The organism is Larsenimonas suaedae (assembly GCF_023712105.1).
GTDB lineage: Bacteria > Pseudomonadota > Gammaproteobacteria > Pseudomonadales > Halomonadaceae > Larsenimonas > Larsenimonas suaedae.
Genome location: NZ_JAMLJI010000002.1, coordinates 515589 through 630931, shown reverse-complemented (window position 1 = coordinate 630931; position 115343 = coordinate 515589). Strand labels below are relative to the sequence as shown.

Genomic DNA, 115343 nt, shown 5'->3' with positions numbered 1-115343 from the left:
TAATTGAAGAACGGGTCGCCGTAGTTGAAGCCGCCGGGCGAGGCGAAGCGCATGTCGTTGGTGTCGAGCGTATAGGGCACGATCAGGTGGTCACGGGTTTCGCCGTCGGCGTTGTCGACCTGCGTCCAGAACGGCAGGTCGTCACCGTAGTAGTCGGAGTCGTAGAGGAAGTGCTCGTGCTCACCCACCAGCGCCCGGGTATTGGGGCTGTCGCGGCCGGTGTACCAGCCCAGCGGCAGCTCGCCGGTGAGTTCCCGGTGCAGATCGAGCGCCTGCGCCATCATGGTGCGCTCGCGCTCGACGCTCATGTCCTGATAGTGAATCCAGCGCAGGGCATGGCAGGCGATCTCGTGGCCGGCGTCCTGAAACGCGCTGACGACTTCGGGGTAGCGCGCCATCGCCATGCCCACGCCGAACACCGTCAGCGGCAGGTTGCGGCGCTCGAACTCACGAAGAATGCGCCAGACGCCGGCTCGCGAGCCATATTCGTAGAGCGATTCCAGGCTCATGTGGCGGTCGGGGTAGGGCGCCGCGCCGATGATGTCGGAGAGAAACGTCTCGCTGTGGGCATCGCCGTGCAGCACGTTGTTCTCGCCGCCTTCCTCGTAGTTGAGTACGAACTGCACCGCGACCCGGGCGCCGCCCGGCCATTTCGGGTCCGGCGGGGTGGCGCCGTAGCCGCGCAGGTCACGGGGGTAATTCTCGAGGTGAAGATCGTGGCTCATGAGTGGCTCCAGCTCAGGTGTTCGAAGGCGCCGCGAATGGGCTTGGCGATGGGCGTGGCGCGGTCGTTGTGCTTGGACACCGGGTAGCCGGTGGCGCTGACGGCTTCCAGCAGGGCAACCCCTGCGGTCACGCCATCGATGACCGGTACGCCGAGCGCCTCACCCAGCCGTTCGGCCAGCTCGCTCATGCCGGCGCAGCCGAGCAGGATGGCGTCGCTGTCATCGGCTTGAAGCGCGTCGCGGCAGGCGGCCAGAAGCGTTTCATAAACGCTGTCGTCGTCGGACTCGAACGCCGCCACCGGCAGCTCGCAGGCGTGCAGGCCAGCGCACTGCTCGCGCTTGCCGTACTCGTGCAAGAGCCGCTCGGCGATCGGCAGGGTGCGGGCAAGCGTGGTCACGATCGAGAAGCGCCGCGCGACCATGGTCGCCATCTGCATGCCGGCCTCGGCAACGCCCATCACGGGCACGGAGGCCACCTCACGGGCCGCCGCCAGGCCCGGGTCGCCGAAGCAGGCAATCAGATAGCCGTCGACGCGGGTGTCGCCTTTCTCGGTTTCGATCATGTGCTCCAAAAGCCCCGGCACGGCGATGGCCTCATCAAAGTGGCCTTCAAGCCCGGCCGGGCCGTGACGCGAGGTCAGCATAAGAATCTCACCGCGGGCGACGCGCTGGGCGCTAACGGCGATGCCCTCGCTCATGGCGGTGCTGGTGTTGGGGTTGATGACGCAGATGGTCGGAGTGGTCGAGGTCATGAGGCGCTTTGCTCTCTGTGGTGGCCAAAAAGGTGTTCGAAATCGGGTAGGGCATCGCCGCTGGCGGTGAAATCGAGGCTTGCCTCGATCCGGGTCAGGTGCGCGCTCATCCAGCGCTGTACCGGGGCAAGCGCGCCGGCGCGAAGCAGTTCGATCAGCTCGATGTGCTCGCAGGGGCAGCCGGCCCGGGCGCGGCCGTAGACCGCGATAATCAGGGACGTTCTGGAAATCAGCTGTGACAGCGCCTCTGACAGTGACGGGCTGTCGGCGATCGCGACCAGCCGGCTGTGAAACTCGGCAGACAGTCGAATGGCGTGCTCGCGCTCGGCGCGGGTCTCGCGCTCGTGGATCGCCTCGAGCGCCTTGAGATCCGCCGGGGTAATCCGAGGAAGCACCTCGGCCAGCAGCGCGCCCTCCATGAGCCGGCGCGCCCGGAACACGTCACGCGCCTCACTGGGCGTGGGGCTTGTAATCTGGGCACCCCGGTTCTGGCGCAGCGTCACCAGCTGCTCGAGCGCCAGCCGCTGCAGTACGCGGCGCACCGTGGTGCGGCTCACGCCGAAGGCATGTGACAGGGCATCTTCCGGCAGGCGGGCGCCGGGTGAGAGCCGATGCTCGACAATGGCCTCCCACAATGCCTGATAGATCGCCTCATCACTGCGAGCGCCTCGGTCACTGACCTGGCCGGCGAGCAAATGAAACTGACGGGTATCGTTCATGGAAATCCTGAGGTCGCGGTCTCGATGATTGTATACAAGCATTTTCCATGCCAGCGCGCCAACACCCCTTGGTGCAAGGCGACCATCGGCCAATAGCGCCGTGGGCAGTGGCTGATTAATGCTGTCGCTGTATACGAAATAGCGCTTTTATGGTGCACAACGTCCGGCTCGAGCACGGTTATGGTGCATGCCGCATACCCGGTGGGGCCATGGCCTTTCTCCATGCCCGGCGCCTGGCCGAAGTGATGCATCATCATGGCACCCCCTGCCATGCGGGGTTTAGCGCCCGGGAGGCTCTTTTTTTACGCCAGTGCGCCAAATTGGCACGAAGATTGTATACGAACTAGGACAGAGACCAATGGCCATCCGGCCAACGCAGGGCTGCCGGTGGCAGCGTAACGAGCCTTCATGGAGCCGCGCATGAACACGAACAAGACTGAAGGGCAAATGCCTGCCGCGCCTGACCCGCATCTTCACAACGAGGATCTGGCGCCCGCCAAGCAGGATTGGAACGCCTATAACATTTTTGCCTTCTGGATGGCCGACATTCACAGCGTCGGCGGCTATGTGCTGGCGGCGAGCCTGTTCGGCCTCGGTCTGATGGGTTGGCAGGTATTGATTTCACTGTTGGTCGGCATTCTGGTCGTGCAGGTCTTTGCCAATGCCGTGGCCCGGCCCAGCCAGCGCACCGGCGTGCCGTTTCCGGTCATCTGCCGAATGGCCTTCGGGACGAAAGGCGCCAACGTGCCGGCGGTCATTCGCGGCTTGATCGCGGTGGTGTGGTACGGCATTCAGACCTGGCTTGCCTCCAACGCGCTTTTGCTGGTGCTGCTGCGCTGGTTTCCGGGGCTTGAATCCTGGGCGGGCACGAGCTTTCTGGGGCTGTCGGCGCTGGGCTGGTTCTGCTTCGCGCTGATGTGGGTGCTGCAGGCGCTGGTGTTCTGGCGTGGCATGGACACCATCCGCCGCTTCAACGACTGGGCAGGCCCCCTGGTGTACGCGGTCATGTTCGCGCTTGCCGGCTGGATCGTCTGGCGCGCCGGGCCTGAAAACATCAGCCTGTCGCTCTCCAATGAGACCCTTAGCGGTGGCGAGGCGCTGTGGCAGATGGTGGTGGCCGCGGTTCTGGTCGCGGGCTATTTTGCAGGCCCGACGCTCAACTTCGGTGACTTCTCGCGCTACTGCGCCACTGAAAAGTCTGTTCGTCGCGGCAACTTCTGGGGCCTTCCGGTCAACTTCCTGATGTTTTCGATCATCACGGTGGTCGTGGTCTCCGGTACGCCGCAGGTGTTCGGTGAAATGCTGACCGACCCGATTGAAACCGTGGCCCGCATCGACAGCGCCACCGCCGCCGTACTGGGTGTGTTCGCCTTTGTCGCCGCCACCATCGGCATCAATATCGTGGCCAACTTCGTCGCGCCGGCGTTCGATTTCTCCCACGTCGCGCCCGAGAAGATCAGCTGGCGCATGGGCGGCATGATCGCCGCAGTTGGCTCGATCTTTCTGACGCCCTGGAACCTGTTCAACAACCCAGAGCTGATCCACTACACCGTGGGTGTGCTGGCGGCGCTGATCGGCCCGCTCTACGGCATCATCCTGGTCGATTTCTATAAGGTGCGCCGTCAGAAGATCGACCTCAACGCACTGTTTTCTTCCGAAGCCGGCAGCGCCTACCACTATCAGGGTGGGGTCAACCCGGTCGCGCTGCGCTCGCTTTTGATGGGTGGGCTGGTGAGCATTCCGGTCAGCCTGGCCCCGCTTGGCGACATCAGTAGCTTCGCGGTGTTCCTTGGCGGAGGCATCGCTGCACTGGCCCATGGCTGGCAGTCCGGGCTCTGGCGCCGGGGCACCGCCCGCAAGCCGGTCACGTCGCGCCCCTGAGACCGCGTGTTCTGATAAAAAAGCCCCGGAGGATGTATCCTCCGGGGCTTTTTGCGCTTTGGGGTCATTTTGCGTCGGGCGCTATCGACAAGGGCTCAGTCGTTGTCTCTGCGCTGGTTCGCATCAGGGCGAAGCCCCTTGTTCGTGTCATGGTCAGCCCGCTCACGCTGGGCCTGATTCTGCTCGTTTTCGTCGGTTTCGTTGTCGTGTTTATCGTCGGACTTGGGCTCGTGTTTGGACGTGTCTTCACGCTCCTTGTCCTCCCGGTCCGCCTGATCACGTTCCGCCTGGCCGTCGTCGTCCTCGGGGTCGTCCGGGTCTTCGTAATTATCGTTGTCGCTTTGATTATCGTCGTTGTTGTTCTCGCGCTGCTCTTGAAGGCGCTTCTGACGCAGCTGCTGGCGATAGCCGTAGGTTGCACTTCGAACCGTTTCATCGCTTTCAAGGCCGGAACCCAGTGCGCCACCGACGGTTGCAAGCGACGTGGCCAGCCAGCCGAGCGCACCGAATTCAAGCGTGCCGATGGCGTGACCGAGTGTCTGGCCCATGACCGCCGACGGCACGAACAGGTACGCCGTGATGCAAAACAGCAGCATCAAGAACAGGTAATAGAACAGCACCCCGACCCCCAGCGTACTGAAGGTCGCGATGTTGTAGAGCTTGGCGTTGGAAAACGCATCGCGGTGACGCACCGGCTCCCACAGGCCGTGATCGACGACGATCCAGACCACCATCGCAATCATCGACAGCAGCATCAGCGTTAGAAAGCGCCAGGGTTCGTAGCTGTCGGCCAGACGCCACATCGAGGGAAAGATCATTCCGTAGGCGCCGGTTGCGAACGCGGCCGCGCCCACGCGACGAAAGGCCGGGAAAATCGACCAGGGGCGGTTGGCCCGCACCATCCCACCGATCAGCTTGAAGTAGCCCGTGAACCGAAACCGGGCCACGAAACGCACATCGAGGTCGGTGTCGTCTTCAGAGAGGTCGCGCCGGGCAAAGGGCGCGATCCACTCAGACAGCCGTCGCCTTACCAGCTGCTGCGCGGCGCTACGCTGCCAGCGCCGTGTCTTGCCGTGGTAATCGCAAAAGGCATTCCGGCCTTCTTTCGTGCTTCCGAAATGAAGCTCGCTCACCAGCTGGGTGATCGCCTCTTCCACCCGTTTTTCCATCGGCGAGGCCCCAAGCGCCGGCTGGGACAGAATCCCGATGCCGCGTGAGTGGCTGGCGCTGGCGGCCAGTGGTTTGCCGTCATGGAAAAGCGGCAGGTCGGTGATGCACACCACGTAGGTCCAGCCGTGTTCCTGCTTGAAGCGCTCGGCCTCGTCCATGATGTCATTGGCGTCTTCGTCGGTGCCGACCATCGGGTCGGTGAGGGTCTCGATGTGCCAGCCCTTGTCGCTTGCGACCTGGTTCGAAAGCCGCTCGGCCAGTCGATCTCGAATCTTTTCGACGATGCGGGCCGGAAGCTCCGGAGCGGGCAGGAGCCCAAGGGTCCAACCGCTGGCTTGTTTCTGGCTGGATGTGTTGTCGGGTGTCATATGGTGTTCGGTCTTCCCTGATACAGCGCGGAGTATCATGATGCGCTTTGTGATTAAGCGTAGCCTGCCCTGCGCCTTGAAAACGCGTATCGATAAAAACGCCGCGCGGTGGCGCGGCGTTGCGGGGTGAGTATAAGAAGGCGTCGGGCGGGGTGCCTTGAGTGGGGTCATTGTAGGCAGGCACCGGAACACGCGATATAACGTGAGTGAATGCTTTATTTTCGATCAGCGTTTTTTATCGTCATGGCGCAATGGCGGCGTCATCGAGCGAACGTCAGTGATAGAACCACACTATGCCGCCGTTTCCCTGACCTCACTGGCCCGCAGCGCTATACTCAGGCCCGACGTTTTTTCATGACCCGCAACGCTTTTCATGACCCGCAAGGAGGTCTCATGCCGGCCCAGTTTCCGCAGGCCCGTCTTCGTCGTTTGCGCTCGAGCGACGCCCTTCGCAACATCGTTCGCGAAACATCCCTCAGTGCGGAGCATCTGGTGTATCCGATCTTCGTCGAGGAGGAGACCGATGAGTACACCCCCATCGAAGGCATGCCGGGCCAGTACCGCGTGCCCGAAAGCAAGCTCGGTGAGGAAGCCCGCCGCCTGAGCGCGCTGGGGCTCAAGAGCATCATGCCGTTCGGGATTTCCCACAACAAGGATGAGACCGGCAGCGACGCGCTCAGGGAAGACGGCATGGTGGCGCGCATGGTGCGCACCATCAAGGAAGCCGCGCCGGAGCTGGTGGTGATTCCGGACATCTGCTTCTGCGAATACACCTGCCACGGTCACTGCGGCATCCTGAAGGGCAACACCGTCGACAACGACCGCACCATCAAGAACCTTGGCATCCAGGCGGTGCAGGCGGCGAAAGCCGGCGCCGACATTATCGCGCCGTCGTCTGCGCAGGATGGCCAGGTCGCGGCGATTCGCGCTGCACTCGATGAAGCGGGCTTTACCGACATCCCCATCATGGCCTACTCGACCAAGCTCGCCTCGGCGCTTTACGGCCCGTTCCGTGAAGCCGCCGGCACCGAGCTGAAAGGCGATCGCAAGACCTACCAGATGGACCCGATGAACCGCCGCGAAGCGCTCAGAGAGTCGCTGGCCGATGAGGCCGAAGGCGCGGATTTCCTGATGGTGAAGCCGGCGCTGGCTTACTTGGACATCATGGCCGACATTCGCCGCAACAGCCTGCTGCCGCTGGTGGCCTATCAGGTCAGCGGGGAATACGCGATGATCAAGTTCGCCGCGGCGCAGGGCGTGATCGATGAATCCGCCGTGATACGCGAAACGCTTGGCTCCATGCGCCGCGCTGGCGCCGATCTGATCATGACCTACTTCGCCCCGCAGCTTCTGGAAGAAGGGCTGTAAGCACGTAGAGGCGTTCGCCACTCATGAAAACGCCGCGCATTTGCGCGGCGTTTTTGTGTCTGGCTGTGGTGGCGTAACTGCTTTGGCCCCTAAGTGGCGGACTTGGAGCGAAGGTGGGAAAGCGCCGGCAGGCGAAAGAGTATGAGCAGCGCGAAAGCGCTTGCCAGCGGAAAGCTCGCCAGCACCCACCAGGGCAGCCCGGCCTCGGGCGCAGGTGAAAGCGCGCCATCGAGCAGATCCCCCGCGAGCGCGTTACCAAGCAGCACCGCAATGCCGCCGGCCGAGGCCAGCGCCCCGTAATACACCCCAAGCGGTTTATCGCCGGCAAAGCCCGGAATCAGATCCATTGCCACCGGCCGCACGATCATCTGGGCAATGGCGATGGCGCTGACCATCGCCGCCGCCGGCCACAGCTTGAGCCAGCCCTCGGCCGGCGCGTGCGGCGCCGCCCACGCCACTGCGGAAAAGCCGACGACGTACACCAGGAACCCCAGCGGCAGGCTGATGGCCGGGCCGACGTGGCGCGCCAGCCGGTTGATCGGCAGTTGAAGGGTAATGACCAGGGCGGAGACCAGCATGAACATCATCGCAAGCGCGCCTTCATCGGCGCCGACCCGCTCGAGTTCCACCGGCATCGCCAGATAAAGCTGGTTGTAGCTCAAAAGCGCGGTGCTGTAGATCACGATGAACGCCAGAAACTGCGGGTTGTGGAACACGTGCCACCACGAGGCCTGCGCCTCCCCGGTCTGGGTGGTGGTAGCGCCTGCCGGCAGCGCCCGGCCAAGCACAAAGAACATGACCACGAACACCAGCGCACCTGCCAGCGACACCAGCTGGAAGCTTATATCCAGCAAAAGCGCCCCGAGCACCGGCCCCATCACCGCACCGCATTCCCCCCAGATCGCGAGCCTGGCAAACAAGGTCGAGCGAGACTGGCCGCCTCTGGCCTCGCTTTCGCTGCCGGCCAGCGCCAAAAGCGCCGAGACCGCCGGTGAAAACAGCGCGCTTCCGGCCCCGGTCAGGCACGCGCCGATCACGATCATGGAAAGTGATTCGGAAAAGCCCAGCATCAAAAAGCCGGCGGTTCGAATCAGACAGCCCAGCAGGATGATGCGCCGCGGCCCGAGCGCGTCCGAGAGCGCCCCGCCGAACACGAAAAGCCCCTGCTGGGAAAAGGTACGAATGCCCAGCACCATGCCGACCAGCGCGCCCGCCATCGCGAGGTTATCGCGCAGGTGAATCGCCAGAAACGGCAACACCATGTAGAACCCGGCGTTGAAGATCAGCTGGCTTGCGAGCAAAAGCCGCGGGTTGACCGTCGGCGCGGACGAGGGCGGGCCGGAGGCGGCCGAGGAAGACGTCACATCACGCTCCAGAGCAGAAAAATGGATCAAGGCATTGGCCGCAGAGACAGGCCGCGGCGGACTATAGCAAAAAAGCGCCCCAGCATGACGAGGCAGGCTTGTGTTCGCTCGTCTCGTAGTCGAAGCTTGTGCCACCGTTCGTCGCTCGCGACGCTACTTGCTTGGAGGGCTTTCATGAAAACGCCACCACTGACTGCCGTTCGGGCGTTCGAGACGGTTGCGCGCCACCTGAGTTTCACTCAGGCCGCACAGGAGCTTTCGGTCACTGTAACCGCCGTGAGCCAGCAGGTACGTCAGCTTGAAGAGGTGCTTGGCCACCAATTGTTCACGCGCCGGGGCAACCGCATCGAGCTGACAACCATTGGTGCTTCGATCTATCCCGACGTTCATGCAGGCCTAGACATGATCGCTCGGCCCTTTGCCGCGCTCATGGCTGTGCCCGGTGGTGGCAGTGTCAGGCTCACCGCCACCCGTGCTTTCGCCGAGCGCTGGCTGATGCCTCGTCTCGAGCGATTTAGTCACATTTACCCGGAAATCGTCGTACATATCGAAGCCCTTGAAGATGGCATCGATTTGTCCTCGTCCGACGTCGATCTGGCGATCCGTTACGGGCCCGCGCCAGCCCGGGGGGAGGAGATCCATCTGGCGTGCGATCGCTACATCGCCGTCACTCGGCCGAGCACCGAGGAAGGTCTGGTCTCGAAAGCGCTTGGCCGCCGATCGCTACTGGCATTCAAGTGGAAAAACACCGACCTCGACGCGCCCAGTTGGTCTCAGTGGTTCAAGGCCGCCGGCATGCCAGCCGCCGCCGAAGCTCGGGTGGCCTGGTACAGCGAGGAGACTCTGGCCTTCCACGCTGCCGAGCGTGGTTTGGGGGTGCTTTTGTGCAGTGATCTGCTTGCCGGGGGCGCCCTTGAGGCACGCCGTCTACAGCGCCTCGTGGGCCCGGCGCTGCCCGGCTTTAACTTTCGGCTGGTGCCGCCACCGGTCGCTAAGCGCACCCGGGCCACAGCGTGTTTCACTCGCTGGCTGCGTGACGAATTTGCCCGACCCGCGCAAACGCTGTGACCCGACGCGGTCATGTCGATGCATGGGCGGGCCGGGGTGATGTAGCAAGCAGCAGGGTATCGGCCAGAGCGGGAATGGCGTTAAAGGCCGCCTCGACCGAGGCCGCATGGCGGTCGTCTCGGAACTCCTGATAGTCGATGCCGAGCTGGAGCATCCGTTCGACCCCCAGATAGTGCGCGCAGGTTCGAATGTGGGGCGCCAGATGATTCTTGTGGGCGTTGATGCCGCCTGGCTCAAAGCCGAATTCGCCGTTAGAGGTTAAAAGCACTAGCGTCTTGTTCGTGAGCACGGGTGCCAGCGGTGCATCGCCTCGCGCCAGATCGAACGTGAATGTTTTGTCGAGCCGGATCACGGCATCGAACCAGGCCTTCAGCGGACCCGGCATGCCGTAGTTGTACATGGGTGCGCCCAGCACGATCACATCGGCGGCCTTTAGCTCCTCGATCAGTACCTCGGAGTGCGCAAGCACGGCCTGCTGCGTCGTCGTTCGCTCGGCCTCAGCGGTGAATGCTGCCGTAACCCACTCGCTGGAGATCAGCGGCGGCGGGTTGGCACCGATGTCTCGCGATATGATAAGGCTTTCAGGGGCGCGTGCCAGCACTGCATCTATTACGGCGCGGGACAGGCGTTTGGTCAGTGAACGGCTGGAATCGGGCTGTACGCTGGAATCGATATGCAAAAATGTTGGCATGGTAAGGCTTCCCTTGGAATGTGCTGGATTGGTACGAGTGCAATTAAGCCGCGGGAGCGGTAAGGCGTCGATCCAGTAAATCTTCAAAAGAATCAAGCCAGGCTTCATCGCCGGTAACCTCCAATAAGGGCTTTCTTCCTCGGAACGCTTTCGCCTTCCTTAAAACCAAACCGTCAGCATGCGCAAACTCGACCTTCAACTTAAGTCTTGCCAGTTATGGCCGTATTTAGAAATAGCGATAAGTAAACTTGGTATAAAGTTTTGTTTTATTAGGACTTTATAAAAAGGCTTGCTTATGTGTTTGGCAACATAACACCGACAGGCGAGGGCGCATCCGCCCACGTACAACGCCTGCACTTTGATCGTCGTTTCCTCTTGAAACGCCGAAGGCCACCCCAGCGCGGCACTATCTGCCCCTGCCCTGTACGTACGTATTACCGCTCATCTACCCCTGAGTCGGCGCATCTACGCGAACCGAGTCGCTTTGGAGGCACCATGAAGCTTAAGAATCTATCCATCAGCAAACAGATCGGGCTGGGTTTTCTGGTCGCGGTTCTGTTTTTAGGGCTCAGTGGCCTCGTAAGCTCAATGAGCCTGCGCGCGGCCAACGACAACATGGAGTCGATGTACCGTGACCGCATCGTGCCCCTCAAGGAACTCAAGATCATCGCGGATGCTTACGCCGTCGATGTGATCGATGCGGTCAACAAGGCCAACGCCGGGATCATGAGCGCCGAAGACGCACTGGGCGCCGTGAAAAATGCCCGAGGCGTGATCGCAAGCCACTGGGGCACCTACATGCAGACAACGCTCACGGCGCAGGAAGCGGCCAAGGCAAGTGAGGCCGAAGCGCGGTTCGTGGAGGCCAACCGGGCGCTGGACGCCCTGGAAACCACCCTCGGCAGCCTTTCAGGGCAGGTGGCGGGCCAGCTCGACGCGCAGGATGGGGCGCTGTACGCCTCGATCGACCCGATCAGCAACGTCATCGGTGAGCTGATCGATATTCAGCTCGTCGCGGCGCAGGCCGTGATGGCGCGCAGCACCGCCCAGTTCGAGCACGCCATGCTCATCACGCTGGTGCTCGGTATTCTCGCCATCGTGATTTCGATTGTGGTGGGTGTTGTGGTTACCCGCGGCATTACCCGGCCGCTCGGCCAGGCCGTCGAGCAGGCAAAAGCGGTGGCGAGTGGTGATCTCACCACCACCGTCGAGCCGCGCTCCACCAACGAGCTCGGCCAGCTTCTGCGCGCCCAGCAGGAGATGGTGGAAGGCCTTGCCGGTGTGGTCACCAACGTGCGCCGCAACGCCGAAAGCGTCGCCGCTGCCAGCGCCCAGATCGCGCAGGGCAATGATGACTTGAGCCAGCGCACCATGATGCAGTCCTCCGCGCTCGAGGAGAGCTCGGCCTCGATGGAAGAAATGGGCTCGAGTGCCACCCAGAACGCCGACAACACCGAGACCGCAAGCCAGCTCACCGTCAATGCCAGCGCAACTGCGCGTCAGGGCGGCGATGTGGTGAGCGAGGTCGTCGTGACCATGCAGGAGATCAACGAAAGCAGCACCCAGATCAGCGACATCGTCGCCGTGATCGAAGGCATCGCCTTCCAGACCAACATTCTGGCGCTGAACGCCTCGGTGGAAGCCGCCCGCGCCGGGGAACAGGGCCGTGGCTTCGCGGTGGTGGCAAGCGAAGTACGTGAGCTCGCCCAGCGAAGCTCAAACGCCGCCAAGGAGATCAAGGCCCTGATCGAGGTGAGCGTCGAGCGGGTCGGCAAGGGCACAAACCTTGTGGACGACGCCGGCCGCACCATGGGTGAAATCGTCACCTCCATTCAGCGCGTGAGCGATATTGTTGGCGAAATCAGCGGCGCCAGCCGCGAGCAGAGTTCGGCGATCGGGCAGGTCAGCCAGGCCATCACCCAGCTTGACCACACCACCCAGCAAAACGCCGCTCTGGTCGAGGAATCCGCCGCCGCTGCCGCAAGCCTTCGAAGCCAGGCCGACGAGCTCGTCGCTGCGGTTGCGCAGTTCAGGCTCAGCGCGCACGACTACACCGGCGGCGGCACCGCACCTTCAAGCCCTAGCAGAAGTAATGCGGTAAGGCCGTCTACATCGCGCGCCAGCGCCCGGCCGGCCCCGGCCCATGCCTAAGGGCTTTGGTTAGACGTTCAGCAAAGGGAGCGATCACTGATCGCTCCCTTTTTTTATGGGCGCTCAAACGGGCTACTCACATGTGGCCTTCATCCATGGTCGAATGGCCGATAAATGCACTCGCTCTAAAGTAGACCCCGCCCGTGCCGATAGAGCCCGGATCATTACGTTACCAGGCGCCGCCATGCCCCACGTCGATATTTCCCTCTCGCTCACGCTCGATCAGTGCCGCCGCTACTACGCCGGCCACGCCGACTGGATCGACGCCCGCAGCCTTGACGGCCGCCGCGTGCGCTTTCCCGCGAGGGCGCTGCATCGAATCGTCGGGCCGAATGGCGTGCGTGGGGTGTATCGGTTAGTGTTTGATGAAAGTGGTGTCTATATAAGTATCAATAGGAATTAAGCCCCTATGTATAACCTGATTATAAAGTATAATCATGAAATAAAATGTGGTTTTATCGATATAGATAAGAGTCGTTTTTTAGAGTATACAGAGGAAAAGTTAGTTGAGAAATATAAGAATCTTAACGAAAGTGATATCCTGAGTTTAAGAGATTATCCGTGTTTGATCGCTTCTGAAGGCGCTGGTTCAAAATTTTATGTGGTAAAAATAGAAAGCATAGAAAGAAACTATAGTTTTTTTAGAGTTTCATATGAGGTTTTGAGTGGTTTAAATTACGATTTGGTTGAGTCGATTTCAGATGTATTAGATATTAAGTTTAGAGGGGGTGAGGTTTATAGAACACATTGGGCCTTAAAGAGTGTTGATCTCAAAAAGGTTCAAGCGGTACAAGATGCTATTTCTGATTTTTCAGATGATCTGATTGATAATGAGTTCGGAGAAGATTTAGAGGTTTATCTAGATAAGATAGAATCTTTGAGTGACTTCATAGAGTTTTTGTCGAAGCTAGAAAGTAGTAAAGATTATGAGTGGTATTTTAGAGGGCAAGCATCTTCAGGCTATCAGCTAACTCCCTCTCTATTTAGAGTTAACGAGGAATCTATTCTTAATAAAGAAAAAGAGTATGAGCTATGTAATGAAATTTTGATAGCTAACCACAAGGATTTCGAAAAAGATGGTTGTGCCTTCGATAAGTTAGTAAGAATGCAGCATTACTCATTGCCTACTAGACTTTTAGATATTACATCAAACCCATTGGTTGCTTTGTATTTTGCTTGCTCTGAAGTTGAAGATAGTGCTGGAGAAGTTTTCGTTTTTAAAGTTCTTAATAATGAGGTTAAATATCCCGAGTCGGATTCGGTAAGTTGTATTTCTAATTTGTATAACTTGAGGTTTTTAGAAAAAGAAAAAATAGTTGCCTCTATTGATGATAGTGAATCATCCTCAGGCGTTGATGTGGCAAATATTTTGGACAGGTTAGCGGGCTTTGTTAAGCATGAGAAACCTTTCTTTGAAAATAGAATTAAATCGGATAACCTAAATAAGATATTTTTTGTAAAGCCTAGGATGTCTGATTCTCGTATAATTGCCCAGTCGGGCGCATTTTTTATTTTTGGTGAGAATGCGTTTTTAGAGGGAACAGAAAATTTTTCAATCAGGAAAATATGTATAAAGGGTAAGGATAAAAATAAAATAATAAAGCAATTAGACAAAGTTGGCATTAATGAAAAATTTCTCTTCCCATATATAGAAAGAACTTCAAAATATTTAAAAGAAAAGCACACCGGACCCGTCAGAAGAGAGTAAACACTCCCCCAAGACATCCCCCCCTCAAATCCGGATAATGGCGGGCAATTCGCCCCGAGCGACACCCGTCACCAACCCGGTTCTACCTCATGGAAATCAAGGTCAACTACCTCGACAACCTCCGACAGGAGGCGAAGTTCGATGACTTCACCGTCATCACCGACCAGCCGATCCGCTACAAGGGCGATGGCTCCGCGCCCGGCCCGTTCGATTACTTTCTGGCGTCCTCTGCCTTGTGCGCGGCGTACTTCGTGCGCGTGTACTGCAACGCCCGCGAGATTCCGACCGAGAACATCAGGCTCTCCCAGAACAACATCGTTGACCCGGAAAACCGCTACAACCAGATCTTCCGCATTCAGGTCGAGCTGCCGGACGACATCTCCGAAAAAGACCGCACCGGCATTCTGCGCTCCATCGAGCGCTGCTCGGTCAAGCGAGTAATCCAGAATAACCCCGAGTTCCAGATCGAAGTGGTCGAGAACATCGACGAGGATGCTCAGGCGTTGCTGATGGGCGGTTCTGTCGATAACGAAGGGGAGCGCGCCAGCACCTGGATCGAAGGCAAGGATCTGCCGCTGGAGCAGACCATCGCCAACATGACCGGCATCCTCGAGCGCCTCGGCATGAAGATCGAGATCGCATCCTGGCGCAACATCGTGCCGAACGTGTGGTCGCTGCACATCCGCGATGCGGCGTCCCCCATGTGCTTCACCAACGGCAAGGGCTCGACCAAGGAAGCCGCGCTGTGCTCGGCGCTGGGCGAGTTCATCGAGCGGCTCTCCTGCAACTTCTTCTATAACGACCAGTTCTTCGGCCCCGAGATCGCCGGCAGCGATTTCGTTCATTACCCCAGCGAGCGCTGGTTCCAGCCGGGGCCGGATGACGCCCTGCCGGAAGGGCTTCTGGACGATCACTGCCTCGAGCTTTTCAACCCGGAGGGCGAGCTCAAGGCCTCGCACCTGATCGATACCAATTCCGGGCGGGCGGATCGTGGCATCGTCGCGCTGCCGTTCACCCGCCACTCCGATGGCGAGACGGTCTGGTTCCCCTCGAACCTGATCGAGAACCTGTATCTGAGTAACGGCATGAGCGCGGGCAACACGCGTGCGGAAGCGCAGGTGCAGTGCCTCTCCGAAATCTTCGAGCGGGCGGTGAAGCGCCAGATCATCGAGCAGGAAATCGCGCTGCCGGACGTACCGGAAGAAGTAATTGCGCGTTACCCCGGCATCAAGGCCGGCATCGATGCGCTGGAAGCCCAGGGCTTTCCGGTGCTGGTGAAGGATGCATCATTAGGCGGGCGTTATCCGGTCGCGTGCGTGACGCTGATGAACCCGCGCACCGGCGGCGTGTTCGCCTCTTTCGGCGCCCACCCGAGCCTTCAGGTCGCGATCGAGCGCAGCCTGACCGAGCTTCTACAGGGCCGCAGCTTCGAGGGCATGGACGACCTGCCCCAGCCGACCTTCAACTCCCAGGCGGTGGCGGAGCCGAACAACTTCGTCGAGCACTTCATTGATTCCTCCGGCGTGGTCTCCTGGCGTTTCTTCAGCGCCCGCGCGGATGTCGAATTCTGCGACTGGGATTTCTCCGGTGAGACCCGTGACGAGGCCGAGCGGCTGTTCGGTATTCTCGCGGAAGACGGCCATGAAGCGTACGTCACTCACCACGACGACCTCGGCGCACCGGTGTGCCGCATTCTGGTGCCGGGCTATTCCGAGGTGTACCCGGTGGACGATCTGGTGTGGGACAACACCAACATGGCGCTCACCTACCGCGAAGACATCCTGAACCTGCACGCGCTGGAGGAAGATCAGCTCGCGGACCTGCTTCAGCGGCTGGAGGAAAGCGAACTCGACGAGCAGATGAAGATCGTCACGCTGATCGGCATCGAGTTCGACGACAACACCGTTTGGTCCGAGCTGACCATTGCCGAGCTGAAGCTCCTCATCAGCCTCGACCTCGGCCAGTACGAGGATGCGCTCGACCGCACGCAGATGTTCCTGCAGTTCAACGACAACACCCGCGACCGCGGCCTCTTTTATCAGGCCCTCACCGCCGTGCTCGAGATATTGCTGGATGACGAACTGGAGTTCGAGGACTACCACCGAAACCTTGTGCGCATGTTCGGTGAGGAAAAGATCAACGCCGCCGTCGGCTCCATCAACGGCGACGTGCGGTTTTACGGGCTCACCGAGACCAATATGAACCTCGACGGCATTGATCGGCATCAGCGGCTGATCACGAGTTACCAGAAGCTGCATGCGTGGCGGGCGGCAAAGGCCAAAAACTGATGACCGCTTCATCATGTTGCATACAGTGCCCACTTTCGAGTGGGCACTGTTGTCTTTAATGATTGAGTCAAGTTTCACCCTATTTGATATTTTTTGGGAAAAGGCTTCTGACATCGCTGGTCAGAAAGCTCATAACGGCCTTTCATGACTCGCTCCTGTTCAATGAACAGGACAGCGTAGCAACCATAATCTTTCAGACAGAAGACAGTACCTGCCTCCGCTTGCAGCGTTAGACCACAAGTTGCTGCTATATCTTTCTGCTCTGTAATTATTTGTTGACATTTCTGCTTTTTTTGGACGATCTTGTCCCTTGTCCTAGGACGCAGGACGAGCGTGGGTGGAGAAAAATGAAAGGTCAAGAATTAGGTTTGCTTTTAAAGCTGGTTGCTCTAAACGATAGAGAGGCTCAAGAGCACGAAAAAGTGTCACTCAAGGAGTTTCGGGCGCTGCCTCAAGACTGGTGTGACTGGACCGAGGGGGACAATGAAGATTACACCCTCACAGCGTATTACGAGTATGGTCAAAACGCCGACAGCTATACCGTGCGAGCCCTCGCCCGAGCTACAAGCATAAGTAAAAGCCAAATCTCACTGGCTTTACAGAACTGCCAAGGCATGGGGCTTATTCGGAAGGATCGGGTGACAGGGCTACCTCGAGTCAATCGCCAAGCTTTGCACAACTTCATTGTCCATGCGGCGAGATATGTGTTTCCGGTCAAGCCCGGGCCTCTTGCACGCGGCATTGCGACAACGTTCGCCTCACCAGCGTTGGAAGGCGAGCTGTTCAGCTCTGGTGAGCTGATCATGGTCTGGCCGGATGCTCGCGGAAACAGCCAGGGACAGTCCATTGAGCCTTTGTTCAAGGGCGTGCCCCATGCGGTACGCCGGGATCGTGATCTATATGCAATGCTGGCGCTGGTGGATACCATCCGCCTAGGACGCCCGCGTGAGAGCAAACTTGCTACAGAAAAGCTGGCAACGTATCTAAGGATCGGATGAATGAGTCTATTCGAGAATCAACGCTCTATGCTGCGCACGGTGGCAGAAGCACTGGGAGACACATTGCTCGAACAAGTGGCCTTCGTGGGAGGCTGCACGACCGGACTGCTTTTGACTGATGACTTCACACGAGGGCAGGTCCGCAGTACCGACGATGTTGACATCATTGTCAGCGTGATGAGCTATATAGCTCTAAGTAATTTCAAGGATGAAATGAAAAAGCGAGGATTTACCGAATCCTCTTTGGAGGATGGCCCCATGCCAATCTGCGCCATGAAGTTGGGTGATCTTCGCGTGGACTTGATGCCGGATGATAGTAGCGTATTGGGTTTCAGCAACAAGTGGTATCAACTCGCTCTCGAAACGGCTGAGTACAGGGCGCTGGATGACACCATCTCCATCCGCGTGGTTAGCCCCCCACTGTTTGCGGCTACCAAACTGGAGGCTTATAAGGGGCGGGGTAACAACAACCCTCTGGAAAGCCACGATCTCGAAGACATTCTGAACCTGGTAGATGGCCGTATTGAACTGGTCGATGAGATTCAGGCTGTGCAACCCGACGATCTACGCGACTACATTGCCTGCGAGTTCAAAGCCCTACATGCTCATGACGATTTTGGCTACGCCGTACAGAGCCAGGCTTGCGGAGACGCAGACCGGGCAGAAGTAATCTATGAAAGGTGGGAGGCCATTATTCGGGTGTAGCCGATACGCCTCAATGAATGAGGCGATGTGCTCGCGCTTTCACTGCGACCGGCTGGGTCGGCAGTGAAGACCGGGCGCTGGTGCACCGAAGCCCGAACGTCGCCCCCGGGCAGTCGCGGCTGGTGCTGACCATCGACCCGGCCTGATCGGGCTATTCGATCTCAAGGACGGCCGGCTTACTTCGTTTCCTCGCTCGTTTTCGTCTCGAGTACCACGGCGTCGCCGTCAAAGCGCACCGGCCAGACGGTCAGGGGCTGCTCGGAGTCTTCGAGACAGACCCCATCGCGCAGCCGAAAGTGCTGCTTGTAGATCGGCGAGGCCACCACCCGCTCGCCGCCCACATTGCCCACGATGCCGCGTCCGATCACATTGGCGCCGGAAAACGGATCGTGGTTATCCACCGCGTAGAGTGCCTCGGACCGATCCGGTACGTCGGTATCCCGGGGCTGACCGGGCAGATAAAACAGCGCGATCTGATGGCCGTCATGCCAGGCCACCACGCCGGAGTGGGCGACCAGATCCCGGCGGTGGCAGAGCGTAATGGTGGCGTGGTGCGCGGTGAGTGTGCTCATGAGGTCACCTCCACCGTCAGGGCCGCGATTTCCTCAGGTCGGGCCGGGCGCGGTTGGTCACGCTCGGAGACGGCAATGATGTCCGGGTCGCGGCGCTGATCGTTCACAAACGTTCTAAAGCGCTTGAGCTTGTCCGGGTCCTTGAGGGCGTTGGCCCACTCGCATTCGTACTGATCGACTACGTGCTGCATCTGGCGCTCCAGCGCCTCGCAAAGGCCCAGGCTGTCATTGATGATGACGTCCTTCAGGTAGTCGAGCCCGCCTTCGAGGTTTTCGCGCCACACCGAGGTGCGCTGCAGCCGGTCGGCGGTGCGGATGTAGAACATCAAAAAGCGGTCGATCAGTCTGAGCAGGGTGGCGTCGTCCAGGTCGGTCGCGAACAGCTCGGCGTGGCGCGGGCGCATGCCGCCGTTGCCGCAGACATAGAGGTTCCAGCCGTGCTCGGTGGCGATCACGCCGACATCCTTGCTCTGGGCCTCGGCGCACTCGCGGGTGCAGCCGGACACCGCGAACTTGAGCTTGTGCGGCGAGCGCAGGCCCTTGTAGCGGTTCTCGATGGTGAGCGCCATGGCGACGCTGTCCTGCACGCCGTAACGACACCAGGTGTTGCCGACGCAGGATTTCACCGTGCGGGTCGATTTGCCGTAGGCGTGGCCGGTCTCGAACCCGGCCTCGATCAGCTCGCGCCAGATCTCCGGCAGATCCTGCAGCTCGGCGCCGAACAAATCGATGCGCTGGCCGCCGGTGATCTTGGTGTAGAGCGCATATTTCTTTGCCACCGCGCCGATGGCGATCAATTTGTCGGGGGTGATTTCGCCGCCCGGAATGCGCGGCACCACCGAATAGGTGCCGTTTTTCTGCATGTTGGCCATGAAGGTGTCGTTGGTGTCCTGCAGCGGCACCAGCGACGGGTCGGTGATCGGGGCGTTCCAGCAGGACGCCAGAATCGAGGCCACCGCCGGCTTGCAGATATCGCAGCCAAGCTCGCCCTTGCCGTGTCGTGAGTGAAGCGCCTCGAAGCTTTTGATGCCCTCGACCCGAATCAGGCCGTAGAGCTCCTGGCGGGTGTAGGCGAAGTGCTCGCACAGGCTTCTGTCGACCTCGATGCCGCGACTTTCCAGCTCATGCTCGAACACCTGCTTGAGGAGCGCCGTGCAGCCGCCGCAGCCGGTGCTGGCGCGGGTCTCGGCCTTGAGCGTTCCAAGGTCACCGCAGCCGCCCTCGACGGCCTGACACACCGCCCCCTTGGTGACGTTGTGACAGGAGCAGATCATCGCGGTCTCGGGCAGGGCATCGGCGCCAAGCGTCGGCGCCCCCTCGCTGTGCGGCAGAATCAGGCTCGCCGGGTCCTCCGGCAGCGCGATGCCGTTTTGTACGTACTGCAGCAGGGTGTCGTAATAGCGGTTGTCACCGACCAGCACCGCGCCGATTGCGGTCCTGCCGTCGGCGGAGACGACGAGTCGGCGATAACCGTGATTGGCCTCGTCGATGTAGCGATAGCTTACGGCGCCTTCGGTGGTGGCGTGGGCATCGCCGATCGAGCCGACATCGACCCCGAGCAGCTTGAGCTTGGTCGACATGTCGGCCCCGGTGAACGATGCGCCTTCAAGGCCTGCCAGCGAACCGGCCACGGTGCGGGCCATGGTGTAGCCCGGAGCGACCAGTCCAAACAGGCGCCCGCTCCAGAGCGCGCACTCGCCGATGGCGTAGATCGATGGGTCGGAGGTGACACAGGTGTCATCGATCACGATGCCGCCGCGCTCGCCCAGGGTCAGCCCGCTTTCGCGTGCCAGCCGATCCTGCGGGCGAATGCCGGCGGAGAACACGATCAGATCGGTCTCGAGCGGCTCGTGATCCCTGAAATGCATGCAGTAGCGATGGCGCTCGCCGCGGGTGATCTCGGTGGTGGCGTGATCGACATGCACGTGCACCCCGAGCGCTTCAATCTGACGCTTGAGCGCCCGGCCGCCCTCGTCGTCGAGCTGCACCGGCATCAAGCGCGGCGCGAACTCGACCACATGCGCCTCGAGCCCGAGCGAGGTCAGCGCATTGGCCGCTTCCAGCCCCAGCAGCCCACCGCCGATCACCACACCGCGCCGCTGGTCGCTCTCGGCCACGCCAGCGGCGGCCTCACGGATGCGGTCAAGATCGTCCAGCGTGCGATAGACCAGCCCGGCGTGGCCAGTGCCGTCATCCACGGTGGGAATCTGCGGCACGAACGGGTAGGAGCCGGTGGCCAGCACCAGTCGGTCGTAGGCGTGATCGCCACGTTCTGTGGTGACGGTTTGGGCGTGACGGTCGATCGACAGTACGTGCTCACCCAGATGCAGCGCGATGCCGTGGCGGGCGCAGAAGTCGGCGTCGCCGAGCGACAGCGCCTCGGCGTCGCGGCCGCTGAAGTACTCCGAAAGGTGTACTCGGTCGTAGGCGCGGTGGCGCTCCTCGCCGAAGACCGTGATGGCAAGGCGCTTGTGGACGCCGTGCTCGACCAACTGCTCCAGAAAGTAATGGCCGACCATGCCGTTGCCGATGACGATCAGTCGCGGCATTGATGAGGCGTCGGCGTCATGGGGTGTCGGATGGATGTTGGGCGTGTTCATGCAACCTCCTCAAGGCGTTGAATGGCGTCATGGGCGCCGAAAATCAGCAGGGCGCGGGCCTTGCCCAGCGCGGTGTCGGTGGTGGCGAGGCGAAAGAGTTCCGGGCCGTCGCGGGTGTCGCCGTAGAGGACGGCACCCTTGATGCGGTCGTTGTCGATCAAAAGCCGGCGGTAATCGCCGTGTTCGGGGTCGGCATAGGTCAGCGTCTCCAGGCCCTCGCTCGGCTCGACCGGGCCGAAGGCGTAGAGATCGATGCCGGCGACCTTGAGCCGGGTCGGGGAGGGGAGCGTCTGGTAGGGCGCGGGCGTCCGGTGGCACAGCACATCGACCAGCGTCTCGACCTGCTGCCAGATCGGCTCGACCAGCCCGATGGTGGCCCCATCTACCTCGGCGCATTCGCCGAGGGCGAAAATGGCCGGGTCCCGGGTGGCCAGATGCTCATCGACGCAGATGCCGCGACTCACCTCAAGACCGGCGAGCCGGCCAAGTGTCGCGTTCGGCGTGATGCCGGCGGCCACCACCACGCAGTCAGCCGGGAGCGTGCGGCCATCGCGCAGGGTCAGCGAGCGCACGTTGCCGTTCGAGTCGCCATCAAACCGGGCAAGCTCGGCGCCGGTGTTGATCGTGATGCCGCGCCGGGTCAGGGTCTGCTCAAGCCAGCCGGCAGCCACGGCGTCGAGCTGGCGGTTCATCAATCGGTCGCTTCGCTGCAGCACGGTGACGTGCACGCCGAGCTTTCGAAGCCCTTCCGCGGCTTCAAGCCCCAGCAGGCCGCCACCGATCACGACTGCGTTGGATCCGGGGGCTTGCTGTCTCAGCCACTCGCCGTCCTCCACCGTTCGAAACGTACCGACGTTGCCAAGCTGGATGCCTGGCACCTCGGGCAGCGTCGGCCGGGCGCCGGTGGCGATGACCAGCCGGTCGTAGTGCAGGCGCTCGCCGGACTCGAGCGTGAGGGTGTGGCTTGAACGGTCGATATCGATTACCCGTGCCCCCGGTCGGCATTCGACGCCCTCGGCGACCATGGCGGGCAGGGCGAGCTCATCGCGACCCAGCTCACCGGCCAGCCAGGGGGAGAGCAGAATGCGGTTATAGGCGTGTGAGGCTTCCTCGCCGAGTACCGTGATGCGGGCCGGGCGATCCTTTCGGGCCAGCAGCGTGGTGACCAGCCGGTGCCCGGCCATGCCGTTGCCGATGACGACGAGGTGCGTGTCGGTGTCGCGTGTCATGTCGATCTCCCGTAGAGGGTGCGTGTGGGCAGCCGAAGCCTCGTGCCGCGCGTGCCGAGACACGCAAAAAAAAGCGCCCGATGCCATGAAGCGGGGGCTTCATGGCATCAGGCGCCGTTGCCTGACGTGATGCGGGGCGGTCCGTGACGATCCGTACCCACACGTGGCTGACCGTGCATCGTTGTCGAGTGCCCGGCCGTCGGTGGCCGGTAGTCGATACAATGAAATTTGCGTGCCAGCTCGGTTGTTGTTCAAACAATTCAATAAGCTATGAATACGATGACCGAGGGCGCGAGCGACGGTGAGGCCGTGTAGGGCGAGAGCATGCCCAACTGCGGTGTAGCCAGGTCCACATATGCACCGATGTTGGCCGTATCGCCCTGAGGCGGGCGTCTTGAGGCCTGGGTAATCGCGTTAACAAAATGTTATTGAAAGAAAAACGGTGACCTGGTGCGGCATTTGCATTTCTTGAACCATCAACGCATCGCGGCCGTGACTCATCGAGGCAGCGCCGTCTCGGGCCGTTCACCGCGATGCGCTCAAGCGCCACATCGTTATTCACTGTCGACGCACTGACCGCCCCCCTCGGGTGACCCTTGCGTCGAGTACAGGCAAAGGGGCCTGACCTCACGCTCGCGTGATGTCAGGCCCTTTTGCATTCAAGGAGGCTCCATGTCCGATGCGCACCATACCGATTCAGGCACGCCCGAGACCCATGCCGAGCGGCGAGCCACCACGACCTGCCCCTATTGCGGCGTCGGGTGCGGCGTGCGTGCCACCGTGAGCGGCGAGTCGATCAGCGCGGTCGAGGGAGACCCGGTGCACCCGGCCAATCAGGGGCGGCTGTGCGTCAAGGGCAGCGCCCTGCATGAAACGCTCGGTTATGCCGGGCGAGTGCTGGCGCCACGCGTCGATGGTCAAACGGTCGACTGGGACACGGCGCTCGATGTGCTTGCCCGTCGTCTTCACGCCACGCAGGCGGCCCACGGCCCTGGGTCGGTGGCGGCGTATCTCTCGGGCCAGCTTCTGACCGAGGACTATTACGTCGCCAACAAGCTCTTCAAGGGCTTTCTCGGCACGCCCCATGTGGATACCAACTCCCGGCTCTGCATGGCGTCAGCGGTGGCGGCCTACAAGCGGGCCTTCGGCGCCGACGCCGTACCCTGCTGCTATGAGGATCTGGAGCGCGCCGAGCTGGTGGTACTGGTGGGGTCCAATCTGGCCTGGAATCATCCGGTGCTCTATCAGCGCCTGAAAGTGGCGAAAACGCGCAATCCGCTGATGCGCGTGGTGGTGATCGACCCTCGCGTGACCGACAGCTGCGATATCGCCGATCTCTATCTGGGCATCGCGCCGGGCAGCGACGCGCGGCTTTTCAATGGGCTGCTGGCGTTCATGGCGCGCACGAACCGGCTGGATCGTCTCTATCTGGCGCGTCACGCCGAAGGGTTTGAGGAGACGCTGGCGGCGGTGCTCGAGGATGACATCACAATCGAGGCCATCGCAGCGGACTGCGATATCGATGCCGAGCGGCTCGAGACGTTTTATTACTGGTTTGCCACCCAGCTGCATGTGGTCACGCTCTATTCGCAGGGCATCAATCAATCGAGCAGCGGCACCGACAAGTGCCAGGCGATCATCAACTGTCATCTGGCCGGCGGCAAGCTCGGCCTGCCCGGCGCCGGGCCGTTTTCGATCACCGGCCAGCCCAACGCCATGGGCGGGCGCGAAGTCGGCGGGCTGGCCAATCAGCTGGCCGCTCACATGGATTACCACACCCCCGGGGCGATCGAGCGGGTGTCGACGTTCTGGGGCGCGCCGTCGCTGCCCACCGAGCCCGGCCACAAGGCCGTCGAGCTGTTCGAGGCCATCGAGCGCGGCGAGATCCGGGCGGTGTGGATCATGGCGACCAACCCGGTGGTCAGCCTGCCGGATGCCGATCGCATCAAGCGCATTCTGGCCGACTGTCCGCTGGTCATCGTCTCCGAGTGCATGGAAAACGCCGAGCTGCTCGAGGTGGCCGACATCGTGCTGCCGGCGACGGGCTGGTCGGAAAAGGACGGCACCGTCACCAACTCCGAGCGGTGCATTTCGCGCCAGCGTGGCCTGCTCCCGCCCCCGGGCCAGGCGCGACACGACTGGCAGATCATGACCGAACTTGCCGATCGGCTCGGCTTCGGAGAGGCCTTTTCCTACACCCACCCGGCCGAGATCTTTGATGAGCACGCCAGACTCTCGGGGCTTGATAACGATCCGGCCCGCCCGGGCTGGCGTGTGTTTGATATTTCAGGACTTGCCGGGCTTGATCGCGCGGCCTACGACGCGCTGGCGCCGATTCAGTGGCCGGTCAACGTAGAACACCCTCACGGCGCGGCCCGACTGTTCGAGGATGGCCGCTTTCCGACCGCCTCCGGTCGTGCGCGGCTTTTGCCGGTGCGTCCGCGTCTGCCGGCCCAAGCGCTGAGCGAGGCCCATCCGCTGCGGCTCAACACCGGCCGTGTGCGCGATCAGTGGCACACCATGACCCGCACGGCCCGGTCGGCGCGTCTGATGAACCATCGCGATGAGCCCTTCATCGAACTGAACCCCGTTGACGCCCGCGCGGCCGGCATCGAGGAAGGTCGTCTGATCGAGCTTGCCGGCGACGCTGGTCACTATCGAGGGCGTGCGCGCCTCAAGCGCGGCCAGCGCCGGGGCGAGGTCTTTGTGCCGATGCACTGGAACGGCGCGTTCAGCGCTCGGGCCAAGGCCAATGCGCTGATCACCCCGCGGGTCGATCCAATATCCGGTCAGCCGGAATCGAAACACGGCGCGGTGGGCATGCAGCCGCTGGCGCACAGCTGGGAGGCCACACTGCTGGTCGCCGGTGACCTGTCGGAGACGGTGACGCCGACCGAGGGCTGCGCCTACTGGACGCGCATTCCGATGCGCCACGCCCTGCGCTGGCAGCTGGCCGGCACGCCCGAGGCGGGCGAGCGGGACTGGCTTAACTGGATTGCCCGGGTGCTGCCGGGGCCGGTGTCCCAGTGGAGCACCGATGAGGCCAGAGGGCGCCTGCGAGCAAGCGGGCTTGCCGGGAATCGGGTCGCCTGGTGGCTGATGGTCGGCCCGCCGTCGGAGCTGCCGTCACTGAGCTGGCTGGATGCCTGCCTTGACCCCGCAAGAGAGACGCCGCTTGAGGCGAACACACGGCGGCGCGTTCTGGCCGGTGCCGCCAGCGGGGCCGCGGATGTCGGCCCCATCGTCTGTAGCTGTCATCAGGTAGGTCAGTACGCCATTGCCGCGGCGATTCGCCAGGGCCACCGAAGCGTTGAGGCGCTCGGTGCCGAACTCGCCTGTGGCACTCAGTGCGGCTCCTGCCAACCCGAACTCAAGGCATTACTGGAAGAGGAATCTGCCCATGTCGAGCTGTAACCCCTCTCATCCCCTGCGCTTTGGCGTGTCCCGCTGGATGATGCGGCTCGGTCATGTCGCGACCCGGGCGCTGTCCACGGCGCGTGGCCGGCACTGCGATGTCGATACGCCCGTGCAAAAGGCGTCCATGGGACAGGTGGCCCTGGTCGGCGCCGGCCCCGGCGCGGCGGATCTTCTGACGCTTCGCGCGCTCGATCGCCTGCAGGCGGCGGACGCCGTGGTCTACGACCGTCTGGTCGGGCCGGAGATTCTGGCGCGGCTGCCGGCCGGGTGTGAGCGCTACTATGTCGGCAAGGCCTGCGGCGAGCACAGCGTGCCTCAGGCCGAGATCGGCGAGCGGCTGGTGGCCCTGGCGCGCGCGGGCAAGCGGGTGGTCCGGCTCAAGGGCGGTGACCCCGGCGTGTTCGGGCGCATGGGCGAGGAGCTGGCCGCCCTGGGGGAGGCCGGCATCGAGGCCGAAATCGTGCCCGGCATTACCGCGGCCTCCGGGGCCGCCGCCGCGCTCGGCCTGCCGCTGACCGATCGTGCCCATGCCCAGACGCTGCGGTTCGTGACCGCCCATCAGGCGCGGGAGGATCGTCTGCCGGACTGGTCAGCGCTGGCCCGACGCGATGAAACGCTGGTGTTCTACATGGGGCTCAACCGGGTGGCGACCATCTGTGAGGGGCTGACGGGCGCCGGTCTGCCGGCCGACTGGCCGGTGATGCTGATCGCACACGCCACGCTGCCCACGCAGCAGACTCGCGTCGGGACGCTGGACACCCTGCCGGCACTGCTCGAGGCCGCGCCGATGCCCTCGCCCTGTCTGATCGTGGTGGGCAGTGTGGTCACGCTGTATCGCGACGCGCAGAAGACCACTCGCCACGCGCTGGTCGATGAGGCGCCAGCGTCCTGACCCCGTCCGCTGGATGACAAAACGCCGTCACTCATGTGACGGCGTTTTGGGTTGGGCGCTTTGAAAGGCTGGCGTTTTGAGTTGAACGCTTTGAAGGGTGGGCGCGAGCACTGCCCGAGCATGGGCTCGGGCAGTCATCGGTCCAGCTTCATCGGTCTAGCGTGCACCGATCGGGGTTGCCGTGTTGGCAGTGTCCTCTGCGCCGGCGGCCTCGCGGTAGGCGGCTTCCTCTTCGGCTTCTACCTCGGGGGTGAAGCGCACGGCCAGCGCGGCCAGCGAGATCACCACGACGGCCACACCGAGATAGAACAGCCCTTCCTGATAGGTCAGCGACTCGCTTCGAAACAGAAAGCCCGCGGCGACGGCACCGGCGTTACCCCCGGCACCGACAATGCCGGCCACGGCACCCAGCGCCTTTTTGTTGATAAACGGCACCACGCCAAAGGTGGCGCCTTCGGCCATCTGCACGAACAGACTGAACACCAGCATGATGCCGATGGCCAGCGCCAGCACCTCCATGTGGGCAAAGCCGATCAGGGCGATGCCTTCACACAGCATGGCCAGAAACAGCCAGCGTACCCGGCCCTTGAGACCGTTCCTGCGGGCGAACAGATCCGAAAAGACCCCGCCGAGCGTTCGGGCGAACAGGTTCATCAGTCCGAACAGCCCCGCAATCAGACCGGCGGTGGCCAGATTCAGCGAGAAGGTGTCGAAAAAGTAGATGGCGGCGATGTTGTTGATGGTCAGCTCGACCCCGAAGCAGGCGGCGTAGACCAGAAACAGCGCCCATACGCGAATGTCCTTCGCTGCGGCGGCAAAGCTTTGAAGCGCGCCGTGCTCGCGGGTCGCTTCGGGCAGCTCGCCCCGGGCGCGCAGCTCATCGAAGTTGCCGTTCGGGGCGTCCTGGGTCAGGCGGTAATAGGCGATGCCGGTCACAAACAGCACGATACCGGGCACCACCATGGCCAGTCGCCAGCCCAGCGTTTCGCTGACGCCGAGCATCAACACGCCCGAGAAGATCAGCGGCATCAGAATCTGGGTGGTGCCGCCGCCCAGATTGCCCCAGCCGGCGGTGGTGGCGTTGGCGGTGCCGACCACGTTGGGCGCGAACATGATCGAGGAGTGGTACTGGGTAATCACAAACGACGCCCCGATGGCGCCGATGGCCAGACGCGCCATCAAAAAGGTTTCAAAGCTGTCGGCGAAGCCGATCATCATGACCGGCAGTGATCCCAGGCATAAAAGCCAGGTGTAGGCTCGGCGCGGCCCGATCCGGTCGCACAGCAGGCCGATGACCAGCCGCACCACAATGGTGATGGCGACCGAGGCGATGATGGTGTTGCCGATCTGGGTCTTGGTCAGGCCCAGGTCATCACGCACCACGGCCATCAGCGGGGCGATGCCGAACCAGCCGAAAAAGCACACGTGGAAGGCAAACCACGACAGGTGGAAGGCGCGCATCTGTGGGGTCGAAAAGCTCAGTAACCGTATCCTGTTGGCTTTATTACGGATGTCCATCACTCGTTCTCCGGGGTTGGCGTCACTCGAAAGACATGCCCTCTCCAAACGAAAACGGCGTCCACCCACCGCTCGCAGTGCGAGCAGGTCGATGGACGCCGTTGTCCAGCGCGGGTCGGCCGTAAGGCGCGACGGGCTATGTCAGATAAGGGCTATGCCAGATAAGGACTGTGTCAGATAAGGACTGTGTCAGATAAGGGGTGTGTAGGATCGATATGGTGTTCGGTCGAACCGTCGTTGGCTCGGGTCATGTCATTTCTAAGCAGAAGCAATGCCAGAATTGTCAAAAAATCCATATTTCAATGAGATAGCTCGTTACCTGGGGGAGTCAATCAGAAGGCGTTCCGACGCCTTGGTCTTTCAGGCAACGTTTCGGTGCATTCACGGGATTGGAATGCACCGAGACGTTTCGGGCGGCCTGCACGCTTCGGTCGACATCACTCGTCGGCATCGATGATCGACTGGGCCACTGCGGCAAGGGGGCGGCTTTGATCCATGGCGGTCGTTCGAAGCAGACGATAGGCGCTCTGCTCATCGAGGCCGTGGTGCGTCATCAGAAGCCCTTTGGCGCGGTCGATCAGCTTGCGTTGTCGCAGTGCCTTGCGGGTGTCGGCCAGCTCATCACTGAGCTGTTGAAGTTGGCCGTTCTGGGTCTGAATCAGTTCGATCAGCGAGCGGTTGAAGTGCGTGGCGATCGTGCTGTCGATCGGTGCGCCGTCCTCTCGCGATAGAAATGGCTCATCAGGCTTGACAGTGGCCGGGCGATTGGCCGTGGCCGAGCGCACCTTTTCAAGACCATCGCCACAGCTTTTCTCGAGTGTTGCGACGAGGGCATCTTCAAGGTTTTTGAGGGCATCAATGCGCTGGGTTGCCAGTGCGTACCACTGTTCGCCGGCATCGACCCCATTGTCCGGGAGGTGCGCGGTCTCAAGCGCCAGGCGTCGAAGATGCTCAAGCGTTGTCGTGCCAGGGTGAGCCTGTATCTCTGACCACTTGGTCTGAAGTGTTTCATCGGCGAACTCGTTGAAGGTGGCAAAGCACCGGCTCTGGGTCTCGATCAGGGTGGCAAGCGTTGTGCGGTGGGCGTCGTCGAAGTAGCCCAGTGTGAAACCGAGCGCCCCACAGGCGCGCTCCTGCCCGGCCAGCTCCTTGCCCTGAATAAAGTGAAACAGACTGACCAGTATGCGGGTAATGTCCGGGTCACAAGCGCTGTCGGCCACTTCGAACACCACCGAAAGCAGCGTCCGAATGGTGCTGTTGTAAAGGTGCATGGCGTCATCGGCGGTCACGGCCTGCGTCTCGACGTTGGCGCGCAGGCCATCGAGTGCCTCGAGCGTTTCGAGCGCATCTGCAAGTTGTCGAAGTAACCGCGGGTCGCGAAAATGCCCCCACTCGCTCAGGCGCTCAAGGTCGCTCAGCCAGTACTCGAGTTCGTGGTGCAGGTCGGCTGCTGCTTTCAGGCTATCGCTTACGCGTGACGAATAGTGTGTGGCAAACCGGTGGCCGCGGGAGCCAAGGAAAATGCTCGAGGCGCCGCGTTCACGCTGAAGCGTGTGCACAAGCTGGCTGATGTGGCCGACCAGCGTACAGGTGGTGCTCAGGTGATGAAGGCGGTCGATTTCGGAGGTGTTGGCGGCGCTCAAGAGCCGCTCGATGGCAGGTGCTGTCACGGGGCACTCCTTGGCCTCGGTGCGCCGAGGCCGACTCGGTTTTATTATTGGTGTTTCCCGAGTATACCAAGATGCTCTTGGACGTTGGTCGTAGATCGCTTACTCATTACGATCACGATCACGATCACGATCACGATCACGATCACGGTCACGGTCACGGTCACGGTCACGGTCACGGTCACGGTCACGGTCACGGTCACGGCGCGAGCCGGGCAGCGGAAACACCACCCCGGTGCTCGCCCAGCACGCCACTGCAAGCGCCCGCCAGCCGCGGCTTTGGCGGGCGCTGGTCGTTTGAGGGTGAGTGGGTTCCGCTTCCTGCGGGGTTGTGGTGTCCTCGGCCTCGAGCCGGTCGGCCTGGTAATCCGCGAGCACCGCGCGGGCAAGTTCGAGATCCTCCGGCGCGACCTGCACCTTGATGCCGCCCAGCGCCGTCTCCCACATCCACTGCATCGTGATCAGGTGCTCATCGGCGATGAACGCGTTTAGATGACGCGATTCGAGCAGCCCCTTGAACAGGTACGCCTCGTAGGGGTAGCTGAACCGGGCAACGGTCACGGGGTGGGTCGCCATGGGGCGTCTCCTGCGCTTTGGGCCATCACCCACTGTAACGGTGCGAGTGAGCCGCGCCCATTACCCTTTGTGGGAGGGGGCGACAGTGCCGTCCTGGCGCCGCACTGCGCCGGATACCGCAAGCCCGAGTGCGAGCACGACAAACACCACCATCAGCGCGCGATCAAGCCCTGCGTGCTCGCCGATGAACCCAAGCAGCGGCGGGCCTGCAAGAAAGGCGATGTAGCCCATGATGGCGGTGGCCGCGACCTGAGCGTCGCCGTTGTCGCCTTCGCCGGCGGCCGACATGCTGAGCGGAAAGCCCACCGAGGTGCCGATGCCCCACAGCACCACCGCCGCGATCGCGACGCCGCTGTGCTCGGTCAGGGTGATGAGGGCAACACCGAGAAGGGCAAGCCCGATGCAGAGCCGAAATAGCGTGTGCCGGGGCAGCCAGCGCATCAGGGCGTTGCCGGAAAAGCGCCCGAGCGTCATGGTCAGCGCAAACAGCATGAATCCCAGCGAGCCGAGCGCCGGGGTGACGCCGTGCACATCCACCAACAGCAGCGGCAGCCAATCGTTGGCTGAGCCTTCGGAAAGCGCCACCGCCAGCACGATGGTGCCAAGCATCAGTACCCGCGGGTTGCGCCACACCGAGGCGTTTGCCGCTTTAGGCGCGTCCTCCGAGGTCGTGGGCGTCTCCTCGGACGCCGGGGTGAACCTGCCGGTCTCTCGCGGTAGGCCGCGAATGGCCCACCAGAACCCCGGAAGCGTCGCAAGCGTCAGCCCCATCAGGTGGTACTCGGTCGGCACCCGCCACGCCGTGAACGCGATCCCCACCAACGCCCCGAGCACGGTGCCGAGGCTGAAGCAGCCGTGCAGCGTCTGCATCAGCGCCCGCCCACTGAGCCGCTCTACCGCCGCGCCTTCGATGTTGATCGCGACCTCGGCAAGCCCCATCCCCGCGCCAAAGAGCGCAAGGCCGCCCGTTGCGATGAGGGCCTGCCCACTGCTGACGCCGAGACTGACCACCGCCATGCCCGCCGCCATCAGCGCAATGTTGACCCCGAGCACGCCGCGGGTGCCGAAGCGGCGCACCCAGGCACCGGCACTCAATACGCCCACCATTGCCCCGGCGGCAAGGCCAAACAGCACCAGGCCCATTTCATCGGTTGAGGCATTAAGCCGGTCGCGGATGTCGGGGGTGCGGGTGATCCAGGTGGCGGCAAGGGTGCCCGGCAGCAGAAACAGGGCGTAGAGCGCGGTGATGCGGCGCGAGTACGGGGACGATGATGACATGGCAAGCGGTAACCGAAAAAAGCGTGTTGATAAAAAAAAGCGGCGAGCCGACAGGGGGCGGTCGCCGCAAGATAGCACGCCTTTTTGCAATGCGGACCGGGGAGCTAGAGCGAGCCCGGCCAGTGCCACTGCGCGGTCGCCACGGCGTCGTGGGCGTGCAGGCTTTCCATGTGGGTAATGTCCACCTGGAAGCCGCTGACGCCGGGCTGGGTGATCAGGGTGTCGTGAAGGCGCCGGGCGGCGTCTTCACAAAACATGAGGTTCTGGCCGTTGGCGAGTGCGAACGCCTGTTCATCGACGCGCTTGACCGCGGTTTGAAGCGCGGTGCCAAGCGCGGCCTCGGTGCGCTCGATGACCTCACGCCAGGGCAGCTGCGTCTGCTCGGGGTCAAGACGAAGGCGCAGATGCGCGCGGCTTCGCTGGCTGTGGGGCGTGGCGACGATGCCATCCTCGTCCCCGAGCCAGGCGCGCACCGCCTCGAACGTGAGATTGGGTTCGGATTCGCAGCCAAACTCCTCGTCAAACCGGCGCTGAATGAGCTGGCGCGCGAGCGCCGCCGAGCAGGGGCAGGTGGAGGAGTACCCGATCTCGAGCTCGAGCTGGGCCTCGAACCCCTTGGGCGAGCGCCGCGTCTTGAGCGTGAGCGGGTAGCCCTTCCAGCCGCTGTGATCGCTGATCAGCGCCGGGCGCCTTAGAAGCGGCGTGCCGGTGAGATCAAGATACGCGGTGTCGGAAAGCCCCTCGTGGCTTTCAAGAAAGCCCTCGAGCGTTTCCCTGAGCCGGGCAAGCGTGAGTGGCCGCCGGGTGAGGGCGTCGAGCCCGAGATAGAGCCTCGACATGTGAATGCCGCGGGCGTGTTCATCATCGAGGCTGACGCCTGCGTTGGCCCGCACGTCGAAGGCGGTGTCGTCGAGCACCACCGGCAGCTCGATGCCAGCCATGCCGACCCGGCTCAGGGCGCCGGTCAGCCGGGACGGCCCGCGCGTCACGTCGGACAGCGTGTCGAGTGTTGATGCGTTCGGGAAAGCGAGGTCAGTCATGCCAGGCCTCGAAGGGGTCGGGAAGGGTTTTCCAGTGCTCAGCCCCCTGAAGCAGGGTGGCCTCATCGAGCAGGCAGTCGTCGAGCGCCTGACGCATGCGCGCCTTGTCCATGTTCTGGCCGATGAACACCAGTTCCTGGCGCATGTCGCCGAAGGGCTCTTCCCATTTCTCCAAAATCGCGTCTCGCCACTCGGGGTCGGCCGGCCAGTCGCTGTCCGGCACGGCCTTCCAGAACATTCCGGCGAACCCGTAATGGGCGATGCCGCCGGCCTGGCTCCACTGGGCGGCAAAGCGCGGGCGGCTTGCGAGCCAGAAAAAACCCTTCGAGCGTAAAAGCCCCTGGCCGAACCAGTCGCTGTGCATGAGCGCATGAAAGCGCTCGGGGTGGAACGGGCGGCGGGCCAGATAACTGAAGCTCGAGATGCCGTACTCCTCGGTCTCCGGCACGTGCTCGCCGCGCATCTCCTTGAGCCAGCCGGGGGCGGCGCTTGCGCGTTCGAAATTGAAGCGGTGCGTGTCGAGCACGCGGTCGAGCTCGATGTTGCCGCGAGTGATCGGAACGATGTCGGCCTCGGGGTTGAGGCGCTTAAGCACGGCGGTCAGCTCCTTGAGCGTCTCGGGCTCGATCAGGTCGGTCTTGCTGATCACCAGCACGTCACAGAACTCGATCTGATCGACCAGAAGGTCGGAGACGCTTCGTTCGTCGTCCTCACCGGCGGTCTCGCCCACCTCGGAAAGCGCCTCGGCTGCCCGGTACTGCGCCAGAAAATTGACGCCGTCGACCACGGTCACCAGCGTATCGAGCCGGGCCACGTCGGCAAGGGTCTGGCCGTCTTCGTCTTCGAACGTGAAGGTTTCCGCCACCGGCAGCGGTTCGGAAATGCCGGTGGATTCAATCACCAGATAATCGAAGCGGCCCTCGCGGGCGAGCCGGTTGACCTCGAGCAGCAGGTCTTCGCGCAGGGTGCAGCAGATGCAGCCGTTGCTCATCTCGACCAGCCGCTCCTGGCTGCGGTTGAGCGCCACCTCGCCGGTTGCGCCATCGACCGGGCCGTCATGGTCGCGCACCAGCGCCGCATCGATGTTGACCTCGCTCATGTCGTTGACGATCACCGCCACCCGTCGGCCGTCGCGGTTGGCCAGAATGTGATTGAGCAGGGTGGTCTTTCCGGCGCCGAGAAACCCGGACAGCACGGTCACGGGCAGAGGGGCGGTCGCCGGCAAAGAGGTGGCCGTTGAACGAGCGCCGGCCGTCGAACGAGCACCGGCCGTTGAACTAGGACTGCGCGTGGAAAGTGGGGCGGTCATGGCGGACTCCGAGGTCGCATCACTGAAATCGGGGAGGATGTTAAATGTTATATCATAACAAATCAACCGCGCATCCATCGGGCCGCCGATCACGATCATGCATGGGGCGTATTAGGATCTGGCTATTTGTTAGCAGTCTAATGGTGTGTCTACACTGGGGTCAGTTCACTTTACGCTCTTAGTCTCAAGGAATTTCGCGATGGCTTCTCTGTTTGACCGTTTTGATCTGGCGGGCACTCAACTCGATAACCGCATCGTCATGGCGCCGATGACCCGCTCCCGCGCGACCGGCGACGTGCCGGACGAGATGGGCGCGCTCTACTATCGCCAGCGCGCAGGCGCCGGGCTGATCATTTCCGAAGGCACGCCCATTTCCCGGCAGGGCACCGGCTACCTCTATAACCCGGGCATCTTCGGCCCGGACCAGATCGCCGGCTGGAAGAAAGCCACCCAGGCCGTGCACGAGCGCGGAGGGGTGTTCTTCGCCCAGATCTGGCACGTGGGCCGCGTCTCGCACACCTCGGTTCAACTCGCCGGCCAGTCACCGGTGGGCCCGAGCGACAAGCAGGGCGGCATGGCGTTCGGCTACACCGAGGACGGCGTGCCGGACATGCTCGATGCCAGCACGCCGCGCCGGCTCGAGACGTGGGAAGTGCGCGAGATCGTGCGTTATTTCGCCCAGGCCGCGGTCAATTCCCGCGAGGCCGGATTCGATGGCGTCGAGATTCACGGCGCCAACGGCTACCTCTTCGAGCAGTTTCTGAACCCGCACGTCAACGACCGCGACGACGTCTACGGCGGGTCGCGGGAAAACCGCTGCCGGCTTCTGATCGAGGCGGTCGATGAGGTCAGCAAGCTGATCGGCGCGCATCGGGTCGGCGTTCGCCTCTCGCCCCACGGCACGCTGTTCGACATGCCGGAGTACGACGACAACGGCGAGACCTACCTGCATCTGGCGCGGGAGTTCAATAAGCGCGGGCTTGCCTACGTCCACCTGCACGACCAGGGCGGACAGGGCATGCCGCCGATGCCGCGCGAGTACCTGCGCCAGTTCCGTGATGTGTACGAGGGTACGCTGCTGCTGGCGGGCAATCTGGACCAGAACGAGGCCGAGCGTCTGGTCGAGGATGGCACCATCGATCTACCGGTGTTCGGGCGGCTGTTCATCTCGAACCCGGATCTGGTCGAGCGCATGAAACACGGCCTGCCGCTGGCGGATTACGACACCACCACCTTCTACGGCGGTGACGCGCGCGGCTACATCGACTACCCCACCTACGCCGAAGAGCAGGCTCGCAAGGCCCGCGAGGCGCTGATCGAACAGAAGGGGTGATCGAGAAGTAGAAAGGGGGATCGAGAAAACACGCTGATCGCTTTTTAAAAATCGACAAAAAACGCCCCGCATCGCGGGGCGTTTTTCTGTGCGTTACCGCATCACGCGCAGTGGGGCGTCACATGAAACTCGAGGGGTTTCCCCTGGGTCGAGTCGCCGCCGATCTGGACGTGAAAGCGCCCCGGCTCCTGCACGGTCTCGAGCTCCGCGTTCAAGAAGCTACGCATCTCGGGGGTGATGTGAAAGCGTACGTGCGCGCATGCGCCCGGGGCCAGCTCAATGCGGCGGAAATCCTTGAGCTCACGCACCGGGCGCACCACGCTTGCGCTGACGTCCTGTAGATAAAGCTGCACTACCTCGATGCCCTGACGCTTGCCGGTGTTGGTGACGGTAAGGCTGACCTCAAGGGTGTCGTTCATCCCGATCTCCGAGCATGACGCCTTAAGCGCGCTGTACTCGAAGGTGGTGTAGGACAGCCCGAACCCGAACGGATAGAGCGAGTCGTTGGGGCTGTCCAGGTATTTGGAGGCGTACTTGGGGTCGACGCCCTTGGGGCGGCCGGTATTGAACGCGTTGTAGTAGACCGGAATCTGGCCGACGTGTCTTGGAAAGCTCATCGGCAGCTTGCCGGCCGGCGTCACGTCGCCGAACAACACGTCCGCCACGGCGTTGCCGGCTTCCGTGCCCGGCCACCACGCCTCTAAAATGGCCGGTGCCATGCCATCAAGCTCGGTAAGCGTCAGCGGCCGGCCGTTGAAGAGCACCGTGGCCACCGGCGTGTCACCGGCGGCTTCCAGCACCCGGCGGGCAAGCTCGAGCTGCATGCCGGGCAGGCCGATGTCGGTGCGGCTCGCGGCCTCATCGGCGAAGGCTTCATCCTCACCCAGCGCCAGTATTACGGCGTCGGCCTGACGCACCAGCTCGAGCGCCGCTTCGATGCCGGAGGTGTCGGTATCACCGATTTGATTGGATACGCCGTCCGCGCACATGATTGTTGCGCCGTTGCCAAGGCGCTGGGCGATGCCATCTCGAAGCGTCACCGTGTCGTCGTGATCGCCGTTGCCGTGCCAGGAGCCGATCAGGCGCGGGGTGTTCCCGAGCGGGCCAATGAGGGCGATTTTTTTGTGCTGGTCACTCAGTGGCAGCACATTGCCCTCGTTTTTCAAAAGCACCATCGATTCCGTCGCCTGCTCGCGGGCGGCGCGGCGGTGGGCGTCACTCAGCAAACACTCGGCCTCGCGCTCATCATCCGCGTAGCGGTACGGGTCCTCGAACAGCCCGAGCGCGGCCTTGAGCCACAGAATCCGCCGCACCGCCTCGTCGATGCGCGCCTCCTCGACGGCGCCGCAGCGCACGAGTTCCTCGAGTGTCTTGATGAAATACCCGGACTGCATGTCCATGTCGACGCCGGCGTTGACCGCCTTGCGGGACGCCTCCAACGCGTCCTCGGCGACGCCGTGGCGCTCGAGTTCCATGATGGCGGTGTAGTCGGTGACCACCATGCCCTTGAAGCCCCACTCACGGCGCAGGATCTGATCGAGCAGCAGCGGGTGGCAGGTCGCCGGAATGGCGTTAAGCGTGTTGAACGCCGTCATGACGCTGGCGCAGCCTTCCTCGAGCGCGGCCAGAAAGGGCGGCAGGTAGATCGAGCGCAGGCGCCACTCCGACAGGTCGACGGTGTTGTACTCGCGCCCGGCTTCCACCGCGCCGTAGGCGGCGTAGTGCTTGACGCAGGCGGCGAGCGTGTCGGTCGCGCCGGGGGCACGCCCCTGAATGCCGCGCACCTGGGCGCGGGCGATCTGTGACGTCAGATGGGTGTCTTCGCCGGCGCCTTCCATCACCCGGCCCCAGCGCGGGTCGCGGGCGACGTCCACCATCGGCGCGAAGGTCCAGTGCACGCCGGATGCGGCGCCTTCCCGTGCCATGACGCGAGCGGCGCGCTCGATGCCCTCCAGGTGCCAGCTGGCGGCCTGCGCGAGCGGAATCGGAAAGATCGTTTTAAAGCCGTGGATGATGTCGTAGCCAAAGAGCAGCGGAATGCCGAGCCGCGAATGCGCCACCGCCTGTGTCTGAAGCTCACGCGTGAACTCGACCCCGAAGGCGTTGAACACCGAGCCGACCCGGCCCTGCCGCACGTCATCCTCGATGTCGGTATTGGCCGGCGCCCCGGTGGTGTCGCGGCTGCCGGCGACCTGATTCATCTGGCCGATCTTTTCCTCGAGCGTCATCTGCGCCAGCAGCGTCTCGACCATTTCATCGAGGGCGCGGCCTTGCGCCGTGTCGAGCCCAAAGGGCTGACCTACCGTCTGTTTCGTGCCTTGTGCGGACATCATTGCCTCCTTGGGTGCGGCGTACCTGATACGCCGGTTGTACAGGGTGCCTCGTAGAGCGCCGAGCCGATTTTATCGGTGTGCCCTACTTTAGTGACCGTGCCCGCGGTCCGTTGTTCACCATTGCCGGTCGAACACTCAGGCTGTCAAAGGGCGCTCTACCGGACCAAGAAGGCTTATCCGGCCTAAGTTCTATCCGGCGCCGGACCGGTAATACGCTCGAGCAGAGCCATGACGTCTCTTAGCGCGTGCGTGTCGAGGGCGCCGGTGGCCGCAGCCAAATTCAGCCGATCCATCACGAGCTGACGCACGCCGTCGACGTACTGAATACGCTGGTCAAAGAGCGTTGCCCGCGCGTCGAGCACATCGACCAGGTCTCGAATGCCGAGCGCTGCGCCCTTGTCGGCGGCTTCCAGATAGGTGCGGCTCGAGGTGATCGAGCGCGCCAGCGCGCGCAGGCGCTGGGCGTCGGTATCAAGGCGTCGGTGGTACTGAACGAGTTGCTCGTAGGCCGTGCGCCGGGCGTTGCCGAGCTCGGCCTGGCTTGCGCGCTGGCGCAGCTCGCCCTGGCGAATGTCGGCCTGGGTGTAGCCGCCCATGAACAGGTTGAGATTGGCCTGAACGGAGGCGCTCTTGTCGGTGCTGTCGCGGTAGGGGTCGTCGCTGTCCCGGTTCTGATAGCTCAGATTCAGGGACACTTCGGGGTAGTAGCTGGCCTCACGCACGTGGGTGTCCTTGCGTGCGACCTGCTGGTTCTTCTGCGCGAGCCGGACGTCGGCGTTGTTCGCGATGCGCTGACTCAACGTCTCGAGTGGCTTGGGGGCGGGAAGGTCGAGCGAGGTGATGTCCTTGAGCGCGACCCGGTCAAAGTCGGGACGCACGCCGGTCAAACGCGTTAAATGACTCAAGGCGTCATCGAGGTCGTTGTGGCCTTCGGCCTGATCGGCGCGGGTTTGATCAAGGCTTGCCTGTGCGGCCAGCAGGTCGATCCGGTCGCCGATGCCGAGCTCGAACGCGCGCTTGGCCTGGCGAACCTGAAGCGTCAGCGCCCGCGTCTTGGCCTTAAGAAGCTCGATGCGCCGGGAGGCGTAGAAGGCGTTCATGTAGGTCTTGGCCAGTTCGAGCGCCAGGTCGCGCTCGGCCACGGCAATCTCCTCAAGCGCGGCCTGACGGATCGCCCTGGCCTTGTCGAGCTTGCGAAAGCGTTCCATCGAAAACAGCGGCTGAGTGAGCTGAAGTCGTCGGGTCTGGTCGGTGGAATAGCCTGCACAGCGCTGGGCGTAGTCTTCGCCGCCGGCCGGCTCGCCGGTGTCGGGGTTGTTGATGCAAGCGGTGAGGTCGCCGTCGGTGTAGATGTTGTCGCTTTCGGTGTAGCTGTAGCCGTAGGAGGCATCGAGTCGCGGCAGGAGTCCGGCGCGGGCCTTGGGCACTTCCTCCCCCCGGGCCCGGGCCTCGAGGCGTGTACTCGAGAGTACCGCGTCGTGTGCGAGCGCTTCAGCAAACAGCGCTGGCAGTGAAGGTAGCCGCTCGGCGCCGGCCGCTGTCTCGGCATGAAGTGTGGAAGCGATCAAGGCCACTGTACAGGCAAGGGTGGTCGGCCAAACGAGGCTAGGGGTCATCGGTCCTCTCTATGCAGGGGAGGTGATTCTGTGTAGGGGCGGTGATGTCGCGACCGTCCGCTGGATCGACCGAACGCTGGATCTCAGGCGAAGCATGACCGGTGAGCGTATGACCGGCAACAGACCATGGTCGGGTGCACTTCCTCATGGCTTCCAGGGCGACCATGGGGCGGTACGAAGATAGGCTCTGACACCTATCCCTCTTATAGCCATGAGCGCCCGGACGGCCAAGCTTTTACTGCATCGCCAATCTTGGATGCAGTAGAGTAGGTGGTTAACCCGCTGGAGTCTTTTCGATGTCTCACCCCTGTTACTGGCACGACAGCCTGCCCACGCCGCCAGTGCGCTACCCGACGCTTTCGCGCGATCACGACGCTGATGTGGCGATCGTCGGCGCCGGTTTTACCGGGCTCTGGTCGGCGTACTACCTCAACCAGCTCGTGCCGTCGCTCAAGATCGTGGTGCTCGAGGCCGAGCGGCTCGGGTTCGGCGCGTCCGGGCGCAATGGCGGGTGGCTTGTGGGCAGCATGGCGGGGCTCGACCGCTACATCGATCACTGGCCCGAGCACCAGCGCCGAGGGGTGTGTGATCTGCTGTGCCACAACGTCGATGACATTGGCTCGGTGCTGGCCCGCGAGGGAATCGACGCCGACTACCACAAGGGCGGGGCGGTGTACGTGGCGGCGCGTTACAAGGCGCAGGAGCGGGTGCAGCGGGAGTACCTCGAGCACCTTCATCACATCGGGTTTCGTGAGGCGGACTGCAAGTGGCTCTCGCCCGAGGCAATGGACCGCATCGCTCGCTTCCGAGACCAGCGCGGCGGCATTCTCCAACGTCAGGTGGCGACCTTTCATCCGATGAAGCTGCTGCAGGGGCTGGCCGCACGGCTTGCCGAGCGCGGGGTCGAGATCGTCGAGCGCAGCCCGGTGGAGGCGATCGAACCCGGCGTCGTTCGAACGGCCACGGGCCGCGTCCGCGCGCGCCACATCATCGCCGCTACCGAAGGCTATACCCGCCATCTTGGCCTCAAGCGTCGGATTCTGCCGATCGAGAGCATGCTGATCGCCACCGAGCCGCTCGATGAGGCGCAGTGGGGGGAGATCGGCCTCAACGCGCGCCACGCCTTCGGCGATGCCAGTCGACTGGTGACCTACGGCCAGCGAAGCCGTGACGATCGGCTCATCTTCGGCGCCCAGGGCTATTACCACTTCGGCGGGCCGCCCCGTCAGTCGTTCGAGATAACCGACCGCCACATGAAAATGCGACAGGGGCTTTTGAAGGCGCTGTTTCCGGGGCTTGGTGATGTGCGCGTGACCCATGGCTGGGGCGGTACGCTCGGGCTTTCACGTCATTTTCGCCCGCATGTAATTCGAGACGCCGCAACCGGCATTGCCACCGCTGGCGGTTACGCCGGTGAAGGCGCGGCGATGGCGCACATCATGGGTCAGACACTTGCCGAGCTGATCACCGAGCAGGGCAGCAAGCGCACCGCCATGCCGTGGGTGCACGCCAATGCCCGCCACGAAGACATCTTGAAGCGCTGGGAAATGGAGCCGTTCCGGTGGCTGTCGGCGCAGGTCGTGGCAGCAAGCTATGGGCTCGAGGAGTCTCTGATGCAGCACGACTTGAACGTGCCGGGGCTGAGCCCGGCGCTCAACGCGGTCAACAACGCCGTCTCACGGATGGTGGAGTAGGGCGCGGGGCTTGCAAGGCCGAGCGGGAGGTTGCTCGGCCATGAAGGTGTGGCGCGGGTCCTGGTAGATCGTGTCGTTAGTAGGTCGGGGCGCTAGTTGGTCGTGGCATTAGTAGATCGGGGCGTTTAGAACGACCTGAGGCCGGTTGAGCGAGTTGAGCTCGACGTGGCCATCGACCCGATAAACTTCTCGGAGCAGGTGCTGATCGATGGTGTCGTTGCAGCTGCCGAAGCGGTGCATGCGCCCGTTGGCGATCACCAGAGCGTGGTCGCAGTAACCGAGCGCGTGGTTGAGATCGTGCAGTGCGATCATCACGATCATCTGACGCTCGTCGGCCAGCGAGCGCACCAGCCCCAGCACTTCCATCTGCCGGTGCAGGTCGAGCGCCGAGGTCGGCTCATCCATCAACAGAATATGCGGGCGACGAATCAGACTCTGGGCAATGCCCACGAGCTGACGCTGGCCGCCGCTGAGTTCGCTTAGATAGCGCGAGGCCAGCTCGGTAATGCGAAGCGCGGCCAAAAGCGAATCGATGTCTCTGAGTTCCTCTTCCGAGACCTTGAGTGAGCGCCCCTGCTTTGCGGCGAGCACCACCGATTCGAACACGGTCAGCACGGCGGTGGCGTTGGTGTCCTGCGGCAGGTAGGCCAGTGCCTGTTCGCCGCTCGGTACGCCCTCGATGTGCACCTCACCCGGGCCTGAGGCCATGCCGGCGATTCGGCGAAAGAGGCTCGACTTGCCGGCGGCGTTGGGGCCGATTACGGCGGTCATGGTGCCGGCGGTAATGGTCGGCGTGGTGACGTCGGCCAAAACCTGTTTGCGGCCGTAGCGCGTACCCACCCCCTCGAGCGTGAGGCTTACCATGAGTTACGTCTCCGGCTTGAAAAGATCAGTGAGAAGAAAAACGGTACGCCGACCAGCGCGGTCGCGACCCCAATCGGCAAAATGGCGCCGGGGATCAGGAGCTTGCTGAGCACCGAGGTGGCCGAGAGCAACAGCGCCCCGCACAGAATCGATGCCGGCATGAAAAAGCGTTGATCTTCCCCGACCAGCATGCGGGCAATATGAGGCCCGACGAGCCCGATAAACCCGATGCTGCCGACGAAGGAAACCGGGATGGCGGCAAGTAGACTGACCAGAATCAGGGTGGTCAGGCGCAGGCGTTTCACGTTGACGCCAAGGCTTTCGGCCTTGGCGTCGCCCAGGCGCAGGGCGGTCAGCGACCAGGCCTGTCGAATGAACAGGGGCACGGTCGCGGCCAGCACGGCCGCCGTGACCGCGACCTTGGTCCAGGTCGCCTTGACCAGGCTCCCCATGGTCCAGAACACCACCGCCGACAGCGCCTGCTCGCTTGCCAGATACTGGAGCAGCGCCTGAAGGGCGTTGAAGGTGAACACCAGCGCGATGCCGAGCAGCACGATGGTTTCGACCGTCACGCCGCGCATGCGGCTGAAGAAATAGATCACGCCGGCGGCAAGCATCGCCATCACGAACGCATTGAGCGGAATCACGAATGCGGACACGAACGGCACCAGCGCCACACCGAACACCAGCGCAAGCGCGGCGCCAAAGCCGGCCGCCGCCGAGATGCCGAGGGTGAAGGGGCTTGCCAGCGGGTTGGCCAGAATCGTTTGCATCTGGGCGCCCGCAACCGACAGCGACGCCCCGACGGTCAAGGCCATCAGCGCCACCGGCATGCGAATCTCCCAAAGGATCACACGCATCTTGGTGTCTGCGTTCTCCGGGGAGAACAGCGTGGCAATGACGTCGGTCACCGGGTAGTTGTAGGGCCCGGTGGCCAGATCCACGGCGAACGAGATCAGAACGGCCACGGCAAGCCCGACCAGAATCAGCACGCGCCGGCCGACGCTTGCGCGGTAATCCTGGCTGGCTGACGCGATGGGAGAGACGTCGTTCACAGCGACCCCTTCAGCACTCATTGGGTTTCGTTGTCAGTAGTGGACAGGAAGTAGCCCGGCGCGTAGTCGATCGGCAGGAAGCGCTCATGCAGCTCACGCATGGTGGCACTGGGGTCGATGTCCTTGAAAAGCTCCGGATGAATCCACTTGGCGATCTGCTCGATGGCCGCGAACTGATAGGGACTGTTGTAGAACTGGTGCCAGATGGCGTGTGTATGGCCTTCCGTCACGGCGTCGGCCTGGGCAAGCGCCGGGCGTTTCAGCAGGCTTTCAAGACGGCTCAGCGCTTCGGTCTGGTCGCTGTTGGGGCCCATGGGAATCCACTGGCCGCCCGGCATGTAACCGCTCCACTCACCGCCTGTCGCGATGTACTGAGACGGGTTGGAGGCGATGATCTGTTCGGGGTTCAGCGTGCCGAAGGTGCCCGGAATGATGTCGCCTGCGATGTTGTGGCCGCCGGCAAGCTCGACCATTTCACCGAAGTTGGCGTTGCCGAAGGACATGCAGCACTCTTCGGTGTAGCCGGCCGCGCGCTCGATGAAGACGTCAGGGCGCTTGGGCGAGGCGTCCTCGATGCGCTGCGTCACGGTGTCCAGGTGCTTCTGGCGGAAATCGAGAAACGCCTGGGCGTTTTTCTGCTCACCGGTAAGCTCGCCCAGGATGTTCATGCTGGGTTCGGTATTGACCATCGGGTGGGCGCGAAAATCGACGTAGACGACCGGAATGCCGACCGCGGCAAGTTTCTTGTCAAGGCCTGAATCTTCGGTGGCCTGCTGGGCCTCGATGTTCATCACGACCACGTCGGGGTCGAGGGTGACGGCCTGCTCGATGTCAAAGGTGCCTTCCTTGAAGCCGCCAAAGGTCGGGATCTTGGTGATCTCGGGGTAGCGTTTCTTGTAGAGCGCCCAGGAACCCGGGTCGGCCTTTTCAAGGTCGTCGCGCCAGCCCACCACTCGCTTGAACGGGTTGTCCTGGTCAAGCATCGCAAGGGCGTAGGTCATGCGGCCTTCGCCAAGAATCAGACGCTCGACAGGGGCATTGACGGTAACGTCACGACCTGCGACATCGTGAATAACGACTTCTTCACCGGCAAACGCGCTCGTTGCGCTCACCCACACCAGCAGTGCCGTGACAATTCGACGAACCATGAAACCCGCTTCCTAAGTAGTGGTATTGAAAAAAGCCTGTTTTTGGACAGGTTATTATTTGCGACATCGTTTCAGTTGTAAATCCGTCTTTTTTATATCGTTGGCGCGTAATCTATCCGAGAAATGCGGCCATATGAATCGATAACGCTTGAGTGTCGAACGAGCTTCATGGAGGGGCCAGACACAACAACGCCGCCCGGGCGGCGGCGTTGTCGGTGTTCGGTCGGGCCGTGCGGTCAGTCGGCACGCGCCTCGCGCTCAAGCGTCTGGCACACCGCGTCATCGAGCGACAGGGCCGTGCGCAGCTGATCGAGCCAGGCGCGCTCCATGGCATTTTGTTCATCGATGATGGCAACGCTCGCCAGATAGACCTCGCGCGCGGCCTGGGGGGAGTCGACGTCCTGCGCCAGCGCATCGGCATCGAGGGGAGCTGACATCTGCTGTTCAACCCAGGCGTGCAGCTCATCGTCGGCGCCGAGGGCATCGATCTGCTCGGTCAGTGCGGCGCGCTCCTCGGCGTCGATGTGGCCATCGGCGCGGGCCGCCGCGATCATCGCTTTCAGGATCACCCGACTCCGGCGCTCCTGCTCGTTATCGCCTAGTTGCTCGAGCGGTTGTCCTTCGCGTTCGGTACTGGCTGTATCGCCTGAGCTCTGGTGCGCCTGCCACGCCTTCCAGGCCAATGCCCCGAGCCCCGCGAGCGCCCCGTACTTGAGGCCCTTGCCCGCCATGCTGCGCCCGCGCTTGCTGCCGATCAGCATGCCAAGCGCGCCGCTTCCCACCAGTGACGAGACATCAAACCCGCTCTTCTTGCCGGCGCTCGAGGAGGAGGACGTGTGCTTGCTGGCCTGTTTCATCAACTGCGAAAGAATTTTCTGTGCGTTCATAAAGGCTCCTGACGGTTGAGCAAGGGTACGCATCCACCATAGATCATGCGGCGGCGCCCGCATTGGCCGGGGCTTAAGTCACGCCGGGTGTAACGTCATGTCAGGCCCATGCCTGTTCATTCTTTCGAACGCGAGGGCTCGGCGGAGTCGGGTTCCGGCGGCTCGTCGTCGGCGTGGACGGCCTCAGCGTGTTCCGCGGCCCAGGCGCCGGCCGCTTCAACCGCAACCGGCGAGGCGGTTGGCACCACGCCGATGTAGCTTTCGCCCTCGCCTGGATGGTGATGCGCGGTCTCGGATGTGCGAACGAACAGCGTCGCGTACAGGGCGTAGGCGGCGATGGCTAGAAACGTCACGCCGAGCACCGGCCAGAACGCGAACGGGCCGAACGATTCCATCGCCCAGCCGGTAACCAGCGGCCCTGCAATGGCGCCAAGCCCGAAGGTGAACACCAGCCCGCCGGACGCCGCTGGCATGTCTTCAGGGGCCAGTGAGTCGTTGGTGTAGGCCAGAAAAAGCGCGTACAGCGGCGTGGTCACGCCGCCGGCCAAAAAGGCCGCGCCCATCAAGAACCAGAGCGCGCCGCCGACGAACCAGGCAAGCGTGCAGGCAATCGCCCCCAGACACGCCGCGCCGAAGATCAGCGTGCGGCGATCCATACGGTCGGACATCCAGCCAATCGGGTATTGAAGCACCAGGGCGCCGGCAAACAGCATGGCGACGAACAGCGCGATCTGCGCGGCACTCAATCCGATCTGGGTGCCGAAGACTGCGCCCATGCCGGCCTGGGTCGCGTAGATGCTGCCGAGAAGAAAAATGCCGAGCGTGCCGAGCGGAGAGCCGGCAAAGAGCTTCTTGAGCGACATGGGCGGCGCGACGTTGGCAACCGGCACGGGCGAGACGGACAGGAGAATCGGCGCAAACGAGATGGACACCAGAATCGAGGCGCCGATGAACAGGGCCGAGGTGGCGGCGTCCCCCAGCGATAAAAGCCCCTGCGCGCCGATGATGCCAAGGGTCTGGGCGATCATGTAGGCCGACAGCACCTTGCCGCGGGTTTCGTTGGTCGAGGCGTCGTTCAGCCAGCTTTCGGCCACCACGTAGATGCCGGACATGCAAAAGCCGATCAGGATGCGAAGTGCTGTCCACGCCCAGGGGTCGGTCAGAAGCGGAAAGGAGATCAGCCCGGCCGACATGAAGCTTCCAAGCGCTGCGAACACGCGCACGTGGCCAACCCGTCGAATCAGAAGGGGCGTGAAGCGGGCGCCGGACAGAAAGCCCATGAAGTAGCCCGAGGTCACCACCGCAAGCTCCGTCGAGGAAAAGCCCTCGATGCCACCGCGCAGGCCGATCAGCGTGAAATGCATGCCGTTGCCGAGCATGATGAGCACGATCCCGAGCAGCAGTGCCCAGACCTGAGTCAGCATCTTGATCATTGAGTGTCCTTGTGGCGGTGAAGGTGGCGGTGGCGCGTGAGCGCGTTCAGATTTTTCGAATCTGACGCAAAAGCGCGACACGCTCAATGGCTTCATGCACCCCCGCCCCTAAAGGATGAGATCACCGCGTTGATCGCAGCGATGCGCGTTCACGCTGTCCCCAACGTCTGATCGAAAAGGGGGTTAGGCGTTGACCCCTTTCATGCCTTCCTCCGTGTAGCGCGCCCCATCGATTCGACACTCGGCCAGCGCGCGTTCAAGGGCATCGCGCTCGGCGTGAGCGAGGTGTATGTCGGTCGCGGCGGCGTTGTCATCGAGGTAGCGGGTCTGCCGTGTGCCTGGAATCGGCACGATGTCCGGCCCCTGGGCCAGAAGCCAGGCGAGCGCGAGCTGGGCGGGCGTACAGCCCTTTCGGTGCGCGTGCTCGATCACGACCTCGGCCAGGCGGCGGTTGGTCTCGAGCGCCTGTTCTGAAAAGCGCGGTAGATTCGCCCTGAAATCATCGGCATCGAAGGCGTCACGGCGTTGAAAGCGCCCGGTCAGAAAACCGCGCCCGAGCGGTGAATACGGCACGAAGCCGACTCCCAACTCGCGACAGGTCGGCAGAATGTCGGCCTCGACCTCGCGGCTCCAGAGCGAGTATTCGGTCTGTACCGCCGTGACCGGGTGAACCGCGTGAGCGCGGCGAAGGGTCTCGGCGCTGACTTCGCACAACCCGATGCGGGCGATCTTGCCCTCTGCCACCAGCCCGGCCAATGCCTCCATGGTGGTTTCGATCGGGGTATCGGGCGCAACGCGATGCGCGTAGTAAAGATCGATCTGTTCGATGCCAAGCCGCTTGAGCGAGTCTTCACACGCGGTGCGGATATAGGCGGGGCTGTTGTCCAGGCGTCGCGCGTACTCGCCCGGGTTACGGACGATGCCGAACTTGGTCGCGATCTTGACCCGTCCTGAGTGCGCGCGCAGAAACTGTCCGATCAAACGCTCGTTGTGGTGGGGGCCGTACATGTCGGCGGTGTCGAAAAAATCGAGGCCCTGCTCGACGGCGCGGGCCAGAACCCGCAGTGATTTGCTGTCGTCGCGTGCGCCGTAGAATTCGCTCATCCCCATGCAGCCAAGGCCGATGGCCGAGACCGTGAAGTCCTTACCCAGTGTGTGCGTGTGCATGCCGTGTCTCCATGATGGTCGGTACGCGGCGTAAGGTGACATACTCGGATGTATAAAAAACCGGAGAAAACTCGAACCATGCTTTCCGAAAACGGAAAATGTTCATCGTCACTCGGGAAACATCCAGCGCTGGTCTGGGACGATGTGCGTGTCTTTTTGATGATCGCGCGGCAGGGCACGCTGAGTTCGGCGGCCACCGCCATGGGGCTTGGGGTAGCGACACTCACGCGCCGGCTCGACCGGCTGGAGGCGGCGCTCGGAGTGGCGCTGTTTCTGCGCCAGCAGAGCGGGTATACGCTCGCACCCGAAGGTCATGCGCTTCTTAAGCGAGCCGAAGCCATGGAAGACGCCGCACTGTCGTTTGACGCGTTTCGCGATACCAACGCGCCGCTGTCAGGCGTGGTGCGCGTGGCCACGGCCGAGAACATCGCGCATGAGTGCATCCTGCCGCATTTGCATGCCTTTTATGCGCGTTACCCGAATTTGCGCGTCGAGCTGCTCACGGACGTGTCGTCGGTGAGCGTGCACCGTCACGAGGCGGATCTGGCTATCCGCATGGTGCGACCGGAGCGGGGCAATGTCCGCTTCAAGCGGCTCGCAACGCTCGGGTACGGGCTTTATGCCAGCGCCGAGTACGTGGCTCGGCATTCGATCGATCCGCACTCCGTAACGGTCGATGCGCTGTCGAGCGGGGCGGCTGAGTTCATCGGGTGGTCGGCGGCCTTCGCGCATCTGCCGGCTGCGCAGTGGCTCGAGCGGGCGCTCGAGGGGCGAGCGCCGGTGCTTATGACGACCTCGGTGGCAACACAGATCACCGCCGCCAGGGCGCATCTGGGGTGTGTGGTCGCACCGCATTTTCTGGCACGAGACGCCGGGCTTGTGTGTGTGGCACGCGAGCTTGGCATCGATCAGCCGATCTACCTGGTGATTCAGTCCGACCTGGCCCAGTCCCCGCGCACGCGGGTGCTGGCGGATTTTCTGAGTGAGTGTGTGGCCGCACACGGCGACCGGCTGAGCGGGAAGGCGTTTTCCTGAGCCGTGCCCGCAGAAGGCGCTCGTCTAGGTAAGCGCCTCGAGTGACAGTACAAGGCCAAAAAGCAGCCACAGGTGCGCCGGATAGAAGCTTCGCCACAGCCAGGGCGGCAGACGAGCCCCGCGGGCAAGCCTTGGTACACCGTGCCCTGCACGGGCGGCGATACCCAGAAGCGCCAGTGTGGCGAGCACCGCCGAGGCCGTGCTGAGTGGCGCCTCATTGAGCCGCATCGTAAGCCACAGGACCGGAAGGCTCATAAGTAAGCCTTCGAGGCGGCGGCCTTGGGTCAACAACGCGTACGCGCCCATGAGGGCGGGGATGAGCAAGCCCCCATCAAGGCCGTATTCGATGTGCGCGTCGAGCGCGTAGCCAAGCGTCAGGCCGATGAACCCGAGTGCTATGGCGAGCGTCCGAGCGCGCAGGGTAAGGTCTGGCGTCACGAGCTGCTTCCCGGCCCAGCCAACCATCAGCCCGAGCGTAAGCGTTGTGCACACGTTGAGGCGGATAATGCCCCCGGTATCGATCAGGAGCATGAACGGCACCTGCGCGAGCAGCGCCAAAAACAGAAGGCGCGCCATGTAGCGCAGCGGACGTGTGGTGTCGAACAGGGCGTGCCAGGCGATCATGCCGGCAAACAGGGGAAACGCAAGCCGACCGAGCGTCGCCATCAGCCAGAACGCGGCGTCATGGCCTGACGGGGTCAGGATGAAGCGTGCGAGGTGATCGAGCGTCATCGTAAGCAGGGCGAGCCACTTGGCCCAGTCCGTCCAGTGCGAGGCAGGGGCGATCATTTATGCTCCGAATGGGGGCGTGGAGGGTCATGATGCCTAACCGCGCCCGGAAACGGGAGCGTTTGGGTATGTTGTCGTCAAGAACCGTCGTCAACGGTCGCCGTCAACAGCCGTCGTCAAGAACAGGGTCTTGGATAACCGGGGTGGCGATGTTGGACACGCATGGACTGGCGCAGGCCGTGAATCACGTCATCACAGGTGCCGGCTCAAGAGGCGCGGCGAGGGGCGGGAGGGTACTTCAGTGCAGCCACCGGGCTCCGGAAGAGCCCGGTAACACGGACAGTCAGCAGCTGAAGCTGGGCTCGTAAGAGACGCCTTGCTCGAAAAACTGATTGTGACCGGCGGACGGAATCTGATCATTGCTGAACGCACCTGCGTAAGCGCCGGCACTGACAACGACAGCAACTGCCAGAGTGATGGTGATTGTGAATGCGGATCTCATGAACGAACTCCCTCAAACATTATTTTGATCTGATCTAAAGCCGAAACGGCATAGATATTTTTATTCATATGTAAGTGATTGGCTGTGCCAGATGGCGCAGCGGTCATGTTTATGCGCCTAAAGTTGTATCGTCGAGTTCGGTGAGAACGCGAAGGTGTTCCTTCAGGATCAAAACGGGCCAATAGTCGCACAAGATAGGGCGTGTGGCATGCCTATTTTTCAAGGTCTCAGGGCCTTGATGCCTGTGGCGAGCATCGTTTGGGGCGCGCGCCCTGAAAGGGCATTCAAATAGTGAGACACATGCAACGGAGACTGACCCATGCCTCCTTCCCCGGATACGTTCCTGCTCGATGAAGACCTGCGCCATGGCGTACCCAACTCATCCCTTCCGGTGCTTCACTATCGCCGGGCCTTTGACCCCGGTATGCCTGCGCTGGCCCCTCACATCGAGCGCTGCTTCAAGGCCAACGGCTGGCTGCCGGCCTGGCGCTATGGGCTTTATCCGTTCGATCACTTTCATACCACCGCCCATGAGGCGCTCGGGGTGTATCAAGGCTGGGCGCTGGCCCGTCTTGGCGGCCCTGCCGGAGTGCGCGCCGGTCGGCGGTCTGCTTGGCGCATTGTGGGGTTGCTGACGAGCTTGTGGGGTCGCTGACGAAATTGTGGGGTCGCTGACGAGTCTGTAAGGCACTGATGGCCGTATTCTCTCGATGATCATCGTTTTGTCACCCCCCGCGCTTAGGCTCCGGTTATCCGATGAGCGTCAATGCACTGACGGCTCACGCATGGCCGAGCCAGGGAGGGGCATCAATGAGCGAGGAATCAACAAAGACATCAGGGCGTGCCACGGCGCAGACACTCAGGCAGTCGCCCAGATTGAGCCTGTTCTTTCTTGGGCTGCTGCTCGCGTTTACCGGCTACTTCATGATGTGGGGCGCGGGCTACATTCAGGCTCACCACACCCTGCTTTTTATCGTGACGACGCTTTTTGGCGTGTTCATGGCGTTCAACATCGGCGGCAATGACGTCGCGAACTCGTTTGGCACCAGCGTCGGCGCCGGCACGCTCAGCGTGCATCAGGCCCTGATCGTTGCGGCGATCTTCGAGGTCAGCGGCGCCGTGATCGCAGGCGGCGACGTGACCTCAACCATTCGAGGCGGCATTGTCGAACTGGATGGGCTCTCGGTCACGCCGATGGAGTTCGTCTTTATCATGATGTCGGCGCTGATCGCTGCGGCGCTCTGGCTTCTGTTTGCCTCGCGCAAGGGGTATCCGGTCTCCACCACCCACTCCATCGTCGGCGCCATCATCGGTGGCTCGGTCACACTCGGGCTTGTGAAACACGGCGGCAGCTCGGCGCTTTCTCTGGTGCAGTGGTCGGAGGTGGGGAAGATCGCGTTTTCCTGGGTGCTGTCGCCGGCGCTCGGTGGGGCGGTGGCGTATGGGCTTTTTTCACTGATCAAGCGCCATGTTCTGGCCTACAACGACCGGGTCGAGGCGCGTCTCGATGAGATTCGCGAGGAAAAGCGCGCGCACAAGCATCGCCACCGAGAGGCGTTCGAGCGGCTGAGCGAGCTGCAGCAGATGGCCTATACCCAGGCGCTTGCCCGCGACATGCAGGCAATCGGCGATCAGGACTTTCGCGCCGAAGACCTTGAGTCGGAGTACTACCGCACCCTCTACGCCATCGATCAAAAGCGTGATGACGTCGAGGCCCACCGGGCGCTTGAAACCTGGGTGCCGGCGATTGCCGCGCTTGGTTCGATCATTCTGACCGCCATGCTCTTGTTCAAGGGGTTCAAGAACCTCTCGCTCGGGTTCGATTCGCTCGGAAGCTATCTGATCATGGGCATGGTCGGGGCGGTGGTGTGGATGGCGAGCTTCATCTTTGCCAAGACCCTGAAGCGTGAGGCGCTTGGACGCTCGACCTTTTTGATGTTCAGCTGGATGCAGGTGTTCACCGCCGCAGGCTTTGCCTTCAGCCACGGCTCCAACGACATCGCCAACGCCATTGGCCCGTTTGCCGCCGTGCTTGATGTGCTGCGTACCGGGGCCATCGGCGAGGAGGCAAGCATCCCGCCGCTTGCGATGCTGACCTTTGGCGTGGCCCTGGTCGCCGGGCTCTGGTTCATCGGGCGGGAGGTGATCCAGACCGTTGGTCATAACCTGACCAGGATGCACCCGGCCTCGGGCTTTTCGGCAGAGCTTGCCGCGGCGACCGTGGTGATGCTGGCGACCACACTCGGGCTTCCGGTCTCAAGCACCCATATCCTGATTGGCGCAGTGCTCGGCATCGGGCTGGTCAATCGTCAGACCAACTGGGCGCTGATGCGCCCGATCGCGCTTGCCTGGGTCATCACGCTGCCTGCGGCGGCGGTGCTGGCCGCCGTGGCGTTCATGGCGCTGAGTGCGGTCTTTTAAGATACTGCTCCGCCGGGCTTCCGGGCCGTAACGCCCGGAAGCCGCCTCTGATGCGGTTTAATAATTTAGCCGCCGAGGCCACCCTGTCCGCCATCGCCGCCATCGCCGCCATCGCCGCCATCGCCGCCATCGCCGCCATCGCCGCCATCGCCGCCATCGCCGCCATCGCCGCCGGCACCACCGTCACCCCCGTTGCCGCCGCGTCCGCCCTTGGCCCCATCGGCGCCGTCCTTGCCGGGTCGTCCCGGTAGACCGTGACCGCCGTGGCCGCCGTCTGGGCAGGCGGTGGTGCCGTGCTTGCCATTCTGGCCCGGCTCACCATCGAGGTGATGGCACTCATTCGGTGCGGCGTTGGCGGTCGCTGCCGTGCTCGCCACAAGGGCCAGGATCAAGAGCGTATTCTTGCTCCGGTTCATGATGGCTCTCCTGAACGGGGGATTTATCGAATGCCGTCGAAGGGGGGCGTGGGTACGCTTGGACGGCGCTTGTGTCCATTAATCGCTGTCCACCCGTAAGCTTCCATAAGGTTTTCATTATTTTTTATTGACCAAACCCCGATTCGCGTAACCCGTGAAACTTGGAGCCTCTGACGTGAGCGGTGCCTAAGCCCAGTAATGACGTGTATTTTTGTGTCATCCTCGGCCCGTGTGATCGAGTCGTCTCGACGCCCCGGCCGACGCCGATTAGTATCGGGCCGTGCCTTTTTAATCGCTGTCGGGAGTGTTCATGCCTTCAAAACCCACGTCACGTGTCGGGGTCGGTGTCATCGTTGCACGCGACGACGGCAATATCCTTCTGGGCTATCGCGAGAAGGCCGATGAGCCGTCCTGCTGGTGCCTGCCGGGCGGCCATGTCGACCCTGGAGAAGACTTCGAAACGGCGGCGCGTCGTGAGCTTCACGAGGAAACCGGCATTCGGGCTGACGTGTCTGTTCAGGTGTTTGCACTCTTTCAGGATCTGACGAACCCGGTCACATCAATCACCGCAGGCGCCGAGCTGTCACTGCCGGCGCGCGCCGCCGAGCCTCGTGTCACCGAACCGCACGTGTTTACCTGCTGGCGGTGGTTTTCGCTGGACGCACTGCCCGAACCGCTCTTTCCGGCGGCGGCCGCGATGTTTCGACACTATACCGGCACGCCCCAGTCCAGGGGCTGGGTCGAGTACCCCATTACGTCCTGACCCGTTCGATTTGGCCCACAACCTGAGACTCCCTTCTATGACCGATCTACCCACCTTCGACGATGTGGTGAGCGCCTCGAAACGCATTCAGGGTCATGCCCATCGCACCCCGGTGATGACCTCTTCCACAGTCGATGAGGCGCTGGGCGCGCAGGTCTTTTTCAAGTGCGAGAATTTTCAGCGTATGGGCGCGTTCAAGTTTCGTGGCGCCTTCAATGCGCTGTCGAACTTCAGCCCCGAGCAGAAACGCGCCGGCGTGGTGGCGTTTTCCTCCGGCAACCACGCCCAGGCCATCGCGCTGTCGGCTCGGATTCAGGGCATCCCGGCCACCATCGTCATGCCCGAAGACGCACCCCGAGCCAAGGTCGCGGCCACGAAGGGCTACGGCGGCAATGTGGTGACGTATGACCGCTACACCGAAGACCGCGAAGCCATCGGCCGTGATCTTGCCGAGCGCCATGGCCTTACCCTGATCCCGCCTTATGACCACCCCGATGTGGTGGCAGGCCAGGGCACGGTCGCGAAGGAGCTGTTCGAGGAGGTAGGCCCGCTCGATGCGCTGTTTGTGTGCCTGGGCGGCGGTGGTCTGCTTGCGGGCTCGGCGCTTTCGGCGCGCGCGCTTTCACCGGCGTGCGCGGTCTACGGGGTCGAGCCTGACGCCGGCAACGACGGCCAGCGCTCGTTTCGCGCAGGCGAGATCGTTCATATCGACACGCCCAGAACCATCGCTGACGGCGCCCAGACCCAGCATCTGGGGCAGATCACCTTCCCGATCATTCAGCGCAACGTCGATGACATTCTGACCGCCTCGGACGGGGAGCTTATCGAGTGCATGGCGTTTCTGGCCGAGCGCATGAAGCTGGTGGTTGAACCCACCGGCTGCCTTGGATTTGCCGCCGCCCGGCAGATGAAGGACATGCTTGCCGGCAAACGTGTGGGTGTCATCCTGAGCGGTGGCAACGTCGACATGGCGCGCTTTGCCGAACTTTTGAGCGCCTGATGGCTTCAAAGCGCATGAGGTCGTGAGCGAGCTTTTCGCGCCGAGTTCGTGTTCCGTTTTAACCCCGTGAGGTGTCGCTGTGGCGTATCGGTTGTTTATTGCCAACAAGAACTATTCGTCCTGGTCCATGCGGCCGTGGGTGCTGATGAAGGCGCTCGACGCGCCGTTCGAGGAAACCGTGGTGCCGTTTGACGGTGAGGGCGTGCAAACGGCGTTCGAGGCGTTCTCGCCGACGGCCAAGGTGCCATGCCTGCATGACGGCGATACGGTCATCTGGGACTCTCTGGCGATCATCGAGTACGTCGCCGAGGATCACCCCGCCGTTTGGCCCGGTGAGCGCTGCGCCCGCGCCTGGGCACGCAGCGCAAGCGCTGAAATGCACTCGGGGTTCTCGGCGCTGCGCCATGAGTGCTCGATGAACTGCGCCCTCTCTGTTGAGCTCGGGACGCTGTCTCATGCGCTGGAAAAGGACGTCGAGCGGTTGGAGGCACTCTGGTGCGATGGGCTTGCGCGCTTCGGCGGGCCCTGGCTTGCCGGCGAGCGATTTACGGCGGTCGATGCGATGTTTGCACCCGTTGCGGTCCGCGTCCGAGGCTATGGCCTCGCGCTGAGCGAGCCGGCCTCGATGTACGTACAACGTTTGCTGGCCCACCCGGCGGTTGCCGATTGGATCACCCAGGGCATTGCCGAACCGTGGGTCGATGAACCGCACGAAGCCGACTGCATTCGCCAGCGCACGGTGCTCGAGGATCGCCGGGCGTGAATGAGGGCACCAAGCGAGTTTGGTAGGTCTGCCCTGATGTGAGTTCGACCGTGCGGTCTGTTTGTTCGTGGTCCCAGCATAAAAAAACCGCCCCCATGAGGGCGGTTTTTTTATGCCTGCCCCGGCGAATGCCGGGGCAGGGGCGAGTTACTGCGCGATCATCAGGGACTTGATGTTGACGAATTCACGCATGCCGAAGCCGCCGTGCTCACGGCCATAGCCGCTGTCCTTCACGCCGCCGAACGGCAGGTTGGGCTGGGCGATGTAGTAGCCGTTGATGCTGACCATGCCGGTGTCGAAGTGGTCGCGGGCGAGTTTGACCGCACGCTCTTCGTCTTCGGAGAAGATGCCGCCGCCGAGGCCGTAGATGGAATCGTTGGCGATGCGCAGCGCGTCATCCTCGTCGGTGGCGCGAATGAGCGCGGCGACCGGGCCGAACAGTTCGCCGTCATAGGCGGGCATGCCGGGTTTGACGTCTTCAAGCACCGTGGCCGGGTAGAAGAAGCCGTCGACGTCCGGCAGTTCGCCGCCGACCGTGCAGGTGGCGCCGTTTTTGATCGAGTCCTGCACCTGCTGGTGAAGGGTGTCACGCAGATCCTTGCGGGCGACCGGGCCGAGCTGGGTGTTCTCGTTCATCGGATCGCCGAACTCGGTCTGGCGCATCTTCTCGACGAAGGCGTCGCGGAACGTGTCATAGACCGAATCGACCACCACGAAGCGCTTGGCGGCGACGCAGGTCTGGCCGTTGTTGTAGACGCGGCCCATTACGCAGGCGTTGACGGCCTTGTCGATGTCGGCGTCTTCGAGCACCAGAAAGGCGTCGTTGCTGCCGAGCTCCAGCACGCTCTTCTTGAGGTTCTCGCCAGCCGCTGCCGCGACCTTGCGACCCGTGGCGGCGCTGCCGGTAAAGGTGACACCGCGCACGTGTTTATGCTCGGTGACCTGGCTTGCCTGCTCGTCGGCAATGTAGAGTACATTGAAGACGTTTTCGGGCATGCCGGCTTCACGGAAGATTTCCTCGAGCGCCTCGGCGCAGCCCCAGACGTTCGGCGCGTGCTTGAGCAGCACCGTATTACCCGCCATCAGGTTGGCGATGGTGTAGCGAATCACCTGATAGAACGGGAAGTTCCACGGCTGGATGCCGAAGATAACGCCCATTGGCTGATAGCTGACCAGTGCACGGCCGCCGTCGAGCTCGCGCTCTTCATCGGCAAGCATCTTATCGGCGTTGTCGGCGCTGTAGTCGCAGATCGCCTTGCACAGGTCGATCTCGCCCGGGCCCTGACTGATCGGCTTGCCCATTTCTTCAGTCATGAGTTTGGCAAGGCGATCCTTGTTGGCCACAAGGCGTTCGCCAACCTTCCTGATCAGCTCGCCGCGCTCGCCGATGGAGCGGGCTTTCCAGTCGGAAAAGGCGGCGTGGGTCGCGTCGATTTTTTCCTGCAACGCCTGGTCAGAAATGGTTTCAAACGTTCTAATGTTCTGGCCGGTTGCCGGATTGATCGTCGTAATCGTGGTCATGTCAGCACGCTCCTTGTGATGCGCTAATGAAAACCGTTCGCCTTAAAGCATGGTAGACCAAGGTCGATTTGCCAAATCCGTTTCTCCGTATTTCTTGCCTGATCCTCCAAGCGCTCACTCGACGGTGAGTGTGATCCGGTGCCACGAGGCGCAGAGATACCCTTTCGCGTTCCAGCTCGCGCGGGGGGGCCGGCTGGGTCTGGCCGGCGCCATCGAAGGCGCGCACCACCACTTCGTGAGTGCCCGGATCAAACTCAAGCGCTATCTGCCAGAGTGGCCAGCCCCAGCGGGCGTCGGGCTCGCGGGTAAGCGTTGCCTGATGCCAGTGCGCGCCCAGACGGGCGATATCGGGCTCGGCGTTCAGCGGGTGGGTGCTGAAGACGGTGCGGTGCGAGGTTTGGTAAGCGGCCATTCAAACGCTCCTTGTTCGAGAGAGGCCTCCCCACTCTAGTACAGGCTCTAGTAAAGGCGGTCTCAGCGTGAGCGCTCAAGCGCACGGCGATTTCTTCACACGCCTCAGGAACCGAGTCGATAGACGATAGTCGTAGCGTTTAACCGGATACGCCAGGATGTAGTGAATGCGACGGACAGCACTAGCGCTTGCAGCAGTTGCGCTTTCATGGATGAGCGTGGCGACGGCCAACGCTTCGGAGGCAACGATGACACGATTTGAAGAGGGCGCCGTCAAGGGCGCTCACACCGAGCACGCTACCGTGTTCAAGGGCATTCCCTTTGCCACGCCGCCGGTGGGCGAGAACCGCTGGCGCGCCCCGCAGGACGTGACGCCCTGGGAGGGCGTACGCGATGCGACCCAGTTCGCGCCGAGCTGCCTGCAAAAACCGATGGACGGCGATGAGGCACCGATCTACGACAACCTGTCGGAAGACTGCTTGTATTTGAACGTCTGGCAGCCGCGAGACGATCAGGAAAAGCACCCGGTCATGGTCTGGATTCACGGCGGCGGCTTCGTCAATGGCGGCGGGGCCAGCGAGATCTACAACGGCGAGCGCTTTGCCCGCGATGGGGTGGTGCTGGTGAGCATCAACTATCGCCTCGGGCGGTTCGGCTTTTTCGATCACCCGGCGCTTGAGGGAGAGGTCGGGCCGAAGGGCAACTTCGGGCTGATGGACCAGAAAAAGGCGCTCGAGTGGGTGCAGCGCAATATTTCCCGCATTGGGGGCGACCCGAACAACGTCACCGTGTTCGGTGAATCCGCCGGTGGCAATTCGGTGCTGCAGCTGGCGAGCCAGCCCGAGTCGCAGGCGCTGTTCCAGCGCGCCATCGTGATGTCCGGCGGCGGTCGGGATCTGATGAACTCGGCCTACCCGCGCACCTCGGCCGACGACGACACCGGCAAGCCGCCCAGGAGTGCCGAGGCGTTCGGGCTTAAGTTTGCCACGTCGCACGGCATCGAAGGCCGCGACACCGATGCGCTCTCAAGGCTCAGAGCGCTGCCGGCCGAGGCCATCGTTGGGGAGTTGAACATGATGACGCTGCCCGGTGTGCGGGCGCGTCAGCACGACTACGTCGGCGGGCCGTTCATCGATGGGCAAACGGTGGTGGCGCCGGTCGCGGAGCGCTTCGAGCGCGGGCAGCAGGCGAAGGTGCCGCTGATGATCGGCACCACCGACAACGACCTCGGCTCGATGACCGCGGACACCAAGGAGGCGCTGTTTGCACGGTTCGGCTCGATCGCCGAACAGGTGCGCGCCGAATACGACCCGGACGGCACCCGCTCGCTCAGTGATCTTGCCCGGGCGCTTGGTCGTGACGAGAAGATGAACGAGCCGGCGCGTTTCATCGCCCGCAAGGCCCTCGAACACAACCAGCCGACCTGGTTCTACCGCTTCGGCCATGTGGCGAACGAAAAGCGTGGCGACTGGAACGGCGCGCCGCACGCGACCGATGTGCCCTACGCCTTCGACACCCTCGATACCCGCTTCGACCCAACGACGCTCGATGACGCGGACCGACAGGCCGCTGCGGATTTCCACGCCTACCTGGTCAATTTCGCCCGCACCGGCGACCCCAATGGCAACGGTTTGCCGAACTGGCCGCGGATGACTGCGCCCGACGGGCCGCTTTTGAAGATGCCCGCGGTCGACCGGCCCTATGCGCTTGAAAAGGACCCCTGGACGTCGGCGCTGGATCTGGTCGAGCGCTACGTCACCCGCACCGATCGGCGCGCGTGATTGAGCACTCTTTTGCTCAGTCGCGCGTGACCGACCAGGTCAGCTCCTCGCCGGCCTTGTAGGGCACGAACGTCTGCTCGCCGCTGCCCACGCGCTCCGGCATGGCCGTCGGGGTGCGGGTCAGGGTGACGCGTCCGTCATTGAGCGGCAGGCCGTAGAAGTTCGGGCCGTTTTCGGAGCAGAACGCCTCGAAGTGCTCGAGCTTGCCTTCCTGCTCGAACACATCGGCGTAGACCGACAGCGCCGCAGTGGTATTGAACACGCCCGCGCAGCCGCAGCCGCACTCCTTGGCGGCCGCCACGTGCGGGGCGGAGTCGGTGCCGAGGAAGAAACGCGGGTTGCCGCTGGTGGCCGCCTTTCTCAGCGCCTGCTGGTGCTCGGCGCGCTTGAGAATCGGCAGGCAATAAAGGTGCGGGCGAATGCCGCCGACCAGCATATCGTTGCGGTTCTGCGCCAGATGCTGCGGGGTGAGCGTCGCGCCGAGGTAGTCATCGCCTGCCTCGACGAACTGCGCGGCGTCCCGGGTGGTGATGTGCTCGAACACCACCTTGAGCTCGGGGAACTGGCGGCGGATATCCGTCATCACTTCATCGATGAAGTACTTCTCGCGGTCGAAGATGTCGATGTCATTACGGGTGACTTCCCCGTGGATCAGAAGCGGCATGCCAAGGCGCTGAAGCGTTTCCAGAAGCGGGTAGACGTCGGTGATGTTCTTGACGCCGTACTGGGAATTGGTAGTGGCGTTGGCCGGGTACAGCTTGGCGGCGGTAAAAAGCCCCTCCGCATGCCCCTGACTCAGGGTCTCGGATGTGACGCTGGTGTTCAGATAGCAGGTCATCAGCGGAGTGAAATCGTGCCCTGCGGGCAGCGCGTTCAGAATGCGCGTGCGGTAGTCCCGTCCCATCTCGAGGGTGGTGATCGGTGGCACCAGGTTCGGCATCACGATGGCGCGGCCGAAGACGCTGCTGGTGTAGGGCAGCACGGTCGCGAGCGTGTCGCCATCGCGCAGGTGCAGGTGCCAATCGTCGGGGCGGCGAATCGTCAGGGTCTGGGGGGCGGTGGTCATCGGGGCTCCTGGGCAGGGAAATGAACGCGGCTCATCATACCAGAGCCCCCGGCGTGTGTTTGGATGCCTCGCTCGAGCGTGTTGAATACGTCCTTTGATAGGGGGGCTGCGCCGCTTGAGTGACAGCGTATCGACCTTGCCGGATCGCGCGGCCGATACGTGACGATCGCTCTTTATTGAGCATTCACTCCTGAACCGAGCGTTGCATCGACAGTTTTGGCAGGTCGAACAGCGCCTTCATCGGGCCGCGATTGAGTACGTGATAGATCCCAAGAGACAGCCCGAGCACTGCAAATCCCAACAGCAGCGGTAAGCTCGCAAAGAGCAGTGTGCCTTGCTGGGTATCCACGGCGAGCGTCGAGAATGCGAGCGCCATCGGGTAGATCAGCAGCATATGCAGCACGTACACCGGAAGCGTCTGCTTGCCGAGTGCCTGAAACCAGCCAAGCGACCACCGTTTCAGCAGCAGGCTCAGCATGTCGATACTGACCGACACCATCAGGCACGACATCAGAAATTGAGTGACCGGGTGATAGAACAGATCGAACTGGCGCCCGGTAAGCATCACGATGGGCAAGACGATCAGGGTGCCAAGAAGGCGTTTCACGTTCACATCGGCGTAAAAACGCTCGATCCAGGGCTTGCCGAAACAGCCAGCGGCGTAGAAGAACCCGTAGCCAATCAGCTTCGAGAAATTGGTGATGTCGGTAAGTCGGTCGGCGCCGAGATAGAGCAGGAACAGGCCGCCGAGCAGGACAACAGGCTGCGCCTTGAGCGCCTTGCAGAGCGTGAAGTAGATCACCAGCGCATACAGATACCAGATCGTATTGTCGGCCAGCAGCAGATGCGCGAGGTAGTCGATGGGCCCGGTGATCGCGATCTCGAGTTGCTCGGGCGCAAATGCGCCGACCAGCCAGGTTCTATAGATCAAAAGAATCGAGGCCCACAGGATATAAAGCCAGCCCAGCATCAGAATGCGCGAGGTCAGGCTCTGACCCCATGGTCGTCTGGTAATGGCCGAGTGCGCCAGAAAGCCGGAAATGACAAAAAAGAGCGGCATTCGAAGCGGCTGAAACAGCGTCAGAAGCCCGGTCCAGTACACGTCCAGCGGCAGGTCGTTGTAGATCGCTTCATTGAAGGCACCGGTGGCGACGTGCCAGAGAATGACCATGAAAATGCATGCCCCCTTGGCGGCGTCGATCCAGGCAATGCGGGCGGGAGGCGGTGAGGCCGTGGTGTGTAATGTCATGGGCAGTGCGCTATGGTAGGTGTCTTTAGACTATTGTCGCACGTCTTGTCGTTCGCGTTCGTGCCGATTGATTTAACCGAAGCGCATCAAGGCACGCCCCCGGGGTAAGACCGCACTCGCAGCGGCATCTTCCAGGCGTACCATGCCGAGATTGGTCTACGTCGTGGTTCGATAACCAAGGATTCGAGCAAGAAGGAATCGAGACAGATATGCAAAAGCGAGTGACTCCCTCGGCCCGCGATGCCCGATACCTTGTGGCCATCGCGTTCGTGTTTACCGTCACGATGCTTGGCACGACCCTGCCCGCGCCGCTGTATCCGATCTACGAGCAGCGCTTCGATTTTTCCTCACTGATGGTGACCGTTATTTTCGCCACCTACGCCGTCGGGGTGCTGGCGGCGCTGGTGCTCTGCGGGCCGTGGTCGGATCAGGTCGGCCGTCGCCCGGTGCTTTTCGGTGGGCTGTTCTGTGCGCTTTTGAGCAACGTGTTCTTCATTGCAGGCGGCGGTCTGTGGCCGCTGCTGGCGGGGCGGTTTTTATCGGGGCTGTCGGCGGGGCTTTTTACCGCGACCGCAACGATTGCCGTGATCGAGCTGGCCCCCGAGGCGCTCAAGAGCCGGGCGGCAATCATTGCAACTGCGGCCAACATGGGCGGGCTCGGGCTTGGCCCGCTCACGGCCGGCGTGCTGGCCGAGTGCCTGCCTGCGCCCTTGGTGGTGCCCTACGTTTTGCATACGGCGCTGATCATGCTGGCAGGCGTTTTCCTGTGGCGCTGCCCGGAAACCGTGAACCGGCCCGAGTGCCCACGGTTTCATCGGCAATCCTTCAGCGTACCGAGCGCGGTGCGCTCGGTGTTCGTGCCGGCCTCGATCGCCTGCTTCGCGGGCTTTTGCGTGATGGGGCTTTTTACGTCACTGGTGCCGAATCTGATGGGCACGCTGTTGCACGTCGACAATCACCTGATCGTGGGAGCGGCCATTTTCGTGCTCTTCATCGGCTCGACCCTTGGGCAGGTGCTTCAGCGAACGCTTTCCGACACCACGCGGCTGCCGCTCTCGACCGCTGTACTGGTGCTTGGGGTGGCCTGTCTTTTTGGGGCCGTGGCGCTTGAATCGTTCCGGGCGTTGATCGCAAGCGCTCTGATTGCAGGCGTGGGCCAGGGCGGCGCGTTCGGGGCAAGCATTACCACACTTGCCCGCCAAAGCCCCGAGGCTCAGCGTGGCGAGGTCACGGCGCTGTTGTTCGTGGTGGCCTACATCGCGATTTCACTGCCGGTGGTGGGGCTTGGCGTGGCGGCAACGCTCATGGGACTCAAGTCGGCAGGCCTTTTGTTCACGGGGCTTGTGGCCGCGCTTGCCGCCCTCGCGCTGGTCGGGCTTTTGCGGTTGAACGCGCGCTGAGTGTTCGACCCGAGCGCCGGCGCAGCGCTCGGGGCTGTCGGCACGTTAGCCAAGCACCGGGCCAAAGGCGACGTCGACCGGTACCGGGCTTTCCTGAACGCCCGACAGCGACAGCTTGCCGGTGCCTGAGTCGATGTGGAACACCGCGATGCTGTTCGAGTTCTGGTTGCCGACGTAAAGGATATTTCCGCTCGGGTCGAGGTTCATGCCGCGGGGAATCTCGCCCTTGGTGTCACTCCAGCCGTTGTGTCGAAGGGTGCCGGTGGTCTGATCGACCGTGTACAGCGCGATCGTATTCATGCCGCGGTTGGTGGCGTAGAGCCAGCGGCCCGAGGGGTGAATGCGAATCTCGGCGGTAGTGTTGGTGCCCGAGGGCACTTCACCTGGGTTTTCCGGGTTTGCAGCGGGGCGAACGAAGGGGGTGTTTTCCGGAAGCGTTGAGATCGACTGCTTCCAGATCAAGGCGCCGCGCTCGGGCTGTACGTCGAACACATCGATGGTCGAGGACAGTTCATTGATCACGTAGGCCTGAGTGTCGTTTGGATGAAACACCATGTGGCGCGGCCCGCTGCCGGAGGCCACGTTGGCGAAGGGCACGGGGCCGGGTGTCAGCGTGCCGGCACTGGCGTCGAACTGCCACGTCGTGATCCTGTCGCCGCCGAGGTCGATGCCGTACATGTGCTGGCCACCGGGGTTGGCCACCATCATGTGCGCGTGGGCGCCTTCCTGGCGCACGCCGTCCGGCCCTGCGCCGTTGCCGGTCAGCGTGACCTGATCGGACAGCTCGCCGACTTCGCCATTTTCAAGCAGCGGATAGACCGAGATGGTGCCGTTGCCGTAGTTGGCGGCGAAAAGATGGTTGCCGGAGGGATGCACGCTGCAGTGGCATGTCCAGGCGCCGTGGGCCGGGCGTGTATTCAAAAGGGTCAGCCGGCCGGTCGTTTGATCGATGCGGTACGCGCTGACTCGCCCGAGCGGCGCGCCGCTGTCGTCGGTGCCGAGCTCATTGACGCTGTAGAGAAACCGCTCGGAGGGCGCCACGGCAAGAAAGGAGGGGCTGTCGGTGTCGAGCACCTGAATCTGCGAGAGGTGGCCATTGTCGGGGTTCATCTTGAACACGTAGATCCCCTTGGCCGTGCTGGTCTCGGTGCCGCCCGGTGCCGTATGGGGCGCGGTGTAGGTGCCGATGTAGACGGCGCGTGTCGCGGGCGTGCCGTGGGTCGAGGGCGTGCCGTGGGTCGAGGGGCTCGCCTGTGCCCAGGCCCTCGGCACAAGCGTCAGCGCGGCAGAGGCGAGGCCGAGGGTTTTCAAAAACGTGCGTCGAGCGGGGCGCGGTGTGGCGTGCGTCGCGCGGTCGGTGACGAAAGGGGGCTTGAAGGGCATGACGGCGTGTTCCCGGAAGTCGTTATTGTGAGCCACCAACCTCGTCATTCAAGACCCGCTGGGCAATGCCACTTTAGATAAGTGCGGTCTCTGTTTTTGTATCCGTCCACGCCCGATGTGATCGACGTTGTCTTATCCACAGCCGGTCGCGCGCGCGTCACGGCCCCTTGCTGTACTACGCCTTCGTCGAAGCCGTGTGCCGAGGCCTTGAATCCCACATTCTGCCCGGCACGCCAGACCCTCTGTGGCCTCGACATGATATGCGCGCGCTAGAAGGGGGGCCGAAATACCCGAACGGGCATCGGTAAGCGGCAAAAGCGGTATTAGTAGGCGCTGATCGACTGACCTAGCGTGATCAAGGCCGCGCGTTCAAACAACGACATGATCAAAAAAACACTCAAACAACAACACGACTGCCCGCGCAGTCGCCCCGCAGGAGCGCTCTGATGATCTTGAAACCGTCCCTTGTCTCTCTGGCCCTGAGTGCCTGTGTTCTTTCGGCGCCGGGTGTGCAGGCCGACACCTCCGAGACACACCCGCACGCCGCCGTCGAGCAGTCGACGTTCGGCACGCTGCCCGATGGCCGAACGGCAACGCTTTACCGCATCGTCAATGATCAGGGCATGGCCATGACAGTGACCGACTATGGCGGCATCATTACCTCGCTCGATGTGCCGGACAGGCGCGGCACGCTCGAGGATGTCGTGCTTGGTTTCGATTCGCTCTCAAACTACCTCTCGACGGCGTATCAGCGCGCCAATCCGTACTTCGGCGCCGTGATCGGCCGCTACGGCAACCGCATCGCCGGTGGGCAGTTCGAGATCGACGGCCACACCTACACGCTTGCCAAAAACGACGGCCCCAACCATCTGCACGGCGGCGACACGGGGTTCAGCCGCGTGCTGTGGCACGCAACGCCCTTTGATAACGCCGAGGGAAGTGGTGTGGTACTGACCTACACCAGCCCGGACGGTGACGGAGGCTACCCCGGGCAGCTTGCAACGACTGTGACCTATACGCTGACCGACGCCAATCAGCTTGTCATCGATTACCGCGCGACCACCACCAAAACCACCCCGGTCAATCTGACCCAGCACAGCTACTTCAATCTGAACGGTGAGGGCAGCGGTTCGGTGCTCGATCACCAGTTGATGATCAACGCCGACGCCTTTACCCCGGTCGATGCCACCCTGATTCCCACGGGGGACATCACCCCGGTTCAGGGCACGCCATTCGACTTCACAGAGCCGATGGCGATCGGTGCGCGTATCGATCAGAACACCACCCAGCTCGAGCGCGGCAAGGGCTACGACCACAACTTCGTGCTCAAGCGCGCCGCAGATGGCAACGCCATGCGGCTCGCCGCGCGGGTCATTGCGCCGGACAGCGGGCGGGTAATGGAGGTCTCGACCACGGAGCCGGGCATTCAGTTCTATTCCGGCAATTTCCTCGATGGCACATTGACCGGCAAATCCGGCCGGCCCTACGGGCATCGAAGCGGCTTCGCGCTCGAGACTCAGCACTACCCCGACTCGCCCAACCAGAGTGCCTTTCCCTCGACACTATTGAGCCCGGGCGACACCTACCGCTCGCGCACGGTGTATAGCTTCTCAACGCAGTAAGGTGATGCGCGAATGGGCCGATGCCGTCATGTCGGCCCGTTCGCGTGCCTCGGTGTCAGCATCTACCCCTCGCGCCCCCGCGTCATCGTCAGCGCATCGACCAGAACGCCGCCTTCGGGCGGCTCTCTTATACAATAAGCTCAGCCGTCAAATGCGTTCGAGACTGCCAAGCATTAGAGGGCCAGCTCGTTTCGAACGAGGTCAGCGCCTGCGCTCAAGGCGCTCGATTTTTTGCACCACCGCGCGCGGGCAAGGGTGTCATCGACTTCCTCGCTAGCGCCGATGCATAGCGTGCGTTGAACGAATGGTTAGCGAGAATTCATCGCCGAAAGCGCGCGCGCACTTCCGAGTCAATCTATCCTCAGGTATCGGCAATCACACCAGAGGGCGGCGGCGAAGGCACGTCGTACCTAGCCATCGACACATCGTCTTCGGTGATACCGGTGCCAGGACCTATCGGCGATAGAAAAAACGACGTTAAGGACATACAGCATGAGCGAAGAGATCAAGATCGGCGGCAAGTGCCCGTTTGCTGGCAATTCAGTGGGCGGTGCTGCCGGTTCAGCGCCCACCACCGACCACTGGTGGCCCAATCGGCTCAAGGTAGAGCTGCTGCATCAGGACCCGCGCGAAGCCAATCCGCAGGATGAGGATTTCAACTACGCCGAGGCCTTCAATCAACTGGATCTGGCCGAGGTCAAAAAGGACATCAAGGCGCTTTTGACCTCATCACAGGACTGGTGGCCTTCGGATTACGGCAACTACGGCCCGCAGATGATTCGCATGGCGTGGCACTCCGCTGGCACCTATCGCATCGCCGATGGTCGCGGTGGCGCAGGTGAAGCCATGCAGCGCTTTGCCCCGATCAATAGCTGGTGGGACAACGGCAACATCGACAAGTCCCGGCGTCTTTTGTGGCCGATCAAGCAGAAATACGGCGCCGCGCTTTCCTGGGCGGATTTGATCGTGCTCACCGGTAACTGCTCGCTGGAGATCATGGGCTTCCCCACCTACGGCTTCGCCGGTGGTCGTATCGATGCCTGGGAGCCGGATAATCTGACCTACTGGGGCCCTGAATCCTGGTATGGCAAGAAGGCCGAGGATGCGCCGCATGGTCCGTTCGAAGGCCATCCGGATCAGATGGTCAACCGTGACCTGCGCTGGACCGGGGAAGCCGGCGATGAGAACTACGATCTCGAAGCGCCGCTGGCGGCCTCCAACTCCAACCTGATCTACGTCGATCCGGAAGGCTCCGCCAAAAAGGGCATCCCGGAAGACTCCGCAGCCGATATTCGCATCACTTTCGGCCGCATGGCGATGAATGATGAAGAGACCGTGGCGCTGATCGCCGGCGGTCACGCCTTCGGTAAATCCCACGGCATGACCCCGCCGGACCAGATCGGCTTCGCACCTGAAGGCGCCCCGATGGAAGCCCAGGGGCTTGGCTGGCACAACCCGCGCGGCAAGGGTAATGCCGAAGACACCATGACCAACGGGATCGAAGGTTCCTGGACGCAGAACCCGATCCAGTGGGACAACAGCTATCTCGAGAACCTGTTCAACTTCGAATGGGAGCAGACGAAAAGCCCTGCAGGCGCCCTGCAGTGGACGCCGGTCGACAAGAACGCCCCGCGTACGCCGGACGCGCACCTTGAAGGCGTCGATCATCCGCTGATGATGATGACTTCCGACATCGCCCTGAAGGTCGATCCGTCCTATCGCAAGATCTGCGAGAAGTTTCTCGAGGACTTTGACTACTTCACAGACGCCTTCGCGCGTGCCTGGTACAAGCTGACTCACCGTGACATGGGGCCGAAGGCGCGTTATCTCGGCCCGGAAGTTCCGCAGGAAGATCTGATCTGGCAGGACCCGATCCCGGCCGTCGACTTTGACCTCGTCGATGCCGGTGACATTGCCGATCTCAAGCGTCGCATTCTCGACAGCGACGTCAGTGTCTCCCAGCTGGCCGCCGTGGCCTGGGGCTCCGCTTCCACCTTCCGTACTTCCGACAAGCGCGGTGGTGCCGACGGTGCCCGCATTCGTCTGGCGCCGATGAAGGATTGGCCGGTCAATAATCCGGATGACCTTTCGACGGTGCTCAACGTACTGGAAGGCATCAAGCGTGACTTCGATGGTGCCCAGAGTGGTAACAAGAAGGTCTCGCTGGCGGATCTGATCGTGCTGGGCGGCTGTGCGGCAGTTGAAAAGGCGGCCAGCGATGCCGGTGTTTCCGTTGAAGTGCCCTTTACGCCGGGCCGCAATGACGCCACCGCCGAACAGACCGACGTACAGACCTTCCGCTGGCTCGAACCGGTCTCCGACGGTTTCCGCAACTTCCATCGCGATGACATCACCTACAACGTCTCGCCGGAAGAGATCTTCATGGATCGTGCGGCCCTGCTGGGTCTGTCAGCGCCTGAATGGACCGCTCTGGTGGGTGGCCTGCGTGTGCTCGACGTCAATGCGAAGGGCGCCTATCACCAGCACGGTGTCTTCACCGACCGTCCGGGTGTGTTGACCAACGACTTCTTCCTGAGTCTGACCTCACCCGATTTCGAGTGGAAAAAGGTGGATTCCGAAGGGCTGGAATTTACGCTCAACGATCGCAAGTCAGGCGAGACGAAGTTCAAGGCGACACGTTGCGATCTGATCTTCGGCGCCAACTCTCAGCTGCGTCAGCTTGCCGAGTTCTACGCCCAGAAGGGCGGTCACGAGAAGCTGGTGCGTGACTTCGTGGCGGCCTGGAACAAGGTCATGATGCACGACCGCTTCGACGTCTAAGCCCGCGTTCAGGCGAGACGACGTCAAACAAAACCCGGCGCCCATGGCGCCGGGTTTTTTATGCGGCCATACAGACCGCTGAGACCTGACTCGATTCTAACCGCCGTCAGAAAATCCGGGCGTTTCAGACCCCCTGTGATCAGAGGGCAAGCTCGTTTCGAACGAGGTCCGCGCCTGCGCTCAAGGCGCTCAACTTGCCGCGTGCCACCGCGCGCGGCAAGGGGGTCATGCCGCAGTTGGTGCAGGGATACAGTTTGTCGGCATCCACGAATTGCAGGGCCTTTCGCAGGGTTTCGGCGACCTCTTCAGGCGTTTCGACGGTGTGGGTGGCCACGTCGATCGCGCCGACCATCACTTTCTTGCCGCGGATGAGCTCGATCAGTTCCATCGGGACGTGTGAGTTCTGGCACTCGAGCGAGACGATGTCGATGTTTGACGCCTGAAGCTTGGGGAAAATCTCCTCATACTGGCGCCACTGCGACCCCAGGGTCTTTTTCCAGTCGGTGTTGGCCTTGATGCCATAGCCATAGCAGATATGAACCGCGGTCTCGCATTCAAGCCCTTCGATGGCCTTTTCGAGCGCCGCGATGCCCCAGTCGTTCACCTCATCGAAGAAGACGTTGAATGCGGGCTCATCGAATTGAATGATGTCGACGCCGGCGGCGGCCAGCTCCCGAGCTTCCTGATTGAGCGCCTTGGCGAACTCCCAGGCCAGCGTTTCGCGGCTCTTGTAGTGGTTGTCGTACAGCGTATCGACCATGGTCATGGGGCCGGGCAGAGCCCACTTGATCGGCTTTTCGGTTTGCTTTCGCAGGAACCTGGCATCGTCGACGAAGACCGGTTTCTCGCGCGCGACAGGGCCGACCACCGAGGGTACGCTGGCGTCATAGCGGTCGCGAATCTTGACGGTCTTGCGCTGCTCGAAATCGACGCCACTGAGGTGCTCGATGAACGTGGTCACGAAATGCTGACGCGTCTGCTCGCCGTCGCTGACGATATCGATGCCAGCGAGCTGCTGTTCGTGCAGCGACAGACGCAGCGCGTCCTGCTTGCCATCCAGCAGCTCTTGTCCTTCCAGCTTCCAGGGTGACCAGAGCGTTTCAGGCTCGGCAAGCCAGGCGGGTTTTGGCAAGCTGCCTGCCGTGGAGGTGGGTAACCAGTTCTTCATGGTGAACGGCCTTATCGGTAGGAAATCAGTGGATGGAAAATCAGCAGGAAGGGCGTGCAGACCACTGGTCAAGAAACGGCTTGTAGGGCTTGATGAAGTGCTCTTCGGCAAACTTGCCCTGCTCGACGCCCAATCGGCTGCGTTCTTCGCGGTCGTAGACAATCGGGGTCAGTGAATAGTCCGAGTGGTCAAGACGTGGCGTGTAGGCACGCCCGGCCGCGGAGTTCGCGTTATAGATTTCGGGGCGGTAGATCTTCTGGAACGTATCCATCGTGCTGATGGTGCTGATGAGTTCCAGATTGGTGTACTCGTTGAGCAGGTCGCCAAAGAAATAGAAGGCTAGCGGCGCGACGCTGCCCTCCGGCATGAAATAGCGAACGCTCAAGCCCATCTTCTTGAAATACGCGTCGGTCAGTGAGGCGTCATTTTGCTGATACTCGACGCCGAGCACCGGATGCCGGTTTTCGGTTCGATGGTAGGTCTTGCTGCTGGAGACGCTGATGCAGATGATCGGCGGCTTCGTGAAGTGGTGCCTGTACGTGCTCGAGTTCACGAAGGACGTGAACAAATTGCCGTGCAGCGTTCCAAAATTGTCCGGCACACTGAACGTGGCTCGGTTCCTGTTGTGCTCTGACAGCACGACGCTGAAATCGTAGTCCCGGACATACGAGGAAAAGTTGTTGCCCGCGACGCCCTCGATGCGCTCACCAGTTCGGTGATCGACAATGGTGGTCTTCAGAATTTCGATCAATGGCAGCGCATTGCCGGCACGTGCGGCGTGGATTGTCATCTCAACGGAGACGATATCCAGCTCGACGCTGTAGCGATTGCCTTCCGGGTTGTCCCAGTGCGCCAGCGCATTGAAGCGGTTATTGATCATGGTGAGCGTTTTGCGCAGATTCTCCTGGCGTTTCTCTCCTCGGGCCAGGTTGGCGAAATTGGTGGTCGTGCGCGTACTGTCTGACGGGCGATAATGCTCATTGAAGCCGATGCGCTTGATGGTAAAGGTAAACTCTTCGCTCATGGCGACCTGCACTCCTGATTCCTGAAACTCGTCGTTTGCCCGAAGCCGTTTCTGTTCGTTGTTGGTCGGCCTGCGGTGCTGGCCTATCGCCGCCTCGGTCATTGAAGCGGCGCGGCGCTCATGCAATGGCCACGCGCTTTCCAATTCGGTGAGGGGGGGGTGCTGATGGGCGTGTGAGCGGTATTGTCGATGAGCTGTAAACATGAAACAAACTGAATATTTTCAAGTTTCATTTGAATTTAATTCATGTTTGTCGACGCTGGGCCGGCCTTGCCAGGCTCTTTCGTTGTTCGATTATGTTTGATTCAGGCTGGGTGATGCGCTTAATCCAGCAGCAAAAGGGCAGCGATCATGTTGAGAAAAGCACTTAACGAACACCGGTTCGTGTGCGTTGTCGAGTTTGTTCCGAGACGCTCTGCCGATCGCCTGCCGGGCTTTGAACACATCATGCAGCGCTCAACGCTGTGTGGCTGGCCGATGGTCGGGGCCATCGCCGACCGCGTCAGCAGCAGTGATGACCTCTCACCGCCGGAGACGTTTTCAAGAGCGGCACACCCCTTTCCGACCCTGCTTCATTTTTCCGGCAAGAACCGTGAGCGGCGCGCACTGCTTGAGCAGCTGGACCGAATGGACGCCGCCGGTCTGGATCAGCTATTGATACTGACCGGCGACCGGGTTCCAGGTCATGAGCCCGGTCAGCCCGTGCGTTATCTGGAATCCGTCTCTGCCCTGCAGATTGTCAGAAAGGCCAGGCCGAACTGGCTGCTTGGCGCTGCCTTGAATCCGTTCAAGTACCAGGAAGACGAAGGTGGGGCGCAGTACTTCAAGGCCGACAAGAAGCTCCTGGCCGGGGCCGATTTTCTGACCCTGCAGCTGGGGTTCGACGCGCAAAAGCACCAGGAAGCCCAAACGTGGATGCAACAGCGCCCTGCACCTGTGCCGCTTCTGGCCTGCGTGATGGCGTTGACCGCCCGAAGCGCCACGCTTTTGGAGCACGTTCCAGGCGTTACGGTTACCCCGTCGATGCACGCGCTGCTGGCCGCAGAAGCGGCGGTCTCCCCGGCCTATGCCCGTGAACGCAGCCTTACCCGCCTTGGCGTGCAGATCATCGGGCTTGAATTGATGGGGTATGCCGGCATTCATCTCTCGGGCATTCACACCCCGGAACAGCTGCATACGCTTGAACAAACGATCAAGGCCTTGAAGCCAGAAATTCAGACGCTCGAGCAGTGGCGCGTCGCCTGGGCGAGAAGCTGGCAGATGCCGGGGGTGGCCGAGGTGACGTTTCATCCAGAAGAAGCCGACTGGCGGCTGGGCGAGTCGCGCTCGCGCGCGACCCGAACGGAGCGCGTTCGCTACCACGCGCTGTCGGCGGCTCATTCACTGCTGTTCAGCTGCACCAATCCGCTGAGCAGGGGGTGGGGCTGGCTGCTCACGCGCAACGTCTGGCAAACGCCGCGCGGCAAAGTCTGGCTTCATCGAGTGGAGCGGGGGCTTAAACGGCCCACGGTCGGGTGTGATACCTGCGGGACGTGCCGACTTGAAGACACGTTATACATCTGCCCGGAGACCTGCCCCAAGGGGCTTGCGAACGGGCCCTGCGGCGGGACGCGGCTCAACCGCTGTGAGTTCGGCGATCGCGAGTGCATCCACAGCGTCAAATACAGGACAGCCAAGGCCATAGGGCAGACGCAGGTGCTGACGGAGCGTCTGATTCCGTGCGTGGACGCCGACGCGCGCCATCAAAGTTCCTGGCCACAATGGTTTGACGCGTCGTCACCGCAAAAGGCCCGCGGCGATGATTCTCAGCGCTGAGTGCCCAAGGATTATGGCGCCGCGAGCGGTCGACCCGTTGACGCCTGAAAAAGCCTAGTTCGCACGCACCCGCGCCATCGTCAGCGCATCGACCAGCACACCGTCGCGGCGAGCGTAGTGGCGGTGGCGGCCTTCTTCCTCGAAGCCTGCGCGGGAATAAAGCGCGATGGCGGCGGCGTTGTCCGAGTAGACGTTCAGCTCGAGCCGGGTCAGGCCCAGCCAGTCATCGGCAAGTTCCAGCGCCGCCCCAAGAAGCCGAGTGCCGATGCCCTTGCCGTGGTGAGTTTCGTCCACGCCCATACCAAGGCTTCCAACGTGGCGCCGGCGCGGGCGGTGCTCTTCCACCAGCAGGCTGATCTGCCCGACTAAGCGCCCTTCAAGCGTTGCGACCAATAGATGCTTGCCCGGCCCGGCGGCCATTTTTTCTTCCCACACTGAGGCCGGCAGGTACGGCAACCCCAGCGTGTTGCGCTGAAGGGCAGGTTGCGAATAAAGGGCGTGAACCGCGGGGATATCCTTGGGTTCGAGGGCGCGAATGTGAATGGGGCTCATGGCAATACCAGGGTGGAGGCAGGCGTATCTACCCATATTGCCTGATGCGTGATCCAACGCCAAAAAGCAGCGCCTTGGCGCTGCTTTTTTGATCAATCATTTGATGCATTCAGCCGTTGACGACGGTGCCGCCGTTCGGGTGCAGGGTCTGGCCGCTGATGAAGGAGGAATCGAGCGCGGCGAGAAAGACGAAGCAGGGGCCGAGTTCGAACGGCTGGCCGGCGCGACCCATCGGGGTGATTTCGCCAAAGCCTTCAAGTTTCTCGGGGTCGTAGGCGCCGATGGTGGCCGGCTGGAGCGGCGTCCAGACAGGGCCGGGGGCGACGGCGTTGACGCGCACGCCGCGGCCGACGACCTGATTCGAAAGCGCGCGGGTAAAGCTGATGATGGCGCCCTTGGTCGCGCTGTAATCGATCAGGCTCTGCGGGCCGATGTAGGCGTTGATCGAGGCGTTGTTGATGATGGTGTCATCCTCGCCCAGATGGGGAAGGGCTGCGCGGCTCATGTAGAACAGGCTATCGACGTTGGTTTCGAACGTCGTTTTCCACTGCTCATCGGACAGCGTGGTCATGTCTTCGTTGATCTGCTGGGTGCCGGCGTTGTTGACCAGCGTATTGAGCCCGCCGAAGGTGTCGAGCGTTTGCTGGATGACGGCGTCGCAGGTGGCGCGCTCGCGCAGATCGGCCTCGATGGCGAGCGCCTTCTGGCCTTCGGCCTCGATCAGGCGCACGGTTTCATCGGCGTCGCTCTTTTCTTCCGCCAGATAGGTAAAGGCCACATGTGCGCCTTCGCGGGCAAAATGCACGGCGGTGGACCGGCCGATGCCGCTGTCGCCGCCGGTAATCAAGGCGATTTTGCCCTCGAGCTTGCCGCTGCCGCGGTAGCTGTCACGAATGACCTCGGGTATCGGCGTCATTTCGGATTCAAGGCCGGGCAGGCGTTGCTTCTGAGCGTGAATCTTCGGGGTGCTGACCATGATCGATCTCCCTGATCGGTTAAGTGATGCGCATCCTGCGCATCGTATTTAGACTATCGTGTTTAGACTTTAGTCATGAGCGTTTGCTCACCCCTAAGGGATAGTCGCCCTCATGGTTCGACGCAAGCGACCCCTGTGATCCAGGCCCGGCTCGGCTAGCCGAACGCGGGATGGGCCGGTATCATGTCGTTGACTTTATCAATCAAATAAGCCATTTCACTGCGAGTTCTCATGTCCCACTCCAAGACGCCCTTTATCGTGGTGTTGAGCCTGGCGCTGACCATGATGCTGGGCCCATTTTCCATGGATACCTATCTGCCGGCGTTTCCGGCCATCGGTGACTCGCTCGGGGTCTCCCAGCAGGCGGTCTCTCTGAGCGTGTCGGTGTATGTGTTCGCGATCGCCTTCGGCCAGCTGATCGGCGGGGCGCTGTCGGACCGCTTCGGGCGCCAGCGCATTCTAATGAGCGGGCTGGCGATCTTTGCCGTGGCGAGCCTCATTATCGGCCAGGCCGAGTCGCTTGAAGTGCTGCTCGGCGGGCGGGCGATCCAGGCCTTTGGCGCCGGCTGGACACTGGTGTCGGTGCCGGCGCTGGTCCGTGACCGCGTGGCCGGCCGCGATGCGGCGAAGCTGTTCTCGCTGATGGGCTTCATCATGGTGCTGGCGCCGGGGGTGGCGCCGAGTGTGGGCAGCGCGATTCTCGCGCTTGGCTCCTGGCACTATATTTTCTATGCGCTGGCAGCGTATGCGCTGCTGCTGGTGCCGCTGCTGGTGCGGGTGATCTTTACCGGCAAGGGCAAGGTGTCTCGGGCCAAGAGCCCACAGATGAGCCTGCTTGCGCGCTATAAGCTGGTGCTGACGACCAAACCTGCGCTGCCGTTCATTGCGTGGCAGGCTGCAGCGTTTTCGATGATGATGATGTTTGTCACCTACGCCTCGCTGATCTATCAGGGCCACTTCGAACAGACGCCGGCCGCATTTTCGATGCTGTTCGCCGCCAACATCGTCACCATGCTGGTGTTCAACATCCTGAACCGGGTGCTGCTGTCGCGCCTGCCCTCGCTTCGCATCCTGCAACTGGCCACGTGCTGTCAGGCGGTGGGCATGGTGCTGTTGCTGATGGCGGCCTTCATGGACTGGCCGCTGGTCGCCTTCCTGCCGGCGATGATGCTGACCATCGGTTCGATGGGGGCGGTTTCTCCCAACATTCAGGCCTGCTTTCTGGAGTTCTTTCCCACCAGCGGCGGTACAGCCGCCGCGCTTCTGGGCGCGGCCCAGTTTGGCGTTGCGGGCGTTTTGAGCGGGCTGTCCGCGGTGCTGCCGCATTCGCTCGAGGCGATCGTGCTGATGATGGCGGTGTGCGCGTCGGTGGCGTACTTGATGCTTGCGCGGTCGTTCATCAAGGGGCGTTCTGCGGTCGAGGCGCACTGAGACGCCTCGAGGCTGTGCGCGGTAGCGATGTGCGCCTGTGTCGACTAGACCGAAGACAGGCCCTGGCCTGGGCCGTTTTTGGATAACGCACAGGAGCGCCTCATGAGTACGGCATGGACCGACCAACTGAACTGGACGACCGGCGACATCACCTGCCTTGAGGTCGATGCGATCGTCAACGCCGCCAACCATTCCCTGATGGGCGGCGGCGGCGTCGACGGCGCGATTCATCGCGCGGCCGGGCCTGAACTGCTCGAGGCCTGCAAGGAGGCTCGCCGCCAACGCTGGCCGGATGGCCTGCCCGATGGCGAGGTCGCGCTGACGCCGGGGTATTCGCTGCCGGTGCGCTACGTGATTCATACCGTCGGGCCGGTCTACGCCAAAACGAAAGACAAGTCACACCTACTCGCGAACTGTTACCGCAAAAGCCTGGCGCTTGCTGCTGATAACGGCTGCACGAGCCTTGCGTTTCCCGCCATTTCCACCGGCATCTACGGCTACCCGTTTGAGGCCGCCGCTCGAATCGTTTGCCAGGTGATGGCCGAAAACCTGCCGGACTATCCCGAGCTTCAGGTCACGCTGTGCTTTTTCAGTGACAGCGACGCCCAGGCGTTTCTGGCGGTGTTCGATGAGGTTGTAAGTGACGGTGGCTAGACGACGCTAACTGCGGATCAAGGGTCAGGTCAGCGGCGTCATCACGGCGCGCTGGAACGCGGGCCGAGCTGAGAGGCGCGCGTACCAGGCCGCCAGGTGCGGGAGTTCAGGCCGCTCGATCGGCATCGAAAACCACGCATACGCCAGACACCCCAGCGGAATGTCAGCCACCGTCAGCGTGTCGCCGGCCAGAAAGGCGCGCCTTGCAAGGGCGTCATCGGCGATGCCCATCAGCCGTGCGCACTCGAGCCGGCCCCGTTCCATCGCCTCACTGTCGCGGGTCTCCGGTGTTTGCCGCACTCGGTTCCAGAAAAGCTGCTTGAATGGCTCGGCAAAGGCGAGTGAGGCCCAGTCCATCCATTTCTCGGCTTCTGCCCACGCGACCGCGCTGTCCGGCGTAAACGGCGCCGCGCCGTACTGCCGGGCAAGGTAGCGCACGATGGTGTTGGATTCCCACAGCACCAGCGCGCCGTCCTCGAGGCACGGCACCAGCCCGTTCGGATTCATCGCTCGGTACTCGGGCGTATCCACCCCGCCAAAGGCGCCGCCCACCTCGATGTGCTCGGGCGTGAGCTCAAGCTCGAAGGCGCACCACAGCGCCTTGCGTACGTTGGTGGAATTGGCGCGTCCCCAGAGTTTCATGGTCTTTTCCTTGGAGTGTGGTCAGAGGGTTGTGTGATCGTAGTCAGAGGGTCGTGTGACTGTAATACAGAGGGTCGCGCACGACCCGTTACGTCGATGCGCTGGCCGAGTCGCGGCGCTTGGCCAGAAGCTCCGCGCGGCGTGTACGATCAAGCGCTTCCTGCTCGAGCGCGGCCGGAAGCAGCGTCTTCGCGCGCTCGGGCGCAAGCGCAAACAACCCGTCATCGTCGCCGTGCATCAGATCACCGGGGGCGATGTGAAGGTCACCGACCGTCAGGGGCGCGTTGAGGCGCCCAAAGCGCGTTTGAGCGTGAATGGTCAGGGCGCTGACGCCCAGGTGATACAGCGGCAGGCGCATCGAGCGAAGGGCGGCCACATCGGTCAGATGGCCGATGACGACCACGCCCGCGAGCCCCTTGACCTCGGCGGCCAGCGCGCGTAATTCGCCGAAGCAGGCCCGCCCGAGATGCCGGTCATGGTCGAGCACCACCAGCACGTCGCCGGGCTGCGCCATGATCAGCGCCTCACGCAGTACGCGGCTGTCGCGGGCGTCGACTTCAACCGTCAGCGCCGGGCCCGTAAGCGCTCGCCCGTCGCCCAGTGGGCGCAGGCCGTGCAGGTAGCCTTCGTGGGTCAGGTGGCCGAGGGTCGAGGTCGGCACCTGGCGCCAGGCCTCGATCAGGTCAGGGTCAAGGCCTACGCGCGGGGCAATCTGATAGCTCATCGGTACCTCACGTTCGAAAGGGGAGCGAGCTCACGCGGACAAGGGCTTGAGCAGCGGGCAGCTCTGGCAGTATTCAGCCGGATGTGTTGCCTGAAAGTACAGGCAGCAGGTCTTTCGATAGCGCTGCTTTTGGCCGTCGCACAGCGCAACCGGCGCGTGATGAAAGCGGGCAATGGGATTGAACGGTGCCCCAAAGAGCGCCGCCGGCGCGGTGAGGAGCCGGTCGAAATCGGCCTTGCAGCGCGCCCGGTCGGCTGGATCGGTGAGTTGATCAAGACGCCGCTCGTAGAGCGAGTACACCCGCACGGCGGTATTTTCCCACAGCATGCGCGGCGGCACGCCGCTTGCCTCATGAAAGCTTCGCCAGAGCGGCGCGATCACCTCGGTAAATAGCCGCTCGATGACCCGGTCCCGTGCCGGTCCGCGCTCGGTGCCGTCGGGCAGAGGTGTTCCGTGGGTGTCGCTCAACGGAAGGCTCGACACCCAGCGTGTGCCGTCGTGACTTAGCTCGATCAGACACGCGTCCGGCGACACCACAAGCGCCCGGTTGCAGGCAGAAAGCGCGTAGAGGCAGGCGCCGGTCAACAGAAACGACAGACGCTTACCGAGAAGCGAGGCCGCCACTCGGCGACTCGGCGCTCCGATGCGCGGGGCGAGGGCGTCCAGCGCCCTTGCGCACTGGGCCGTGTCACACAGATCAAGAACCGTCATCGCGGTCTCGTCGGCCTGCCCAAGCGGCGTGAGCCGAAGCGTCTCGGTCAGAAACGTGCGCTGCGCGTGGGTGAATCCCGGGTCATCGGGGCTCGGCGTGCGCTCCAGCCGCCGGGTCACGCGGGGAACCCGGCGCCGAACGGGATGCACAGCGGCGTATTGAAATAGGGGTCGGTAATGATGCGACATGACAGTCCAAATACCTCGTGAATCCGTTCGGCGGTGAAAATCTCGGCAGGCGCGCCCTGCGCATGCACTCGGCCTTCCTTGATGGCCACGATATGGTCGGCGTAGCGCGCGGCCAGATTGAGGTCGTGCAAAACCATCACCACGGTCTTGCCCTGATCCCGGTTCAGCGTCTGTAAAAGCTCCAGCACCTCCATCTGGTGGGTCAGATCGAGAAACGACGTCGGCTCGTCGAGCAGCAGCAGTGGCGTATTCTGGGCGACCGTCAGCGCGATCCACGCGCGCTGGCGCTGACCGCCCGAGAGCGTATCCACCCCGCGCTCGGAAAGCGCCGAAAGCCCGGTGTGGGCAAGTGCCTCCTCGACGCAGCGCTCGTCCTCCTCGCGCCACTGCTCGAACCAGCTTTGATGCGGGTGGCGGCCGAGACTGACCAGCTGGCGCACGGTGATGCCCTCGGGCGCGACCGGGTGCTGGGGCAACAGCGCAAGGCGCCGCGCGACGGCCTGCGTCGGCAGCTCATGAATGGCGGTGCCATCGAGCAGCACCTGGCCGGACCAGGGCGACAAGAGCCGAGCCAGCGTTTTCAAAAGCGTACTCTTGCCGCAGCCGTTGCTGCCCACCAGCACCGAGATCTGCCCCTCGGGCAGCTCGACGCTCAATTGATCGAGAATGCGCTGTTTTTGATACCCCACGCTCACGTCGTGGGCCGCTACCGTTGCCATGACCTCACCGTGCCTCGCGCAGCAATAACCAGAGAAAGAACGGCGCCCCGAGCGCCGCGACAAAAATACCCGCCGGCAGATCCAGCGGTAGAAACACGGTGCGTGCGATCCAGTCGGCGCTCACCACCAAAAGCGCCCCCCAAAGCACCGACAGCACGGCCTGCGACGCCCCGACGGCACGAGAGACGCGCCGGGCCAGATGCGGGGCGATCAATCCGACAAAGGCGAACGCACCGCCGGCCGCGATCGCCACCCCCGCCATCGCGGCCGCCAGCGCCAAAAGCATCGCCCGCTGGCGCTGGACGCGAACGCCGAGGCCGGTGGCGAGGGCGTCATCCAGCGCGGCCAGTACCGCAAAGCGCATCTTGATCGCAAGCGGCAGGATCAAAACGACCGCCCACAGGGTGAGTGTGCCGACATCGTGCCAGTTGGCCCCGTAGACGCTTCCGGTCAGCCAGACATAGGCCGACAGCGTGGTGGTCAGCGGGCTGAACGCCAGCACGAAGGTGGTCACCGCCCCGAGCGCAGCCGAGACTCCGATGCCGGTCAACACCAGCCGGATCGGCGTCACCCCGCGTGACCATGCCAGCGCGTAGATCAGCCCGGCCGCGCCCACGGCGCCGATCATGGCGGCAAACGGTACGCCCCAGGCGCCCAGCGGCACCGCAAGCCACGCCAGATAACTGACCGCCGCGGCACTTGCGCCGCTGGTGACGCCCAGAATGTCCGGCGAGGCGAGCGCGTTGCGCATGATCTGCTGGAAAAGCCACCCCGACAGCGCCAGCAAACCGCCGACCAGCGCCCCGAGCACCAGCCGCGGTAGCCTGAGCTCCAGCACGATGATGCGAACGGAAGTGTGTGCGCCCTCAAAAAGTGCCAGAAGCTGCTCGCGCCCGAGCGGCACCTTGCCGGTGGCAAGGGAGCCTGCCGCCACGGCCAGAAGCACCAGCACAACCACCAGCACCCGGCGCCACGGGGCCAGGTCGAGCCGGCGGGAAAAGCCCGGTCTTCGAAGGACGCGCTCAGCCATGGGCAGACCTCTGGCGGTTCAACAGCGCAATGAACATCGGCGCGCCGATCAGGGCCGTCATGACCCCCACCGGGATTTCCCGCGGCTGGGCGACGCTTCGACCAATGACGTCGGCCACGATCAAAAGCGTCGCGCCGAGCAGCGCGCAGCCGGGCAAAAAGATGCGGTGATCGGCGGGCAACAGGCGCCGCGCCATGTGCGGCACGATCAGCCCGACGAAGGTGATGTTGCCGGCCATGGCCACCGACGCCCCCGAAAGCGCCACCACCAGCCCCACCATCAGGGCCTGAAGCCGGTGGACCTTGATGCCGAGTCCGCGCGCCATCGACTCGCCGGCGGCGAGCACGTTCATCGCCCGCGTCAAGGGGATGCAGCCGAGTCCGGCGGCAAGCGCCACCGCCATCAGCGGCGCAAGCTCTGAAGGCGCGCGACCATCCACGGCGCCCGCCAGCCAGAACAGCACCGTATCGAGCCCCTGCTGGTCGATGACCAGAAGCGCCTGACTGAACGCGGTGAACAGCGCCGAGAGCGCCGCGCCGGCCAATACCAGTCGCAGCGGGCCGTGGCTGCTTGCGCCGCCGCGCATGGCGACCCACCACACAAGCATCGCCGCGAGCGCCGCGCCGAGAAAGGCCCCCAGCGACCACGCCGCAAGCGAGGCGCTTCCGGCCCAGGCGACCAAAAGCACCACCGCGAAGGTGGCACCCGCGTTGATGCCCAAAAGCCCCGGTGAGGCGAGCGGGTTGCGGGTCAGGGTCTGCATCAGGGCGCCGGCCACGGCAAGGCTTGCGCCGACCACCATTGCGATCACCGTACGGGGCAGGCGTGAGCTTCGAACGATCAGTTGATCGACCGCCTCGGGGGCAGGGGCAATCAACCCCTTGAGCGCCGTTGCCGGGCCGATCCAGTGGGCGCCGACCATCAGGCTCGACAGCGCCGCGATCAGGAGCGTGGCCACAAGTAGAAACAGGCGAATGCGTGTGCTCATGCGGCGCGGGCCTCCAGAACCTGCTGCTCGATCGAATCCAGCAGATCGAACACGCCCAGAATGCCGCCCGACAGGCTCCAGGCCACCGGGTCGACCGAGTACACGCGGCCTGTGCTCGGCGCGCGCATGCGCTGCCAGAGCGGATGCGACATCAGGCGCTGTTCATGGGCGCGAACCGCCGGCCCGGCGCTGTGGCGCATGACGAAAAACAGCCCGGCATCGAGCGCCGGCAGGCTTTCGACGCCGCCGAGCTTCAAGAGGATGCCGTGGGCGGTGCGGGCGGTCTCGGTCCAGTGAAAGCCGAGATCGCTCAGTACCCGTCCGGCAAAGCTTCCGGGCAGATAGCTTCGAACCTGATCGGCGCGAATGTCGATCAGCGACACCGTCAGCGGCCACGCCTGCCCGAAGTGGGCGGCAAGGCGTGCCCGCAGCATGGTCACGCGTGCGTGGTACTGCGCCATCAGCCGATCGGCCTGCGCCTGTTGGTTCAGGGCCTGCGCCATACGCTCGAGCGTGGTCTCGAAGCGGTAGATGTCCTCGAGCATCACCACCGGCGCGATGCGCGACAGCAGCGGCGCGATGCGCTGGTGGCGAAAGCGCGACGCCACGATCAGCGTGGGTGACAAAACGGCAATGTCTTCAAGACTTGGCTGGGTCTCGAGGCCGACGATGGTCGTCTCGGCAAGCGCGGTGCGCAGGTAGGGGTAGACCGGCGGGTCCTGCCAGGACAGCACCGCCCCGACCGGGATGACCCCGAGCGCGACCGCGGTATCGGTCGCACCCTGAAAGAGCGTCACTACTCTGGGCGACTCGGGCGCGCCGGCAAGCACCGCCCCCGGGCACAGCCCAAGGGCGAGCAGCGCCGCCAGTGTCTGGCGCCGCGACAGACCGGCGTGTCGTTGGTCGGCCTCGCCATGACGGGATGTGATCATGGCGTGTTGGCCTGTCCGATGGTGCACCCTGAGGCCTCACTCGTGGATGGCATGGGGAATGTGAACCGCGTGACTGGGCGCGTGCAGCGGATTGACCGTGCGTCCGGTGCCGAAGGGCATGCTGCCCGGGCCGCCTGCACGGGCGATGATCGGTGTGATCAGCTGCTTGAACGGCCATTCGGCGGCCTCGAACAGCCCCTCGGTCAGGCACGTGCGCACGTCGTCTGCAAGCGGCAGGGTCTCGATCTGATGGCGCAGGCTGTCATGCACGGTCTGCCAAAGCGCCGTCGGGGGTATATCAAAATGAGACGCAGTCACATCGACGATAGCCCGCACATTGACCTGAATGGCCAGGGTTTGCAACCAAAAGAGCAGCGCGTCGAGGTCCTCGTGATAGAGCGTGTTGGCGTGGCCGGGCTTGATCCGGTACTCGGGGTCCTTGAGGCCGACCTGTTCGAGCTGGGAGACCGCGATGCGCAGTGAGTCATGATCGCGCAGTACCATCCCGGTGATCACGCCCTGGCGCCAGACCAGCACCGCATTCTGACCATGCACCTCGGGCAGCATCCCGAGCCTGAAAAGACGAAGCGTCAGCTCGAAGAACGGATCGCAGACGGCGCGCATCAGCCGCGTGACGTTGGCAAGGGTGGCGCGCTCGCCCAGGTAGGCAAGCCAGTCGTCGAAGAAGTGGCGGCCGCCTTCCGGCAGGGCGGTGCCAAGGGTCGCCATCGGCAGGGGGCGGCTTGCGGGGTCGTTCATCACCGAGGCCGGGTAGCTTCGAACCATGGCCGACAGATGCCGCGGCGCGTCATCGAACAGGCTGGCGCCTTCCGGCAGGTAGGCCCACCAGCGGCCTTCGTCGCACAGATGCAGGGCCTCGCCGAGGCGGGCGTCCAGCGTTTTCGCCCGGCCAAGCAGCGCCGCGCTCAGGTCGCCGTTGATCATCTTGACCGCCGGCAGGTAGCGCGAGGCGCCGAGGGAGTGGACCGCCATCGGCAGCTTCAGGCTGTGGCGCGAGGTGCGGCTCGGAAGCAGTGACCGAAGCGATGAGCTGGCTTTCCAGGTGGGGGATCGCACATCGAGCACCACGCAGTGCTCGGCGCGGAAGGCCTCGCTCAACCAGCGCGGCAGCGCATGCTCAAGCTGCCACGGATGCACCGGCAGGGCGATGTAGTCCTCGGCAAGGCCCTTGGCGTGAAGCTCACGCTCGAGCTGGTTGCGCTCGCCCGGCGCCATCACGAACGCGGATGGGCAGTCGCCGGGGTCGACCGCGTCGCCGGTTGCCAGCGCATGTTTGGCGACCGCGACCCAGCGTAGCTCGATCGTCTGATCGAACTCGGCCATATACGCCATGTACTCGCGCTCATCGAGCCCTTCCTTGGCCTTGGCCGTTGGATGGTAGGGCCGGTCGCTCAGGGAGGCCCACTGCTCCATGGTGGTAAAAAACGCCAGCGGCGAGCGCTCGAGAAGCGACCGGGTGTCGATGCGATGTGCCCGCGAACGAGCCAGTTGCCAGTCGCTGGTGGCGAGCGCCTCGATGAAGACCTGCTCGCCCTTGCTGGGCTCGGCCGTGTCGGGGTGAGCTGCGTGGGCCAGCAGGCGCATCAGTGTTTCCGGCGAGGTCATCGTAAGGCAGGAGTCGTTGACTGCGTTGTCGTCAAAGAGCTGAACGGGGCTGTTCGGAACCCGTTCGAGCCGCTGGGCGCGGCCGGGCCGGACCACCATCGCAAGACGCTGGCCATTGGTCAGAGGCAAGGACCACAGGGCGTGGCTCGCGTCGCGGTGGGCAAGCGTCACCAGGGTGGCCGGCGCGGTTCTGGCGGAGGGGGCGGTGTCCATCGAGACCGTCTCGACGTCGAAAAAGTCCTCGGCCAGCAGGGCGTCGATCAACGTGGTCATGAGGGGGGATTGAGTGGGCGTATCAGTCGGCATGTCGGGGTGTTCCTTGAGTCGAACGAGCATGGGTCAGGGCATGGGTCAGGGCGCGAAAGGCGATGCCGCGCTCATCGCCGAGCATGAAGGCGGTGGCGCCACGGGCGCGCCAGGCAGGCAGGGCGTCGTCACCGCGCAGGAAGGCGCAGTAGGGCACGCCTGCGGTGCGGGCACGGTCGGCCACGTGCGCCAGCGCCTCGACCACGCGGGGGTGGTTCGGCTGCCAGGTCACGCCCAGCGACTGCGAAAGATCAGCGGCGCCTTCGAGGATCAAATCCAGCCCGGGCACCGCGGTAATCCGGTCGATGTGCTCGACGCCGTCGGCCGTCTCGATCATCGCCACCACCATGATTTCGGCGTTGGCCCGGGTGACGTACTCGGAAAGCGCGTCGCGCCCGAACGCGCCGGGGCGGCCGGCGTTGAGGCTTCGCGTGCCCTCGGGGGCGTATTTACAGGCCTGCACAGCCGCCTGAACGGTCTCGGGCGTTTCTACCTGCGGAAGGACAATGCCCTGAGCGCCGGCGTCCAGAAGCCTGAGTATCCGTTTGGGGTCGGCGTCCGGCACGCGCACCAGTGGCGTCAACCCGTAGCTTTCGGCGGTTCGGATCATGTGTTCGAGGGTTTCGGGGTTGATCAGCACGTGTTCGGTGTCGATCACGACGAAATCGAACCCGGCCTCGCCAATGAGTTCGATCGAGGCCGCACACGGCATCGAGACCAGAAGGCCGAACGTCTCGATGCCCTGGTTCAACGCACGTTTGAGTCGGTTATCACGAAGCATCAGCGCGCGTCCTCCCCGGCCGTGCGCAGCGGGTTGGGCACGCGACGGATCTGTGCGATCTCATCGCCGAACAGTCGCCGCCGCGTTAGCGCCTCGACCTCATAGCAGGCGTTGAACACGTCGAACCGGGCAAAGCGCTCGGCGTGCTCCGGGTGCGCCTGCTGATAGTCGCGGATCACCGCCGCCGTCATTGCCCAGAAACGCCCTTCGGGCAGGTCGTAATGGCGTGTGAGGAAAATCGCCAGATCGGCCAGCGCGATGAAGAAAAAGGCGTCGCAGGAGTAATCGCGTACCGCCGCCGGGTCCTCGGTTTCGAGAAAGGAGTTGGCGTTCAAACGGGCATGGTGCGCCGGCACCGGTTCGAGCGCCGGTACGTGCTCGGGGTGGGTTAGGTGCGTTCGGCTGAAGCGCACGCCGTCGTGGAAATCCTTCAGCGCCACTCGGGTCGGCCAGCCGTCTCGGTGGATCAGGACGATGTTCTGGCCGTGCGCCTCGAGGCCGATGCCTTCTGCGAACAGGAAGTGGAGAATCGGGGCGCAGGCGGTTTCGAGCAGGGCGCGGGTCCAGGTCTCGACCCCGTAGCGCTTGATCCAGGGGTCGATGAACGGCTCGGCCGGCGTGCCGGTGTCATCGCGGGTGCACTGGGAAAGCCCGTTGAAGGCGACCGCCTGCTCACCCATGCCGAGATACGACGCCACGTTTTCACGCAAAATCGCCCCGAGGGCGCCATAGACCTGCGGCCGTTGCGCCCTGGTAAAGACACGCTCATCGAGGCTCATGCCGGCGACCTCGCCCAAAAGCACAAAGCCTGCCTCCTGAGCGGCCGGGTCGGCCGCGACAAGGCGCTTCAGCCAGCCGGTGATCAGCGGCGCGTTGGCAACCGTATGACGGGCCAGCAACCGGGTGCTGGAGGTATTGGTTAGACTCATGGCGAGCTTCAGGTAGGGCAGGTGCGTGTTCGCCGGCGCAAGCGTTCGGATCGATTGCTGGGGCACGAACCGCGCCTCGCCCTCGCCCAGAAGCATCGCCTCGCCCTGGGCAAGCTGGGGGTAGAGCGCACGAAGGGCGCCGGCGCGCCACTGCCAGGGGTGCACCGGAAGCAGGGTCACATCATGGGGCGCGTAGCCGGTGCGGGCGCAGTAGGCGTCGCGCCGGCTCATGATGGCCTCGCCCGCAAGCGCTCGGATCAGCGCCTCGCGGTCAAGGCCCGGGCGCTGCGCGGTGATGGCTAGGTGCGCGGGCACGGCCAGCCACAGGACACCGAGTGGCTGACCGAATTCCGGCCCGTAGCGGGCGTTGTCCTCCCAGGTGAAACCGATGCGCGACTTGTAGCAGGGGTGATAGCTGTGGGCGTCGGCGAAGTAACGCTCGAGGGCGTCCGCCGACAGCGCGGTCGGGGCGCAGTCAGGGCGCTCGAAGGCGGCTGCCGACTGCACGTCATGCAGCAGCGTCTGTTCCAGCTCCTGCGCGAACCCGGGGGCGCGGGTGAGTGCGCCGGTGTCCGTATCCAGTTGTTCCAGCAGGGTCGCAAGCGTGAGCGGGCGAGCCTGGCCGTCGGTGCCATGGAAGACCGCGCCAGGGTCGCGGTCCAGCCGGATCAGCTCGAAGCTCTCGCACAGGCGACCCGTGGCCACGAGCCGGGCGCCCGAGGAAAGCACCACGCTGAAACGATGTCGGCCCTCGCCAAGCTCGGCCACCTCGAACGGCAGCACCTGCTCGTACAGGAGCGTTTGTAGAAGCTGACTGACCACCCGGCGCTCGATGCGCGAAAAATGACGCCAGTGGTCGGGGTGAGCCAGAAACGGCGAGGGCGTTCCGTTCAGGGTGCTCAAGGGGGAGAGGTGAAAAGACGTCGTTGTCATGAAAGCTCCTTACGCGTAGCACGCGGGCATGAAATCGAGTGCGGATTCAGGCGTTGGCCTGCCGGGCATCGGTTCGGTTCAAGGGGGTAGGCGTCAGGCAGTAGATGCAGGGCAGCGCCAGTAGTAGCGCCGCGCCGATCACGCTGAACAGCAGATCAAGGGTCGCGGACAGGGGCAGGCCTCTGGCCGGCAGGGCGTCGATCAAAAGCGTGACCGCGATCACCCCGAGCGAGGCGACGATGCGGCGCACCATGTTGGTGATGGCCGAGCCCTGGGTCGTCATCGCATCCGGCAAGGCGGTGAGGGCGACCGTGGTCGCGGGCATGTAGGACAGCCCGACGCCTACGCCGCGCACGGCCATGAGCGCAACGACCGCCCCGGCAGGGGTGGCCGGCCCGATGCCTGCAAGCGCGCTCAGTGAAAGCGTTGTCAGTACGATGCCGGTCGCGATCAGTGCCCGTGGCCCGTAGCGGTCAAGCCAGCGGCCGCTGTACCGGGCAACGAGGCTGGCGCTTACGGCGGTGGCGAGCAGTGCAAGGCCGGTCCAGAGCGCGGATTTTTCCATCACGACCTGAATCAGAAGCGGCACCAGCACAAGGCTTGTGAACATGCCAAGGGTTTGCAGGACCACCACGACCACGCCGTTTCGAAAGTCTTTGTGGGCAAAGACCGACAGCGGCAGCAGCGGGGCCGAGGTTCTGCGTTGATGGTAAATAAAGCCCATCGACAGCCCGGCCCCGAGGAGCAGGAGCACACCGCCAAGCTCGACATGCGCGCCGGTCATCAGTTGCCCGCCGCCCAGTACGGCCGCGAGCCCGCCTGCGATCAGTGCGAAGCCGGCGGCGTCGAAGCGCGAGGCCGCCGGCTCGTCGTCCTGATGCGGTAGGCAGCGCCCCGCCATCCAGCAGGCGCCAGCGGCCAGCGGCAGGTTGGCCCCGAACAGCACGCGCCAATGAAGATGCTCGATGAGTAGCGCCCCGCACAAGGGCCCGATGGCGGGAATCAGCATCACCACGCTCGCCCACAGCCCCGAGATGCGTCCGCGCTCAGTGCTTGGAAACACCTTGAACAGCAACGGCAGCGACAGTGGAATCACCAGTCCGCTGGCCGCGCCCTGCACCGCGCGCGACAGCAGCACCTGCCAGAACGCAAGGCTCAGGACCCCGATCAGTGAGCCGGCCATGAACAGTGCCATGCCAGCCAGATACAGCCGGCGCCTGCCGAGGCGCGCGCTCAGATACCCCGTCAGCGGCATCGCAAGCACCATCGCGATCATGAACGCCGAGAGCACGCCGCCGGCCTGACCGGCGCCGATGTCGAAGGCGCGCATGAACGTCGTCAGTGCCGGATTGAGCATGCTGTTGCTGAGACTGACCGTGGCGGTGCCCAGAAGAACGGCGACCATCACCCGCTGCGGCGAGACCGTCATGGACTGGCCTCCGTGACGCGCTGCGGCGCGTGCGCCGGCAGGTAGTGAAGCGCCGGGCGCGGGTGGCAGAGAAAATCGGCGTGGGAGATGTTGTAGCCGTAGGCACCGGCCAGCGGCAGCACCAGCAGATCGCCTGGGCGCGGATTCTTGAGCGCCTGTCGGCGACTCAGGACGTCCTTTGGGGTGCAGAGCTGGCCGACGACGGTCCAGTCGTGCCACGGGCCGGTGGTGGCCATCTGCCGGGGCAGGTGCCAGACAGGGTGGTCGTGGTTCTGGGCGGCCGGCAGTCGAAACTGGTGGGTGCCGCCGCGACAGATCAGAAAGTGCTCGCCGTGGCTTTGCTTGGCGTCCAGCACTTCCATCACGTAGTAGCCGCAGAACGCGCTCAAGAAGCGGCCGATCTCGAAGCGCACGACCGGGCGGTGCTCGAGGGCGTCGAGCTGGTCTGCGAGCGCGCGGCAGAACCCGGGCCAATCGAACAAGTCACTTCCGGTGTAGTCGACCCCGATGCCGCCACCGACGTTCAGGTGCGTGACGCTCGAGGGCGTTCTGGAAAGTGCTTGCCACTCGGGCCAGCGGGTCAGATAGAACGCCATCAGCGCCAGATGGCGCTCGGCGCTTTTCTGATGCGACATCGCGTGAACATGAAACCCCTGAAGCGCGAGCGAGGGGCGTGCATCGACCCGGGCAACCGCCTCGGGCAGCTGCGCTTCGTCGATGCCGAAGGGGCTTGCCCGCCCGGCCATGTTGAGCCGGGTCGAAAACGCGTCGTCAAGCGCCGGGTTGATGCGGATAAAGACCGGTTGGACCCGCCCTTTGGTATGGGCGATCGCGGCCAGCCGGTCGATCTCGCTCAGGCTCTCGACGTGCACGGCCGAGACCTGCATGGCCACCGCATGTTCAAGCTCGCTGTCGAGCTTGCCGGGTCCCGAGAGCAGCCAGGGCTTGTCGACCCGACAGGCCTCGGCTCGATCGAGTTCGCCGCCGGAGGAGAGCTCGAACCCGTCGACGATTGGGGCCAGCGTATTCAAAAGCGGCGTGTCGCTGTTGGCCTTGATGGCGTAGTAGAGCTCGACGCCTTCCGGCAGGGCGGCCTTGACGGTTCGGGCATGGCTTGCCAGTGCATCGAGGTCGTAGAAGAACGCGGCCATCGGCGCCGCGTCGCGCTCGCGGGCATCCAGAATGGCGGTTCGAACGTGTCCGGCAAGATCAGCCATGCGCCACCTCCCGGACCCAGGGCGTGGGCAGTGCCACGTAGCCGGCGTCTCGGTCCGGTGCGGCGCGCAGTCGAACCAGCAGGTTGGTCTTGCAGGGGAGGCTTTCGCCGTCGAGCAGGGCATCGAGTTCAGGTGCCGGGTCGGGCAGCGCCTCGCGCACGCGCTCGAGCACGTCTCGAAGCCGCGCCCACAGCCGCTCGCCGAGTGCCGGTCGTTCCCAGCTGAGCGCCAGAATGGCCTCGCTCAGATGATTGATCATCACGCAGTAGACAATTCGGTTCCAGCCCTGGGCCCGGCTGTAGGTCAGGGAGGCGCGCACCGTGGACGAGACGTTCGGGGGAAGTGCGTCGACGCCCAGATCCTGGGTCAGCTTGATGCCCTCGAAATCCCGCAGGAGCACACGGTGAGGCCAGCCGTTGTCGTGAATCAGTACGCAGTTTTGAAGGTGCGGCTCAAGCACCACACCGTCGCGAAAGAAAAGCGTCAGTACCGGCATTAAAAGCGCCATGGCGTAGGCGTCGAACCAGTCGAGTGCGCGCGCGTGCGCATCCTCGCCGCCGATGAAGGTCTCGACCAGGGCCAATTCCTCGGGCGTGCGCGAAAAGAGCGCGGCCGCCAGCACACAGCGCGTCCGGCCTTCACGTTCGCAGAAGTTCTCCCTGAGCACCGTGCCGGTCTGTTCGGTGAACCAGCGCGCTGTCTCCGGGTCGGCGCCGGGTGGGGCCCAGCTGAGCGCGGCGGGTTCGCGGGCGAGGGTGAGCGTCGAGAGCAGCGGGTCGTGGCGCGCAACGATGTCAGCCATCAGTGCATCGATCACCTGCGCACTTTCAAGCTCGTACCAGGCGTTCTTGCGTACGCAGTTGGTGACCCGAACGTTGAGCGAGCCCTTGATGAAAAAGGGCTTGCCCTCGATGTGCCAGGTTCGAAGGGAGGCGGTTGGCGCGGCGAGAAACCCGCTTTCGCCAAGGTCTCGAATCACGCCCTGATCGATCAGGGCGGCCACACTCGGGGTGGCCGCAAACAGACGCGCCTGAATCGGGTGCATGCTGATCACGGCCTCACCCGGCCGGGCACGGCGCTGGTCGCCGACGCTTTCGAGCACGTCAGACACTGAAAGCGACTGGCTCAGTACGCGAAGCCCCTGGCGAGGCACGGCCCACTGATACAGCCGGGCGCGGTTCCTGCGCTCGGGCACGTAGGCGTCGGCCTCGCTGCCGGCGGGCCATTGCCGCGCCTTGGGCGCCGGGTGGGCGGGATGGCCCGCCCACAGTGCCTGCTCGCTGTCGACGTAATCGGTGAGTGTGAGCGCGCAGTCGCCGCTGGCTTGGCGGGCCTCGATGAGCTCGCGCATCACCGAGACGCTTTGAAGCATCTGGGCGTGAAGCTCATGGGGCGAGGCGCCGGTGTCGCGGGCAAGCTCCTCGAGCACGTACGCGATCAGCTCGCTGTAGGTCGGGCACCACCACCGCTGCCGACTCGGGTCGAAGAGGTAGGGCCTTGTGAGATAGCGATGCGCCCCGAGCGGGTCGATGCGATCCACCACGACGAACACGGCGCGGCCGCCTGGCCAGCGTGCAAGGACCAGTGGAACACCCGTATGGCGCTGTGGCAGGCCATCAGTGATCAAGGGGCTGCGGTAATCGAGGGCGTGCGTCGGTAGCGCGATTTCCCGGGTCAAACAGTTCAACAATGCCCATGTGGCTGCGCGCTCGCTGATCGCGTGCGCGGTCGATATACGCTGGCGTACGTTCATACACTTCTCCGTCTCATGACGCGTTACGTTGTGTATTCCCTGTGCGGCCAGTCACCTGTGGTTATTGTTGTTTGGTTGTTGTTGTTCGATCTTTTATCGTTTGAAGGGTCGAGGTCAGCGGTGTGTTTACAGGCCTCGACCCCGGCCGCGGGCCATTGCTCGCGGCCGGGAGCGCTTAGAAATCCGCGCTGTAGCCGACGGTCAGCGTGCGCCCGCGCCCGGCGAAGTAGCGCGAGTCGTTGACCAGAGCGCTTTGCGAGTAGTAGGTGATGTACTGCTTGTCGAACAGGTTCGAGATGCCGACGCTGAGCGTGCCGACCGGCAGTTTGCGGTTTACCGCGGCGTCCACCAGCGTATAGCCGTTGAAATCCTGCTCGTCGCCGTCGTAGTCCTCGTCAAAGGCGTGGTTGGCCTGAACGAAGCTCGACCACTTCGGCGTCCACTGGGCCGACCAGCTCGCGATCAAGCGGTCCGGCGCCACGTTCAAACCGTCGAGGTCGGAATCGAGCGTGCCGTTGTTGTCGCTGTCGTAGCGGCCGCGAATGTGTGAGTAGGCAAGCGAGCCGTGATGCGCCGGTGTGAACTGATAGCCGACCGAGGCTTCGATGCCGTCGATCTTGGTTTCCTGACGCTGCATCAGGAAGGCGTCGTCGACTTCGATCAGGCGGGAGCCGAAATCGGAGGTCGAGACGTAGTAACTGAGCCCGGCGTCGAGGCGGCCATCGTCGTAGCGAACGCCGGTTTCGACGTTGTCGGTCACCAGCGGGCGCAGGTTCTCGACGCTGTCGACCGACTGGTTGGGCGAGCTGATGCCACGAAGCGCGCGGCCGACGTCCGGCACCGAGAAGCCTTCGGAGTAGTTGGCAAACAGGCTCCAGTTGTCGATCGGGCGCCAGACGATGCCGGCGTTATAGAGCGTTTCCTCGAAGCTTCTGGAACCGCCCTCGACATTGACTCCCCCACGCCCGGCAACGGTCTGGTAGTCGTCGACGTCGAGGTCGGCGTACTCGTAGCGGGCCCCGGCGGACAGCGTCAGCGACTCGATCGGGGTGACATCGACCTGAACGAAGGGCGAGACGTCGGTGTATTCGATCTCGGGCACGTAGGTGCGGTTCGTGCGATATAGCGACTGCTCGGAGCGGTCGACCATGACATCGAAGCCGGCGGTCAGGGTGATGCGGTCATCCCACAAATCATCCTTGGTCAGTGACGATTTGAGGCCGTACTTCTGGGTTCGCGCCATGGACTGATCATAGAGCTCGCCGTCCGGGGCGATGGTCGGGTCCTGGAACGAGCTGGAATTGGTCGCACCGAACAGGCCCTTGAAGTCCTGATAGAACAGCAGTGTATTCAGGTGCATGCCGGCGAGGTCGTAGTCGTCGTAGGTCAGGCCGGTGGTCCATACCTTGTTGTACGGGGCCTCGCCCGGCGGGTTGCCGCGCCGGGAGGTGGTCTTGATGCCGCGGTCGCGGTCGCCGTCGACACTCGTGTAGTCATCGTTGCCGCGCACGGTGTAGTGATTGACGCTCAGCTGAAGCCGCTGATCGTCGTTGAACCAGTACGACCCCTTCGCCAGCATGTCGTAGCTGCGCGAGTCCATGAGATCGCCCTGGGTGTTGTCGACGCCGATGTTGTCGCCGTCCCCATCGACGTACATGCCTTGATCCTGGTATCCGAGCGAGAACACGTAATCGAGCTTGCCGGTGTTGCCGCTGACGCCGTAGGTGGTCTTGTAGCCCATGGTCTCGGACTTCAACTGCGAGGTCGGGGTCGAGGCCTCGACGCGCACGTGCTGAACGAACGACTCCGGCGCCGGGCGCTTGGTGATGATGTTGATCACCCCGCCGGTGGCCCCGAGACCGTTGGTCGCGTTGGCGCCCTTGATCACTTCGATGTGATCGACCATCGCGAAATCGATGCTGTGGAGCTCACGTCCGGTCGGGCGCAGCGGGTTCGACTGCGGAATGCCGTCGATCATGATCAGTGGGGTGCGGCCCCGAAGCGTTTCACCGCTGCCTGACATCTTCTGACGCGGCGGCGAGTAGCCAGGCAGTAGGTTGCTCAGGATTTCCGAGGAATCCGAGGTGAAGTTCTGCTGCTTTTGAATCTCTTCGTGGCTGATGATGCGAATGACCTGGGGTGAGTCATCCTTGTCCGCACCGGTTCGCGTGGCGGTCACCACCATCGGATCGACCTTGTCATTGCCTGCCTCGGCTGCCAGTGCAGGCCCCGCCAGACACCCGTACATCAGCGGCGCCAGCCCGCACACCATCGAAAACCGCATAGCCCTGTTCCTTCTTTTTTTAAGTGGCCCTCGATCGAACTCTCGAAGGCGTAGTGGATCGCTTCGAACCGCAGGTAAATGCGACTCCAGTGTATTCGCGTTACCTAATTATAGGCTAATGATAATCATTATCATGACAGAGCGGGTTTTTATTCCAAAGAGGTTGGGAGGTATTTTCGACTATTGGATGAGATATAAGATGAAGTGAAAGTAAGCCGGCGTCCGGGCCGGCTTTCTCGAGAGTGTGTTTTTCAGCCGCGCTGGCGCGCCAGATGGGGCACCGGCATGACGATGTAGCGTGCCACCCGGCCGGCAAGGCTCAAGAGCCACAGCGCGGGCAGCAGCACGATAAACCACAGCACGCCTTGCCCCAGCCAGGCCGGCCAGCCAAGAAGCTCTGCGACGCTTGCCCCCAGCCCATTGATCAGAGACGGATGAGTCACCACCAGCCAGGCCGTGCTTCCATACACCAGCCAGCGCGCGGTGCGTGAGCCGGCCACACCGCGCGCTGCGCCGGCAAGGAGCGCTCGGCGCTCGACGGCAGTCGTTGCACGCGTTGCCTGTCCGGCTCGCTGAGTGCGAAGTGCAGCGCCGGCGCGAACGGCCTTGACGGTGCTGGCGATTACCAGAACGTCGAGCCCGGCCGAGGCGATGTCCCAGCCCCCGATGGCGTGATCGCTTTGGGCCTTGCGCTCGAGCCCTCGGAGCCCGCCAGTGAAAAAGTCCGACAGCACGCTCAGGGTGCGCTCCCCCTGAAGCCAGTGCGCCACCCCGTTTTTATCGACCACAAACTGATCCAGAAAGCGGTAGCCCTGACGGTTCAGCAGTGCAATCGCAAGCGTTGCCCGCGCCGTGAGTGAGACCGGTGCGCTCTTGTCCGAGGTGTGCGCAGACAGAGTCTCAGATTCATGCGCAGACTCGGGCCCGTTCGGGGAAAGGGTGTCCGTGTCGGCGTCGTCTTCCCACCAGCTCATAAGCGTTTTCGACCAGGTCTCTGCCTTGTCGGCGGCCCAGAGCTGGGCGTTGACCAGTGGCAGGTCGTTGGTTTCGAAGTAATGCACCGGCACCACCGTATCCGCACCAAGGCGGTCAAGCGCGTGTTGGAAGTCGGGGTCGAGTCCGTGTTCGATCAGCACCGAGCGGGCGATCTGTGGGTGCTTGAGCATGGCGCGGCGGGCGGCAAGCGTCAGGGCTTCGTCGCTGCTGTAGGCCAGAAAGAGACGGTTCAGCGCCTGGCTTTCCGAATCGAGCGCGCGAGCGATGTCCGGCGGCAGCGCCTGGTGCACCGATACCCGTACCAGCTGGTCGGCAAACGGCGTTTTCGGGGCCGAGAGTGTCAGGGCGAGCGCCGCAACCGCGGTAACCACCACGGCGGCCAGCATCTTTCGGGCCAGCGTTTTCAGAGACAGTGTTTTCAAAGACAGCGTTTTCAAAGACAGTGCGGCCATGGTCGATTCCGCTTTTTTGGAAGCTTGCGCACATGCAGCGCCTGGAGTGTCGCATCGCGCTTGTCTTAAGTTTGGGCTTATCTGGGATGCCAACTACCTTTAGCCACAGACCTTGGTCTGAGCCAGGGACATCGAGTGACGCGAAAGGAGTCGTATCATGAGCCAGAATGTGGCCGAAATCATCACCGAAACCCTGATGGATGCCGGGGCGAAGCGCTGTTACGGCGTGGTGGGGGATACCATCAACCAGCTGACCGACGCGATGCGTCGCGCCGAGCTCGACTGGGTGCATGTCCGTCATGAGGAGGTCGGTGGATTTGCCGCGGGCGGCGAATCGATGATCACCGGTGAGCTTTCGCTGTGCGCCGGCACCTGCGGGCCGGGCAGCCTGCATTTCGTCAATGGCCTGTTTGACGCGCACCGAAGCAATGCGCCGGTGGTGTTCATCGCCTCGCAGATTCCGACCAGCGAGGCCGGCGTCGGCTTCCCGCAGGATGTGGATCAAAAACCGATCTATGAACAGTACAGCGTGTTCTGCGAAACCCTGACCAACCCCAACCAGGCCCGGCGCATGGCGGCAATGGCGGCGCAGGCGGCGCTTAACAAACGAGGCGTTGCGGTCTTGATCGTGCCGGGGGACCTCTTCACGCAAACGCCGGAGAACGACCTTCCCTACCGCGCCCAGCGCTTCAATCCGATCATCCGCCCGAGCGCCGAAGAGTTCGTACCGGTGCTGGAGGCGATCAAGGCCGGCAAGAAAATCTCGATCTACGCAGGCTTTGGCTGTGAGCACGCCCGTGACGACGTACTGGCGCTGGCGGCCAAGCTCAATGCGCCGGTGGCCTGGACATCCCGCGCCAAGGATTTCATCGAATACGACAACCCGTTCGAGGTCGGCATGACCGGCGTCTTCGGTCTGGAAGGCGGCTACCACGCCGTGGCGGATTGTGACGTGCTGCTGCTGCTTGGGTGCAACTTTGCCTGGACCCAGTTCTATCCCGACAAGGCCACCATCATTCAGGTCGATATCAATGCCGAGCAGATCGGCAAGCGTCACCCGGTCGACATCGGCCTGGTCGGCACGGTGCGCGATACCTGTCAGGCGCTTGCGATGATGGTGGACGAAAAACCGGATACGCACTGGCTCGAAAAGTGCCGCGAGACCTACAAGAAGTCCCGCGCCCACGCGACCCACACCTCGAAAGACGACGAACTGATTCATCCGCAGGAACTGGCGCTTGCGATCAATCGCAATGCAAGCGAAGACGCGGTGTTCACCGCCGATGGCGGCAGCCCCATGGTGTGGCTGCTGCGTCATATCGAGGTCAACGGCAAGCGACGGACGCTGTCGAGTCTGGTGCACGGCACCATGGCCAACGCCTATCCCCAGGCGCTTGGTGTACAGGCGGCCTATCCGGGGCGCGAAGTCATTGCGATGTGTGGCGATGGCGGCATGAGCATGCTGATGGGGGATCTTTTGACGCTCAAGCAGTTGAAGCTGCCGGTGAAGCTGGTGGTGTTCAACAATAGCTCGCTGGGCTTTGTCGAGATCGAGCAGAAGGTTGAGGGGCTTTTGGATGCGTTCACCGACCTTGAAAACCCGGACTTCGGTGAAGTTGCCCGTGCGGTCGGGCTTTGGGGCAAAAAGGTCGAGCACAAGCACGACCTTGATGGCGCGATGCGTGAGCTTCTCGATCACGACGGCCCGGGCATTCTTGATGTGAAGGTCAATCGGATGGAGCTTGTGATGCCGCCGAAGATCGAACCGGGCCAAATTGCCTCCACCGCGCTTTATTCCACCAAGGCGATGCTCAACGGGCGCATGGACGATGTGCTTGATCTGGTCAATACGAACTTCTTCAAGCGCTGACGCCGATGGCGCACAAGAAGCCCAACCTGCCGACCAAGACCTGCCCGGTCTGCGGTCGGTCCTTTGCCTGGCGCAAGAAATGGGCAAAGGACTGGGAGAACGTCATCTACTGCTCCGAGCGGTGTCGGCGCATGCGTTGAGGCGAAGATAAAGCACGATGCTCGACATCATGGACTAAAGATTCTTGGCTGAGGTCACACATGACTTCTACGCTGTAAGCATCTGCCGCAAGCGCGCAGCAGAATGGTCGGTACGCTCATTGACGTACCGATTCAGACACCACAATGGAGGTGAGTCATGAAAGATTCCAAAACGGATAAAGCCGAAGGCATGATCGACAAGGCAACCGGCAAAGCGAAAGAAGCGCTTGGCAAGGTAACCGACGACAAGGAGACCCAGGCCGAGGGCGAAGCCCAGAGTGCCCAGGGCGATGCCAAGAAAGCGAAAGGCAACGTCAAGGACGCCGTCGACAACGTCACGGATTCAAGCAAGCACTAAACTACTGTTGCTGCAGTCTCAGTATTACTGCAGCACGGTGTATCGAATGTGATACGTTTTCAGGGGCCCCTTGGGGCCCCTGATTTCGTTGGTGGCGTTTGAGGTGCGGCATCGACTTGTGCGAGGGCCGGTGGCACCGGAAGATGCACGTCATCACCCCTTTTCATCCCGGCAGAGCCTTACAACGATCACAGCGCAGAGGCGGTCCTATGAGTATCGAGCAGTTGGAAATTCGCGAGCACCTCTCGCAATTTGCCCCTTTTGAAGAGCTCGCCGATGAGTGGCTCGACCGGCTGGCCTCCGAGGTCGAAATTCAATACTTTCCGGCCGAATCGACGCTGTTCGAGACGGGTGAGGAGCTTACGGAGCTGCGCTATATCCGAAGCGGTGCCGTCGAGGTCAAGCGGCGCAGTGGCCATCTGTTCAATCGGCTCGAGGAAGGCGATATCTTCGGCTATGTGGACATGCTCAGGGGGCGGCCTGCGCGCTACAGCGCACATACGCTCGAAGATTCGCTGATCTATTTCTTCCCCAAGGCGCTGATCCAGGAGCTGTGCGACGAAGACGACGACTTTTCCGAGTTCGTCGAGGCCGGCGGTCAGCGGCTCAAGACCCGGGTCGAGCAGTACCACCGTGAAAGCGATCTGTTGACCACGCGCGTTCGTCGCCTGGTGGTTCGCCGCCCGGTGATGGTGGAAAGCACCACGCCGCTTCAGACCGCCGCCCAGCAAATGCGCGAATACAGCACGACCTCGCTTCTGGTGATCGACCCGACCACCGATATGGACGCCACCACCTTCGAGGGCCAGGACGAGCACTACTGGCATCTGGTCGGCATGTTGACCGACCGCGATTGCTGCACACGCGTGGTGGCCGATGGCATCGACCCTCAAACGCCCGTGGGCGAGGTCATGTCGACCCGGCTGGTTACGGTGCAGTCGGATGAGTCGGTGTACGAGGCCATGCTGACGATGCTTCGAAACAACGTGCAGCATCTGCCGGTGCTATATCGACGGCGGCCGATGGGCATCGTGCAGCTCTCCGACATCGTGCGCTACGAGACCCACAGCAGTCTCTACCTGGTCAGCAACATCTATCATCAGGCCAGCGTGGACGGGCTCGCCCGCTTAAGCGGTGAAGTGCGTCAGTCCTTCGTTCGACTGGTCAATGATGGCGCCAATTCGGAAATGGTCGGTCGGGCGCTTGCAACGATCGGGCGCAGCATCATCAGGCGTCTGCTTGAGCTTGGCGAAGAGGAGCTGGGTGCGCCTCCGGTGCCGTACGCGTTCATGGTGCTTGGCTCCATGGCGCGGGATGAACCCACCATCAACGCCGACCAGGACCACGCGCTGGTGGTCGATGATGCATTCGATTCAGACGCCCACGACCGTTACTTCGAGCAGTTGGCGGTGTTCGTCCGCGAAGGGATGGCCGCGTGCGGCTACGCCCGGTGCAAGGGTGACATCATGGCCAGCAATCCGCGCTGGCGTCAGCCGCTGTCGGTCTGGAAGTCGTACTTCAACGACTGGATGGATGACCCCAACCCCGAGCATCTGCTTCACAGCAACATCTTCTTCGATCTGACCTGTGTCTACGGTGAGAATCGCCTGGTCGAGCCGCTTCAGGAGCTGATCGCCGAACGTGCACCGCACCGGCCGCTGTTTCTGGCCGCCATGGCCCGCAACGCGCTCGGGCGTACACCGCCGCTCGGGTTTTTCCGAACGTTCGTGGTCGAGAAGGACGGCGAGCACAAGAACTCGATCAACATCAAGCGCCGCGGTACGGCCCCGCTGGTCGATCTGGTGCGAGTGCATGCACTCGCCTGCGGCTCGAAGGCCCAAAATACCTTCCTGCGTCTGGACGACATCAACAAGACCCAGCTTCTGGCCGAAGGCGTTAACGACAAGCTGCGTTACGCGTTCGAGTTCCTGTCGATGGTGCGCATCCGTCATCAGGCGATGGACATCGAAACCGACCAGGAGCCGGACAACAACGTCATGCCGGACAACGTCTCGAGCCGTGAGCGTCATCACTTGAAGGAAGCGTTTGAAGTGCTCAACCACGCGCAGCGCTTTATGGCGTTTCGCTACCCGATACCGCCGGACGCCGAGCGCAAGATGAAGAGCAAGCGTAAGGGACGTTCGACATGAGGCTGCCGCACTGGAAGTCGCGACAGCGGCCCAACTGGCCGGATTATCTGGCAGACCGGGCCAAGCGGGTCCGCCACCCGATGCTGAAGCAGTTTTTCAGCGAAATGCGGCTTGACCCCGACCGGCCGATCGGTGAGACGCCGATGGTGGCGTTCGATCTGGAAACGACCGGTCTTGATGCGGGGCGCCATGACATCGTGAGCATTGGCCTGGTGCCCTTCACGCTCTCGCGTATTGCAATGAAGGAAAGCCGTTACTGGGTGGTGGCGCCGAGGCGTCAGTTGAGCAATGAGTCGGTAACGTTTCACCACATCACGCACAGCGAGATCGATGGCGCGCCTGATCTGGGCGATGTACTCGGTGAAGTACTTTCGGTGATGAAGGGGCGGTTGCCTGTGGTGCATTACCGTCACGTCGAACGCCCCTTTCTGGACGGTGCGATCCGTGAGCGTCTTGGCGAGGGCGCGGTATTTCCGCTGATCGATACCATGTCACTGGAAGCAAGGCGTCACAGGCGCCGGCGCTGGGTGTGGGTCCGACGGCTCATGGGGCGCCCGCCGGCGTCAATTCGACTCCATGAAAGCCGGCTCAGATACAACCTGCCGGCCTATCAGGGCCATCACGCGCTGACCGACGCACTGTCGACTGCTGAGCTTCTGCAGGCACAAGTGCTGACCCATTACAGCCCGGAAACGCCGCTCAAGACGCTCTGGAGCTAACGACGCGTTCTGGATCGGGCGTTTTTCAGGCGGTAAACGGAAATAAAAAAGGCGACCTTGCGGTCGCCTTTTTTAGTGCATGGCTGTCCGTGATCAGACGGCCTTTGGCTCCGAGCGAAGACCCTTGACGATCGCAACACACGCGATCAGCAGAATGATCGTGAACGGGAAGCCGGTAGAGACCACCGCGGCCTGAAGTGCGGTCAGACCACCACCCAGCAGCAGGGCAATGGCGACAGCGCCTTCGATAACCGCCCAGAAGATACGCTGAATCACGGGCGCATCGAGCTTGCCACCGGCGGTGATGGAGTCGATGACCAGCGAGCCGGAGTCAGACGAGGTCACGAAGAACACGATGACCAGCGTGATACCGATCAGCGAGGTGATCGTGGTCAGCGGCAGATCCTGAAGCATGACGAACAGTTTCAGCTCAAGCGTTGCATCGGCAACCGCGTTGAGGCCGCTTGCAACCTGCTCGATAGCTGTGCCACCGAAGACGGTCATCCACAGGATGCTGATGATGGTCGGAACGATCAGTACAGCAGTCAGGAATTCGCGCACGGTACGGCCGCGGCTGACACGGGCGATGAACATGCCAACGAACGGGGACCAGCTGATCCACCACGCCCAGTAGAAGGCAGTCCAGCCTTCCATGAAGCCGGTGTCTTCACGTCCGAACGGGTTGGACAGGCCAGGCAGATCCTTGCCGTACTCGACGAGGTTGGTAAAGAAACCGCTGAAAAGCTCCATGGTCGGGCCGGTGAACAGCACGAACAAAAGCAGCAGAACCGCGAGCAGCATGTTGATTTCGGACAGGCGCTTCACGCCACCATCCAGGCCGGCAACGACCGAGCAAAGCGCGATACAGGTGATCGCACAGATCAGAATGATCTTGGTGGTGTCGGTATTGGGCAGCCCGAACAGGAAGTGAAGACCGGCTGTTGCCTGCTCGGCACCGAGGCCCAGCGACGTTGCCAAGCCGAATAGGGTCGAGAACACCGCCAGAATGTCGACGATGTGGCCTGGCCAGCCCCAGACGCGCTCACCCAGAACCGGGTAGAGAATCGAGCGCATGGTCAGGGGCAGGCCCTTGTTGAAGGAAAACAGCGCAAGCGCAAGAGCGACGATGGCGTAGATCGCCCACGGGTGCAGGCCCCAGTGGAAGATGGTCGCGGCCATGCCGGCGCTTGCGGCCTTGTCGGGGTCGGAAATCATCGCACCAAGCGGTGACCATTCGCCGCCGGACTGCGCGGAGGTGAAGTGCGAGATCGGCTCGGAGACGCCGTAGAACATCAGGCCGATACCCATACCGGCCGCGAACAGCATCGAGAACCAGCCCAGATAGGAGTGATCCGGCTTGGCATCGGAGCCACCGAGTCGAATCTTGCCCAGAGGCGTGAAGATGAGCACGATGCTCAAGACAACAAAGATGTTGCCGGAAATCAAGAAGAACCAGGAGAGATTGGAGGTCAGCCAGGAGCGAGAGTCCTCGAACATCGGACCAACCTGATCCTGAAACGCCAGGGTCAGAACAACGAAGACGATGGTGAGAAGACCGGAGATGCCGAAGACCTTGGCGTGCATGTCCAGACTGACGAACCCGTTGGTCTTGAGGTTGTCCTGACCGATCTTGTAGTCGGTATCGATCAGGTTCACCTTGCCGTCGGGGGCGGGTACACCCTCCTGGGGAGGCGTTACCCCATTGTTTTGAGTATTGTCGGAATCGTTATTAGCCACAGAGTACTCTCCGTTGTTGTTGGATCACTGCTTAGCCGCCAGACGCGAAAGTGCCTTGCTCACCTAAAGCGTCGTGCCTGGATGATCACCTTCAGGGCACTTTCGCGTGCTCGACGATTTCCCGAAACGACCGGTCTGAAAAGACACCGCGGCTGTCTTGGTTTCAAACCGGCCATGAACATCTAATCGCTCAATTCCCTTGCTTCATGAGGGTAACGCATTGAATATAATTAAAGATAATGTTTTTTTCACGGTTTGAAAATCCCGGCTAATGGGCTGAGATGCTTTCAAGCGAGTGCCCTCGAGTTTCCTTGCCCCACAGCAACACGATGGCGCCGGCGGTCAGGAAACAGCCGGCACCGAGCGTGAAGGCGCCGGCCTGACCTGCAATCGGAATGACCAGTCCGACCACGGTCGGCCCGATCAGCGAGCCCACTCGGCCAATGGCCGAGGCCATGCCTGACCCGGTTGCGCGGGCGCTGGTCGGGTAGAGTTCCGGCGTCCAGGTGTAGAGCACCGCCCACATGCCAAACAGAAAGAACTGCATGACAAAGCCGCTGGCCAGAAGCCACATCAGGTCAACGCCATTGGAGGCGCACTGACCGTAGACCCAGACCATGCACGCCGAACCCACCAGCGTAACGAGGCAGCAGGGTTTGCGACCCCACTTGTCCAAAAGCCACGCCATCGACAGAAAGCCCGGGATACCGCCGAGCGAGATCATTACTGTGTAGGAAACCGCGCCGACGATGCTGTAGCCGGAGTCCTGCAGCAGGGCGCTGAGCCAACTGGTCAGCCCGTAAAAGCCCAGCAGGGCGAAGAACCACAGCCCCCAAACCATGCCGGTACGTCCACGGTACTGATCGCCCCAGAGCGTTCTGAACGCCTCCCAGAACGACGGAGAGCGCTGGCTGACCGCGGCACTGCCTGGCGCCGGTTCAGGCAGCTCCTTGAGATTGAGCGCTTCACGCACCTGATGCTCGAGGCCATCGACCACGCATTCGGCCTCGGCCATCTTGCCGTGTTCGGCCAGCCAGCGAGGCGATTCAGGCAACTTGCGACGCACGACCAGAACGATCAGGGCCGGAAGGGCAAGGGCCAGAAAGATGCCGCGCCAGCCAATAATTGGCAGTAGCCCCCAGGCCAGAAGCCCTGCGGTGATGAACCCGATGGGCCAGAACCCGTCGAGCAGCGCCATGTAGCGTCCGCGTTTTTGCGCCGGGATCAATTCGGTCAGCATCGATTGGGCGATCGGGAATTCCATGCCCATGCCGAACCCAAGGATGATGCGGCTGATCATCAGCCATTCGACCGAGGGCGACAGGGCACAGCTGAGGCTTGCAAGTCCCCAGACCACGATGCTGATTTGAAAGATGGGTTTTCGTCCGAATCGGTCGGCGAGTAGCCCCGAAAGCGCGGCGCCAAGCGCCATACCGACAAAACTCGTGCTGGCCAGAAGGCCGGTCATGGTGGAGGAGAGTTGAAACTCGCTTTTGATCGAGCCCAGCAGGAACGTCATCATTGCCAGGTCCATCGAGTCGAAGAAAAACGCCAGCGCGATGATACCGAACATGCCGTGTTGCACGCGTGACAGCGGCAAACGCTCCAGTCGTGCAGCGATCTGAGCAGGGGTAGTAGAGACCATTAAGGCTCCTGGTTGTAAGGCGCCTCATCGTGCGCCTTGAATCATTGTTATTGGAAGTTAACTCAGTCTTACGCACTTCACTGCTGGGGCTTTTCTGGAAGCGACCTCCATGAGCGTGAACACGACACGTTCTACTAATAAAAAACCGGCCAAGGGCCGGTTTTTTATACGTTTGGCCGCACCTGCCTCAGGCCATGGTATCGACGATGCCGCCTTCCACCCTGAGGGCGGCACCGGTAGTGGCGCTTGCCTGCTCGGAGGCGGCGTACACGCACATGTTGGCCACTTCCTCGGGTGTTGCCAGTCGCTGGATGATGGAGGAGGGCCGGTTTTCGGCAACAAACCGCGCCTCGATATCCGCAAGCGACTCGCCCTGTTCATCAGCCATTGCGGTCAACATGTCGACCACGCCCTCGGAGCGTGTTGGCCCCGGCAGGATTGCGTTGACGGTTACGTTGGTGCCGGCAAGCACCTTCGCGAGACCGCGTGAAATGGACTGCACGGCCGATTTGGTCATGCCGTAATGCACCATTTCGGAGGGGATGTTGAGCGCGGACTCGCTGGACAGAAACTGAATGCGGCCCCAGTCACGTGCTTTCATGCCCTGTGCGTAGTGCCGCGACAGGCGCACGCCACTCATGATGTTGACGTCAAAGAAGTTCTGCCAGGTGGCGTCATCGGTCTCGAAAAAATCCTTCGGGCCGAAGATGCCGACGTTGTTGATCAGGATGTCGGTCTCGGGCCGCGCCTCGATCAGGGCGTCGCAGCCAGCCCTGGTGCCAAGGTCCGCGGCCACGCCCGATATCTGAGCGCTGGTCTCCTTGCGCAGGGCATCGATGGCCTGGTCGACGCGCGACTGGGTTCGCCCGGTCAGTGTGACCTCGGCGCCGGCTCTTGCAAGCCCACAGGCGATGGCGTAGCCGATGCCGGCGGTGGAGCCTGTGACGATGGCGCGCTTGCCGTTGAGCTCGATCTTCATGATGTCTCTCCCTGAAGTCGTTGTATGGAACGTGTCCGACTAACCCTAGTCGCCCGCGTGCCCTTCGTCAGGCCCCACTCGATTTTGGCGTGCGCGCCGAGTGACGACGAAGCACCAGCACCACGATGAGCCCGCAGAGCGGCAGCGTGACCAGGTTCATTGCCATCCAGCCGAGCGCGTCATTGACAGGCCCTGCCGCCAGCGAGGCCAGGGTGCTTCCTGAAAACACCAGGCAGTCGTTGAGGGCCTGGGCGCGCGGCGCCTCCTCGGGACGATAGGTGGTGGTGAGCCAGGCGCTGGCGGTGACGAAGGTGAAGTTCCAGCCAAGGCCCAAAAGAATCAGCCCCGCGTAGTAGGCGCTCGCGCTGGGCGCCTGGAGGGCACAGGCCGCAGCCAGAGCCAGCAATACGCCGCCAAGCGCGATCATCGTGCGATACCCAAGGCGCTGAATGAGGTGCCCTGTCACGAATGATGGCGCGTACATCGCCAGCACATGCCAGCGGATCACGTTGGCGACGTCGGAAAAATCAAACTGGGCATGATTCATGGCAAGTGGCGTTGCCGTCATGATCAAGACCATCAGGGTATAGCCGAGCGTACCTGTCACAACCGCGCTCATGAGCGTTGGCAATCGCATCAAGTCGCGCGTGCGTCGTCCATGCGTATCGCGGGTCGGTGACACGGGGTTTCTAAGCGGCACGCACACTATGATCGCCAGTGCGATCGCGTACAGCAGGGCAAGCCCGATGAAACTGCCCAGAAACGGCGTTTCGAGCAGGGCGTGGGTCTGAACGGCAAGCCAGGGGCCGAACAGGGCGGCAAGCACACCCCCGCCCATGACCATCGACAGCGCCTTGGCCCGCTGCTGCGTCGGTGCGGCGTCGACCGCCGCGAAGCGGTACAGCATGCCGGTGCCGATGCTGGCACCAATCAGGAACGTGCCCAGATTGAAGAGCACGAAGCCCTGTTGAATCAGCGCCTGAGCGCACAGCGTGATGCCAATCAGCCCGCAGACGTTGCCGATCACAAAGGTCGCACGGCGGCCGAGGCGAGCGGTCAGCCAGCCGGCAGGCAGTGTCGCTGAGGTCAGCCCCAGCATCTGAATCGCCACCGGAAGGGTTGCAAGTCCGACGCTTGGTGCGATGCGCTCGCCGATTAGCGCGGTAATGGTGACCAACACGATGTTGCCGCTGACCAGCAAGGCCTGACACAGCGACAGCCACCAGACCGTCGGTGGAAGCGAATAGCGAATCATTCGACGCCCTCCCTGGGCGATAAGGCATGAGAATAAGGGGTACGGGCGCCGAACCGGGCACGATAGACCGACGGCGACACTCCGAAGTGACGCGTGAAATGACGACGAAGCTGTTCGGCGCCGCCGAGGCCACAGCGTGTGGCAATACCGCTCATCGATAACGCCGGATCAATCAGCAGGCGCCGCGCCGCATCCAGGCGCGCTCGAATCACGAACTCGCCGGGAGAGGTGCCGGTGGCCTGCTTGAACAGGCGGGTCAAATGACGTGGCGTTACGCACAGTTCATCGGCCAGTACAGCCGGGCGCCAGTCGCTCTCGGGCGTGGAGAGAATCCGGTCGATCAGCCGACGAAGCCGCCCCTGACTTCGAAGCTGCGCGTTTAGGCCTTCGCTGAACTGAGCCTGATCGCCGGGGCGATGAAGAAAGACCACCAGCTCCCGGGCGACCCGGCAGGCCAGCATCGTGCCGTGGTCGCGCTCGATGAGCGACAGCGTCAGATCAATGCCTGCCGTGATGCCAGCGCTCGTGAAGGTGTTGTTCTGTTCGAGATAGAGCGCGTTCTCGCGGACACGCAGTGCGGGGAACTGACGTGCAAGGGTGGACGCGTGCCGCCAGTGGGTCGTCACATCGTAGCCGTCAAGCCGCCCCGTTCGCGCAAGGGCAAACGCGCCGGTACAGATCGAGCCGACCCGGGCAGTGGCAGCGGCAAGCGTGGCAAGACGTTCGATGACCTGTTCAGACAGTCGATGCACGCCTGAGCCACCGGCGATCAAAAGGGTATCGGCGGCGGTGATTGCCCCCAGGGCGGCTGTCGCGTGAAGCACCATGCCGCTGTTGGTCGTGACGGGCCCTTCGTGTTCAGCGACCAGAATCAACTGATAGGCCGGGGCCGGCAGCAGCTCATTGGCCGTGGCAAAGACCTGCCACGGGCCTGATGCATCGAGAAGCTGACACTCATCGAACACGAACAGGGCAACGCGGTGCATGGCAGAACGTCCTGAATGAGAAGCGGCAGGGGCCGCGGGCACGGCCACATGAACACTGGCCTTAGGTGGGAAGTGTGTTCTTTCGCGCATGACGCTTCAAGGACGACGGGCCCACCGAAACGGACATGTAAGACCGTTGGCGCCTGCGTAAAAAAGCCCGCACAAGAGGCGGGCTTCTAAGCGATGGGGCTTAGCTGAAATCGGCCTCGGAGTAGAGCACGCGCGTTCTCAGCGTGCCGGTGACCTGCTTGATCGCGTCGCGGGCCTGCTGGCTGTAGGCCTTGTCGACGTCGATGACCACATACCCCACCTCGGTGTTGGTCTGCAGATACTGACCGGAGACATTGATGTCGTTGTCCGACAGCACGCGGTTGATGTTTGACAGCACGCCCGGGATGTTCTGGTGGATGTGCAGCAGGCGGTGCTTGTTCGGGTGCGAGGGCAGCGCCACTTCCGGAAAGTTAACGGAGGTGATGGTGGTGCCGTTGTCGGAGTAGGTGGTGAGTTTCTCCGCCACTTCGGTACCGATGTTTTCCTGCGCTTCCATGGTGGAGCCCCCGACGTGCGGCGTCAGGATGACATTATCGAATTCGCGCAGGGGCGAGACGAACTCTTCCTCGTTGCTTTTCGGCTCGACCGGGAACACGTCCACGGCCGCACCCAGCAGGTGTTCGGAGCGAAGCGCATCAGCCAGGTCCTCGATCACCACCGTGGTGCCGCGGGAGGCGTTGATGAACACCGCGTTCTTTTTCATCTTGGCGAACTGTGCCTTGCCGATCATCCACTTGGTCGAAGGCGTTTCCGGCACGTGCAGCGTCACGATGTCGGCGCGCTCAAGGAGCTCATCAAGGCTTGCCACCTGATTGGCATTGCCCATGCCGAGCTTGGTGACCGTGTCGTAATAGATGACGTTCAGACCAAGCGATTCGGCGATGACCGAGAGCTGTGAACCGATGCTGCCGTAGCCAACGATGCCGAGCGTCTTGTTGCGCACTTCGTGGGAGTTGTTGGCGGTCTTGTCCCAGCCACCCCGGTGCGCCTTGGCGCTCTTTTCGGGGATGCGACGCATCAACATGATGGACTGGGCGATGACCAGTTCCGCCACGGAGCGCGTGTTGGAATAAGGGGCATTGAATACCGGCACGCCGCGCTTGAGCGCTGCGGTCAGGTCGACCTGGTTGGTTCCGATGCAGAAGCAGCCAATGGCGGCCAGCTTGTCGGCGGCGTTGATCACGCGCTCGTTGAGCTGGGTCCGGGAGCGAATACCGATAAAGTGCACATCGCGGATCTTTTCGATCAATTCTTCTTCCGACAGCGAGGTCTTCAGATGTTCGATGTTGGTGTAACCGGCATTGAGAAAGTTGTCCACGGCGGATTGGTGGATGCCCTCAAGCAGCAGGACTTTGATCTTGCTCTTGTCCAAGGACGTTTTAGCCATTATCGCTTCTACCTTTGAAGTCGGTGAGCCCGACGATTGCCTGTAACAGTAAGACGGGAGTAAGGCGAACGGCCGCGGCCGCGGGCGTGCAGATGCATGAGGGCACGAAGCGGCAGTGGGCCGACGCGGCCACTAGTCTATCATAGGCTGGATTGGGAGTGTGCCGGGCGTGACGGGTCGGCCATATGCGACGAGACAAGCTCTGCGCGCTGTCTTGCGCGTACGGAGACGTGATTCAGTGATAGGGCTTTTTAGTTCAGTCGATAGGTCGCGCGGCGAGGCTCTTTCACCTTGGCCGCACCGACATCGCGGTTGTGGTGTGTATAATGCGCTCACAAATGTTTAACTCGTCGGTCCGTGATGGATCGCGACCGTGCTGCGTGAGAAAAGACATGGCTGAACAGGATGTATCGCCCGAGCCCGATCAGGCGTCGCCGGAATTTGCCGAGACGCTTTCGGAGCTCGAAACGCTGGTGAATCGGCTCGAGTCCGGGGAGCTCAGTCTCGAGTCCTCGCTCGAAGCCTTCGAGGAAGGCGTTCGACTGACCCGCGCGGCGCGCGAACGGTTGAGCCAGGCCGAACTCAAGGTTCAGACATTGACGCAACAAGGCGATAGCGCCCCTGGCGATAGCGCCATCAAGGAACGCACGCAGGCCGACCCCTCGGCCGACGAGTCTCGGCAGGGAGGCCGATGAATGCATGTTGAAACGTTGATTGGCGATGGGCGCGACCGCATCGAGCGGGTGCTGGCGGCGCATCTGGACGCGCACCCGTGCCCGGACGCGCGGCTCGATCAGGCAATGCGCTACAGCGTGCTCGGCAGTGGCAAGCGCCTGCGGCCGGTACTCGTGTACGCGGCCGGCCAGGTGGTCGGGGCCGACATCGATACGCTCGATGCGCCGGCGGCAGCCGTCGAGTTGATTCACGCCTATTCATTGGTGCACGACGACCTGCCCGCGATGGATGACGACGACCTGCGCCGGGGTAAGCCAACCTGTCACAAGGCGTTTGACGAGGCGAGTGCGGTTCTTGCAGGCGACGCGCTTCAGACGCTGGCGTTCGAAGTGCTGGCCGAACAGGCCCACCCGCACAGCGCCGCGATGATCAAAACGCTTGCGAAAGCGTCCGGTCGGCGCGGCATGGCCGGCGGTCAGGCACTGGATCTGGCCGCGGTCGGCCACAAGGTCACGCTCGAGCATCTGATGGCGATTCACCGCCACAAGACCGGTGCGCTGATCGAGGCGGCGCTGATCATGGGCGGGCTTGCCGAGTGCGCACCGGGGGACCCCCGGCTCGATGCACTGACCCGCTACGGTCAGGCCATCGGACTTGCCTTCCAGATTCAGGACGACATTCTCGACGTCACCGGCGATACCGCCGTGATCGGCAAGACCCAAGGGGCCGATGCGCTCAAGGACAAGCCGACGTACCCAGCGCTTCTGGGCCTCGATGGCGCCCGTGACAAGGCGCAAGCGCTGCTCGATGACGCGCTTGACTCTCTCTCTGTGTTTGGCGAGGCCGGCGAACCGCTGGCGGCGCTTGCACGCTACATGATTGAACGCGATCACTGATACTTGACCATGAAGCAGTTTGATACCATTCCGACCGAGCGTCCGTTGACGCCTCTGCTCGATCGCATCGATTCACCGGAAGCGTTGCGCCATTTTTCAGAGACCCAGCTCAAACAGCTGGCCGACGAACTGCGGGCCTATCTTTTGTATACCGTCGGTGTGAGTGGCGGCCATTTCGGGGCGGGCCTTGGCGTCGTGGAACTGACCACGGCCCTGCATTACGCCCTCGATACGCCCGAGGATCGCATCGTCTGGGACGTGGGCCATCAGGCCTATCCGCACAAGATTCTGACCGGCCGGCGCGATGTGATGCACACCATGCGTCAGCAATACGGGCTGGCGGCCTTTCCCAAACGCGATGAGTCCGAGTTCGACACCTTCGGAGTCGGCCACTCGAGCACCTCGATTTCCGCCGCACTCGGCATGGCGCTGGCTGCGCGCAATCAGAACCAGCCGCGCCGGGTCTGTGCGGTCATTGGCGATGGCGCACTGACCGCCGGCATGGCGTTCGAGGCACTGGCGCACGCAGGCCATGTCAACGCGAACATGCTGGTGGTGCTCAACGACAACGAAATGTCGATTTCCGAAAACGTCGGCGGCATTGCCACGTACCTGTCGCGCATTCTTTCGAGCGAGCCCTACATCGCCGTACGCGAGGGCAGTAAGCGCGTGCTGTCGCACCTGCCCGGTGCGCTGGACATCGCCCGGCGCACCGAAGAGCACGTCAAGGGCATGGTCAGTCCGGCCACACTCTTCGAGGAGATGGGCTTCAATTACACCGGTCCGGTGGATGGGCACGACCTGCCGCGACTGGTCAAGACGCTCAATGCGCTCAAGGACCGCAAGGGGCCGCAGTTTCTGCATGTGGTCACCAAGAAGGGCCGTGGCTTTTTACCGGGTGAGCAGGACCCGATCGGCTACCACGCCATCACCAAGCTCGAAAAGGAACCGGTGTCTTCCGCGGCGGCAAGCGTTGCCAAGCCGGCGCCCGCCGCCAAGCCGCAGAAGTACTGCAATGTGTTCGGGCGATGGCTCTGCGATATGGCGGCCGTGGATGAGCGCCTTCTCGCCATCACGCCCGCCATGCGGGAAGGCTCCGATCTGGTGCAGTTCTCGAAGGATTATCCGGCGCGCTACTTCGACGTCGCGATCGCCGAACAGCACGCCGTAACCCTCGCGGCCGGCATGGCGTGCGAAGGCGCCAAACCCGTGGTTGCGATCTATTCGACGTTTCTTCAGCGCGGCTACGATCAACTGGTGCACGACGTGGCCGTTCAGAATCTGGATGTCACCTTTGCCATCGACCGTGCCGGACTGGTTGGTGAGGATGGCTCGACCCATCACGGTGCGCTCGATCTGTCGTTTCTGCGCTGCGTGCCGGATCTTGTGATCATGGCGCCCTCCAATGAGAGTGAGTGTCGCAAGATGCTGACCACGGCCTATCACTACGACGGCCCGGCGGCGGTGCGCTATCCGCGTGGCACTGGCCCCGGCGCGGTCGTTGCCGAGGCGCTCGATACCATCGAGATCGGTCGGGCGGCGACGCTCCGAGAAGGTGCGGGGGTGGCGCTGTTGGCGTTCGGCAGCATGGTGACCCCGGCACTCGAGGTTGCCGAGCGCCTGGATGCGACGGTGATCGACATGCGCTTCGTGAAACCGCTCGATCGCGCTGCGGTGATTGATGCCGCCGGTAGGCATGAGCTTCTGGTCACGGTCGAGGAGAACGTGGTCAGCGGCGGTGCTGGCAGCGGCGTCGGTGAGCTTTTGGCGTCAGAGGGCGTATCTACGCCGCTTTTGTCGCTGGGCATTCCGGATCGATTTATCGAGCACGGCACGCCCGCAGAGCTTCTGATCGAGTGTGGGCTCGACGCTGACGGGCTTGAAGCGTCGATCAAGGCACGACTTGGCTGAGCGCACCCTGCAAGGACCCTGAAAACCCGGCGCAATGCCGGGTTTTTTTATGGCCATGACTGAGTATAACGGGGCGTGGTTACTGGCCGCGAATGTCGCGGAAGCGCTGTTCCATTTCCTGGCGCAGCTCGCGGCGTCTCTGGGCAAGCTCCATGCGCTGACGCTCGACCTCGTCCTGGGGCGTGATCGGCGGCACCTCGGCGGCCTTGCCGTCATCGTCCACCGCGACCATGGTGAAGTAGCAGCTGTTGGTGTGACGCACCACACGCTGGTGGATGTCTTCGGCGATGACCTTGATACCGACTTCCATCGAGGAGCGGCCGGTGTAGTTGACCGCCCCCAGAAAGGTTACCAGCTCGCCGACATGGATGGGCTGGCGGAACATGACCTGATCTACGGAGAGGGTGACCACGTAGCGCCCGGCCCATCGGCTGGCGCAGGCGTAGGCGACCTGATCGAGAAACTTGAGCAGCGTACCGCCGTGAACCTTGCCTGAAAAATTGGCCATGTCGGGCGTCATCAACACGGTCATGGTGGTCTGATGGCGTGGGGTATCCATGAAAGGCGTGTCCTTGTCTTCTTGTGGTTATGGATCAGTGTGCGACGGCGCGCCTATCAGGAGGTTGAAGGGTAGCTATACCCCAGTACGCCGTAATAGATCGCCAGAAAGTGGCAGAGACTACCGCCCAACACGAACAGATGCCAGATGGCGTGGCCATAAGGAATCGCCCGCACAGCGTAAAAGATGACACCGACGGTGTAGACCACGCCACCGGCAATCAGAAGACGCACGCCGCCTTGGGAGAGCGCGGCCGTCATGTGGTTGGAAAACAGCACCATCAGCCAGCCCATGACGAGATAGATCGCAACGCGCAGCGCCTCGAATCGATAGGGCCAGAGGATCTTGAACAGGATGCCGAGGGCTGCAAGCCCCCACACTGCGCCGAAAAGCCCCCAGCCTACCGAGCCTCGCATGTTGACCAGCAAAAACGGCGTATAGGTGCCGGCAATCAATAGATAGATCGCGCAGTGATCAAGATGCTGGAACAGTCGCTTCAAGCGGGGGCGGCGGGTGAAGTGATAGACGGTCGAGGCGACATAAAGCGCGATCAGGCAGGCCCCGTAGACCGAAAAGCTGACGATCTTCCAGGGATCGATATCGGCGGCAAGGCTTGCAAGCACCACCAGTACGATCAGCCCGGCCACGCTTAAAAGCGCGCCCAGCGCGTGTGAGGAGCTGCTTAGCCACTCTTCAAGACGCGTGTACTCTTCCTCGAACTGCGCGCTCAGGCGGTGCGGTTTGGTGGGGTCAGTCGATTGCGTGTCCTTGTGGGGTTGCTTGCTCATCGACGCTCCTGAATGTCACTTCAAGGTCAGAACTCTACTGTCGCCGGTCGGTATCCACTGAGGCCGCCAGCGTAAACTCTTCAAGCCCCATCATGTGCCCGAGCTTGCCTGCCTTGGTGCTGAGGTAATGCTCATTGTGCGGGTTGAGCCCGGCAGTGATCGGCACGCGCTCGACCACGTTGACGCCCTGCTGCTTGAGACCATCGACCTTGCGCGGATTGTTGGTCATCAGTTGAAGCCCGGCAATCCCCAGGTGTTCGAGCATCGGAATGCAGATGTCATAGCGGCGCATGTCGGCCTCGAACCCGAGGGCCTCATTGGCTTCAACGGTATCGGCGCCGTCATCTTGAAGCTGATAGGCGCGAATCTTGTTCATGAGCCCGATCCCGCGGCCTTCCTGACGCAGATAGAGCAGGGCGCCACGGCCAGCCTCGGCGATTCGTTTCAACGCGGCCTGCAGCTGATAGCCGCAATCACAGCGCATGGAAAACAGCGCGTCCCCGGTCAGACACTCCGAGTGGACCCGGGCAAGCACGGGCTGGCCATCGTCGACGTCGCCGAGGGTCAGTACGACATGGTCCTTGCCGGTATCGGTATCTTCGAATCCGTGCATGGTGAAAGTCGCCCAGGGGGTGGGCAAGCGGGAAGCCGCAATATAGCGAATCGTCACGTTAACCTCGATGAATTGAATGGGTCCGTCCACGGCGGCTGGACTCGAGAATGTTACACTATTGCGAGCACGTCGGGCGCGTCAAAATTATTTGGAACTTGTACAAAATAGTAATACAGAATCTGTACAATGACGACGCACTGACTATAGAGAACTGGAATGGCGTTGATAGTTGGACGAAGCGATCAAGGCTCGGGTCAAATATCGGCGGCTTGAGTACACTAGCCTCACACCCACGCGATAGAGTTTCTTTGAATGACGCTTAAAAACGATCGTCTCCTGCGCGCGCTGGCGCGACAGCCTGTGGACCGCACGCCGGTCTGGATGATGCGCCAGGCTGGCCGCTACCTGCCTGAATACCGTGATGTTCGAAGCCATGTCGGCAGCTTCATGAACCTGTGTCGAGATCGGGATCGTGCCTGTGAAGTTACCATTCAACCGCTCGAGCGGTTCGATCTCGACGCGGCGATCCTGTTTTCCGACATTCTGACCATTCCTGATGCCATGGGCCTCGGCCTTTACTTCGAAACCGGCGAAGGCCCGAAATTCTCGCACCCGGTGCGCGACCGCAAAAGTGTCGAGCGGCTCGAAGCCCCGAACGCCGAGCGTGATCTCGACTACGTCATGAACGCGGTCTCGACGATCCGACGTGAGCTCAATGGCCGCGTGCCGTTGATCGGCTTTTCAGGCAGTCCCTGGACGCTTGCCACCTATATGGTCGAAGGCGGCTCCAGCAAGGACTTCCGCCACATCAAGTCGATGCTCTACAGCGAGCCCGAGGTTCTTCACCACCTGCTCTCGGTGCTGGCCGATGCGGTGACCGACTATCTGAACGCGCAGATTCGTGCCGGTGCCCAGGTCGTCCAGATCTTCGATACCTGGGGTGGGGCACTCTCGACGCCTGCCTATCAGGCCTTCTCGCTCGACTATATGACCCGAATCGTCAGTAACCTGATTCGCGAGCACGACGGTCGTCGGGTGCCGGTCATCCTGTTCACCAAAAATGGCGGTCAGTGGCTCGAGCGCATCGCGGATTCCGGTGCTGATGCCCTCGGTCTCGACTGGACCACCGAGCTTTCGGATGCCCGCGCACGCGTCGGTGATCGAGTGGCACTTCAAGGCAATCTTGACCCCAATGTGCTCTTTGCCAAGCCGCCGGCAATTCGCGCCGAGGTCAAGCGCGTGCTCGACAGCTTCGGCACCGGCAACGGCCACGTCTTCAACCTCGGGCACGGGATTTCCCAGTTCACCCCGCCCGAGCACGTCAACGCCTTCATTGATGCCCTGCATGAGATGAGCCCGGGCTACCATGACTAATGCCCGTCTGTTTGCCGGGCTCGCCCTGATCTGGGGTCTGGCAATCGCGGTGGGCAGTCTCATGCCCGGGGAGGCGCTGCCGAGTGCGCTGCCCTGGGACAAGCTTCAGCACGCGCTCGGCTATGGCGGGCTTGCGCTGTTGTTCTATCTGAGCGGGCGTACCCGGCTGTGGGCGTTGATGGTCGCGTTCGCGTTCGGCATTGCCATTGAATACGCCCAGTGCCTGGTGCCGGGGCGTATGGGCGGTGATTGGGCCGATATTCTGGCCAACACGCTCGGGGCGGTGATGGGGCTTTTTATCGCAACGGTTGTTCAGTACCTAGGGCGACTCTCGGGGCAGTGAGCCGTCGTTCCGTGCAAGGCATGCGTGATCGCGCAATAGTGCTTTTGTTTCCGTGTTCGGCTCGCTATCGTGCGAGCGGGAATGGGCCGGATGCGTTCGGCCCGAGATGAATGGCGCCCGAATGGCGGGCCGTGCAGGAGAGTGATGATGAGCGATCAACCGATCGAAGGCTGGTTTACAGAAGTCTTCGACCGCCACGGCAGTGCGATTGCGTTGAAA

The 115343-nt window shown here is 62.7% G+C and carries 97 protein-coding genes (2 of these 97 cut by a window edge); 38 read left to right on the top strand and 59 right to left on the bottom strand.

Going from position 1 to position 115343, the window contains the following annotated elements:
• The 3 genes in view from puuE to NAT49_RS08745 are tightly spaced (each overlapping or abutting the next) and all read right to left on the bottom strand, a layout consistent with a single transcriptional unit that may run on beyond the window.
• Positions 1-725 carry the 5' portion of an allantoinase PuuE gene (gene puuE / locus NAT49_RS08755; RefSeq protein WP_251593300.1) on the bottom strand. It extends 217 nt beyond the left edge of the window, so only the first 725 of its 942 coding nucleotides appear in the window; the start codon lies at positions 723-725; its stop codon lies off the left edge, out of view.
• Positions 722-1477, bottom strand: coding sequence for an aspartate/glutamate racemase family protein (locus NAT49_RS08750; protein ID WP_251593294.1), 756 nt, complete (start codon positions 1475-1477; stop codon positions 722-724). The genes puuE and NAT49_RS08750 overlap by 4 nt, the downstream gene beginning before the upstream one ends.
• On the bottom strand, positions 1474-2196 hold the full coding sequence (locus NAT49_RS08745) for a GntR family transcriptional regulator (protein WP_251593286.1): 723 nt from the start codon (positions 2194-2196) through the stop codon (positions 1474-1476). The genes NAT49_RS08750 and NAT49_RS08745 overlap by 4 nt, the downstream gene beginning before the upstream one ends.
• Before the next feature lie 420 nt (positions 2197-2616).
• Between NAT49_RS08745 and NAT49_RS08740 the strand changes: the two genes are divergently transcribed.
• Positions 2617-4077 (top strand): NCS1 family nucleobase:cation symporter-1, encoded by a 1461-nt coding sequence (locus tag NAT49_RS08740; RefSeq protein ID WP_251593284.1) that lies wholly within the window; start codon positions 2617-2619, stop codon positions 4075-4077.
• 95 nt (positions 4078-4172) lie between these two features.
• Here the strand turns inward: NAT49_RS08740 and NAT49_RS08735 are convergent, their stop codons facing one another.
• The gene (locus NAT49_RS08735) at positions 4173-5615 is read right to left on the bottom strand and encodes a hypothetical protein (RefSeq protein WP_251593282.1); all 1443 of its coding nucleotides are present in this window, start codon (positions 5613-5615) and stop codon (positions 4173-4175) included.
• Between the two features lie 393 nt (positions 5616-6008).
• On the opposite strand from NAT49_RS08735, the gene hemB reads away from it, so the two are divergent.
• Positions 6009-6983: a porphobilinogen synthase gene (gene hemB / locus NAT49_RS08730; protein WP_251593280.1), complete on the top strand. Its 975-nt coding sequence runs from the start codon at positions 6009-6011 to the stop codon at positions 6981-6983.
• 89 nt (positions 6984-7072) lie between these two features.
• Here hemB and NAT49_RS08725 read toward each other — a convergent pair whose 3' ends face one another.
• A complete protein-coding gene (locus tag NAT49_RS08725; protein ID WP_251593278.1) occupies positions 7073-8347 on the bottom strand; it encodes an MFS transporter in 1275 nt (424 codons plus the stop codon).
• Between the two features lie 174 nt (positions 8348-8521).
• Between NAT49_RS08725 and NAT49_RS08720 the strand changes: the two genes are divergently transcribed.
• Positions 8522-9415, top strand: coding sequence for a LysR substrate-binding domain-containing protein (locus NAT49_RS08720; RefSeq protein ID WP_251593276.1), 894 nt, complete (start codon positions 8522-8524; stop codon positions 9413-9415).
• Between the two features lie 10 nt (positions 9416-9425).
• Here the strand turns inward: NAT49_RS08720 and NAT49_RS08715 are convergent, their stop codons facing one another.
• Positions 9426-10106, bottom strand: coding sequence for an FMN-dependent NADH-azoreductase (locus NAT49_RS08715; protein ID WP_251593274.1), 681 nt, complete (start codon positions 10104-10106; stop codon positions 9426-9428).
• Between the two features lie 495 nt (positions 10107-10601).
• On the opposite strand from NAT49_RS08715, the gene NAT49_RS08710 reads away from it, so the two are divergent.
• The 7 genes from NAT49_RS08710 to NAT49_RS08680 all read left to right on the top strand — a co-directional run bounded on the left by NAT49_RS08710 (position 10602) and on the right by NAT49_RS08680 (position 18102).
• Positions 10602-12257: a methyl-accepting chemotaxis protein gene (locus NAT49_RS08710; protein ID WP_251593272.1), complete on the top strand. Its 1656-nt coding sequence runs from the start codon at positions 10602-10604 to the stop codon at positions 12255-12257.
• A gap of 184 nt (positions 12258-12441) precedes the next feature.
• Complete coding sequence (locus NAT49_RS08705; protein ID WP_251593263.1) at positions 12442-12660, top strand: DUF2835 family protein; 219 nt, start codon at positions 12442-12444, stop codon at positions 12658-12660.
• 6 nt (positions 12661-12666) lie between these two features.
• Positions 12667-13965, top strand: coding sequence for an FRG domain-containing protein (locus tag NAT49_RS08700; RefSeq protein WP_251593261.1), 1299 nt, complete (start codon positions 12667-12669; stop codon positions 13963-13965).
• 89 nt (positions 13966-14054) lie between these two features.
• Positions 14055-16253 carry an OsmC domain/YcaO domain-containing protein gene (locus NAT49_RS08695; RefSeq protein WP_251593259.1) on the top strand — a complete coding sequence of 733 codons (2199 nt, stop codon included), beginning with the start codon at positions 14055-14057 and terminating at the stop codon, positions 16251-16253.
• Between the two features lie 347 nt (positions 16254-16600).
• Positions 16601-17251: a hypothetical protein gene (locus NAT49_RS08690; RefSeq protein WP_251593257.1), complete on the top strand. Its 651-nt coding sequence runs from the start codon at positions 16601-16603 to the stop codon at positions 17249-17251.
• Complete coding sequence (locus tag NAT49_RS08685) at positions 17252-17956, top strand: hypothetical protein (RefSeq protein WP_251593255.1); 705 nt, start codon at positions 17252-17254, stop codon at positions 17954-17956.
• Positions 17957-17973: 17 nt separating this feature from the next.
• Positions 17974-18102, top strand: coding sequence for a DUF1826 domain-containing protein (locus NAT49_RS08680; protein ID WP_251593253.1), 129 nt, complete (start codon positions 17974-17976; stop codon positions 18100-18102).
• 30 nt (positions 18103-18132) lie between these two features.
• Here NAT49_RS08680 and nirD read toward each other — a convergent pair whose 3' ends face one another.
• Genes nirD through NAT49_RS08665 form a run of 3 tightly spaced genes read right to left on the bottom strand, consistent with a single transcriptional unit; the run spans position 18133 to position 22357 of the window.
• Positions 18133-18528 (bottom strand): nitrite reductase small subunit NirD, encoded by a 396-nt coding sequence (gene nirD, locus NAT49_RS08675; protein ID WP_251593251.1) that lies wholly within the window; start codon positions 18526-18528, stop codon positions 18133-18135.
• Entirely contained in the window at positions 18525-21128 is a 2604-nt protein-coding gene (gene nirB, locus NAT49_RS08670; protein ID WP_285836065.1) for a nitrite reductase large subunit NirB, read from the bottom strand. Before nirB ends, nirD begins: the two co-directional genes overlap by 4 nt.
• Entirely contained in the window at positions 21125-22357 is a 1233-nt protein-coding gene (locus tag NAT49_RS08665) for an NAD(P)/FAD-dependent oxidoreductase (protein WP_251593249.1), read from the bottom strand. The genes nirB and NAT49_RS08665 overlap by 4 nt, the downstream gene beginning before the upstream one ends.
• 672 nt (positions 22358-23029) lie before the next feature.
• Here NAT49_RS08665 and NAT49_RS08660 point away from each other — a divergent pair.
• Complete coding sequence (locus NAT49_RS08660) at positions 23030-25771, top strand: nitrate reductase (RefSeq protein WP_251593247.1); 2742 nt, start codon at positions 23030-23032, stop codon at positions 25769-25771.
• Positions 25758-26666 carry a uroporphyrinogen-III C-methyltransferase gene (gene cobA, locus NAT49_RS08655; RefSeq protein ID WP_374708774.1) on the top strand — a complete coding sequence of 303 codons (909 nt, stop codon included), beginning with the start codon at positions 25758-25760 and terminating at the stop codon, positions 26664-26666. The genes NAT49_RS08660 and cobA overlap by 14 nt, the downstream gene beginning before the upstream one ends.
• A gap of 156 nt (positions 26667-26822) precedes the next feature.
• Here cobA and NAT49_RS08650 read toward each other — a convergent pair whose 3' ends face one another.
• From NAT49_RS08650 to zigA, 6 genes are all read right to left on the bottom strand, one after another.
• Positions 26823-28184 carry a NarK family nitrate/nitrite MFS transporter gene (locus NAT49_RS08650; protein WP_251593246.1) on the bottom strand — a complete coding sequence of 454 codons (1362 nt, stop codon included), beginning with the start codon at positions 28182-28184 and terminating at the stop codon, positions 26823-26825.
• Positions 28185-28621: 437 nt separating this feature from the next.
• Complete coding sequence (locus NAT49_RS08645; protein ID WP_251593245.1) at positions 28622-29854, bottom strand: nitrate- and nitrite sensing domain-containing protein; 1233 nt, start codon at positions 29852-29854, stop codon at positions 28622-28624.
• A 99-nt stretch (positions 29855-29953) separates the two neighbouring features.
• Entirely contained in the window at positions 29954-30427 is a 474-nt protein-coding gene (locus NAT49_RS08640; protein WP_251593244.1) for a DUF2007 domain-containing protein, read from the bottom strand.
• Between the two features lie 60 nt (positions 30428-30487).
• Complete coding sequence (locus NAT49_RS08635) at positions 30488-31705, bottom strand: MFS transporter (protein ID WP_251593243.1); 1218 nt, start codon at positions 31703-31705, stop codon at positions 30488-30490.
• A gap of 104 nt (positions 31706-31809) precedes the next feature.
• Complete coding sequence (folE2, locus tag NAT49_RS08630) at positions 31810-32745, bottom strand: GTP cyclohydrolase FolE2 (protein WP_251593242.1); 936 nt, start codon at positions 32743-32745, stop codon at positions 31810-31812.
• A complete protein-coding gene (zigA, locus tag NAT49_RS08625) occupies positions 32738-33970 on the bottom strand; it encodes a zinc metallochaperone GTPase ZigA (RefSeq protein ID WP_251593576.1) in 1233 nt (410 codons plus the stop codon). Before zigA ends, folE2 begins: the two co-directional genes overlap by 8 nt.
• A gap of 283 nt (positions 33971-34253) precedes the next feature.
• On the opposite strand from zigA, the gene NAT49_RS08620 reads away from it, so the two are divergent.
• Complete coding sequence (locus NAT49_RS08620) at positions 34254-35387, top strand: alkene reductase (protein WP_251593241.1); 1134 nt, start codon at positions 34254-34256, stop codon at positions 35385-35387.
• Positions 35388-35488: 101 nt separating this feature from the next.
• Here NAT49_RS08620 and bglX read toward each other — a convergent pair whose 3' ends face one another.
• Together bglX and NAT49_RS08610 are read right to left on the bottom strand one after the other, a co-directional pair.
• On the bottom strand, positions 35489-37717 hold the full coding sequence (gene bglX / locus NAT49_RS08615) for a beta-glucosidase BglX (RefSeq protein WP_251593239.1): 2229 nt from the start codon (positions 37715-37717) through the stop codon (positions 35489-35491).
• Between the two features lie 185 nt (positions 37718-37902).
• Positions 37903-39336, bottom strand: a complete 1434-nt coding sequence (locus NAT49_RS08610) for a TolC family outer membrane protein (RefSeq protein WP_251593237.1) — start codon at positions 39334-39336, stop codon at positions 37903-37905.
• Positions 39337-39632: 296 nt separating this feature from the next.
• On the opposite strand from NAT49_RS08610, the gene NAT49_RS08605 reads away from it, so the two are divergent.
• Complete coding sequence (locus NAT49_RS08605) at positions 39633-41030, top strand: NAD(P)/FAD-dependent oxidoreductase (RefSeq protein WP_251593235.1); 1398 nt, start codon at positions 39633-39635, stop codon at positions 41028-41030.
• A 108-nt stretch (positions 41031-41138) separates the two neighbouring features.
• On the opposite strand, the gene NAT49_RS08600 is transcribed toward NAT49_RS08605, so the two are convergent.
• From NAT49_RS08600 to NAT49_RS08575, 6 genes are all read right to left on the bottom strand, one after another.
• Positions 41139-41894, bottom strand: a complete 756-nt coding sequence (locus NAT49_RS08600; RefSeq protein WP_251593234.1) for an ABC transporter ATP-binding protein — start codon at positions 41892-41894, stop codon at positions 41139-41141.
• On the bottom strand, positions 41888-42949 hold the full coding sequence (locus NAT49_RS08595; RefSeq protein ID WP_251593233.1) for a FecCD family ABC transporter permease: 1062 nt from the start codon (positions 42947-42949) through the stop codon (positions 41888-41890). Before NAT49_RS08595 ends, NAT49_RS08600 begins: the two co-directional genes overlap by 7 nt.
• A gap of 17 nt (positions 42950-42966) precedes the next feature.
• A complete protein-coding gene (locus NAT49_RS08590) occupies positions 42967-44097 on the bottom strand; it encodes an ABC transporter substrate-binding protein (RefSeq protein ID WP_251593232.1) in 1131 nt (376 codons plus the stop codon).
• Between the two features lie 236 nt (positions 44098-44333).
• On the bottom strand, positions 44334-44984 hold the full coding sequence (locus tag NAT49_RS08585) for a tellurite resistance TerB family protein (RefSeq protein ID WP_251593231.1): 651 nt from the start codon (positions 44982-44984) through the stop codon (positions 44334-44336).
• A 116-nt stretch (positions 44985-45100) separates the two neighbouring features.
• Complete coding sequence (locus tag NAT49_RS08580) at positions 45101-46417, bottom strand: MFS transporter (RefSeq protein WP_251593230.1); 1317 nt, start codon at positions 46415-46417, stop codon at positions 45101-45103.
• A 183-nt stretch (positions 46418-46600) separates the two neighbouring features.
• Positions 46601-47584: an aldo/keto reductase gene (locus NAT49_RS08575; RefSeq protein WP_251593228.1), complete on the bottom strand. Its 984-nt coding sequence runs from the start codon at positions 47582-47584 to the stop codon at positions 46601-46603.
• Positions 47585-47662: 78 nt separating this feature from the next.
• Between NAT49_RS08575 and NAT49_RS08570 the strand changes: the two genes are divergently transcribed.
• Complete coding sequence (locus NAT49_RS08570) at positions 47663-48619, top strand: LysR family transcriptional regulator (RefSeq protein ID WP_251593223.1); 957 nt, start codon at positions 47663-47665, stop codon at positions 48617-48619.
• A 24-nt stretch (positions 48620-48643) separates the two neighbouring features.
• Here NAT49_RS08570 and NAT49_RS08565 read toward each other — a convergent pair whose 3' ends face one another.
• Entirely contained in the window at positions 48644-49408 is a 765-nt protein-coding gene (locus tag NAT49_RS08565) for a TraX family protein (protein ID WP_251593222.1), read from the bottom strand.
• 283 nt (positions 49409-49691) lie between these two features.
• Positions 49692-49850, bottom strand: coding sequence for a hypothetical protein (locus NAT49_RS08560; RefSeq protein ID WP_251593221.1), 159 nt, complete (start codon positions 49848-49850; stop codon positions 49692-49694).
• A gap of 319 nt (positions 49851-50169) precedes the next feature.
• Between NAT49_RS08560 and NAT49_RS08555 the strand changes: the two genes are divergently transcribed.
• Together NAT49_RS08555 and NAT49_RS08550 are read left to right on the top strand one after the other, a co-directional pair.
• Entirely contained in the window at positions 50170-50505 is a 336-nt protein-coding gene (locus NAT49_RS08555; protein WP_251593220.1) for a cupin domain-containing protein, read from the top strand.
• A gap of 155 nt (positions 50506-50660) precedes the next feature.
• Complete coding sequence (locus NAT49_RS08550) at positions 50661-52271, top strand: inorganic phosphate transporter (protein WP_251593219.1); 1611 nt, start codon at positions 50661-50663, stop codon at positions 52269-52271.
• Between the two features lie 65 nt (positions 52272-52336).
• Here NAT49_RS08550 and NAT49_RS08545 read toward each other — a convergent pair whose 3' ends face one another.
• Positions 52337-52687, bottom strand: a complete 351-nt coding sequence (locus tag NAT49_RS08545; RefSeq protein ID WP_251593212.1) for a hypothetical protein — start codon at positions 52685-52687, stop codon at positions 52337-52339.
• A gap of 310 nt (positions 52688-52997) precedes the next feature.
• On the opposite strand from NAT49_RS08545, the gene NAT49_RS08540 reads away from it, so the two are divergent.
• The 3 genes from NAT49_RS08540 to NAT49_RS08530 all read left to right on the top strand — a co-directional run bounded on the left by NAT49_RS08540 (position 52998) and on the right by NAT49_RS08530 (position 55213).
• A complete protein-coding gene (locus tag NAT49_RS08540) occupies positions 52998-53450 on the top strand; it encodes a nucleotide triphosphate diphosphatase NUDT15 (protein WP_251593210.1) in 453 nt (150 codons plus the stop codon).
• Positions 53451-53487: 37 nt separating this feature from the next.
• Positions 53488-54450 carry a threo-3-hydroxy-L-aspartate ammonia-lyase gene (locus NAT49_RS08535; RefSeq protein ID WP_251593208.1) on the top strand — a complete coding sequence of 321 codons (963 nt, stop codon included), beginning with the start codon at positions 53488-53490 and terminating at the stop codon, positions 54448-54450.
• 79 nt (positions 54451-54529) lie between these two features.
• Positions 54530-55213 (top strand): glutathione S-transferase family protein, encoded by a 684-nt coding sequence (locus tag NAT49_RS08530; RefSeq protein WP_251593207.1) that lies wholly within the window; start codon positions 54530-54532, stop codon positions 55211-55213.
• Between the two features lie 147 nt (positions 55214-55360).
• Here the strand turns inward: NAT49_RS08530 and NAT49_RS08525 are convergent, their stop codons facing one another.
• Together NAT49_RS08525 and NAT49_RS08520 are read right to left on the bottom strand one after the other, a co-directional pair.
• Entirely contained in the window at positions 55361-56734 is a 1374-nt protein-coding gene (locus NAT49_RS08525; RefSeq protein WP_251593205.1) for an NAD-dependent succinate-semialdehyde dehydrogenase, read from the bottom strand.
• A 1-nt stretch (position 56735) separates the two neighbouring features.
• Positions 56736-57146, bottom strand: a complete 411-nt coding sequence (locus NAT49_RS08520) for a hypothetical protein (protein WP_251593203.1) — start codon at positions 57144-57146, stop codon at positions 56736-56738.
• A 247-nt stretch (positions 57147-57393) separates the two neighbouring features.
• Between NAT49_RS08520 and NAT49_RS08515 the strand changes: the two genes are divergently transcribed.
• Positions 57394-58926 (top strand): carboxylesterase/lipase family protein, encoded by a 1533-nt coding sequence (locus NAT49_RS08515; protein ID WP_251593202.1) that lies wholly within the window; start codon positions 57394-57396, stop codon positions 58924-58926.
• 16 nt (positions 58927-58942) lie between these two features.
• On the opposite strand, the gene pyrC is transcribed toward NAT49_RS08515, so the two are convergent.
• A complete protein-coding gene (gene pyrC, locus NAT49_RS08510) occupies positions 58943-59992 on the bottom strand; it encodes a dihydroorotase (protein WP_251593200.1) in 1050 nt (349 codons plus the stop codon).
• Positions 59993-60176: 184 nt separating this feature from the next.
• A complete protein-coding gene (locus NAT49_RS08505) occupies positions 60177-61241 on the bottom strand; it encodes an acyltransferase family protein (RefSeq protein WP_251593198.1) in 1065 nt (354 codons plus the stop codon).
• Between the two features lie 209 nt (positions 61242-61450).
• Between NAT49_RS08505 and NAT49_RS08500 the strand changes: the two genes are divergently transcribed.
• Positions 61451-62641, top strand: coding sequence for an MFS transporter (locus tag NAT49_RS08500; protein ID WP_251593197.1), 1191 nt, complete (start codon positions 61451-61453; stop codon positions 62639-62641).
• A 45-nt stretch (positions 62642-62686) separates the two neighbouring features.
• Here the strand turns inward: NAT49_RS08500 and NAT49_RS08495 are convergent, their stop codons facing one another.
• Positions 62687-64060 (bottom strand): lactonase family protein, encoded by a 1374-nt coding sequence (locus NAT49_RS08495; RefSeq protein ID WP_251593196.1) that lies wholly within the window; start codon positions 64058-64060, stop codon positions 62687-62689.
• Positions 64061-64470: 410 nt separating this feature from the next.
• On the opposite strand from NAT49_RS08495, the gene NAT49_RS08490 reads away from it, so the two are divergent.
• Both NAT49_RS08490 and katG read left to right on the top strand, forming a co-directional pair.
• Positions 64471-65646 (top strand): aldose epimerase family protein, encoded by a 1176-nt coding sequence (locus tag NAT49_RS08490; protein WP_251593195.1) that lies wholly within the window; start codon positions 64471-64473, stop codon positions 65644-65646.
• A gap of 492 nt (positions 65647-66138) precedes the next feature.
• Positions 66139-68427 carry a catalase/peroxidase HPI gene (gene katG / locus NAT49_RS08485; protein WP_251593194.1) on the top strand — a complete coding sequence of 763 codons (2289 nt, stop codon included), beginning with the start codon at positions 66139-66141 and terminating at the stop codon, positions 68425-68427.
• 139 nt (positions 68428-68566) lie between these two features.
• Here the strand turns inward: katG and NAT49_RS08480 are convergent, their stop codons facing one another.
• Together NAT49_RS08480 and NAT49_RS08475 are read right to left on the bottom strand one after the other, a co-directional pair.
• On the bottom strand, positions 68567-69595 hold the full coding sequence (locus tag NAT49_RS08480; protein WP_251593191.1) for a methionine synthase: 1029 nt from the start codon (positions 69593-69595) through the stop codon (positions 68567-68569).
• A gap of 40 nt (positions 69596-69635) precedes the next feature.
• Positions 69636-70619: a DUF1852 domain-containing protein gene (locus tag NAT49_RS08475; RefSeq protein ID WP_251593186.1), complete on the bottom strand. Its 984-nt coding sequence runs from the start codon at positions 70617-70619 to the stop codon at positions 69636-69638.
• A 351-nt stretch (positions 70620-70970) separates the two neighbouring features.
• Here NAT49_RS08475 and NAT49_RS08470 point away from each other — a divergent pair, with 351 nt between their 5' ends.
• Positions 70971-72434, top strand: coding sequence for a methylenetetrahydrofolate reductase C-terminal domain-containing protein (locus NAT49_RS08470; RefSeq protein WP_251593184.1), 1464 nt, complete (start codon positions 70971-70973; stop codon positions 72432-72434).
• A gap of 54 nt (positions 72435-72488) precedes the next feature.
• Here NAT49_RS08470 and NAT49_RS08465 read toward each other — a convergent pair whose 3' ends face one another.
• Together NAT49_RS08465 and NAT49_RS08460 are read right to left on the bottom strand one after the other, a co-directional pair.
• Positions 72489-72986, bottom strand: a complete 498-nt coding sequence (locus tag NAT49_RS08465) for a GNAT family N-acetyltransferase (RefSeq protein WP_251593182.1) — start codon at positions 72984-72986, stop codon at positions 72489-72491.
• Positions 72987-73095: 109 nt separating this feature from the next.
• Complete coding sequence (locus tag NAT49_RS08460; RefSeq protein ID WP_251593180.1) at positions 73096-73962, bottom strand: SDR family oxidoreductase; 867 nt, start codon at positions 73960-73962, stop codon at positions 73096-73098.
• Between the two features lie 231 nt (positions 73963-74193).
• Here NAT49_RS08460 and NAT49_RS08455 point away from each other — a divergent pair, with 231 nt between their 5' ends.
• Entirely contained in the window at positions 74194-75393 is a 1200-nt protein-coding gene (locus NAT49_RS08455; RefSeq protein WP_251593178.1) for a Bcr/CflA family efflux MFS transporter, read from the top strand.
• Between the two features lie 102 nt (positions 75394-75495).
• Positions 75496-76047, top strand: a complete 552-nt coding sequence (locus NAT49_RS08450) for an O-acetyl-ADP-ribose deacetylase (protein WP_251593176.1) — start codon at positions 75496-75498, stop codon at positions 76045-76047.
• Positions 76048-76071: 24 nt separating this feature from the next.
• Here NAT49_RS08450 and NAT49_RS08445 read toward each other — a convergent pair whose 3' ends face one another.
• From NAT49_RS08445 to NAT49_RS08375, 15 genes are all read right to left on the bottom strand, one after another.
• Positions 76072-76689 (bottom strand): glutathione S-transferase family protein, encoded by a 618-nt coding sequence (locus NAT49_RS08445; protein WP_251593174.1) that lies wholly within the window; start codon positions 76687-76689, stop codon positions 76072-76074.
• An 88-nt stretch (positions 76690-76777) separates the two neighbouring features.
• On the bottom strand, positions 76778-77413 hold the full coding sequence (locus NAT49_RS08440) for an RraA family protein (protein ID WP_251593173.1): 636 nt from the start codon (positions 77411-77413) through the stop codon (positions 76778-76780).
• A gap of 30 nt (positions 77414-77443) precedes the next feature.
• Positions 77444-78244 (bottom strand): IucA/IucC family C-terminal-domain containing protein, encoded by an 801-nt coding sequence (locus tag NAT49_RS08435; protein WP_251593171.1) that lies wholly within the window; start codon positions 78242-78244, stop codon positions 77444-77446.
• Positions 78241-79032 (bottom strand): ABC transporter ATP-binding protein, encoded by a 792-nt coding sequence (locus tag NAT49_RS08430; RefSeq protein ID WP_251593169.1) that lies wholly within the window; start codon positions 79030-79032, stop codon positions 78241-78243. Before NAT49_RS08430 ends, NAT49_RS08435 begins: the two co-directional genes overlap by 4 nt.
• Before the next feature lie 4 nt (positions 79033-79036).
• Complete coding sequence (locus NAT49_RS08425) at positions 79037-80062, bottom strand: FecCD family ABC transporter permease (protein ID WP_251593168.1); 1026 nt, start codon at positions 80060-80062, stop codon at positions 79037-79039.
• A complete protein-coding gene (locus tag NAT49_RS08420; RefSeq protein ID WP_251593166.1) occupies positions 80055-81050 on the bottom strand; it encodes a FecCD family ABC transporter permease in 996 nt (331 codons plus the stop codon). The genes NAT49_RS08425 and NAT49_RS08420 overlap by 8 nt, the downstream gene beginning before the upstream one ends.
• Complete coding sequence (locus tag NAT49_RS08415) at positions 81047-81982, bottom strand: ABC transporter substrate-binding protein (protein ID WP_251593164.1); 936 nt, start codon at positions 81980-81982, stop codon at positions 81047-81049. The genes NAT49_RS08420 and NAT49_RS08415 overlap by 4 nt, the downstream gene beginning before the upstream one ends.
• A gap of 36 nt (positions 81983-82018) precedes the next feature.
• Positions 82019-83914: an IucA/IucC family protein gene (locus NAT49_RS08410; protein WP_251593162.1), complete on the bottom strand. Its 1896-nt coding sequence runs from the start codon at positions 83912-83914 to the stop codon at positions 82019-82021.
• Positions 83904-84695 carry an HpcH/HpaI aldolase family protein gene (locus NAT49_RS08405; RefSeq protein WP_251593160.1) on the bottom strand — a complete coding sequence of 264 codons (792 nt, stop codon included), beginning with the start codon at positions 84693-84695 and terminating at the stop codon, positions 83904-83906. Before NAT49_RS08405 ends, NAT49_RS08410 begins: the two co-directional genes overlap by 11 nt.
• Entirely contained in the window at positions 84695-86557 is a 1863-nt protein-coding gene (locus NAT49_RS08400) for an IucA/IucC family protein (RefSeq protein ID WP_251593158.1), read from the bottom strand. Before NAT49_RS08400 ends, NAT49_RS08405 begins: the two co-directional genes overlap by 1 nt.
• A gap of 46 nt (positions 86558-86603) precedes the next feature.
• Positions 86604-87986 carry an MFS transporter gene (locus NAT49_RS08395; RefSeq protein ID WP_251593156.1) on the bottom strand — a complete coding sequence of 461 codons (1383 nt, stop codon included), beginning with the start codon at positions 87984-87986 and terminating at the stop codon, positions 86604-86606.
• Entirely contained in the window at positions 87983-89203 is a 1221-nt protein-coding gene (locus tag NAT49_RS08390) for a type III PLP-dependent enzyme (protein WP_251593154.1), read from the bottom strand. The genes NAT49_RS08395 and NAT49_RS08390 overlap by 4 nt, the downstream gene beginning before the upstream one ends.
• Positions 89196-90956, bottom strand: a complete 1761-nt coding sequence (locus NAT49_RS08385) for an IucA/IucC family protein (protein ID WP_251593153.1) — start codon at positions 90954-90956, stop codon at positions 89196-89198. The genes NAT49_RS08390 and NAT49_RS08385 overlap by 8 nt, the downstream gene beginning before the upstream one ends.
• Positions 90957-91131: 175 nt before the next feature.
• Positions 91132-93240 carry a TonB-dependent receptor gene (locus NAT49_RS08380; protein ID WP_251593152.1) on the bottom strand — a complete coding sequence of 703 codons (2109 nt, stop codon included), beginning with the start codon at positions 93238-93240 and terminating at the stop codon, positions 91132-91134.
• Positions 93241-93491: 251 nt separating this feature from the next.
• Positions 93492-94688, bottom strand: coding sequence for a hypothetical protein (locus tag NAT49_RS08375; RefSeq protein WP_251593150.1), 1197 nt, complete (start codon positions 94686-94688; stop codon positions 93492-93494).
• 157 nt (positions 94689-94845) lie between these two features.
• Here NAT49_RS08375 and NAT49_RS08370 point away from each other — a divergent pair, with 157 nt between their 5' ends.
• The 5 genes from NAT49_RS08370 to NAT49_RS08350 all read left to right on the top strand — a co-directional run bounded on the left by NAT49_RS08370 (position 94846) and on the right by NAT49_RS08350 (position 99925).
• Complete coding sequence (locus NAT49_RS08370) at positions 94846-96558, top strand: thiamine pyrophosphate-dependent enzyme (protein WP_251593149.1); 1713 nt, start codon at positions 94846-94848, stop codon at positions 96556-96558.
• A gap of 5 nt (positions 96559-96563) precedes the next feature.
• Positions 96564-96698: a DUF2256 domain-containing protein gene (locus NAT49_RS08365; RefSeq protein WP_251593148.1), complete on the top strand. Its 135-nt coding sequence runs from the start codon at positions 96564-96566 to the stop codon at positions 96696-96698.
• A gap of 157 nt (positions 96699-96855) precedes the next feature.
• Complete coding sequence (locus tag NAT49_RS08360; protein WP_251593147.1) at positions 96856-97056, top strand: CsbD family protein; 201 nt, start codon at positions 96856-96858, stop codon at positions 97054-97056.
• A gap of 209 nt (positions 97057-97265) precedes the next feature.
• Positions 97266-99206: a putative nucleotidyltransferase substrate binding domain-containing protein gene (locus NAT49_RS08355; protein WP_251593146.1), complete on the top strand. Its 1941-nt coding sequence runs from the start codon at positions 97266-97268 to the stop codon at positions 99204-99206.
• Complete coding sequence (locus NAT49_RS08350) at positions 99203-99925, top strand: 3'-5' exonuclease (RefSeq protein WP_251593145.1); 723 nt, start codon at positions 99203-99205, stop codon at positions 99923-99925. Before NAT49_RS08355 ends, NAT49_RS08350 begins: the two co-directional genes overlap by 4 nt.
• A 93-nt stretch (positions 99926-100018) precedes the next feature.
• On the opposite strand, the gene NAT49_RS08345 is transcribed toward NAT49_RS08350, so the two are convergent.
• From NAT49_RS08345 to serA, 6 genes are all read right to left on the bottom strand, one after another.
• Positions 100019-101662 (bottom strand): BCCT family transporter, encoded by a 1644-nt coding sequence (locus NAT49_RS08345; RefSeq protein WP_251593144.1) that lies wholly within the window; start codon positions 101660-101662, stop codon positions 100019-100021.
• A gap of 268 nt (positions 101663-101930) precedes the next feature.
• Positions 101931-103307, bottom strand: coding sequence for an MFS transporter (locus NAT49_RS08340; protein ID WP_251593143.1), 1377 nt, complete (start codon positions 103305-103307; stop codon positions 101931-101933).
• Between the two features lie 187 nt (positions 103308-103494).
• Complete coding sequence (locus NAT49_RS08335) at positions 103495-104286, bottom strand: SDR family NAD(P)-dependent oxidoreductase (protein WP_251593142.1); 792 nt, start codon at positions 104284-104286, stop codon at positions 103495-103497.
• 67 nt (positions 104287-104353) lie between these two features.
• A complete protein-coding gene (locus NAT49_RS08330) occupies positions 104354-105541 on the bottom strand; it encodes an MFS transporter (protein WP_251593141.1) in 1188 nt (395 codons plus the stop codon).
• Entirely contained in the window at positions 105538-106527 is a 990-nt protein-coding gene (locus NAT49_RS08325; RefSeq protein ID WP_251593140.1) for a GlxA family transcriptional regulator, read from the bottom strand. Before NAT49_RS08325 ends, NAT49_RS08330 begins: the two co-directional genes overlap by 4 nt.
• A gap of 190 nt (positions 106528-106717) precedes the next feature.
• Positions 106718-107965 carry a phosphoglycerate dehydrogenase gene (gene serA, locus NAT49_RS08320; protein WP_251593138.1) on the bottom strand — a complete coding sequence of 416 codons (1248 nt, stop codon included), beginning with the start codon at positions 107963-107965 and terminating at the stop codon, positions 106718-106720.
• 392 nt (positions 107966-108357) lie between these two features.
• On the opposite strand from serA, the gene NAT49_RS08315 reads away from it, so the two are divergent.
• From NAT49_RS08315 to dxs, 3 genes are read left to right on the top strand one after another with little or no spacing between them, the layout of a single operon-like run.
• The gene (locus tag NAT49_RS08315) at positions 108358-108660 is read left to right on the top strand and encodes an exodeoxyribonuclease VII small subunit (protein ID WP_251593136.1); all 303 of its coding nucleotides are present in this window, start codon (positions 108358-108360) and stop codon (positions 108658-108660) included.
• On the top strand, positions 108661-109536 hold the full coding sequence (gene ispA, locus NAT49_RS08310; RefSeq protein WP_251593133.1) for a (2E,6E)-farnesyl diphosphate synthase: 876 nt from the start codon (positions 108661-108663) through the stop codon (positions 109534-109536).
• Positions 109537-109545: 9 nt separating this feature from the next.
• Positions 109546-111447 (top strand): 1-deoxy-D-xylulose-5-phosphate synthase, encoded by a 1902-nt coding sequence (dxs, locus tag NAT49_RS08305; protein ID WP_251593131.1) that lies wholly within the window; start codon positions 109546-109548, stop codon positions 111445-111447.
• A gap of 79 nt (positions 111448-111526) precedes the next feature.
• Here the strand turns inward: dxs and NAT49_RS08300 are convergent, their stop codons facing one another.
• From NAT49_RS08300 to ribA, 3 genes are read right to left on the bottom strand one after another with little or no spacing between them, the layout of a single operon-like run.
• The gene (locus NAT49_RS08300; protein WP_251593129.1) at positions 111527-112006 is read right to left on the bottom strand and encodes an acyl-CoA thioesterase; all 480 of its coding nucleotides are present in this window, start codon (positions 112004-112006) and stop codon (positions 111527-111529) included.
• A 56-nt stretch (positions 112007-112062) separates the two neighbouring features.
• Positions 112063-112794, bottom strand: coding sequence for a PAQR family membrane homeostasis protein TrhA (gene trhA / locus NAT49_RS08295; protein ID WP_251593127.1), 732 nt, complete (start codon positions 112792-112794; stop codon positions 112063-112065).
• A 34-nt stretch (positions 112795-112828) separates the two neighbouring features.
• Complete coding sequence (gene ribA, locus NAT49_RS08290; protein ID WP_251593125.1) at positions 112829-113464, bottom strand: GTP cyclohydrolase II; 636 nt, start codon at positions 113462-113464, stop codon at positions 112829-112831.
• Between the two features lie 255 nt (positions 113465-113719).
• Here ribA and hemE point away from each other — a divergent pair, with 255 nt between their 5' ends.
• The 3 genes from hemE to speE form a co-directional block, all read left to right on the top strand.
• Positions 113720-114781 (top strand): uroporphyrinogen decarboxylase, encoded by a 1062-nt coding sequence (gene hemE / locus NAT49_RS08285; protein WP_251593123.1) that lies wholly within the window; start codon positions 113720-113722, stop codon positions 114779-114781.
• Entirely contained in the window at positions 114774-115124 is a 351-nt protein-coding gene (locus NAT49_RS08280) for a VanZ family protein (protein WP_251593122.1), read from the top strand. The genes hemE and NAT49_RS08280 overlap by 8 nt, the downstream gene beginning before the upstream one ends.
• Before the next feature lie 147 nt (positions 115125-115271).
• Positions 115272-115343: the 5' end (the start) of a polyamine aminopropyltransferase gene (gene speE / locus NAT49_RS08275; protein ID WP_251593121.1), read on the top strand. Its footprint extends 789 nt past the window's final position; 72 of the gene's 861 nt are visible here — the first part of the coding sequence; it begins with the start codon at positions 115272-115274; its stop codon lies beyond the right edge, outside the window.

Excerpts from the sequence above, each read along its gene's own strand:
- NAT49_RS08610 (WP_251593237.1), bottom strand. The coding sequence starts at position 39,336 with ATGACCCCTAGCCTCGTTTGGCCGACCACCCTTGCCTGTACAGTGGCC.
- katG (WP_251593194.1), top strand. The coding sequence starts at position 66,139 with ATGAGCGAAGAGATCAAGATCGGCGGCAAGTGCCCGTTTGCTGGCAAT.
- NAT49_RS08690 (WP_251593257.1), top strand. The coding sequence starts at position 16,601 with ATGAAAGGTCAAGAATTAGGTTTGCTTTTAAAGCTGGTTGCTCTAAAC.
- NAT49_RS08745 (WP_251593286.1), bottom strand. The coding sequence starts at position 2,196 with ATGAACGATACCCGTCAGTTTCATTTGCTCGCCGGCCAGGTCAGTGAC.
- NAT49_RS08300 (WP_251593129.1), bottom strand. The coding sequence starts at position 112,006 with ATGGATACCCCACGCCATCAGACCACCATGACCGTGTTGATGACGCCC.
- NAT49_RS08425 (WP_251593168.1), bottom strand. The coding sequence starts at position 80,062 with ATGGCTGAGCGCGTCCTTCGAAGACCGGGCTTTTCCCGCCGGCTCGAC.
- NAT49_RS08705 (WP_251593263.1), top strand. The coding sequence starts at position 12,442 with ATGCCCCACGTCGATATTTCCCTCTCGCTCACGCTCGATCAGTGCCGC.
- cobA (WP_374708774.1), top strand. The coding sequence starts at position 25,758 with ATGTCGAGCTGTAACCCCTCTCATCCCCTGCGCTTTGGCGTGTCCCGC.
- ispA (WP_251593133.1), top strand. The coding sequence starts at position 108,661 with ATGCATGTTGAAACGTTGATTGGCGATGGGCGCGACCGCATCGAGCGG.
- NAT49_RS08390 (WP_251593154.1), bottom strand. The coding sequence starts at position 89,203 with ATGGCTGATCTTGCCGGACACGTTCGAACCGCCATTCTGGATGCCCGC.
- NAT49_RS08490 (WP_251593195.1), top strand. The coding sequence starts at position 64,471 with ATGATCTTGAAACCGTCCCTTGTCTCTCTGGCCCTGAGTGCCTGTGTT.
- NAT49_RS08350 (WP_251593145.1), top strand. The coding sequence starts at position 99,203 with ATGAGGCTGCCGCACTGGAAGTCGCGACAGCGGCCCAACTGGCCGGAT.
- NAT49_RS08470 (WP_251593184.1), top strand. The coding sequence starts at position 70,971 with ATGTTGAGAAAAGCACTTAACGAACACCGGTTCGTGTGCGTTGTCGAG.
- pyrC (WP_251593200.1), bottom strand. The coding sequence starts at position 59,992 with ATGACCACCGCCCCCCAGACCCTGACGATTCGCCGCCCCGACGATTGG.
- NAT49_RS08445 (WP_251593174.1), bottom strand. The coding sequence starts at position 76,689 with ATGAAACTCTGGGGACGCGCCAATTCCACCAACGTACGCAAGGCGCTG.
- NAT49_RS08580 (WP_251593230.1), bottom strand. The coding sequence starts at position 46,417 with ATGATCAAGATGCTGACTCAGGTCTGGGCACTGCTGCTCGGGATCGTG.
- NAT49_RS08430 (WP_251593169.1), bottom strand. The coding sequence starts at position 79,032 with ATGGCAACGGTAGCGGCCCACGACGTGAGCGTGGGGTATCAAAAACAG.
- NAT49_RS08570 (WP_251593223.1), top strand. The coding sequence starts at position 47,663 with ATGCTTTCCGAAAACGGAAAATGTTCATCGTCACTCGGGAAACATCCA.
- NAT49_RS08540 (WP_251593210.1), top strand. The coding sequence starts at position 52,998 with ATGCCTTCAAAACCCACGTCACGTGTCGGGGTCGGTGTCATCGTTGCA.
- NAT49_RS08415 (WP_251593164.1), bottom strand. The coding sequence starts at position 81,982 with ATGATCACATCCCGTCATGGCGAGGCCGACCAACGACACGCCGGTCTG.
- NAT49_RS08410 (WP_251593162.1), bottom strand. The coding sequence starts at position 83,914 with ATGCCGACTGATACGCCCACTCAATCCCCCCTCATGACCACGTTGATC.
- NAT49_RS08450 (WP_251593176.1), top strand. The coding sequence starts at position 75,496 with ATGAGTACGGCATGGACCGACCAACTGAACTGGACGACCGGCGACATC.
- NAT49_RS08505 (WP_251593198.1), bottom strand. The coding sequence starts at position 61,241 with ATGACATTACACACCACGGCCTCACCGCCTCCCGCCCGCATTGCCTGG.
- NAT49_RS08700 (WP_251593261.1), top strand. The coding sequence starts at position 12,667 with ATGTATAACCTGATTATAAAGTATAATCATGAAATAAAATGTGGTTTT.
- NAT49_RS08535 (WP_251593208.1), top strand. The coding sequence starts at position 53,488 with ATGACCGATCTACCCACCTTCGACGATGTGGTGAGCGCCTCGAAACGC.
- NAT49_RS08590 (WP_251593232.1), bottom strand. The coding sequence starts at position 44,097 with ATGGTTCGTCGAATTGTCACGGCACTGCTGGTGTGGGTGAGCGCAACG.
- NAT49_RS08555 (WP_251593220.1), top strand. The coding sequence starts at position 50,170 with ATGCCTCCTTCCCCGGATACGTTCCTGCTCGATGAAGACCTGCGCCAT.
- hemB (WP_251593280.1), top strand. The coding sequence starts at position 6,009 with ATGCCGGCCCAGTTTCCGCAGGCCCGTCTTCGTCGTTTGCGCTCGAGC.
- NAT49_RS08635 (WP_251593243.1), bottom strand. The coding sequence starts at position 31,705 with ATGTCATCATCGTCCCCGTACTCGCGCCGCATCACCGCGCTCTACGCC.
- NAT49_RS08715 (WP_251593274.1), bottom strand. The coding sequence starts at position 10,106 with ATGCCAACATTTTTGCATATCGATTCCAGCGTACAGCCCGATTCCAGC.
- dxs (WP_251593131.1), top strand. The coding sequence starts at position 109,546 with ATGAAGCAGTTTGATACCATTCCGACCGAGCGTCCGTTGACGCCTCTG.
- NAT49_RS08330 (WP_251593141.1), bottom strand. The coding sequence starts at position 105,541 with ATGATTCGCTATTCGCTTCCACCGACGGTCTGGTGGCTGTCGCTGTGT.
- NAT49_RS08650 (WP_251593246.1), bottom strand. The coding sequence starts at position 28,184 with ATGGACATCCGTAATAAAGCCAACAGGATACGGTTACTGAGCTTTTCG.
- NAT49_RS08465 (WP_251593182.1), bottom strand. The coding sequence starts at position 72,986 with ATGAGCCCCATTCACATTCGCGCCCTCGAACCCAAGGATATCCCCGCG.
- NAT49_RS08565 (WP_251593222.1), bottom strand. The coding sequence starts at position 49,408 with ATGATCGCCCCTGCCTCGCACTGGACGGACTGGGCCAAGTGGCTCGCC.
- NAT49_RS08280 (WP_251593122.1), top strand. The coding sequence starts at position 114,774 with ATGACTAATGCCCGTCTGTTTGCCGGGCTCGCCCTGATCTGGGGTCTG.
- NAT49_RS08360 (WP_251593147.1), top strand. The coding sequence starts at position 96,856 with ATGAAAGATTCCAAAACGGATAAAGCCGAAGGCATGATCGACAAGGCA.
- NAT49_RS08710 (WP_251593272.1), top strand. The coding sequence starts at position 10,602 with ATGAAGCTTAAGAATCTATCCATCAGCAAACAGATCGGGCTGGGTTTT.
- NAT49_RS08500 (WP_251593197.1), top strand. The coding sequence starts at position 61,451 with ATGCAAAAGCGAGTGACTCCCTCGGCCCGCGATGCCCGATACCTTGTG.
- NAT49_RS08680 (WP_251593253.1), top strand. The coding sequence starts at position 17,974 with ATGAGGCGATGTGCTCGCGCTTTCACTGCGACCGGCTGGGTCGGCAGT.
- NAT49_RS08480 (WP_251593191.1), bottom strand. The coding sequence starts at position 69,595 with ATGAAGAACTGGTTACCCACCTCCACGGCAGGCAGCTTGCCAAAACCC.
- NAT49_RS08325 (WP_251593140.1), bottom strand. The coding sequence starts at position 106,527 with ATGCACCGCGTTGCCCTGTTCGTGTTCGATGAGTGTCAGCTTCTCGAT.
- NAT49_RS08385 (WP_251593153.1), bottom strand. The coding sequence starts at position 90,956 with ATGAACGTACGCCAGCGTATATCGACCGCGCACGCGATCAGCGAGCGC.
- NAT49_RS08420 (WP_251593166.1), bottom strand. The coding sequence starts at position 81,050 with ATGAGCACACGCATTCGCCTGTTTCTACTTGTGGCCACGCTCCTGATC.
- NAT49_RS08620 (WP_251593241.1), top strand. The coding sequence starts at position 34,254 with ATGGCTTCTCTGTTTGACCGTTTTGATCTGGCGGGCACTCAACTCGAT.
- NAT49_RS08740 (WP_251593284.1), top strand. The coding sequence starts at position 2,617 with ATGAACACGAACAAGACTGAAGGGCAAATGCCTGCCGCGCCTGACCCG.
- NAT49_RS08585 (WP_251593231.1), bottom strand. The coding sequence starts at position 44,984 with ATGAACGCACAGAAAATTCTTTCGCAGTTGATGAAACAGGCCAGCAAG.
- nirD (WP_251593251.1), bottom strand. The coding sequence starts at position 18,528 with ATGAGCACACTCACCGCGCACCACGCCACCATTACGCTCTGCCACCGC.
- NAT49_RS08665 (WP_251593249.1), bottom strand. The coding sequence starts at position 22,357 with ATGACACGCGACACCGACACGCACCTCGTCGTCATCGGCAACGGCATG.
- NAT49_RS08685 (WP_251593255.1), top strand. The coding sequence starts at position 17,252 with ATGAGTCTATTCGAGAATCAACGCTCTATGCTGCGCACGGTGGCAGAA.
- NAT49_RS08400 (WP_251593158.1), bottom strand. The coding sequence starts at position 86,557 with ATGACAACGACGTCTTTTCACCTCTCCCCCTTGAGCACCCTGAACGGA.
- NAT49_RS08575 (WP_251593228.1), bottom strand. The coding sequence starts at position 47,584 with ATGCACACGCACACACTGGGTAAGGACTTCACGGTCTCGGCCATCGGC.
- NAT49_RS08340 (WP_251593143.1), bottom strand. The coding sequence starts at position 103,307 with ATGGTCTCTACTACCCCTGCTCAGATCGCTGCACGACTGGAGCGTTTG.
- NAT49_RS08365 (WP_251593148.1), top strand. The coding sequence starts at position 96,564 with ATGGCGCACAAGAAGCCCAACCTGCCGACCAAGACCTGCCCGGTCTGC.
- NAT49_RS08605 (WP_251593235.1), top strand. The coding sequence starts at position 39,633 with ATGTCTCACCCCTGTTACTGGCACGACAGCCTGCCCACGCCGCCAGTG.
- NAT49_RS08460 (WP_251593180.1), bottom strand. The coding sequence starts at position 73,962 with ATGGTCAGCACCCCGAAGATTCACGCTCAGAAGCAACGCCTGCCCGGC.
- NAT49_RS08335 (WP_251593142.1), bottom strand. The coding sequence starts at position 104,286 with ATGAAGATCGAGCTCAACGGCAAGCGCGCCATCGTCACAGGCTCCACC.
- nirB (WP_285836065.1), bottom strand. The coding sequence starts at position 21,128 with ATGAACACGCCCAACATCCATCCGACACCCCATGACGCCGACGCCTCA.
- NAT49_RS08560 (WP_251593221.1), bottom strand. The coding sequence starts at position 49,850 with ATGAGATCCGCATTCACAATCACCATCACTCTGGCAGTTGCTGTCGTT.
- NAT49_RS08600 (WP_251593234.1), bottom strand. The coding sequence starts at position 41,894 with ATGGTAAGCCTCACGCTCGAGGGGGTGGGTACGCGCTACGGCCGCAAA.
- NAT49_RS08370 (WP_251593149.1), top strand. The coding sequence starts at position 94,846 with ATGAGCCAGAATGTGGCCGAAATCATCACCGAAACCCTGATGGATGCC.
- NAT49_RS08660 (WP_251593247.1), top strand. The coding sequence starts at position 23,030 with ATGTCCGATGCGCACCATACCGATTCAGGCACGCCCGAGACCCATGCC.
- NAT49_RS08720 (WP_251593276.1), top strand. The coding sequence starts at position 8,522 with ATGAAAACGCCACCACTGACTGCCGTTCGGGCGTTCGAGACGGTTGCG.
- NAT49_RS08695 (WP_251593259.1), top strand. The coding sequence starts at position 14,055 with ATGGAAATCAAGGTCAACTACCTCGACAACCTCCGACAGGAGGCGAAG.
- NAT49_RS08475 (WP_251593186.1), bottom strand. The coding sequence starts at position 70,619 with ATGAGCGAAGAGTTTACCTTTACCATCAAGCGCATCGGCTTCAATGAG.
- NAT49_RS08440 (WP_251593173.1), bottom strand. The coding sequence starts at position 77,413 with ATGAGCTATCAGATTGCCCCGCGCGTAGGCCTTGACCCTGACCTGATC.
- folE2 (WP_251593242.1), bottom strand. The coding sequence starts at position 32,745 with ATGACTGACCTCGCTTTCCCGAACGCATCAACACTCGACACGCTGTCC.
- NAT49_RS08750 (WP_251593294.1), bottom strand. The coding sequence starts at position 1,477 with ATGACCTCGACCACTCCGACCATCTGCGTCATCAACCCCAACACCAGC.
- NAT49_RS08380 (WP_251593152.1), bottom strand. The coding sequence starts at position 93,240 with ATGCGGTTTTCGATGGTGTGCGGGCTGGCGCCGCTGATGTACGGGTGT.
- trhA (WP_251593127.1), bottom strand. The coding sequence starts at position 112,794 with ATGAGCAAGCAACCCCACAAGGACACGCAATCGACTGACCCCACCAAA.
- NAT49_RS08520 (WP_251593203.1), bottom strand. The coding sequence starts at position 57,146 with ATGGCCGCTTACCAAACCTCGCACCGCACCGTCTTCAGCACCCACCCG.
- hemE (WP_251593123.1), top strand. The coding sequence starts at position 113,720 with ATGACGCTTAAAAACGATCGTCTCCTGCGCGCGCTGGCGCGACAGCCT.
- NAT49_RS08640 (WP_251593244.1), bottom strand. The coding sequence starts at position 30,427 with ATGGCGACCCACCCCGTGACCGTTGCCCGGTTCAGCTACCCCTACGAG.
- NAT49_RS08375 (WP_251593150.1), bottom strand. The coding sequence starts at position 94,688 with ATGGCCGCACTGTCTTTGAAAACGCTGTCTTTGAAAACACTGTCTCTG.
- NAT49_RS08545 (WP_251593212.1), bottom strand. The coding sequence starts at position 52,687 with ATGAACCGGAGCAAGAATACGCTCTTGATCCTGGCCCTTGTGGCGAGC.
- NAT49_RS08455 (WP_251593178.1), top strand. The coding sequence starts at position 74,194 with ATGTCCCACTCCAAGACGCCCTTTATCGTGGTGTTGAGCCTGGCGCTG.
- NAT49_RS08395 (WP_251593156.1), bottom strand. The coding sequence starts at position 87,986 with ATGACGGTCTCGCCGCAGCGGGTGATGGTCGCCGTTCTTCTGGGCACC.
- serA (WP_251593138.1), bottom strand. The coding sequence starts at position 107,965 with ATGGCTAAAACGTCCTTGGACAAGAGCAAGATCAAAGTCCTGCTGCTT.
- bglX (WP_251593239.1), bottom strand. The coding sequence starts at position 37,717 with ATGTCCGCACAAGGCACGAAACAGACGGTAGGTCAGCCCTTTGGGCTC.
- NAT49_RS08525 (WP_251593205.1), bottom strand. The coding sequence starts at position 56,734 with ATGACCACGATTACGACGATCAATCCGGCAACCGGCCAGAACATTAGA.
- NAT49_RS08355 (WP_251593146.1), top strand. The coding sequence starts at position 97,266 with ATGAGTATCGAGCAGTTGGAAATTCGCGAGCACCTCTCGCAATTTGCC.
- NAT49_RS08315 (WP_251593136.1), top strand. The coding sequence starts at position 108,358 with ATGGCTGAACAGGATGTATCGCCCGAGCCCGATCAGGCGTCGCCGGAA.
- NAT49_RS08515 (WP_251593202.1), top strand. The coding sequence starts at position 57,394 with ATGACACGATTTGAAGAGGGCGCCGTCAAGGGCGCTCACACCGAGCAC.
- NAT49_RS08550 (WP_251593219.1), top strand. The coding sequence starts at position 50,661 with ATGAGCGAGGAATCAACAAAGACATCAGGGCGTGCCACGGCGCAGACA.
- NAT49_RS08405 (WP_251593160.1), bottom strand. The coding sequence starts at position 84,695 with ATGCTTCGTGATAACCGACTCAAACGTGCGTTGAACCAGGGCATCGAG.
- NAT49_RS08735 (WP_251593282.1), bottom strand. The coding sequence starts at position 5,615 with ATGACACCCGACAACACATCCAGCCAGAAACAAGCCAGCGGTTGGACC.